96 protein-coding genes, 1 tRNA gene and 1 riboswitch (1 of these 98 running past the window's edge) are annotated in these 115343 nt (G+C 46.5%); of the genes, 81 read left to right on the forward strand and 16 right to left on the reverse strand.

Annotation, left to right across the window (positions count from 1 at the left end; translation table 11 throughout):
• Positions 1-346: 346 nt before the first annotated feature.
• The 4 genes from ilvB (at position 347) to MKX40_RS08605 (ending at position 5512) form a co-directional block, all read left to right on the forward strand.
• Positions 347-2098 (forward strand): biosynthetic-type acetolactate synthase large subunit, encoded by a 1752-nt coding sequence (gene ilvB / locus MKX40_RS08590; RefSeq protein WP_339240813.1) that lies wholly within the window; start codon positions 347-349, stop codon positions 2096-2098.
• On the forward strand, positions 2095-2577 hold the full coding sequence (ilvN, locus tag MKX40_RS08595; protein ID WP_339240815.1) for an acetolactate synthase small subunit: 483 nt from the start codon (positions 2095-2097) through the stop codon (positions 2575-2577). The genes ilvB and ilvN overlap by 4 nt, the downstream gene beginning before the upstream one ends.
• 261 nt (positions 2578-2838) lie before the next feature.
• Positions 2839-3831, forward strand: coding sequence for a ketol-acid reductoisomerase (gene ilvC, locus MKX40_RS08600; protein WP_192134654.1), 993 nt, complete (start codon positions 2839-2841; stop codon positions 3829-3831).
• A gap of 139 nt (positions 3832-3970) precedes the next feature.
• Positions 3971-5512 (forward strand): 2-isopropylmalate synthase, encoded by a 1542-nt coding sequence (locus tag MKX40_RS08605; RefSeq protein ID WP_339240817.1) that lies wholly within the window; start codon positions 3971-3973, stop codon positions 5510-5512.
• A gap of 225 nt (positions 5513-5737) precedes the next feature.
• On the opposite strand, the gene MKX40_RS08610 is transcribed toward MKX40_RS08605, so the two are convergent.
• Entirely contained in the window at positions 5738-6718 is a 981-nt protein-coding gene (locus MKX40_RS08610; RefSeq protein ID WP_339240818.1) for an aldo/keto reductase, read from the reverse strand.
• Between the two features lie 234 nt (positions 6719-6952).
• Here MKX40_RS08610 and leuB point away from each other — a divergent pair, with 234 nt between their 5' ends.
• From leuB to zapA, 14 genes are all read left to right on the forward strand, one after another.
• A complete protein-coding gene (gene leuB / locus MKX40_RS08615) occupies positions 6953-8038 on the forward strand; it encodes a 3-isopropylmalate dehydrogenase (RefSeq protein WP_339240821.1) in 1086 nt (361 codons plus the stop codon).
• 278 nt (positions 8039-8316) lie between these two features.
• Positions 8317-8856, forward strand: a complete 540-nt coding sequence (locus MKX40_RS08620) for a peroxiredoxin (RefSeq protein WP_091032840.1) — start codon at positions 8317-8319, stop codon at positions 8854-8856.
• Positions 8857-9213: 357 nt separating this feature from the next.
• Positions 9214-9630 (forward strand): hypothetical protein, encoded by a 417-nt coding sequence (locus MKX40_RS08625; RefSeq protein WP_017689649.1) that lies wholly within the window; start codon positions 9214-9216, stop codon positions 9628-9630.
• A 448-nt stretch (positions 9631-10078) separates the two neighbouring features.
• Entirely contained in the window at positions 10079-11185 is a 1107-nt protein-coding gene (locus tag MKX40_RS08630; protein WP_150364819.1) for a PAS domain-containing sensor histidine kinase, read from the forward strand.
• A 121-nt stretch (positions 11186-11306) separates the two neighbouring features.
• Complete coding sequence (locus MKX40_RS08635) at positions 11307-12272, forward strand: MoxR family ATPase (RefSeq protein ID WP_339240823.1); 966 nt, start codon at positions 11307-11309, stop codon at positions 12270-12272.
• A gap of 4 nt (positions 12273-12276) precedes the next feature.
• Positions 12277-13392 carry a DUF58 domain-containing protein gene (locus MKX40_RS08640; RefSeq protein WP_124113687.1) on the forward strand — a complete coding sequence of 372 codons (1116 nt, stop codon included), beginning with the start codon at positions 12277-12279 and terminating at the stop codon, positions 13390-13392.
• On the forward strand, positions 13389-14702 hold the full coding sequence (locus tag MKX40_RS08645) for a hypothetical protein (protein ID WP_339240825.1): 1314 nt from the start codon (positions 13389-13391) through the stop codon (positions 14700-14702). Before MKX40_RS08640 ends, MKX40_RS08645 begins: the two co-directional genes overlap by 4 nt.
• 83 nt (positions 14703-14785) lie before the next feature.
• Entirely contained in the window at positions 14786-15742 is a 957-nt protein-coding gene (locus tag MKX40_RS08650) for an aldolase catalytic domain-containing protein (RefSeq protein WP_339198382.1), read from the forward strand.
• 290 nt (positions 15743-16032) lie between these two features.
• On the forward strand, positions 16033-18159 hold the full coding sequence (locus MKX40_RS08655; RefSeq protein WP_339240827.1) for an EAL domain-containing protein: 2127 nt from the start codon (positions 16033-16035) through the stop codon (positions 18157-18159).
• A 161-nt stretch (positions 18160-18320) separates the two neighbouring features.
• Positions 18321-18391 (forward strand) — tRNA-Gly (locus tag MKX40_RS08660).
• Between the two features lie 516 nt (positions 18392-18907).
• Entirely contained in the window at positions 18908-20800 is a 1893-nt protein-coding gene (gene abc-f, locus MKX40_RS08665; protein WP_339240829.1) for an ABC-F type ribosomal protection protein, read from the forward strand.
• A 594-nt stretch (positions 20801-21394) separates the two neighbouring features.
• Positions 21395-22429 (forward strand): phenylalanine--tRNA ligase subunit alpha, encoded by a 1035-nt coding sequence (gene pheS / locus MKX40_RS08670; protein WP_047842255.1) that lies wholly within the window; start codon positions 21395-21397, stop codon positions 22427-22429.
• 84 nt (positions 22430-22513) lie between these two features.
• Positions 22514-24967, forward strand: coding sequence for a phenylalanine--tRNA ligase subunit beta (pheT, locus tag MKX40_RS08675; protein ID WP_339240830.1), 2454 nt, complete (start codon positions 22514-22516; stop codon positions 24965-24967).
• Positions 24968-25105: 138 nt separating this feature from the next.
• Positions 25106-27847 (forward strand): cell division protein ZapA, encoded by a 2742-nt coding sequence (gene zapA, locus MKX40_RS08680; protein ID WP_339240832.1) that lies wholly within the window; start codon positions 25106-25108, stop codon positions 27845-27847.
• Between the two features lie 104 nt (positions 27848-27951).
• On the opposite strand, the gene MKX40_RS08685 is transcribed toward zapA, so the two are convergent.
• On the reverse strand, positions 27952-28338 hold the full coding sequence (locus tag MKX40_RS08685) for a cytochrome C oxidase subunit II (RefSeq protein WP_339240833.1): 387 nt from the start codon (positions 28336-28338) through the stop codon (positions 27952-27954).
• 220 nt (positions 28339-28558) lie between these two features.
• Positions 28559-28918: a phage holin family protein gene (locus MKX40_RS08690; RefSeq protein ID WP_017689637.1), complete on the reverse strand. Its 360-nt coding sequence runs from the start codon at positions 28916-28918 to the stop codon at positions 28559-28561.
• Between the two features lie 187 nt (positions 28919-29105).
• Between MKX40_RS08690 and MKX40_RS08695 the strand changes: the two genes are divergently transcribed.
• The 4 genes from MKX40_RS08695 to MKX40_RS08710 all read left to right on the forward strand — a co-directional run bounded on the left by MKX40_RS08695 (position 29106) and on the right by MKX40_RS08710 (position 33996).
• A complete protein-coding gene (locus MKX40_RS08695) occupies positions 29106-31472 on the forward strand; it encodes an endonuclease MutS2 (RefSeq protein ID WP_339240834.1) in 2367 nt (788 codons plus the stop codon).
• Between the two features lie 50 nt (positions 31473-31522).
• The gene (locus MKX40_RS08700) at positions 31523-31963 is read left to right on the forward strand and encodes a DUF350 domain-containing protein (RefSeq protein ID WP_339240835.1); all 441 of its coding nucleotides are present in this window, start codon (positions 31523-31525) and stop codon (positions 31961-31963) included.
• 120 nt (positions 31964-32083) lie between these two features.
• On the forward strand, positions 32084-32650 hold the full coding sequence (locus MKX40_RS08705; protein ID WP_339240836.1) for a hypothetical protein: 567 nt from the start codon (positions 32084-32086) through the stop codon (positions 32648-32650).
• 131 nt (positions 32651-32781) lie between these two features.
• On the forward strand, positions 32782-33996 hold the full coding sequence (locus MKX40_RS08710; RefSeq protein ID WP_339240837.1) for an MFS transporter: 1215 nt from the start codon (positions 32782-32784) through the stop codon (positions 33994-33996).
• 86 nt (positions 33997-34082) lie between these two features.
• Here MKX40_RS08710 and MKX40_RS08715 read toward each other — a convergent pair whose 3' ends face one another.
• Positions 34083-35303: an FAD-dependent oxidoreductase gene (locus MKX40_RS08715; RefSeq protein WP_339240839.1), complete on the reverse strand. Its 1221-nt coding sequence runs from the start codon at positions 35301-35303 to the stop codon at positions 34083-34085.
• 97 nt (positions 35304-35400) lie between these two features.
• On the opposite strand from MKX40_RS08715, the gene MKX40_RS08720 reads away from it, so the two are divergent.
• From MKX40_RS08720 to MKX40_RS08750, 7 genes are all read left to right on the forward strand, one after another.
• Entirely contained in the window at positions 35401-35634 is a 234-nt protein-coding gene (locus tag MKX40_RS08720) for a hypothetical protein (RefSeq protein ID WP_339240841.1), read from the forward strand.
• Positions 35635-35669: 35 nt separating this feature from the next.
• Positions 35670-36065 carry a spore coat protein gene (locus MKX40_RS08725; protein ID WP_339240842.1) on the forward strand — a complete coding sequence of 132 codons (396 nt, stop codon included), beginning with the start codon at positions 35670-35672 and terminating at the stop codon, positions 36063-36065.
• Positions 36066-36225: 160 nt separating this feature from the next.
• On the forward strand, positions 36226-36726 hold the full coding sequence (locus MKX40_RS08730) for an Lrp/AsnC family transcriptional regulator (RefSeq protein ID WP_237176219.1): 501 nt from the start codon (positions 36226-36228) through the stop codon (positions 36724-36726).
• A gap of 13 nt (positions 36727-36739) precedes the next feature.
• Positions 36740-37948 (forward strand): aminotransferase class I/II-fold pyridoxal phosphate-dependent enzyme, encoded by a 1209-nt coding sequence (locus tag MKX40_RS08735; protein WP_339240843.1) that lies wholly within the window; start codon positions 36740-36742, stop codon positions 37946-37948.
• Positions 37949-38091: 143 nt separating this feature from the next.
• Positions 38092-38358 (forward strand): aspartyl-phosphate phosphatase Spo0E family protein, encoded by a 267-nt coding sequence (locus tag MKX40_RS08740; RefSeq protein WP_091014723.1) that lies wholly within the window; start codon positions 38092-38094, stop codon positions 38356-38358.
• Positions 38359-38528: 170 nt separating this feature from the next.
• Positions 38529-39080: a hypothetical protein gene (locus MKX40_RS08745; RefSeq protein ID WP_339240844.1), complete on the forward strand. Its 552-nt coding sequence runs from the start codon at positions 38529-38531 to the stop codon at positions 39078-39080.
• Between the two features lie 37 nt (positions 39081-39117).
• Positions 39118-39660 carry a bifunctional adenosylcobinamide kinase/adenosylcobinamide-phosphate guanylyltransferase gene (locus MKX40_RS08750; protein WP_339240845.1) on the forward strand — a complete coding sequence of 181 codons (543 nt, stop codon included), beginning with the start codon at positions 39118-39120 and terminating at the stop codon, positions 39658-39660.
• 82 nt (positions 39661-39742) lie between these two features.
• On the opposite strand, the gene MKX40_RS08755 is transcribed toward MKX40_RS08750, so the two are convergent.
• Entirely contained in the window at positions 39743-40354 is a 612-nt protein-coding gene (locus MKX40_RS08755) for a DedA family protein (RefSeq protein ID WP_339240846.1), read from the reverse strand.
• Between the two features lie 150 nt (positions 40355-40504).
• Here MKX40_RS08755 and MKX40_RS08760 point away from each other — a divergent pair, with 150 nt between their 5' ends.
• The 8 genes from MKX40_RS08760 (at position 40505) to MKX40_RS08795 (ending at position 47864) form a co-directional block, all read left to right on the forward strand.
• The gene (locus MKX40_RS08760) at positions 40505-41080 is read left to right on the forward strand and encodes a cob(I)yrinic acid a,c-diamide adenosyltransferase (RefSeq protein WP_339240847.1); all 576 of its coding nucleotides are present in this window, start codon (positions 40505-40507) and stop codon (positions 41078-41080) included.
• Positions 41077-42060, forward strand: a complete 984-nt coding sequence (locus MKX40_RS08765; protein ID WP_339240848.1) for an RluA family pseudouridine synthase — start codon at positions 41077-41079, stop codon at positions 42058-42060. Before MKX40_RS08760 ends, MKX40_RS08765 begins: the two co-directional genes overlap by 4 nt.
• Positions 42061-42504: 444 nt before the next feature.
• Positions 42505-42870 carry an arsenate reductase family protein gene (locus MKX40_RS08770; protein ID WP_339240850.1) on the forward strand — a complete coding sequence of 122 codons (366 nt, stop codon included), beginning with the start codon at positions 42505-42507 and terminating at the stop codon, positions 42868-42870.
• A gap of 138 nt (positions 42871-43008) precedes the next feature.
• On the forward strand, positions 43009-43902 hold the full coding sequence (locus tag MKX40_RS08775) for a 5'-3' exonuclease H3TH domain-containing protein (protein WP_339240852.1): 894 nt from the start codon (positions 43009-43011) through the stop codon (positions 43900-43902).
• A gap of 5 nt (positions 43903-43907) precedes the next feature.
• Positions 43908-45014: a phosphodiester glycosidase family protein gene (locus tag MKX40_RS08780; protein WP_339240853.1), complete on the forward strand. Its 1107-nt coding sequence runs from the start codon at positions 43908-43910 to the stop codon at positions 45012-45014.
• Between the two features lie 30 nt (positions 45015-45044).
• The gene (locus MKX40_RS08785) at positions 45045-45731 is read left to right on the forward strand and encodes an MOSC domain-containing protein (protein ID WP_339240854.1); all 687 of its coding nucleotides are present in this window, start codon (positions 45045-45047) and stop codon (positions 45729-45731) included.
• 76 nt (positions 45732-45807) lie between these two features.
• A complete protein-coding gene (locus MKX40_RS08790) occupies positions 45808-46686 on the forward strand; it encodes an ROK family protein (RefSeq protein WP_017689617.1) in 879 nt (292 codons plus the stop codon).
• A gap of 176 nt (positions 46687-46862) precedes the next feature.
• Entirely contained in the window at positions 46863-47864 is a 1002-nt protein-coding gene (locus MKX40_RS08795) for an HRDC domain-containing protein (protein ID WP_339240856.1), read from the forward strand.
• A gap of 70 nt (positions 47865-47934) precedes the next feature.
• Here MKX40_RS08795 and corA read toward each other — a convergent pair whose 3' ends face one another.
• Positions 47935-48870 (reverse strand): magnesium/cobalt transporter CorA, encoded by a 936-nt coding sequence (corA, locus tag MKX40_RS08800; RefSeq protein WP_062833460.1) that lies wholly within the window; start codon positions 48868-48870, stop codon positions 47935-47937.
• Positions 48871-49321: 451 nt separating this feature from the next.
• Positions 49322-49445: riboswitch (SAM riboswitch) on the forward strand.
• Positions 49446-49680: 235 nt separating this feature from the next.
• On the opposite strand from corA, the gene metA reads away from it, so the two are divergent.
• The 6 genes from metA (at position 49681) to MKX40_RS08830 (ending at position 56574) form a co-directional block, all read left to right on the forward strand.
• Complete coding sequence (gene metA / locus MKX40_RS08805; protein WP_339240857.1) at positions 49681-50598, forward strand: homoserine O-succinyltransferase; 918 nt, start codon at positions 49681-49683, stop codon at positions 50596-50598.
• 24 nt (positions 50599-50622) lie between these two features.
• Positions 50623-51810, forward strand: coding sequence for a PLP-dependent transferase (locus tag MKX40_RS08810; protein WP_339240858.1), 1188 nt, complete (start codon positions 50623-50625; stop codon positions 51808-51810).
• On the forward strand, positions 51807-52979 hold the full coding sequence (locus tag MKX40_RS08815) for an aminotransferase class I/II-fold pyridoxal phosphate-dependent enzyme (RefSeq protein WP_339240860.1): 1173 nt from the start codon (positions 51807-51809) through the stop codon (positions 52977-52979). The genes MKX40_RS08810 and MKX40_RS08815 overlap by 4 nt, the downstream gene beginning before the upstream one ends.
• A gap of 241 nt (positions 52980-53220) precedes the next feature.
• Positions 53221-54357 carry a cyclic dehypoxanthinyl futalosine synthase gene (mqnC, locus tag MKX40_RS08820; protein WP_339240862.1) on the forward strand — a complete coding sequence of 379 codons (1137 nt, stop codon included), beginning with the start codon at positions 53221-53223 and terminating at the stop codon, positions 54355-54357.
• A 228-nt stretch (positions 54358-54585) separates the two neighbouring features.
• Positions 54586-55524 (forward strand): aldo/keto reductase, encoded by a 939-nt coding sequence (locus MKX40_RS08825; protein WP_339240864.1) that lies wholly within the window; start codon positions 54586-54588, stop codon positions 55522-55524.
• Between the two features lie 36 nt (positions 55525-55560).
• Positions 55561-56574 (forward strand): zinc-binding alcohol dehydrogenase family protein, encoded by a 1014-nt coding sequence (locus tag MKX40_RS08830; protein ID WP_339242982.1) that lies wholly within the window; start codon positions 55561-55563, stop codon positions 56572-56574.
• An 81-nt stretch (positions 56575-56655) separates the two neighbouring features.
• Here MKX40_RS08830 and MKX40_RS08835 read toward each other — a convergent pair whose 3' ends face one another.
• From MKX40_RS08835 to MKX40_RS08850, 4 genes are all read right to left on the reverse strand, one after another.
• The gene (locus MKX40_RS08835; RefSeq protein WP_339240865.1) at positions 56656-57561 is read right to left on the reverse strand and encodes a YitT family protein; all 906 of its coding nucleotides are present in this window, start codon (positions 57559-57561) and stop codon (positions 56656-56658) included.
• Between the two features lie 112 nt (positions 57562-57673).
• Positions 57674-58912: a cation:proton antiporter gene (locus MKX40_RS08840; RefSeq protein ID WP_339240867.1), complete on the reverse strand. Its 1239-nt coding sequence runs from the start codon at positions 58910-58912 to the stop codon at positions 57674-57676.
• A gap of 4 nt (positions 58913-58916) precedes the next feature.
• Positions 58917-59411 (reverse strand): cation:proton antiporter regulatory subunit, encoded by a 495-nt coding sequence (locus MKX40_RS08845; protein ID WP_091032736.1) that lies wholly within the window; start codon positions 59409-59411, stop codon positions 58917-58919.
• A gap of 303 nt (positions 59412-59714) precedes the next feature.
• Positions 59715-60119, reverse strand: a complete 405-nt coding sequence (locus tag MKX40_RS08850) for a hypothetical protein (RefSeq protein WP_339240869.1) — start codon at positions 60117-60119, stop codon at positions 59715-59717.
• A 171-nt stretch (positions 60120-60290) separates the two neighbouring features.
• Between MKX40_RS08850 and MKX40_RS08855 the strand changes: the two genes are divergently transcribed.
• From MKX40_RS08855 to MKX40_RS08930, 16 genes are all read left to right on the forward strand, one after another.
• The gene (locus MKX40_RS08855; RefSeq protein WP_339240871.1) at positions 60291-61244 is read left to right on the forward strand and encodes a putative sporulation protein YtxC; all 954 of its coding nucleotides are present in this window, start codon (positions 60291-60293) and stop codon (positions 61242-61244) included.
• 414 nt (positions 61245-61658) lie between these two features.
• On the forward strand, positions 61659-63596 hold the full coding sequence (thrS, locus tag MKX40_RS08860; protein WP_339240873.1) for a threonine--tRNA ligase: 1938 nt from the start codon (positions 61659-61661) through the stop codon (positions 63594-63596).
• Positions 63597-63773: 177 nt separating this feature from the next.
• The gene (locus MKX40_RS08865; RefSeq protein ID WP_339240875.1) at positions 63774-64556 is read left to right on the forward strand and encodes a 3D domain-containing protein; all 783 of its coding nucleotides are present in this window, start codon (positions 63774-63776) and stop codon (positions 64554-64556) included.
• Positions 64557-64667: 111 nt separating this feature from the next.
• The gene (locus MKX40_RS08870; RefSeq protein WP_339240876.1) at positions 64668-64883 is read left to right on the forward strand and encodes a hypothetical protein; all 216 of its coding nucleotides are present in this window, start codon (positions 64668-64670) and stop codon (positions 64881-64883) included.
• A gap of 197 nt (positions 64884-65080) precedes the next feature.
• Positions 65081-66109 (forward strand): cell wall-active antibiotics response protein LiaF, encoded by a 1029-nt coding sequence (gene liaF, locus MKX40_RS08875; protein WP_339240877.1) that lies wholly within the window; start codon positions 65081-65083, stop codon positions 66107-66109.
• A 3-nt stretch (positions 66110-66112) separates the two neighbouring features.
• Positions 66113-67138 carry a sensor histidine kinase gene (locus MKX40_RS08880; RefSeq protein WP_339240879.1) on the forward strand — a complete coding sequence of 342 codons (1026 nt, stop codon included), beginning with the start codon at positions 66113-66115 and terminating at the stop codon, positions 67136-67138.
• A 17-nt stretch (positions 67139-67155) separates the two neighbouring features.
• Entirely contained in the window at positions 67156-67818 is a 663-nt protein-coding gene (locus MKX40_RS08885; RefSeq protein WP_339240881.1) for a response regulator transcription factor, read from the forward strand.
• A 148-nt stretch (positions 67819-67966) separates the two neighbouring features.
• The gene (locus MKX40_RS08890) at positions 67967-69634 is read left to right on the forward strand and encodes a trypsin-like peptidase domain-containing protein (RefSeq protein ID WP_339240882.1); all 1668 of its coding nucleotides are present in this window, start codon (positions 67967-67969) and stop codon (positions 69632-69634) included.
• 174 nt (positions 69635-69808) lie between these two features.
• Positions 69809-70498 (forward strand): response regulator transcription factor, encoded by a 690-nt coding sequence (locus tag MKX40_RS08895; protein ID WP_339240884.1) that lies wholly within the window; start codon positions 69809-69811, stop codon positions 70496-70498.
• Between the two features lies 1 nt (position 70499).
• Positions 70500-71960 (forward strand): HAMP domain-containing sensor histidine kinase, encoded by a 1461-nt coding sequence (locus tag MKX40_RS08900; RefSeq protein ID WP_339240886.1) that lies wholly within the window; start codon positions 70500-70502, stop codon positions 71958-71960.
• Between the two features lie 67 nt (positions 71961-72027).
• Entirely contained in the window at positions 72028-72981 is a 954-nt protein-coding gene (locus tag MKX40_RS08905) for a 4-hydroxy-3-methylbut-2-enyl diphosphate reductase (RefSeq protein ID WP_339240888.1), read from the forward strand.
• A gap of 283 nt (positions 72982-73264) precedes the next feature.
• Positions 73265-74329, forward strand: coding sequence for a 3-deoxy-7-phosphoheptulonate synthase (gene aroF, locus MKX40_RS08910; RefSeq protein ID WP_339240889.1), 1065 nt, complete (start codon positions 73265-73267; stop codon positions 74327-74329).
• 411 nt (positions 74330-74740) lie between these two features.
• The gene (gene glnA, locus MKX40_RS08915) at positions 74741-76165 is read left to right on the forward strand and encodes a type I glutamate--ammonia ligase (RefSeq protein WP_074094318.1); all 1425 of its coding nucleotides are present in this window, start codon (positions 74741-74743) and stop codon (positions 76163-76165) included.
• 362 nt (positions 76166-76527) lie between these two features.
• The gene (serC, locus tag MKX40_RS08920; RefSeq protein ID WP_339240891.1) at positions 76528-77616 is read left to right on the forward strand and encodes a 3-phosphoserine/phosphohydroxythreonine transaminase; all 1089 of its coding nucleotides are present in this window, start codon (positions 76528-76530) and stop codon (positions 77614-77616) included.
• A gap of 139 nt (positions 77617-77755) precedes the next feature.
• The gene (trmL, locus tag MKX40_RS08925) at positions 77756-78223 is read left to right on the forward strand and encodes a tRNA (uridine(34)/cytosine(34)/5-carboxymethylaminomethyluridine(34)-2'-O)-methyltransferase TrmL (RefSeq protein WP_017689589.1); all 468 of its coding nucleotides are present in this window, start codon (positions 77756-77758) and stop codon (positions 78221-78223) included.
• A gap of 166 nt (positions 78224-78389) precedes the next feature.
• Positions 78390-78644, forward strand: a complete 255-nt coding sequence (locus MKX40_RS08930; protein WP_036610032.1) for an AbrB/MazE/SpoVT family DNA-binding domain-containing protein — start codon at positions 78390-78392, stop codon at positions 78642-78644.
• A gap of 104 nt (positions 78645-78748) precedes the next feature.
• On the opposite strand, the gene MKX40_RS08935 is transcribed toward MKX40_RS08930, so the two are convergent.
• A complete protein-coding gene (locus MKX40_RS08935; RefSeq protein ID WP_339240893.1) occupies positions 78749-79666 on the reverse strand; it encodes a serine hydrolase in 918 nt (305 codons plus the stop codon).
• A 472-nt stretch (positions 79667-80138) separates the two neighbouring features.
• Between MKX40_RS08935 and MKX40_RS08940 the strand changes: the two genes are divergently transcribed.
• From MKX40_RS08940 to MKX40_RS08965, 6 genes are all read left to right on the forward strand, one after another.
• The gene (locus MKX40_RS08940; RefSeq protein ID WP_339240894.1) at positions 80139-80903 is read left to right on the forward strand and encodes an alpha/beta hydrolase family protein; all 765 of its coding nucleotides are present in this window, start codon (positions 80139-80141) and stop codon (positions 80901-80903) included.
• A gap of 11 nt (positions 80904-80914) precedes the next feature.
• Positions 80915-81874, forward strand: a complete 960-nt coding sequence (locus MKX40_RS08945; protein WP_017689585.1) for an ABC transporter permease subunit — start codon at positions 80915-80917, stop codon at positions 81872-81874.
• An 18-nt stretch (positions 81875-81892) separates the two neighbouring features.
• Positions 81893-82795: a carbohydrate ABC transporter permease gene (locus tag MKX40_RS08950; protein ID WP_253432871.1), complete on the forward strand. Its 903-nt coding sequence runs from the start codon at positions 81893-81895 to the stop codon at positions 82793-82795.
• Positions 82796-82849: 54 nt separating this feature from the next.
• Positions 82850-84445 carry an ABC transporter substrate-binding protein gene (locus MKX40_RS08955; protein WP_339240895.1) on the forward strand — a complete coding sequence of 532 codons (1596 nt, stop codon included), beginning with the start codon at positions 82850-82852 and terminating at the stop codon, positions 84443-84445.
• Positions 84446-84544: 99 nt separating this feature from the next.
• Entirely contained in the window at positions 84545-86710 is a 2166-nt protein-coding gene (gene bglX / locus MKX40_RS08960) for a beta-glucosidase BglX (RefSeq protein WP_339240896.1), read from the forward strand.
• 77 nt (positions 86711-86787) lie between these two features.
• Positions 86788-87804: a LacI family DNA-binding transcriptional regulator gene (locus MKX40_RS08965; RefSeq protein WP_339240897.1), complete on the forward strand. Its 1017-nt coding sequence runs from the start codon at positions 86788-86790 to the stop codon at positions 87802-87804.
• A 338-nt stretch (positions 87805-88142) separates the two neighbouring features.
• Here the strand turns inward: MKX40_RS08965 and MKX40_RS08970 are convergent, their stop codons facing one another.
• Together MKX40_RS08970 and MKX40_RS08975 are read right to left on the reverse strand one after the other, a co-directional pair.
• Positions 88143-89207: a phosphodiester glycosidase family protein gene (locus tag MKX40_RS08970; RefSeq protein ID WP_339240898.1), complete on the reverse strand. Its 1065-nt coding sequence runs from the start codon at positions 89205-89207 to the stop codon at positions 88143-88145.
• Entirely contained in the window at positions 89204-89614 is a 411-nt protein-coding gene (locus MKX40_RS08975; RefSeq protein ID WP_339240899.1) for a hypothetical protein, read from the reverse strand. Before MKX40_RS08975 ends, MKX40_RS08970 begins: the two co-directional genes overlap by 4 nt.
• Positions 89615-90053: 439 nt before the next feature.
• Here MKX40_RS08975 and MKX40_RS08980 point away from each other — a divergent pair, with 439 nt between their 5' ends.
• The 3 genes from MKX40_RS08980 to MKX40_RS08990 all read left to right on the forward strand — a co-directional run bounded on the left by MKX40_RS08980 (position 90054) and on the right by MKX40_RS08990 (position 92885).
• The gene (locus MKX40_RS08980) at positions 90054-90710 is read left to right on the forward strand and encodes a response regulator transcription factor (protein WP_339240900.1); all 657 of its coding nucleotides are present in this window, start codon (positions 90054-90056) and stop codon (positions 90708-90710) included.
• A gap of 136 nt (positions 90711-90846) precedes the next feature.
• The gene (locus MKX40_RS08985; RefSeq protein ID WP_339240901.1) at positions 90847-92070 is read left to right on the forward strand and encodes a PLP-dependent aminotransferase family protein; all 1224 of its coding nucleotides are present in this window, start codon (positions 90847-90849) and stop codon (positions 92068-92070) included.
• Positions 92071-92258: 188 nt separating this feature from the next.
• On the forward strand, positions 92259-92885 hold the full coding sequence (locus MKX40_RS08990; RefSeq protein WP_169478771.1) for an FMN-dependent NADH-azoreductase: 627 nt from the start codon (positions 92259-92261) through the stop codon (positions 92883-92885).
• A 107-nt stretch (positions 92886-92992) separates the two neighbouring features.
• On the opposite strand, the gene MKX40_RS08995 is transcribed toward MKX40_RS08990, so the two are convergent.
• Positions 92993-93838, reverse strand: a complete 846-nt coding sequence (locus MKX40_RS08995) for a DUF2161 family putative PD-(D/E)XK-type phosphodiesterase (protein ID WP_339240902.1) — start codon at positions 93836-93838, stop codon at positions 92993-92995.
• 359 nt (positions 93839-94197) lie between these two features.
• Here MKX40_RS08995 and MKX40_RS09000 point away from each other — a divergent pair, with 359 nt between their 5' ends.
• The 5 genes from MKX40_RS09000 to MKX40_RS09020 all read left to right on the forward strand — a co-directional run bounded on the left by MKX40_RS09000 (position 94198) and on the right by MKX40_RS09020 (position 104286).
• Positions 94198-96093, forward strand: coding sequence for a PrkA family serine protein kinase (locus MKX40_RS09000; protein WP_339240903.1), 1896 nt, complete (start codon positions 94198-94200; stop codon positions 96091-96093).
• A 241-nt stretch (positions 96094-96334) separates the two neighbouring features.
• A complete protein-coding gene (locus MKX40_RS09005; protein WP_339240904.1) occupies positions 96335-97342 on the forward strand; it encodes a globin-coupled sensor protein in 1008 nt (335 codons plus the stop codon).
• A gap of 129 nt (positions 97343-97471) precedes the next feature.
• Positions 97472-98476 carry a LacI family DNA-binding transcriptional regulator gene (locus MKX40_RS09010; protein WP_339240906.1) on the forward strand — a complete coding sequence of 335 codons (1005 nt, stop codon included), beginning with the start codon at positions 97472-97474 and terminating at the stop codon, positions 98474-98476.
• 241 nt (positions 98477-98717) lie between these two features.
• Complete coding sequence (locus tag MKX40_RS09015; RefSeq protein WP_339240907.1) at positions 98718-101540, forward strand: endo-1,4-beta-xylanase; 2823 nt, start codon at positions 98718-98720, stop codon at positions 101538-101540.
• A 265-nt stretch (positions 101541-101805) separates the two neighbouring features.
• Positions 101806-104286: an EAL domain-containing protein gene (locus MKX40_RS09020; RefSeq protein WP_339240909.1), complete on the forward strand. Its 2481-nt coding sequence runs from the start codon at positions 101806-101808 to the stop codon at positions 104284-104286.
• Positions 104287-104423: 137 nt separating this feature from the next.
• Here MKX40_RS09020 and MKX40_RS09025 read toward each other — a convergent pair whose 3' ends face one another.
• Both MKX40_RS09025 and yhbH read right to left on the reverse strand, forming a co-directional pair.
• Positions 104424-105860 (reverse strand): SpoVR family protein, encoded by a 1437-nt coding sequence (locus MKX40_RS09025; RefSeq protein ID WP_339240911.1) that lies wholly within the window; start codon positions 105858-105860, stop codon positions 104424-104426.
• Positions 105857-107026, reverse strand: a complete 1170-nt coding sequence (gene yhbH, locus MKX40_RS09030; RefSeq protein ID WP_036609998.1) for a sporulation protein YhbH — start codon at positions 107024-107026, stop codon at positions 105857-105859. Before yhbH ends, MKX40_RS09025 begins: the two co-directional genes overlap by 4 nt.
• Before the next feature lie 307 nt (positions 107027-107333).
• Between yhbH and MKX40_RS09035 the strand changes: the two genes are divergently transcribed.
• The 8 genes from MKX40_RS09035 to MKX40_RS09070 form a co-directional block, all read left to right on the forward strand.
• Positions 107334-108659: an MFS transporter gene (locus tag MKX40_RS09035; RefSeq protein ID WP_339240912.1), complete on the forward strand. Its 1326-nt coding sequence runs from the start codon at positions 107334-107336 to the stop codon at positions 108657-108659.
• 433 nt (positions 108660-109092) lie between these two features.
• Positions 109093-110361, forward strand: a complete 1269-nt coding sequence (locus MKX40_RS09040) for a sulfotransferase (protein WP_339240913.1) — start codon at positions 109093-109095, stop codon at positions 110359-110361.
• Positions 110358-112289: an asparagine synthase-related protein gene (locus MKX40_RS09045; protein WP_339240915.1), complete on the forward strand. Its 1932-nt coding sequence runs from the start codon at positions 110358-110360 to the stop codon at positions 112287-112289. Before MKX40_RS09040 ends, MKX40_RS09045 begins: the two co-directional genes overlap by 4 nt.
• Before the next feature lie 29 nt (positions 112290-112318).
• Entirely contained in the window at positions 112319-112456 is a 138-nt protein-coding gene (locus MKX40_RS09050) for a paeninodin family lasso peptide (RefSeq protein ID WP_339240916.1), read from the forward strand.
• 145 nt (positions 112457-112601) lie between these two features.
• Complete coding sequence (locus MKX40_RS09055) at positions 112602-113546, forward strand: aldolase (RefSeq protein WP_339240918.1); 945 nt, start codon at positions 112602-112604, stop codon at positions 113544-113546.
• Complete coding sequence (locus tag MKX40_RS09060) at positions 113546-113845, forward strand: lasso peptide biosynthesis PqqD family chaperone (protein WP_339240920.1); 300 nt, start codon at positions 113546-113548, stop codon at positions 113843-113845. The genes MKX40_RS09055 and MKX40_RS09060 overlap by 1 nt, the downstream gene beginning before the upstream one ends.
• 4 nt (positions 113846-113849) lie before the next feature.
• Positions 113850-114332 (forward strand): lasso peptide biosynthesis B2 protein, encoded by a 483-nt coding sequence (locus tag MKX40_RS09065; protein ID WP_339242983.1) that lies wholly within the window; start codon positions 113850-113852, stop codon positions 114330-114332.
• On the forward strand, positions 114322-115343 hold the 5' portion of the coding sequence (locus tag MKX40_RS09070; protein WP_339240922.1) for a nucleotidyltransferase family protein. 175 nt of this gene lie beyond the right edge of the window; 1022 of the gene's 1197 nt are visible here — the first part of the coding sequence; its start codon is at positions 114322-114324; the stop codon falls past the right edge of the window. Before MKX40_RS09065 ends, MKX40_RS09070 begins: the two co-directional genes overlap by 11 nt.

The following is a 115343-nucleotide window of genomic DNA, read 5'->3' on the forward strand; positions in this document are numbered from 1 at the left end:
AGAGTGGCTGGAATTGCTGAAACCACCACCATTATCCCTTATATACGAGCTCACCTCGGAGCTGTTTTCCTGAAAAGCACTGGATGTCACTCCTTTCGCGTATTAGGGAAAATCGTATGTCTGCGTTACAGACAACAGGTATGGGAAACGACTATGTTCGTTTGAGCTATTCGTTTTGTTGTACCTGGTAAGGTCCGTTATTGCGAAATTTCGGGCAAAGTTGGGTGGTACCACGGAAGCGATAACCTTTCGTCCCTCGCAAGCATGAACTTGTTTGCAGGGATGGAAGGTTTTTTTTGTAACTTTAAATGTCAGAATGGTGTAAATTTCGAGAGGAGGATGACTGATGGGAGCTCAAATTCCAGAAGTACGGTCAACAGATGAATTACGTGAAAAATGGATGAAGCCGGAGGTCATTAGCGGATCCGAAATTCTGCTGAGAAGCTTGTTACTTGAAGGTGTTGAGTGCGTATTTGGTTACCCGGGCGGCGCAGTGTTGTACATTTACGATGCGATGTATGGTTTCGAGGATTTCAAACACGTTCTCACTCGTCACGAACAAGGAGCAATACATGCAGCTGACGGATATGCACGTGCAAGCGGCAAAGTTGGTGTCTGCATCGCTACTTCCGGACCAGGAGCAACGAATCTGGTTACGGGTATTGCAACAGCATATATGGATTCAGTACCACTCGTAGTCATTACGGGGAATGTTATTTCGAGCCTGATCGGGTCAGATGCTTTCCAGGAAGCGGACATTACCGGGATTACAATGCCAATCACCAAACACAGTTACCTGGTGAAAGATGTAAAAGATCTGTCCAGTGTAATTCATGAGGCATTCCATATTGCCAATACCGGTCGTAAAGGTCCTGTCCTGATCGACATCCCGAAAGATGTATCAGCGAACAAAACATTGTTTGAACCGACAACTGAACCTGTTATATTGAGAGGGTACAATCCACGGACAGTACCAAACAAACTGCAGGTTGACCGTTTGGCCCAAGCCATTCAGGAAGCAGAACGTCCAATGATTCTGGCTGGTGGCGGTGTGGTGTACTCGGGTGGACATGAAGAACTGTTCGAGTTTGTTGAGAAGACAGGCATTCCAATTACAACGACTCTCCTTGGTCTGGGTGCATTCCCAAGCGGTCATGAATTATGGACGGGTATGCCAGGTATGCACGGAACGTACACTTCCAATCAGGCTATTCAAAAAGCGGATCTGCTGATTAATATCGGTGCTCGATTCGATGACCGGGTAACAGGCAAGCTGGATGGATTCGCTCCACATGCCAAGATCGTTCATATCGATATCGATCCGGCGGAGATTGGTAAAAACATTGCAACTGATATTCCAATCGTGGGTGATGTGAAGACTGTACTGGAAATAGCTAACAAAGAAGTTGGACGTGCCGAGCGTGCAGATGCATGGAGAGACCAGATCAAACAGTGGAAGCAAGAGAAACCTTACAGCTATACGGATTCAGACGAAGTGCTGAAACCCCAGTGGGTTGTTGAAATGCTGAATGATACAACCAAAGGTGAAGCGATTGTAACTACGGATGTGGGACAACATCAGATGTGGGCAGCACAATATTACAAATTTAATCAACCGCGTTCATGGGTAACTTCAGGTGGTCTCGGAACGATGGGCTTTGGATTCCCTTCTGCCATTGGTGCTCAGATGGCCAATCCGGACAGACTCGTAATCTCGATTAACGGTGATGGCGGAATGCAGATGTGTTCCCAAGAACTCGCGATCTGTGCCATTAACAATATACCGGTTAAAATTGTAATCATTAACAATCAGGTGCTCGGAATGGTCCGCCAATGGCAGGAGATCATCTATGAGAACCGCTACAGCCATATTGATCTGGCAGGAAGTCCGGATTTTGTAAAACTGGCTGAAGCATATGGCGTAAAAGGATTGCGTGCAACGAATAAAGAAGAAGCGGCACGTGCTTGGCAGGAAGCTCTGGATACACCAGGCCCAGTCGTTGTAGAATTCGTGGTACGCAAGGATGAAAATGTGTATCCGATGGTTCCGCAGGGAGCAACAATTGATCAAATGCTGATGGGGGATGCTGAGGAATGATTAGACATACGATTTCAATATTGGTTAACGATCAGCCAGGCGTCCTTCAGCGGGTATCGGGGTTGTTCGGTCGACGCGGATTTAACATTGAGAGTATTACAGTGGGTCAATCAGAAGAACCCGGACTCTCCCGGATGGTTATTGTCACCATTGGTGACGATAAAACGCTGGAGCAGATTGAGAAACAATTGTACAAAATCATCGATGTGATCAAAGTGGTTGATTTCAGCCTGAAACCGATGGTAGCCCGTGAACTTGCCCTGATCAAAGTTAAAGCAGAGCCTTCCGAGCGTCCTGAGATTCTGGGTGTGGTTGAAACATTCCGCGCATCCGTTGTAGATGTTGGTCCAGGCAGCCTGATTGTTCAGGTGGTTGGAGATACGGACAAAATTGATGCAATGATTGAGTTGCTCAAGCCATACGGCATTCGCGAATTGTCCCGTACAGGCATAACTGCATTGGTACGCGGTAACGCATAAGGCTATAATGAATGAAAAGGGACGACGGTGAGCTAACATATACAGTTGATCTTATGTGAAAGTGTCAGTCCCTTACTACTTGCAATATAACATTTTAGTGATGTAACGCTTGAAAAGATAGATACATTCCCGCATTAATGGGCGGGTGTCTGAACGGATCGATCAGACCTGAGACGCTTTGGACACTTCAAGCGAGTCGGTCCCTTGAGACACCCGCTCATTAATGAAGGGTTCTTTACAATAAAAGGAGGACTTATAAACATGCCAGTAACTACTTATTATGAACAGGATGCAGAGCTTAACGTATTGAAAGGAAAAACGATTGCGGTAATCGGTTATGGTAGCCAGGGCCACGCCCAAGCCCAAAACCTTCGTGATAGCGGATTGAACGTGGTCATCGGACTTCGTGAAGGTAAATCCTTTGACTCCGCAAAAAATGACGGATTTGAAGTTCTGTCCCCGGCTGAAGCAACAAGCCGTGCAGATGTAGTTCAAATCTTGCTTCCTGACGAAACTCAAGCTTCTGTATACAAAAACGAAATCGAACCAAACCTCAAAGAAGGCGCTGCATTGCTCTTCTCCCACGGTTTCAACGTTCATTTCGGTCAAATCGTTGCTCCAAAAAACAGCGATGTATTGCTGGTAGCTCCTAAGTCCCCTGGTCACATGGTACGTCGTACTTACGTGGAAGGTTTTGGTGTACCGGGCTTGATCGCGATCGAGCAAGATGCAACGGGTAAAGCTAAAGAAATCGGTTTGGCTTATGCTAAAGGTATCGGTTGTACACGCGCAGGGGTTATCGAAACTTCATTCCGTGAAGAAACAGAAACTGATTTGTTCGGTGAGCAAGCTGTTCTGTGTGGTGGCGTAAGTGCTTTGGTAAAAGCGGGATTCGAAACTTTGACAGAAGCGGGTTACGCTCCTGAAATGGCATACTTCGAATGTCTGCACGAACTGAAGCTGATCGTTGACATGATGTATGAAGGCGGACTTGCAAGTATGCGTGATTCCATCAGTAACACAGCTGAGTACGGTGACTATGTAACTGGACCTCGCGTTGTAACGGAAGATACGAAGAAAGCAATGAAAGAAGTGCTGACGGATATCCAACAAGGTAAATTCGCACGTGACTTCATTCTGGAGAACCAATCCGGTCGTGCATTCTTGACAGCAACTCGTCGTAACGAAGCTGAACACCCAATCGAAGTGGTTGGCGGACAATTGCGTGAGATGATGCACTGGATCAAGAAGTAAGCATTAACTTTTAGAACATGCACTTTAAGGTATTCAAGTAAACTTAGAGCTTTAACTGGGAATAGCGGCCGTGCTTATGCGTGAGCCGCTATTGCTGGTTCAGAGAAACATTATAATACAAGTACAGGAGGTGCGAAGCGTGCGTAAAATCTATGTATTTGACACAACGCTGCGTGATGGAGAGCAATCCCCGGGAGTCAATCTGAACACTCGTGAAAAGGTGGAAATTGCCCATCAGCTCGAGCGGCTTGGCATTGACCGGATGGAAGCTGGTTTCCCGGCGGCATCTCCAGGCGACCTGGCAGCTGTCAATGCAGTAGCAAAAGCGGTTAAAAATGTTACCGTAATTGGCTTGTCCCGTTCCAGAGAGCAAGACATTGATGCGGTTAAGGAAGCACTTAAAGGTGCACAGGACCCATGTATTCACGTTTTCCTGGCAACTTCACCTATTCACCGCCAACATAAATTGCGTATGGAAAAAGGGCAGGTACTGGATACAGCTCGTTCCGCGATTCGTTATGCGAAGAAAACATTTTCGAAGATCGAGTTCTCACTTGAGGATGCAGGTCGTACTGAATATGATTTCCTCGTGGAAATGGTGAATATGGCTGTTGAAGAAGGCGCAGCCGTAGTGAATATTCCGGATACGGTGGGTTACCTCAGTCCATATGAATACGGAAACATTTTCAAACATCTCAAGGAGAATGTGCACGGGATTGAAAAGGTACAGCTGAGTGCCCACTGTCATAATGACCTGGGTATGGCGACCGCCAATACACTAGCAGCCATCCTCAACGGGGCCGATCAGATCGAAGGTACGATCAATGGCATTGGTGAACGTGCAGGTAACACGGCGATCGAGGAAATTGCTATGGCGCTGGAGACACGTCAGGAATTTTTCCAGGCGAAAACCTCGTTGCAGTTATCTGAAATTGCACGGACCAGTCGTTTGGTTAGCCGTTTGACAGGTATGGTTGTGCCAGGAAACAAAGCCATTGTTGGGGCGAATGCCTTTGCACATGAATCCGGCATTCACCAGGACGGCATGCTGAAGGAAAAAACAACGTACGAAATTATGACGCCAGAGTCCATCGGTTTGAAGGAAAGCAAGCTTGTACTGGGTAAACATTCCGGTCGTCATGCCTTCCGTGAGCGGTTGATCGATCTTGGCTATGAGTTGGAAGAAGAAGCATTGAATCGGGCATTTGCCCAGTTCAAAGAGCTGGCTGATAAGAAAAAAGAAGTTACTGACGAAGATCTGCTTGCCGTAATTGAAGAGAAATTGCAGGATGCACCCGAGGTGTATAAACTGGAATCGATCTTTGTTACGTACGGAGATGAATCGGTACCAACAGCCAAAGTCCGCATTGCAACGCTTGACGGGGATACGGTTGAGAAGCAGGCGGAGGGTAATGGATCGGTAGATGCGATCTACAATGCGATTGACCAAGTAAGTGGGGAAGATGTAACGTTGTCTGACTATTCGATCAAATCGGTAACACATGGCAAGGATGCATTGGGTGAAGTACATGTTGTGCTGACTCAAAATCAGGTTTCCGTACAAGGACGTGGTGTAAGCACAGATATATTGGGTGCAAGTGCACGTGCCTATGTAGACGGTCTGAATCAATTAATTGAGAAACGCAAGACATACACAAATCGTGTAAATGTGAACCTGTAGGCTCCGTTCCGGTGCAGCAATGTACGCTGACAGGAAGATGTATCTCATTTCGAATGGATATAGAAGATCGTGCGGCCTGCTTTGTTCCGTTCAGTGAGGTACGTAAAGAGTCTGACTCTCCTATGGAGGGTCAGACTCTTTTGCTTTTAATATATATAATTAGGGCAGGTCCACACAGTGTAGTTTCTACGGTGACCTCGTGCATTACCATACGCTATCAAGTTATTACCACGCGTATGCATTAGGTGCATGTCCACCTGGACCTGGGAAAATCTCATCCAGACGTTTGAGCACGGCTTCATCCAAAGTCACATCCAGACATTTGAGTGCGGTCTCAAACTGCTCGAGTGTACGCGGTCCAATAATTGGAGCGGTTACTGCGGGATTGGCTGCAACCCATGCCAAAGCCACCGTATCCTGTGGTTCACCGAGATCACGACAGAGCGCTGCGAAGTCTTCAAGCTGAGTCTGTTGCTGCTCAATTCGTCCCGCGATGCCGCCACTGCGTGTTCCTTCCAGCTTCTGCAGAGCATTACGTCCCAGTAACCCACCATCAAGCGGACTCCATGGAATGACGCCGAGGCCCAGTTCTTTGGCAGCAGGCAGTACTTCCAACTCAGGCAAACGACAGTTGAGGCTGTATTTATGCTGTTCGGAAACAAGGCCAAGGAAATGGCGGTTGTTGGCTTCGCTTTGAGCGATTGCAATCTGCCATGCAGCAAAGTTGCTTGACCCTACATAACCGATTTTACCTTGATGAACGGCATTCTCAAATGCACCCCACAGTTCATTCCATGATACAGCTGGGTCAACATGGTGCATCTGATACAGTTCGATATGATCGGTCTGCAAGCGGCGGAGGGAACCCTCCAGATGCCGTCTGATTTTATAGGCAGAGAGGCCAGCTTCGTTGTTGGGGCCATCTGTATCATCATGCATGGAGCCATAGACTTTGGTGGCCAAAACTACTTTTTCACGTCTGCCACCGCCCTGATTGAACCAGCGTCCGATAATTTCTTCGGTAAGCCCAGAATTTTCACCCCACCCGTAGATGTTAGCGGTATCAAAAAAGTTTACCCCTGCATCGAGTGCTGCGTCCATAATGCGGAAAGCTTCTTTTTCATCTGTAGCAGGCCCGAAATTCATGGTACCGAGACAGATTCGACTGACCTTGAGGCCTGATTTACCCAAATACGAATATTGCATGTTGCTTATCCCTCCTGCGTACCTGATTTGAATTCAGCTATATTTTACCCTACCGGGAGGGTCAGGAACAACTTGTGAAAGTTAATCTCTATCGGCTTATAGGTAAAATCTATTAAAGTCATAGATTGTATATCTTGGTCAAATGACCTTGGAATATGATACAAAAGAGAGAGTTAATATGAGACGTTACTTTATGAATAATTAATGAATGAAATATAAGGAGTGGACAACCCAATGGCAGACGTGAAAAAAATTGCAGTTATTGCAGGTGACGGAATCGGCCCTGAAGTCGTAGCTGAGGCTGAGAAAGTGCTTAAACGTACGGAGGAAGTATTCGGTTATCGTTTTGAGACAGAGCATGCCCTGTTTGGCGGAATCGCGATTGATGAGAAGGGTACACCTCTTCCAGAAGAAACACTGAGCGTGTGTAAAAGTGCAGATGCAGTCCTGCTTGGAGCGGTTGGCGGTCCAAAATGGGATAACAACAGCAAGGAGCTTCGCCCGGAAACAGGCCTGCTGGGTATTCGCAAAGCACTCGGATTGTTCTCCAACCTGCGTCCGGCTGTCGTATTTGATTGCTTGAAGGATGCCTCAACGTTGAAGCCGGAAGTACTTGAAGGTACAGATCTGATGGTAGTACGTGAATTGACAGGTGGTATCTACTTCGGTGAGAAGTTCAGACGTGAAAGTGCACAGGGTGAAGAGGCCGTAGATACTTGTGCATATAATGTAACAGAAGTGGAGCGGATCGTTCGTCAGGCATTCGAAATTGCGCAAGGACGTCGCAAGAAGCTGGCTTCTGTAGACAAAGCCAACGTATTGGAAACTTCCCGTCTCTGGCGTGAAGTTGTGAATCGGGTAGCACCGGATTATCCGGATGTTGAACTGGAGCATGTGTTGGTAGACAACTGTGCGATGCAATTGCTTCGTCGCCCAGCCAGCTTCGATGTTATTGTAACGGAAAACATGTTCGGAGATATCTTGAGTGATGAAGCAGCGATGCTGACGGGTTCCATCGGTATGCTTGCATCTGCATCACTAGGAGAAGGCAGCTTCGGACTCTATGAGCCGGTACACGGTTCTGCACCGGATATCGCAGGTCAAGGCCTCGCTAATCCGATTGCAACCATTCTCTCTTTGGCGTTGATGTTCCGCACAACCTTTGGTTATGCAGAAGGTGCGGATGCCATTGAAGCAGCTGTGTCGAATGTATTGAACGCAGGACACCGCACGAGTGATATTGCTGTAGACAAGAGCACAGCGATCAGCACGACCGAAATGGGCGATTTGATTGTAGCGGCTATTCAGAAACAGGCGTAATTATATTATCAAGAACATGGCAGCCCTTTGTTTCCAGTTATGGAATGTACAGAGGGCTGTTCCTTTATGATTTTTGGCACGAAAAATCCTTATTTATAATTATTATAAAAAAATAATGGTTATAATCTTGACTTTGGGAAGTCCGGATGATAACATTTTACTTGTACTTGTTATCAAGTATCAAATCATTTTAATTACAGGAAAGGCGTTCGCGTTTTTCTTGATGATGAGCAATCCATATGGATGCTTACATAATCCCAAAGGAGGAATTTTTAGTTATGGCAGAACGTTTGGTTGGTAGACCAGCACCGGATTTCGCAATGGAAACAGTATCGGGAGATGGACAAGATTTTGGTTCCGTTAAACTGTCCGATTATCGTGGCAAATGGCTTGTATTCTTCTTTTATCCTTTGGACTTCACATTTGTGTGCCCAACTGAAATTACAGCTTTGAGCGTTGCTTCTGAGCAATTCAAAGCTTTGGATACTGAAATCCTTGGCGTGAGCGTAGACTCCGTACACAGCCACAAAGCATGGATCAACACACCTGTAGACAGCAATGGTCTGGGTCAATTGAACTTCCCGCTGGCTTCCGACATCACGAAGCAAGTGGCTAAAGATTACGGCGTTCTGATCGAAGAAGAAGGCGTAGCATTGCGCGGCCTGTTCATTATCGATCCAGAAGGCGAATTGAAATATCAAGTGGTTAACCACAACGATGTAGGCCGTAGTGTTGAAGAAACACTTCGCGTACTGCAAGCACTGCAATCCGGCGGATTGTGTGCAATGAACTGGAAACCAGGCGACAACAACCTGTAAGGCCAGGTTAACTTGAACGGTTTTTGTTCAAGCCCTCATCCCGTTAGGGATTGAGGGCTTTTTGCACCCTTTTGCCAGAAGTTATCACGAAGTTAATCAAAAGTGTTTGAACAAGCAGCTAAGCGTGTTAATAATATATTAGAAGAAAGTCTTCTTTTTATTTGTTGAAAGAGGAATTGATGGCCAGTAAGGCGAATAGGGTATGGAAACCCGGTAAATATTCCGGTGCTCTGCATTTATAATCTGTACATGAATGTGATACACTGATGGAACTATTCCTTTTCGGAAGTGCTGGAAGTGTACGGGATGCATTTTAACAAAAAAAGTCCCGGCACGTAATAAGGAGGGTGAACAAAAATGAGTTACTGTTGTGGGGCAAGTATGGTTGGAACGAAGGGCACGCTGAAGCATTACCGCACCCAGGTTCATAATGTTCCCCTGCTGTTTTGCCCGGTGTGTCATCGGGTTGAGGTGCATTATAAAGTGGAAAACGAATATGAAATTCTCGCCGAATATGCGCATGGAGACGGTGCATCCGAGATCGACTTTCAAGATTATGTTACAGAAGATGAGGATGCCATTTTCGAAAACTGTGTAAACCGTGAGAGCGAGGATGCCATGGTCATTGTGCAGCGCCAGATTGATATGGCTCTGGATTTGCTCAGGCTCGCCAAAGAAACCAAAGACGAGAAGTGGGAAAGTGAACTTAAACGTCGATTAGCTGTGATGAGTCAGCGCAGACTGAAAATTCAGCATAATAAGACCGGACTATAGATGAATTTGGATATATCACAAATTAAAGATATTAAAAACGAAGCTGATTTGCCTAAGGGGTGAAACGGCTTCGTTTTTGTGCTGTTGTTCTGGAACTAATTCGAGGTTTTTTTTAAAATAATTTCCATTCGACACTTTCTCCGATTGACTCTCTTCTATAAACTTGTCTATGATAAAAGCAGACTTGCAAAAGAGGCGGAGCAAAAAATGTTCGTGTTTGGGAATAGGAGAAGGTCGGAATGGAACAAACGTATATGATTTTCCGGATCGAGTGTTGGTTACCGGGAATAGACCAGCTTGAGTTCCGGACATGCCATCCATATTTTCGGCTCAGCCCCCCAACGAAAGGGCACCGGTAATGAAAAATAAAATCGGCCCTTCCTGTTTCTGTGATGATATGATGTCCGAATGGCAAGTTTATCATTTACGTGAAAAGGAGGAACCTGACATGATTAGTGAATTTCAGGATACAGTGCCTCAACCAACGGATGGATTCCCGCCTGTGCATCTGGATAACAACAAGTACGAGAATGTACTGGAACATCTGGATAGCGGTATTATGTTGTTTGACAGTCACGGTGTATTGACGTTTATTAACGTTCAGATGGCAAAGTTGTTGGAACTTCCGAGAAGTCTGTTGAGCGGCTGCACCCTGATGCAAATGCTGCATCATCCGCAGATGAGCCGATTCAAGAAAAAGAAAATTTTACGTATTTATCGGGAAACCATTTTTCATCGTAAGCGCTATCATGAGTTGATCGATGAATACGGCAGGCATTGGCTGGTTACTGTAACGTACGGTGATCAGATGGATGGCGACTTTTTGTTCAGCGTCAAAGATGTATCTGATTATAAACAAATCGAACAGACCGCTTATCAAAATGACAAACTTGCGATGCTGGGGCGGATTTCAGCATCTATTGCTCATGAAATTCGTAATCCGTTGACTGCAATCCGTGGGTTCATCCAACTGCTCAGGCCCCATTTGCTGCAGCTCGGCAAAGACGAGTACGCGCGAATCATACTGACGGAGATTGATCGGGCGAACGACATCATCTACGAATTTTTGAATTCTTCCAAACCATCGGCTCCACAGAAGACCGTGATGTCTGTCGACTCTTTACTCAAAGAGGTGGTCCTGCTGACAGAAAGCGAAGGTTTGATGAAGGGATGCGAGATCGTCCTGGATGAAGGGGATGCCCCGCTGAATGTGTCCATTGATGTCAAACAGATTAAGCAGGTTATTTTGAATATGGTGAAAAATGCAATGGATGCGATCGAGGAAGTTGGTGAAGAACATACCGGTCTAATTCGAATATCTACTGCCACGGAAAACAAGTTCGTGCAGATCTCCATCGCGGATAACGGTCATGGGATGGACCATAATACGCTTGTACGTCTGTTTGATCCATTCTTCACGACCAAGGAGAGCGGAACGGGACTTGGACTGTCAGTAAGCTACCGAATCATCAAGAACCATGGAGGTACCATCTCTGTGGATAGCAAAAAAGGCGAGGGTACGCGGTTTATGATTATGTTGCCTTTGGTATTTTGAGAAGTGCGGGGAGTCAAGGAGTCGGCCATCTGCCGACTCCTTTGTTTTATGTTGCCAATTAGGGTTATAGTTAGTAATGAATGCGAATACATAAGCTCCATAACGGAAGGATGAGATGCAGATGGAAATCCAAGGAATGGAACGAATGAATCAACAATTGATGGATCACGTGGGAAAAGTAATTGTGGGAAAAGAGCATACCATTGAGCTGGTGATGACAGCGATTATAGCGTCAGGACATGTACTGCTGGAGGATGTACCGGGTACCGGGAAAACGATGCTCGCCAAATCGGTGGCCTCTTCATTGGACTGCACCTTCCAACGGATACAGTTTACACCAGACTTGCTGCCCTCTGACTTAACAGGAATTCACTTTTTTAATCAAAAAGAAGGTGATTTTGAATTCAGACCGGGGCCCTTGTTTGCCAATCTTGTACTAGCCGATGAAATTAACCGGGCTACACCGCGTACGCAATCAAGCTTGCTGGAGTGCATGGAAGAACGCCAGATCAGTATCGACGGCTCAACGAGACAGCTGGAACGGCCATTTATCGTTATCGCCACCCAGAACCCCGTAGATAATCAGGGAACTTTTCCGCTACCTGAGGCTCAGATGGATCGTTTTATGATGAAAATTCGCATGGGTTATCCAAGCAGTGAAGAGAGTGTAGAAATCTTGAGACGTACGGTAGCCAGACGCTCTGTTGATGATCTCACGGCAGTGATCAGTCGTGAAGAACTTTTGAAGGCGCAGGATACGTATAAAACCGTGCAAATCAACGAAGATTTGCTACGATATATCATTCAGTTAACGGAAGCGACAAGGCAACATCCTGAGCTCTCACTTGGCGTAAGTCCACGCGGGGCTCAGGCATTACTTAAGGCAAGTCAGGCATGGGCTGCACTGCATGGCAGAGACTTTGTTTTGCCTGATGATATTAAGGTTCTGGCGGTACCTGTGCTGGCCCACCGACTTGTATTTCGTAACCGGATCAGACAACAAGAAGGCTTGGCGGAGCGTATCATCCAGGAACTTCTGAATCAGACAGAAGTGCCTACGGAGAATCTCGCTACAAGCGGGCGTTAATCTTATGGCATTATTATGGCTTGTCCTTGTTGGAGGCATTGTCGTTGTTATACATGGTGTGTGGTTCGGACGACCTGCACTGCGAAAGCTCAAGTACAGTAGACAATTCAGCAAGCTGCGTTGTTACGCTGGAGATGAACTTGAGATGGTGGAGACGATATCGAATGAGAAGCGAGTCTCCGTACCGTGGCTCAGACTTGAATCGATGATGCCCGTGTCGTTTGTATTTCGTTCCGGCTCAGGTATGGATATTAGCCAAGGCGAAATCTATCAGAACCACAAGAGTATTTTTACGTTGAAACCGTTTACTCGTATTACGCGCAAACATCCTTTTACATGTACTCAGCGTGGGATTTATCCATTAAATACAGCAACGATGACAGGTGGGGATCTCTTTGGCGTGTGGCGTTCCACCAAACCGATTCCTTTGCAAATGTCTATGGTCGTGTATCCTTCATTAGTGAATGCAGAGGATCTTCCTGCAATTTATCAGGTATGGCAGGGAGAAGTGGAAGTATCACGATGGATCGTTGAAGATCCTTTCTTGATTCTGGGTGTTCGGCCTTATGGCGCAGGCGACCCCATGAATCGCATTCACTGGAAAGCGAGTGCACGTACAGGTGAATTACAAGTCTACAAGCAGGGATGGACAGCTGATCCGCAATCCTGGATTGTAGTCAATATTCAGGAATCTGCAGATATGTGGAGTGTTGTCACTCGACCCGAAAAGATTGAACGGGCACTCCGTTACGCTGCCACGGCTGCAGTGGATGCTATCGGTAGAGGGCTACCGGCAGGCTTCGCCCATAATGGTTATCATGTGGGTGGCGGCCGCGATACACTTCGGATTGAGCCAGATTATGGCACACCCCATCTGGAAAGATTATTGGAAGCTATGGCGGAGACAGAGCTGAAATGCATGGTACCCATGGAGCAATTCCTGAATGATGAAGTACGGTTGAATGAAGAAGCACAACAAATCCGAAGCTATCTGCTGATTACATCCTATGTATCAGCCGCTATGGAGCATGAGATTGCACGTCTGCATGAACAAGGACATCGTGTGACGATTCTCCCGGTAGAAGACGTAAAGGGGAATACGAAGGCGGTGAGTGCATGAGCAGCAGACAGGCAGCGACGACCAAGGGACTCATAGCGATGTTTGCCGTCTTGATGGCTGGTATATACCTATTTCCGATATTTACACTCGCTTCATTCTATGCCATGGAACATTTGCCGTATATATTATTCATCCTGGTTGTTCTCGTGGGTTGGTTGGGACAATTCATTCAGCATAAAATTCCGGGTTTTAGCGAGAAAAGTACATTTATTCGTGGAGTAACGGCACTCTTCGTAGGATTTTTCTTCGGACTCGTTGTAGGAATGAGCCTCATTCTCCCGATGCCGGATATCATCACATTGATACTGTGTGGAGTCATCTCGGCTTATGCAGGTCTGACCTTCCAGCCAGTCTTTCATTCTGTATTGTTATGGCGTTTGCAGATTATGGGTGTAATCAGTGCGATTGTACTTATGATTGCTTCGAATTCATTGGAATTCATGCAGCCGATACGAACCTATACCCTATGGATCTATATTGCGGGAGTGATCAGCTTTGCCTTTTGGCTGGTTGGACGATATATGCTGCAACTGGACCAGGCAATGCTCAATGATGGCAAGAGAAGATTGGTTTTACGAGATTTTGCACGTGCGAATCATCAGCGGTTCATGTGGATGTTTATTGTCATCGTCGCGATCGGTGCTTTCCCAAGTCTCGCAGCATGGCTGGGACCGCTACGTGACCGCTTGCTCGCATGGATCAGGGGGTGGTTTGGCCCGATATCCGGCGAGGAGCCACGATTGCCAATGGACACTCCCGATCAGCAGCTAAATCTCCCGAATGACTGGAGAGAGCCCCCATCCGAGCCCTCAGTCTTCTGGAACATTCTGGGGTGGGTAGTGATGTGTGCTGTAGCAGGAGTAATCCTGTGGCTGCTTCTGAGGTTGGGACGAAAAACGATAAACAGACTCATGGAACGATTCAAGGGCATGTTACAACCTGGTGAAAAGAAGGCAGAACCACGAACGGAGTATATCGATGTGAGTGAGACGCTTGATGCGCCAGCAAAAGTTCGGAAGAATTGGTTTAGGAGAAAAGAAGTGGTACCTGCTCAGGAGACTGAACGTGTTCGGTATTACTATCGGACTTGGATCGATAGAGCTACTCATCGAGGTGTGGGAATACAGGGGACGCATACTCCGCTCGAGGCTGCACAGACCATTATTCAAAATGGTGTGAAGCTAGAAGAAGATGAGCTGTCTGCGAGACTGCCAGATGCGTATAACAGCGTGCGGTATGGAGGAAAGGTTCCAGATGCATCAGATATGGTTGAAATTGATCGAATCTGGAAATCTTATCGAAGTAAATAAGTCCGGAATCCCTTTACTTTTCTTGTCACGTTCAAGTATCATGAGAGGAATACACAAGTTGGTCAGAAAAGGAGCAGACATTAATGAAGACAAATCATTGCAAAATTGTAGATTGTACGATCCGTGATGGCGGATTGGTAAATAATTGGGACTTTAGCGTGGACTTTGTTCAACAGCTGTATGCTGGGTTGAATGAAGCTGGCGTTGATTATATGGAAATTGGATACAAAAACTCTCCGAAGTTACTGAAAGGTGCTGAGGAAGCAGGACCATGGCGTTTCCTGAATGATGATTTCTTGCGTAAAGTGATTCCTCAAAAAGGCAATACCAAACTGTCTGCACTGGTTGACGTTGGACGTGTGGACGAGAATGATATCTTGCCTCGCAGCGAGAGCATGCTAGATCTGATCCGGGTTGCCTGCTACAGCAAAGATGTAGATAAGGCGCTTGCGCTGGTTCAAACATTCCATGATCGTGGATATGAAACTACACTTAATATTATGGCACTCTCTAATGTTATGGAGAATGAGCTGCTCGAAGCATTTGAATTGATCAAAGAAAGTACTGTGGATGTTGTCTACATTGTCGATTCTTACGGTAGTCTGGATCATAATGATGTGAAATATCTGGTAGAGAAGTTCAAGACTCATTTGCCTAACAAACGTCTTGGTGTTCACACACATAATAATATGCAGCTTGCGTTTTCTAACACATTGGTTGCGGCGGAACTTGGCGTTGAGCTGCTTGATGCCTCTGTGTATGGTATGGGACGCGCGGCAGGAAACTGTCCAACCGAATTGCTGGTAGCTCATCTGAAAGGAACTAAATACAATCTGCGTCCAGTACTTGGTGTATTGGAACAGTTGATGGTTCCACTGAGAGAAAAAGAAGAATGGGGTTACATTCTGCCTTACATGATTACAGGGGCGTTGGACGAGCACCCACGTTCAGCGATGGCGATTCGCTCATCGGAAGACAAGGATAAGGTCGTTGATTTCTATGATAAATTAACAACGCCAGAAGTGAATTTTGATAAGTAATATAGTCTGATATACAGTTGCAAATTAGGAAAACATGGACTCTAACTGGAGATCCATGTTTTTTTAGTTCTTAATGCCTTGTTTTTCTCTATATTTATGAATAAATATTCCTAGGAGTGACTATTTTTTAGTTCACGTATGCAGATTTAAATGTTATTATGTACCAGATAGCATGTGTATGCATGTGAATTGAACGTTGGTTAATATGTTTTTTTGTCGAATCATGTAGTAAGCTGTTGAGTTTGGTTAATGTAATTCAGGATAGGTGACCCCGGGAAGGAAAACACGGCATGAAGGTTAATCTGCAAGATCAGAGAAAAATAATTTGGGTCGCTGTTTGCGGCTTATTGTGTTTCCTCGCAAGTCAATGGTTCCGTTCCTCTTCAAGCTCTGATCTGACCCTATCGGGTTACCCGGTTTTGACACTCTTGGGTGGATTCGCTGCGGCAGCGGCCTGTATCGGTATCTACAATCAAAGCTGGTTGTTTCGGACACAGAAGCTAACTCTTCGGAGAACATTATTGACAACACTCTTTTTATTGATTGGTCTGTTTGAACTGGTTCATATCGTTTCATTTGCAGAAGAGATTCCAAATGGAGCTATGATGGAATCAGAGTTCTCCTTAATGATGTCAACCATGGGATCTTTGGTGTGTTCAGTAGGTTTGCTGCTCGTATATACCCTAAATGAGAAAGAAATTGCATTACCACGAAGGTTCTTGCTCTTCAGTGGAACATTGGGTGCCTTTGTTATTTTGTACATATTGGCGATTCAGGAGTGGAGCATGTTGCCAAATATGCTTGATGGGGATGTGCTTGGTGGAATCTTCACCCGGGTTCATTTTATGGTCGGGTTGCTCTATGCCATTATTGCAGTTCTTTTGTTTGTACAATGGAAAAAATCCAAAGATGGTGATGTACCAACCATTCTATGTGGCATCTTATGTTTCTTTTTTGGAGAATGTTATTTTGTTTCAGCAACGGGGGTGAATGATCTCAATCTGCTGCTGGGGTTGCTGAGTAATTGTATGGCATATTTTTTCATTCAAAAAGGACTGTATACGTCCGTAGTGGACACACCTTTCCTGCAACAGCAGGTCGCGGAGGCCAAGATGAACTATATTGCTCATCATGACGATGTAACAGGACTTCCGAATCGTCGTCGGCTTTCACAACGATTGAAAATAATGATGGATGATGCCGTGGTCGAGGAACAGCTTGTTGGTGTACTGGTCCTGAATATCAACCGGTTCAAGACCATTAATGATTCGCTCGGACAGCAAGCAGCTAACCGTGTTTTGCGTCAGGTAGGTCAACGACTGAAACATTCGTCACTTCCAGGAGAAGAAGTCTTTGGGCTGGGAAGAGATGAGTTTGCGTTGACAATGACAGATTTCAGTTCAACCAATACGGCGTTGCGCCGGACAAGATCCATTCTTCAACTTTTTGAAAAGCCCGTTTTGGTTGATGGCAATGAGTATCACCTTACCCTTGGAATCGGTATGGCCATTTTCCCGCATGATGGTGAGTCGCCACAGGAGATCATTCAGAATGCGGATACGGCTCTGCACAGTGCCAAGGAACAAGGAATGGAACTGAATCGTTTTGCCCATGCGATGCAGATGAAGGCACAGGAGCGTTTGCAGCTTGAGAATGATCTGCGCAAGGCGTTGGATCGAGGTCAGTTCTACCTGGTCTACCAGCCGCAGGTTAATCTGCAAAGTGGTCTAATCGTGGGTATGGAAGCATTGGTTCGTTGGCAGCATCCGCAGCGAGGCTCGGTATCTCCGGCGGAATTTATTCCTCTGGCAGAAGAAAGTGGGCTCATTGTGCCTCTTGGCGAATGGGTGCTTCGTGAAGCGTGTGCACAGAACAAACAGTGGCAGGAAGCTGGTTATCGTAAGCTGTGTGTTTCGGTGAATCTGTCGATGAGACAATTCAGGCATTCCCATTTGTTGGACAATATCAATGGCATTCTCAAGGAGACAGGACTAGAGCCCGTATGGCTTGAACTGGAGATTACAGAGAGCATGACATTTGATAAAGACCGATCCTTCGAACAGTTGCGCAAAATCAAAGAAATTGGTGTGCATATCAGTATTGATGATTTTGGAACGGGATACAGCTCGTTGCACTATCTGAAGGATCTGCCGATTGATCGGCTCAAGATTGACCGTTCATTCGTTAATGAAGTCATGGAGGACAGCAATAACGCTGCGATTGTATCTACCATCACTTCAATGGCGCATCATTTACAATTGAAAGTGACTGCCGAGGGCGTGGAGAACGAAGACCAGATGATCTTTCTCCGCAATCAGCACTGTCATGAGGCTCAGGGCTATTTCTTTAGCAAACCGATTAAAGCCGCTGAATTTGAAAAGCAGTTTTTGAGAGATGTGGATAAGCCCACAGGATAGGGAACAGCGGGGGCGCAAGAGTGCTCCTGCTTTTTTAATGTTGATACGTAATGAAAAAAATGGAAAACATGACTTGCATGCTATAAAGGATCATGGTATATTATTATTTGTAAAATCACTGTTAACTTCCTAAGGAACTTAACAATTAAATCTTCATTCATGCGGGTGTAGTTCAATGGTAGAACTTTAGCCTTCCAAGCTAATAGCGTGGGTTCGATTCCCATCACCCGCTTAACGAAGCAAAACCGAAGTCCTTGCGATGCAAGGGCTTTTTTTCTGTCATAAAAGAAACTTTTGAATAAAAGCAATCATCAGAAGACTGCATGTCATCAGATTGGTGAGTAGTATGTATTCTTTCAGAATAATTTATAACCTTTGCTTTTTTACAATGATCTGGTACAATAACGGAGAAATTGATACTACACATGAATGAGAGGTAACCATACGTCCCATGAAGTAAAACACATGAATTGACCCCAGTTAACTGCAGAAAGTTTTATGACGCAGTCAGCCAGAGCGGCTGAGCAATGAGGGGATTCGTGTGTCCAAATTCAGCTATGGGATCAGGTATGGAACAAGTAGACCTTGGAGGTTTACGTGTACCCTGTGTTTGGGGTTTCTTTGTTCATGCCGTAGCTTACCTTAGATCTGTCTTTGAATGCTTGATCCAACCCTGAATTGCCAAACCGCCGGCTGATGCCAGCGGTTTTTTTGTTTAGCAAAAAGGATGCAGGAAGGATGAGGCCTCATGATGACATTGGTACGCTTACATGAAGTATCAAAAGAATGGAACGGCATTGAATTGTTTACAGGATTGAATTTGGAGATTAATGAGGGCGAGCGACTTGCCATTCTGGGTCGTAACGGATGCGGCAAGACGACGTTGTTACGAATCATTTTGGGAGAAGAGCACGGTGGTGGACGGATTGAACGGCATATTCCGCAGCAGGAATGGGGGTTCATGCGCCAGCGCTCGGAGATTGAGACGGGCATGAATGTATTGGATGCGGTCCGGCGTGAGAGCGGTCAGATCTATGAAGTGAAACGGAGTTTGGAAGAACTGGAGCAACGTTTGAGCATTAGCACTGAAGCGGATGATGAGCTGCTTGCAGCCTATACGCAAGTGATGGAGCAATATGAACAGCTTAACGGCTACATGTGGGAGACTGAAGTAGAGAAGGTACTGACACGTCTTGGACTATCCGCAGAGCATTGGAACAGACCCTATCATTCTTTGAGCGGTGGACAAAAAACAAAGGCTCGCCTGGCAGGACTTCTTGTCAGCAAGCCCAAATTCCTGATCCTGGATGAACCGACGAATCATCTGGATGAGGGAAGCATGCGCTGGCTTGAAGAGTGGTTATCCTCATACGAAGGTACGCTGTTATTTGTATCTCACGATCGAACCTTTATTGATGAGGTAGCATCAGGAGTGATTGAATTCAGTGCAGATGCCCTGACCAAATACAAAGGCGGATACTCCGAATACAAGCTCCACAAAGAGCGTGAATTACGGGAACAGGAAACGATCTACCGCAGGCAGGAGCTGGAGCGTAAGGCGTTGGAAGAAACGATTCGAAACTACCAGGAATGGTTCCATAAAGCGCATAATTCAGCGACCGATGTGGAGGTGAAGATCACCCAGAGCTTCTACAAGGCCAAAGCCAACAAAAATATTTCACGTTACCATGCAAAACAAAAACAGCTGGAACGTTTGGAGCGGGAACGGGTGGATAAACCTCGTGAAGCTGCAAAGTTGAACATGGAATTGCAGATGAATCCACTGGCTGCACGACAGCTTGTTGCCTTGGATGAGGTGAGTTTTTCATATACGGGTAACGAGCCAGTGCTTCGTAACCTTCGAATCACCGTTGAACGCGGAGATCGGCTTGCCGTACGAGGTCCTAATGGAACGGGCAAGACGACACTGTTAAAGTTGATGATTGGTGAGCTGGAAGCGTCGCAGGGCAAGGTAACACGGCATCCACAGCTGAAAATCGGTTACTTTTCACAGGAGCTGGAAGGGCTTCCCGAGAGTTTAACATTGCTGGATAGTTTGCTTACCCTCCCATCCATGACACAAAGTGCGGCACGTACCATTCTGGGATGTTTCCTGTTTTCAAGGGATGACGTGTTCAAGCGTATTGGGGATTTGAGCATGGGGGAAAAGTGCAGAGTGGCATTTCTGAGACTGTATTTTGGTGGAGCGAATCTGCTGGTGTTGGACGAACCGACGAACTATCTGGACATCGATACCCAGGAAGTCATGGAGAATGTATTAAAACAGGCTTCAGGTGCTTTGGTACTTGTATCTCATGACCGGATGCTGACGAAGACACTTGCGAATCGATTGTGCGATCTGGAATCTGGGGGCACAGCAACCCTGTTTGAAGGAGGCGTGTCGGATTGGGAGCAGTCCAGCAAACTTCGGGAGCGTGCGCTAGAGACACGGGAATCCGATGACGAGCGGTTGCGATTGGAGATGCGCCTGTCGGAGTTGCTGTCTCCTGTGAGCACTGCTGGAAAAGACAGTCTGACACAGCCCGAGCATTCGAATGAGCGAGCAGTCGAGGCCGCTGAGATTCGCAAAATCCAGCAGCGTCTGAAACAATTGAAAGATAAGGGCGCAAGCATAAATTAGAACATGGACGGCTTGCTATTTCGATCTATTTTGCATATAATTATGAACGATCATCGATGATTACATCGATATAGGGTATGTGTTCAAAAAGAGCGGTTTTCAGTACCGAGAAGATGGGATGAAGATAGAAATGGAGTAGCGGAGCGTAGGAAAACTACGTGAGCAACGGACATTTCGGCTGAATCCGATATTCGACGCTGATGCCAAGAGGCATCATTCGTAATCAAAAGCGGACTTTTTGACAACCTCTAAAGGTTTAACTAACAAGCAAACGTGATGATGGAGATAAGTAAGCAGTGCCTCTGGACAGGGAGGAAGCGCCGTAGATTGAGAGCGTTTCTGTAGAACAAGGCTGCCGAAATTCACTCCGAAGCGGTTCCCTGAACCTGTTTGTGTGCAGACACAGAGGCAACAGTAGGGGCAAACGGTTAACGGTCGTTATTCCGTACAAAGTGAGACAAAACCAGTTGCAGGCCAGAAGGTCCGTGCAGCAATGGATGTCTAACAAGGGTGGTACCACGGTCTTTTCGTCCCTTCAGGGGAGAGAAGGCCTTTTTTTGTTGCAAAAACACCACAAAAAGGGGGCAATTACACATGAAAGAACGTTTAGAGGCATTGAAGATCGAAGCGCTGGAGCAGTTGTCTGGTGTGAATGATCCACAGACGCTCAGTGATCTGCGTGTGAAGTATTTGGGGAAAAAGGGTGCATTGACTGAAATTTTGCGAGGCATGGGTGCACTTAGTGCGGAGGAACGTCCGGTTATTGGTCAAGTAGCCAATGATGTTCGGGCTGCCATTGAGGAAGTCATCGACAGCAAGCAGGATCAGTTCCAGAAGGAAGAGACGGCGAAGCGTCTGCAATCCGAGAAAATTGATGTGACGCTGCCAGGACGTCGTGGACGTCAAGGCGGACTGCATCCACTGACAAAAGTGGTACAGGAGATCGAAGATATTTTCATCGGCATGGGATACCGCGTAGCGGAAGGTCCTGAAGTCGAGATGGATTATTACAACTTTGAAGCATTGAACTTGCCGAAGAATCACCCGGCGCGCGATATGCAGGATTCCTTCTATGTTACCGAAGACTTGTTGATGCGTACCCATACATCTCCGGTTCAAGTGCGTACCATGCAGAGCATGAAGGGCGAAGTGCCTGTCAAAGTCATCTGCCCAGGTAAAGTATACCGCCGTGATGACGATGATGCGACGCACTCTTTCCAATTCAACCAGGTTGAAGGGCTGGTCATCAGCGAAAACATTCGTATGAGCGATCTGAAAGGAACCCTGCTGCAATTCGTGCGCGAAATGTTCGGTTCCCACACGGAGATTCGTCTGCGTCCAAGTTTCTTCCCGTTCACGGAGCCAAGTGCGGAAGTGGATGTAACCTGTGTACAATGTGGCGGCAGCGGCTGTCGGGTATGTAAGCAAACCGGCTGGCTTGAAATTTTGGGCGGCGGTATGGTTCACCCGAAAGTACTGGAAATGGGTGGTTACGATCCGGAGAAATACAGTGGTTTCGCATTTGGTATGGGCGTAGAGCGTATCGCCATGCTGAAGTATGGTGTCGATGATATCCGTCACTTCTACAATAGCGATCTGACCTTCTTGAAGCAATTCGGAAGGCTGTAACTTAACAATACAATGGATCAACAAATATAGAGCAAACGTTATGAACCGGGAATACCAATTTATAGATGAAGGAAGTGAACGTCCATGAGAGTATCGACAGATTGGCTGTCTGATTATATTTCCCTTGAAGGTGTGACGCCACAGGAATTGGCGGAGAAAATCACCCGTGCGGGTGTCGAGATTGATGTAGTGGAGAACCGCAACAAGGGCGTGAATAAAGTTGTTGTAGGTTATGTGAAGAGCAAGGAGAAACACCCGGATGCAGACAAACTGAATGTATGTGTCATCGATGCCGGCCAGGAAGAAGATCTGCAGATCGTGTGTGGTGCGAAAAATGTGGATGCAGGTCAAAAGGTAGTCGTAGCATTGGTTGGAGCGAAGCTCCCTGGTGGATTGGATATCAAAAAAGCCAAATTGCGCGGTGTTGTATCCCTTGGCATGATCTGTTCTGCGAAAGAGCTGGGCATGAACGATAAATTGCTGCCCAAAGATCAACAGGAAGGTATTCTTGTTCTACCGGAAACAACAGAGGTTGGCACGCCGATCAGCCAGGTTCTTGGTCTCGACGATCATGTACTTGAACTGGACCTGACACCGAACCGTTCCGACTGTCTCAGCATGCGTGGCGCAGCTTATGAAGTAGGTTCCATTCTGGGTCGTGAAGTGAAGTTGCCGAATCCCAAAGACCAACTGGTTGAAGTGGGTGATGAAGCTGCGAATCATATCTCTGTAGAGATTAAGGCACAGGAGCAATGCAGTCACTATGCGGCTCGTTATGTAACCGGCATTAAGCTGGGTGCTTCCCCGCTCTGGATGCAAAACCGTCTAATGGCTGCAGGTGTTCGTCCAATCAACAATATCGTTGATATCACGAACTATGTCATGCTGGAATATGGTCAACCGTTACATGCATTCGATGCGGATAAGCTGGAAAAAGGCCATATTGAAGTGCGTATGGCCAACGAAGGCGAAACGATCGTTACGCTTGATGGACAGGAGCGCAAGCTGGAGCCGCACATGTTGCTCATTACGGATGGCGTGAAACCTGTAGCCATCGCTGGGGTTATGGGTGGCGAGAATTCCGAGGTATCGGAAGGTACGGTGAATCTGCTCTTGGAGTCCGCCAAATTCGACGGCGGAACCGTTCGGAAAACGTCGCGCCAACTGGGGCTGCGTTCCGAAGCAAGCATGCGTTTTGAGAAGGAAGTAGACCCGGGTGCGGTGATTACGGCTTTGGATCGTGCGGCTGAACTGATTCAGCGTTATGCTGAGGGTGAAGTGCATCAGGGAATTGTGGAAGCTGGGGCAGAAGCGGCGGAGAAACGTGTCATTCAATTGTCGCTGAACAGGCTGAATCGTTATCTGGGAACAGATCTGTCTTTGCTTGAGGTGAAAACGATCTTCGCTCGCTTGCACTTTGCATGTGGTGATGCTGAGCAAGGACTGCTGGATGTGGAAGTGCCAACACGCAGAGGGGATATTACACTTGATGTAGACTTGTTCGAAGAGATTGCGCGCTTGTACGGATACGACAACATTCCAACCACATGGATTGAAGGACCGACAACTCCGGGGGCATATACACGCTCTCAAGCGATGCGCCGCACTATTCGTGGAGTGCTCTCAGGCAGTGGCTGGCAGGAAATGATCAGTTATTCCTTTGTGCACCCGGATAAAGCGACATTATTCCCGGCGTTGACACAAGGCAGTAAAGCCGTGAAACTCGCGATGCCGATGAGTGAAGACCGCAGTGTGCTTCGTACGAGTATTTTGCCGCAAATGCTGGATGCAGCGGTGTATAACATGAACCGTAAACAGGATTCACTGGCTGTATTCGAAGTGGGCAGCGTGTTCTTCACCGAAGAAGATCAGCTGACCAAGCAACCCCATGAGATCCCAGTACTGGGCTTGCTGCTCACCGGGAATCGTGCAAACCAGCAGTGGAATGTTGGAGCGGAGAAAGTAGATTTCTTCGACCTGAAAGGTGCACTTGAGCAACTGTTCGCTTATGTAGGCCTGGAACAACGCATTCGCTTGGTAGCGAACAGCCCCGAAGGCTTCCATCCGGGACGTTCTGCATCAGTTTATCTGGAAGGCAAGGATGGCGGAGAAGGCACATTGATCGGTACATTGGGTCAGTTGCATCCGGAACTGCAACAGCAGTATGATCTGAATGATGTATACATCGCAGAGATTGCACTTGAATCGATCTACAATGAAGCAGACGCTGACATTCGTTATCGTGAACTTCCGCGTTTCCCAGCCATGGAACGTGATATCGCGGTTGTTGTGAATGAGGATGTTGAAGCGGGAGATATGCTGCGCGCCATTCGTGAATCGGCGGGTGAGTTGTTACAAACTGTACAAGTATTCGATGTGTTCACTGGAAGTAAGCTGGGTGAAAACAAGAAGAGCGTGGCGATGGCACTGGTATACCGGAATCATGAACGTACACTGACCGATGAGGAAGTTACTGAAGTTCATGCCCGTGTAGTGGCTCGTCTGGAAGAGCAATTCGGAGCGGAATTGCGTAAATAGGACAGAAGAACATTTTTTGAACAAAGATTAGCAGGAATTGTTTGAAGTCACATCGAATCCTTAGCATTAGAGGATCGATGTGACTTTTTTGTGATTACAGCTTAGAATCAACATACAGACTTGAAGGAGGGCACAACTGTGACTACACCTGATCGTACACGCGTCACCGTAGAGATCTACGGGACTTCCTATAAACTGGTTGGCAGCAGTGCCGACTATATGAAACAAGTAGCTAACCTGGTAGATGAGCGTATGAGCGCGATCTCCAAGCAAAATTCCCGTCTGGATACTCCGCGTATTGCGGTGCTGGCGGCTGTACATATGGCTGAACAGTCTCTTCAGACACAGGAAATCCGGAATGAGCTGAAGATGCTTACTGGAGAACGTACAGAACTGAGAAACGAATTAAATCGATTGAACGCCATACAAAATGAACATCAACAAGAATTGGAACGGCGTGACCAGTCTCTAGCTGAATTGCAGAAGCTGAAGCTTGAAGCAGAGCAGGCGCTGCAAAAGGCTGAGACGGACAAGCAAGCAGAAATGGACAAGTTAAACGCACTGCTTGAGCAGGAACGTGCCCAGGCAACGGAGCGAGTGCAGAAATTGCAGGCCCAGGCAACGGCACAACTCAAGGAAGCAGAGGCCAAGGCGGCAACACAACTCAAGGAAGCAGAAGCGAAGGCAACGAGACAGCTGAAGGAAATGGAAGAAAAAGCGGCTAATCAGCTCAAAACTGCACAGGCACAGGCCGCTTCTCAGTTAAAAGAAGCTCAGAATCGTTCTGCCGCCGAATTGCAGCAGGTGCAGGCCAAAGCTGCGGCTCAATATAAGGAATTGCAGGATAAGGTTGCCGCTCAATTAAAAGCAGCCGAGAGTCGTGCCATTGCAGAACGTCAACAAATAGAAGCCGAAGCTGCACAACAGGTTCAGACAGCCAAGGAAGAAGCCGAGTCGGCCATTTTGTTAGAGTTGGAGCAAGCAGAGAATAACCTGAAAAAAGCTCAGGAAGAAGCGGCACTGCAATATAACGAACTTCAGCAACAGATGGAGCTTCGTCTCCAGCAGGTTGAAGAAAAAGCGCTGGAACAGACTCAGGCTCTGACGGATCAAGCGAATCAAGAGCGGGCTGCCTTGCAGGAACAAGCGGAGCAGAAGCGCCTGAACCAGATAAACCAATTAAATGCAGAGTTCAAAGCCTTATCCGAACAGTCGGAACTCGAATGGATGGAGAAAGAAGCAGCCCTTGAGGAACAATTGCAACAAGCCAAGGAAGCAGCAGCATCTCAGGCAACCGAAGCCGCTGCAGTGGCAGAGGCCTTGTTGCAAGATGAACGGAGCAAGCTCAACCAGCAGCTTGAGGAACAACGTAAACAGGCGGAGACTCGACTGTTAGATGTCGAGGAGCAATTGGAAGAGGTAATGACCCAGCTCATCAGTGCGCAGGACACAGTTGCAGCGCAAGAACAGCAACTCCAGCACGAGCGTGGTCAATTGGAAACGTTGCGTCATGAGCATGGAGTCCGTATACAGGAGCAGGAAGTTCAAAGTCGCCGAATTACGGAACTGGAACAACAACTGGAGCAGTTGAAAGAGGACCGGTCTCAGTTGCAGGAACTTCTGCGTGAAACGGAGCAGGCTGCCCAGCAATCCCGTGATGCACAGCAACAATGGAAACAGAAGTATAATGAAACTGTAGAGAGAGAAACCTCTCTTACAGCGCAGCTGCGCAAACTTCAGGAGCAGCACGCACAGCTTGAACAGGAAGTCCAAAACCTTCGTGAGGCTGAAGTGAAGTCGGAAGAGGAGCAGCGCAGGTTGCATAAGGTGCTTGAACAGGCTCATGCCGCGGTGCGTACATTGCAGAATGAGATCGGCACACTTACGGAACGTGAGCAATCCTGGAAAGACCTTGCTGAACAGCGATTGGCTGAGATCGGGGACCTGGAGAACCAGATTCTCGAAGTTGCTGAACAAAATGAGACATTGGAGTCTGGTGTGCAATCCCTTCATGATGAATTGTCCGTAGTGAAGGAAGAGTCTCGTTTTAACCATGAAGAGGCTGTCCATTACCAGAAGGATGCTGAGCTCTTGGAAGAAAAACGCAAAGAGCTTGAAGTTGAGTTAAATGCTGTTCGGGAAGATCTGGACCGACTTCAGGATAATTATAAACAAATCCGTAACGATTACAGTGATGCATTACAACGGGAAGAGAGTTACAGTTCCAAGATTGATGAATTGAGTTCAGAGAAGCAAGAGATTGTGAGAGCACTTGAAGAAGCAAGACAGTCTTCAGCAAAACTTTCCGAGCGCTACTCCGAGCAAGAGAACCGACTGGCCCAGACCGAGGAAGAAGCGCTGGAGTGGCAGATCAAATACGAAGAACTGTCGGTCAAACAGGCCGAATTGGCATCCCGCCTAGAGCAGTTGACGAGACGTGAAGAAGAACTTCGCTCAAGCGTTGAACAAGCAGAGCAGAACGACCAAGTATGGAAACGCCGTGCGGATGAATGGGCGGCTCAGGAGCAATCCTGGCAGGAGCGTTGGGCCGCGCTTGAGAATGAACTGACGGTTTGGAAGAGTGAGAGTGCTGCAAGTAGCGAGTTGCTGGAGGGACTGGAGCAAGAACGACAACAGCTGGATAAGTTACGTGCAGAAGCAACGCAAGAGAAAGAGATGATGGAAACCGAATTGCTTGAGATGGGAGAGCGTTACGAACTAGCAGCCAACCAATTACGTTTGTTACAGGTGGAACGCGAGATGGAGCAGGAGAAGGCAGAGCAACTGAACACGGAATATCGTCAGTTGCATGATGAATATAAGAAATTGCAGACGGAATATAACGAATGGATTGAATTGATTGAACAGGACCAGACCTAGCGGAATGAATGTAGCAGAACTGGCTCGTGGGCAACGTACTCTGGTACAATTTGTTATACTAAAGAAGGAGCTCCCGTCGCTGCGGGGGCTCCTTGTCTTGAAACCTATTCTTCAACAATAATTTTGGAGATCATGCTACTGTGTCCTGAACCACAGAAGACAGAACAGGACATTTCAAACTCACCAACCTTGTCTGGGGTTATGACTTTGGAGCTATTTCTGGTATCCAGTTGAAGATTCAGCTCAGGCACAAGTATACCGTGATTTCCATTTACATTTTCATAAACAATCTTAACCGGAACGCCTTTTTTGAGTCGGTACTCAGGTTGATCGAATTCGTAGTTGCTTGCCTTGATGACCAGTTCTTCACTGGCTGTAACTTCAGCATCGGATCCATTACTTCCAGATTCTGCGGACTGCTTCGTCCCTCCGCATGCGGCGAGGACCAGAATTAACATACAGGCAGCAAGCCATGTTATGCCTTTCTTCATCATGTGCCTCCTTAAGCTTGATATGGATAAAATTTGAATGATTGCTCCAGTCATCATACCGCAATATATGGATGCCTGTACACGCTGCGTATGTCGGTTTTTTGAAAATTGTACGTCTATGTCATAGAGGGGTACTGCCCAAATGAAATAAACCTCTTCCGGCACGGAGCCTTCAGAGGTTTAAGCGAATATTCATTGGAACGTTAAGGTGAAATGTAGATTAACTTTTGGAGCTTCGTCCTGCATCAAAAGGGGTGGAAACCGGGATGAATAGATCGATAATCCCGATAACCAGCGCAGCGAGAATGGCACCGAGCAGGCTGACTTCAACATGATCTACAACATATTGACCAAGCCAAATCACCAGTGCGCTAACGATAAATCCGACAATACCGCGACCAAACGGGTTGACCCTTTTGCCGAAGATACCTTCAACAATCCAGCCGAGCAGGGCAATGACGAGAGCAAGCAGCAGGGCGCTCCAGAAGCCACCAACGGCGAATCCGGGAACGATCCAGCTAACCACCATTAATACTATTGCGGCGATGATAAATCGCACGACATGTCCCAGGAAATTCATGGTGTTTACCTCCTTTTATTCGGATTGAACTGAGCAGGGCAACTCCAAGGGGATGGAGAGGTTGCACAATCCTGACACCTGTAGTTTGTGGTGCTATGGTTTAAGTTATGTGTGGAAGGATTCGTTAAATAGCGTAAGAAAGTTTCTTTCGTTATAATACAGATATAGTTTGGAAGGAGTTGTACACTTGGACACGAAAATTTTACACACATTGGAATATCGCAAAATTTTAAATACATTGCTTAGCTTTGCCCAGACGACCATGGGAAAAAAGAAAGCGGAGCAACTTGAACCAAGCAGTGAACTTGAAGAAGTGAAGCGGTTGCTGCAGCAAACCGATGAAGCCTTTACATTCGATCGCTTGAAAGGCTCCCCGTCGTTTGGGGGAATTGTAGATATTACAGCTTCCATCAAACGTGCTGAAATTGGAGGCACACTTAACCCTCACGAACTTTTGGGAATATCCAACACGACCTTTGCGGCGCGGCGATTGAAACGTCAGATTGGTACTTTGCATGAAGATGAGCCCATCGAATCTCTGTTCTATATCAGTGACCAATTGTCAGAGCAAAAAACGCTTGAGGATGCCATCAAAATCTGTATTGACGACAATGCAGAGGTTGCCGACAGTGCAAGCGTAACGTTGGCTCAGATTCGTCGTGAGTTGCGAGGCGGTGAAGCGCGTATTCGCGAAAAGCTGGATTCCATGATTCGATCCTCTACTGTATCCAAGATGTTGCAGGATCAGCTCATCACCATCAGAGGAGACCGTTTTGTTATTCCGGTAAAAGCTGAATATCGTTCGTACTTTGGCGGGATTGTGCACGATCAGTCCGGTTCGGGTGCGACATTGTTCATTGAGCCGGAATCGATTGTAGCCATGAACAACAAATTACGCGAAACCCGGATTCGGGAAGAACGCGAAATAGAGATTATTTTGCAGAAATTGACGGCACTTGTCAGTGAGCAGGGTGAATGGCTGCTGTATGATGTCGACTTGCTGGGATCGCTCGATTTTATCTTCTCCAAAGCACGTCTGGCTCGTGAACTGAAAGCAACATTACCACGCATGAATGACCGCGGGTTCCTCAAACTGAAGAAGGGCCGTCATCCATTGATACCGATCGAAAACGTAGTTCCAATCGACATAGAGCTGGGCAATGATTACACATCCATTATCGTGACAGGTCCCAATACGGGTGGTAAGACGGTAACGCTCAAAACGATTGGATTGCTGAGCCTGATGGCGATGTCCGGTTTATTTGTTCCGGCTGAGGATGGCAGTCAGCTATGTGTATTTGATGCGATCTATGCAGACATTGGGGACGAGCAGAGTATTGAGCAGAATCTGAGTACGTTCTCCAGTCATATGACGAACATCATTCGCATTCTGAAGAATATGACGCCGAAGAGTCTGGTATTGCTCGATGAACTTGGAGCAGGAACAGACCCGGCTGAAGGGTCCGCACTGGCGATCTCCATGCTGGAGCATATGCACCGGACGGGATGTCGCATGGTTGCAACCACCCACTACAGTGAACTGAAAGCATACGCTTATGAGCGTAAAGGTGTCATTAATGCCAGTATGGAATTTGACATTAACACATTGAGTCCAACCTATCGCCTTCTGGTAGGTGTACCTGGACGAAGTAATGCATTTGCCATTGCAGAGCGACTGGGACTGCCAGGTTACATTCTCGACTACGCCCGTGGCGAAGTGAAGGAAGAGGATCAACGGATTGAGCACATGATCGCTTCTCTGGAAGAGAACCGTCTTACAGCTGAACAAGAGCGTGAGAAGGCGGAGAGCTTGCGCCAGGACATGGAGAAATTACGCAGTCGTCATCAGGCGGAACTGGAGAAGCTGGAACAGCAGCGTGATCGCCGGATTGAAAAAGCAGAAGAAGATGCACGCAGCATTGTGGACAAGGCACGCGCGGAAGCGGAGAAGATTATAGCAGATCTTCGCCTGTTGGCTATGGAGGAAGGTGCTTCCGTGAAGGAGCACAAACTCATTGCTGCCCGCAAACAACTGGACGAGGCTGAACCGGAGAAACGCAGGAAAACGGTCAAGAAGACGGCAACAGCGCCGAAGACTCGTGCCATCGGTCCTGGTGATGAAGTGCTTGTCTACAGTTTGAATCAAAAAGGCCATGTTGTAGAGATGTCGGGCAGTAAAGACGCTATGGTACAATTGGGGATTATGAAAATGAAAGTATCCCTGGATGACCTGGAACTACAACAATCGGCTCCAGCAGCCAAACCGAAGCAAAAACCGGTAACCGGTATGAAACGCACACGTGATGACAATGTGAAAAGTGAATTGGATCTGCGTGGCACCAACCTGGAAGAAGCCCTGATGGAGACAGACCGATTCATTGATGAAGCTTTCCTTGCCAACCTGGGCCAAGTTTATATTATTCACGGTAAAGGTACTGGAATTTTACGTTCCGGTATTCAGGATTACCTGCGTAAGCATAAACATATTAAAAGTTACCGGCTGGGCAATTACGGAGAAGGCGGGAACGGTGTGACCGTCGCAGAATTGGAATAGCCGGTCCATGAATCAATGATATTCTGCGACCTTATTCATGAAGGTCGCAGATGGGGAGAGGGGAACGGTGCGTGATAAAAAGCATTGACCAATTGCTGTCTCATCCTTTGGGGATGGTACTCGGTTTTTTCTCGGTAGCGATTATGGAGCTGCTTGTATTTCTGGCTTGCTTCGAACTGGTGACCAAGTATAAATGCTGGACGGAGATCAAGAAGGGCAATGTGGCGGTTGCGATGGCTACAGGAGGCAAGATCTTTGGGATCTGCAACGTACTGCGGTTCTGTATACAAGCCAAGTCTTCGGTATATGAAGCCATGACATGGTCTTTTGTTGGGTTTGTTCTTCTGCTTACCGCCTATTTTTTGTTCGAATTCCTGACACCCGTGTTCTCCATTGATAAGGAGATCGAAGCGGATAACCGAGCTGTCGGATTGATATCCATGATTATTTCAGTCTCGCTGTCGTTTGTTATTGGCGCGAGCATTATCTAGGGGGAACGGTCATGAAGATATTGATACGGATTCTGTTTGCGGCATCGATCGTGTTTTTTGCCATCGGTGTGATCTATGTGATGAATACATGATGAGATGAAAGAGAAAGGTTGATTGAATATGGAAACAACAATATGCCCTTGGTGTCAAACGGAAATTGTATGGGATGAGGAACTTGGCCCTGAAGAGGAGTGTCCATACTGCCACAATGAATTGAAGGGATATCGAACGCTCAACATTAACATTGGTGATGAAGAGAACGATGATGCAGAGGACGACATCTATGATGTGGATGATGTAAAAGATGAGGAACAGACTACGGATCTTACAGATCTGTGGGGGGATGAAGTTGAACTCAAATTGCCGGAGCTGCGAACGTTGACCAAATATGCCGATGAGGGTAATGACCTCATTCAGTATGAACAAGGTGTTCAGAAGCAACTTGATCATCAGGAAGAAGTGCCTGAGTGCCCGAATTGCCGGGAATTCATGATTCTCGCAGGTACACAAGCTGCAACGCAGGATAATTTCATGCCAGTTGCTAACGCAGTTTCAGGCGAAGGGGCGCTATTGTCACCTCCTTTTAAGGTGCTGACCTATATATGCTCGGGATGTTTCCAAGTTCAATACAGTCTGTCTGAGGATGACCGTCTGCGTCTGATTCAGAACCTGAGTGCGCAAGAGTAAGCTTCACGTAGATACGAACCACAATTTCAAAGCAATCCTGAAGATTCATCATGTTTTCCTCTTGCTTGGGGCACGTTAACCCTAAGACCTACCTGTACACAGTTCACTTCAGGTGGATGAAGGAGGAGCAGATGAAGATTACTTTAGGCCGACAATCCATTCTGCTTTTGGGCGTGAATGGATTGTTTGCGTTAGCCGGAGCACTGTCGGGAACCTTTTTGAATGTGTTTCTGTGGAAAAGCCGCCCGGATTATGCCATGTTGGGATGGTTCACTCTCAGCCAGCAACTGACCATTGGACTGACATTCTGGCTTGCTGGCAAATGGGTCAAGGAACACAATAAAATGAGTGCACTTCGACTAGGTACTGCGCTGTCCGGCATATTTTATATGATCGTCCTCTGGGCTGGCTCCAAAGCAGTAGACTGGATATGGCCATTGGGTATTCTATTAGGTTGTTCACTGGGGCTGTTCTGGATCGCATTTAATGTTGTGTATTTTGAAATAACGGATCGGGAAAACAGGGATCTATTCAATGGCTGGGTCGGGTTACTTGGCTCGATGACCGGAATTATAGGTCCGTGGTTCTCCGGTCTGATTATTACTCGCATGACAGACAACACAGGATATCGGCTCATCTTTACGGTATCACTCGTCATTTATGTCATAGCGGTAGTCTTCAGTTTTTTTCTGAAAAAAAGAAAGGTGAGCGGTACATACCGCTGGTCTGAACCCTGGATACAGCTGTCCAAACCGAATAGTCCCTGGAGGACCTTAGCCTTGGGGTTATTCGCTCAGGGCGCACGGGAAGGTGTCTTTGCCTTCCTGATTGCACTGTTAGTATATTTGGCCACAGCACAGGAGTACAAATTGGGGCAGTTTTCACTCATCACTTCAGCTGTGGCACTCCTAAGTTATTGGACAGCCGGGAAGTGGTTCAAACCACAGTTCAGATCGAAAGGCATGTTCATCGGGGCCCTCATTCTGCTCGTTGTGCTGCTTCCTCTTCTCTGGAAAGTGACCTATGGTACATTGTTAATCATGGGAATTGGGAGTGCTGTTGCGATGCCGTTGTATGTACTTCCAATGATATCAGCGGGATTCGACATGATGGGCACCAGTGGCGAAAATGTGGAGAAAAGGGTTGAACTTGTCGTTTTGAGAGAATTATGCCTGATGCTTGGCAGACTATTTGGATTGGCCATATTCATTGTGACGGTCATAAATGCTCCGTCTCTACACATGTTAACATGGCTTATTATTATCCTTGGTGCTTCTCCACTTATCGGATGGATCTTCATGCGCAAATTATTGAACCGAACGGAGGGGCAAGAGCCTGCGGCTTAGCAGGTCTCGAAATACAAACAGGGTACAGCGACAGGAAAGAGAACTTTCCGTGTGCTGTACCCTATTTGTATTGATTTGTTTTCCTGTTACACAGGAGATGGTTTACTTGTGCGTGTGAGTGAGAACAGATCCATATCAGGATTCTGTTTGCCGGCAATGGCATCCACAATTAAGGAAGCAGCAATCATGCTGTATACGGTCCCGTTACCTCCGTATCCTTCTACAAAATATGAATGCGGATAATCGGGATGGGTACCAATCAGAGGGAGACCATCATTCGTATTACCAAACACGGCACCCCAGGCATAATCGACTTCAAGATCATCTAAAGGGAAATAGGAACGTACCTCTTCCAGGAGTGTATCTCCCCGGTGTTTTGCCCGTATTTCACGTTGATCCTCCCGAGGTATTTCTTCATCCAAACCGCCTGCGATGATTCTTCCGTCGGGTGTTGTTCGCATATACAAATAGGGGCGTGCCGTCTCCCAAATCATGCTGTGTTCAGACCATTCACTAAGATCAGACAATGGTTTGGTAGCAATCGCATAAGTCGTTTTCAGATAGGCTCCACGATCCTTTTTGATGTCCTGTGTCTCGTAACCGGCAGCAAATATAACCTTCTTGGCACGGATTTTACCGTTGGAAGTGTGACATAATACACCTTCTTCATCGTACTCACAGTGTATCATCTCCGTCTGGCCATAAATTCGAGCGCCATGATTATTTGCGGATTCAAACAAGGCATGAACAAAACGATAGGGGTTCACTTCTGCATCTCCCATCGTGTATAGGGCAGCGGGTTTACTGAAAGGAAAATGCTTGCTTATTTTGTCAGCATCCCATAATTCAGCTTCAAAACCATAACGTTTCAGCGTCTCGTATTCTTCCTTCAGTAGAGTTACATCATCTTCGCTACTTGCAAAACAAAGACTTGTTCGAGGGATAAACCAAGGGTCTGTATCTAAACTGTCTGCAATTTGAGCAAGCTGTTTCATGGCCTCACGACATAGCTCATAAAAGCGTACGCCTGTCGCTTCACCAAAAGTATGGATACATGAGGTTAGTGTTTTGTCATTGGTATATTGTAAAAGACCTGTATTGGCAGAACTGCTGCCGTGGGCAATATCTCTCTTGTCAATGACAACGGTATTAATACCCTGCTCCGTGAGTAGTTTAGATGTCAATGCGCCCCCCATGCCTCCACCAATGATGAGGCAGTCACAAGAGATGTCTTCTTGCAGAGCAGAATAATCAAATGTTGCATTAAAAGTGGAGGGCCAAAAAGGTGTGCCATAGACCAAATCCATTAGAAACATCTCCTTTACGAATTCAATTTGTATACTTTTGTGTGACCGGGTTAACAATAATTGCGCATAAACTATATGCCGAGGAGGCCAGCGAAACATGCAGAATCATACGATGCAAGCACTGAGTCCCAAGGAATTAAACTATATTGCGGACTCGATCACCAATGAAGAACTGCTGATTAAGCAGTGTGCAGCAACAGCTTCCATCACACATAATCCACAAATTCAACAGGCACTGAATCACTATGTTCGCTCACATGAACAGCATCTGAACACGCTTGTCAATGCGCTTCAGCAACATCAGTCACTTGCCCCGACACAAGCTCAGTAATTGAAGACTATTCTAACTGTATAGGAGGAGAATACATGTATTCACAATCTTTATCATCTAATGGCTCTTTTATGCAAGAGCAAGATCTGCTGAAGTCTATTCTTGCAGATTTGAGACGAACCTCGCGCGAATATACGACTGCGACTACGGAAGCATCCTGCCCGATGACACGTCGAATGTTCACCGATTTAACGAATGATACTCTGAGATTGCAAGGAGAGCTGTTCAATCTGATGCAGCAAAACAACATGTATTCTGTGTCGGCCAAAGCACTCCGTCAGGATGTGGACAAGCAGCTCCAGTCTGCACAACAGGCCCAACAGAAGTGTCAGCAATTCATTCAGGAAAAGAATACGCAGAACAGCTCGTACAGCCAAGCTCCTAATGTTCCTCAGCATCAGCCGAATTACGGTAACCCTTATTACATGTAACCTTTGCAAAAGGGGTTTGAAGCACCTAACATTCCAGGACCATACCACCGCCTGCCCGAATTCAGGGCAGGCGGTCTTTTGTCTATGCATCAACGTTAAATTCATGTAATATAAGTATTAATTCATTTTCAGGAACCTGTATGACGCTGGAGGGAAAACCATGAAAGATTTGAACGATCTGCAATTAAAAGTTCTGGATCTGTTGAAGGAAGACGCGAGAAGGACTCCCACACTGCTGTCGACGCTGCTGGGGGAGTCGGAAGACAAGATCAAAAATGCGGTGGCACAGCTTGAACAAGACCACGTCATCGTGAAATACGCAACCGTCGTGAACTGGAGCAAAATAGATGATGAAAAAGTAACCGCCCTGATTGAGGTTCAGATCACGCCGGAGCGTGGTCGTGGCTTTGAAGGGATTGCCGAGCGCATTTATCTCTATCCGCAAGTGAAATCCGTATATCTCATGTCAGGTGCATACGATCTGCTCGTTGAAGTGGAAGGTGGCAACCTGCGTGAAGTCGCTAATTTTGTGTCGGAGAAACTGTCTCCGATAGACTCTGTACTTTCAACCAAAACGAATTTTATACTTAAAAAATATAAGCAGGACGGGATTATCTTTGAAGACCATCAAGAAGACAACCGTCTCATGATCTCGCCGTAAAGGAAGATGTGTCATGATAGTGAATGAACAGACAACCGGGAACAATAAGAAAATGACAACTTATCTGGCACCCCTCGTGCAGCAGATACCTCCATCCGGAATTCGTAAATTTTTTGATCTGGTTGGAGACAACAAGGATATTATTACATTGGGTGTGGGTGAACCTGATTTTGTTACACCTTGGCATATGCGTGAAGCCTGTGTCTACTCGCTGGAAAGAGGTATGACCAGTTACACATCCAACGCAGGTATGCCGAAGTTGAGAGAAGCCATCAGTGAATATCTGGATACTCAGTTTGATACCAAATACGATCCCAAGGATGAGATTATTGTCACCGTGGGTGGCAGTGAAGCGATTGATCTGGCTTTGCGCGCGTTAATCGTACCTGGCGACGAGATTCTCATTCCTGAACCTTCCTACGTGGCTTATTCACCAATCGCTTCAATCGGTGGCGGTATACCGGTTGGGGTTGAAACCTACGCAAAAGATCAGTTCAAGTTAACGGCCGAAGCACTTGAAGCTGGCATCACACCGAAGTCGAAAGTGGTTATTCTGTGTTATCCGAGTAATCCCACTGGGGCCATCATGACGTATGAAGAGTGGCTGCCGATTGCTGAAGTGATTAAAAAGCATGATCTGATTGTAATCGCTGATGAAATCTATGCTGAATTGACGTACACACAAAAACATGTTAGCTTTGCAGCTATTCCTGAAATGAAGGAGCGAACAATTCTCGTAAGCGGATTTTCGAAGGCATTTGCAATGACAGGTTGGCGGATCGGTTACATGTGTGGTCATCCTGAGCTTATTGCAGCCATGCTCAAAATCCATCAGTATACAGTAATGTGTGCACCGGCCATGGGTCAGGTTGCTGCACTTGAGGCATTGACGAACGGTTTGGGTGAGAAAGATCGGATGGTAGAATCATATAATCAGCGTAGACGTTTAATTGTGCAGGGATTCAGGGATATTGGACTTGATTGTCATGAACCTCAGGGAGCATTCTATGCATTCCCGAGCATTCAAAAGACAGGTATGAGTTCCGACCTGTTTGCTGAGCGATTGTTAACGGAGAATAAAGTTGCTGCTGTTCCCGGCAATGTTTTTGGCCCTCAGGGTGAAGGCTTCTTGCGCTGTTCTTATGCTACTTCTGTAACCCAATTGAATGAAGCTTTGGAACGAATCGGAAACTTTGTTTACAAACTGCAAAAAGAGGGTTAATACTAAAGTAGAATCTTTTTACAAGTGTGACATTGTTATCGTTGGAAAAAAATAACTTTCTTTTACAAAATAATGTGATATAATTTCAATTTGAAATAAGTTTTCATATATTTGGAAAACATTTTTCCGAGGAGGGGTTAGCTTTGTTTTGTGTTGAATATGATTTACCGACGAATCGTGGGCACGTTCTGGCAGAAGGCGATCATGGCGACCGATGGTCGGTGAAACCCGATAACGCATCTTTGCATGACATTTCCTTGGAAGATGAAATTCATATGCTTCGTCGCAAGATGGAACAGATCTTCCTCGAAGAGAAATCATTCACATCCGATATTGTAATTGAAATCAGCAGTTTGCTGGATTTAAAGATTAATGAGTATATGAAGGCTAACCCGATCAAAGCAAAATAACGTTTATGCCGGATTGAAACGTTTCATTAATCGAATTAGAGAGGGAGACCTGAGAGGGTCTTCTTTTTTTGTATGTGCAAAGGCAGGGTGATCGCCCGATCAAACAGGTTATTTTTTTGCGTGGAACAATTGTGATATATTGGACGTAGGAGACTAAAGGGGGAACTGGAATGAAGAGATTTTGGGGGCTTACTGCGATCGTTTCTATCGTTTTTCTGCTTGCTGGTTGTGGTGGTAAAGATGGTTTTTCCATTTTTATCATTGATAACCAAGGAAATCCATCTGTAATCTCAGAACAGTTACAGGCTAATCTGCAACAGAAACTGGGCGAGGAACCCAAGGTGGAAGTGATCACCAGTGCGATGTATGATGTTCAGAAAATTATGGTTGAGTACGCAGCTGGAGGACATGATATCTTCATTTTGCCTGAATCTGACATGAAACAATATGGAAGTAATGGTTCCAATATTCCGCTGGATGATACTTTTGACCCCAAGAAGTTTGAACGGGGTGTATTTGAGGGTGGAGTATTGGTAGAGAAGGGTGAAGGAGATGGAGGTTCAGATATCAAACAAGAATCACATCTTTACGGCATTCCGCTCGAAGATATGAAAATGTTTAAAGATGTAGAATATGCTGCGAGCAATCTGTTCGCTACCATTCCAGTGTCATCTTCCAATGTCGAAGAATCCAAGAAAGTGCTGAAGGCGCTGACAGAGTAAAGAAAATTCAGAATGGCTATGGAAGGAGGGAAGCGGATTGCTGATTACGGTCACAGGCGGCATAGGTAGTGGTAAAACCCGGTTTGCCCTCAAGTACGCAGCCGGGATTAGCCGGGAGGGTGTATATTTATCCACTGGTGATCATGATCCCGTTATTCCCGAATTGCCATCCGCTCATTATCGTGCCATTCATGCCGGGAACGGTCAGCATCTGACAGAGGTGATCACCCAGATTAATCGGGAATCCAATCTGTTTTTGGCGGATCAGCGAATTGTAATTGTAGATAGTTTGACCTCCTGGATGGCTACCAGTTTCAGAGCAACCGAGGATCTGAATCAGCAGCGATCAGAGACACAGCTTTTGCTTGATGCGTTATTGTCTTATCAGGGGAAGCTGCTTGTGATTACCAATGAAATGCATGGCACATTACATCCTACCGAGGAAGAACGAATATTTACAGCGAGAATGGCTTCGGTTAACCGGATGCTGCAGATACATGCTGAAAAGATGTACATGCTGGTATCTGGTCTGGCTATCGATCTTAAGAGTCAGGGCATGCGAAATGAAGATGAACGATAGTGAGATGACATAAACGGGTGACTTAAAGAGGCCTCCTAAACCACGAATGGGTGGCGAGGAGGCTTTATTTAATCATAGTTCTTTATTTTTTCTTTTTGCTACGTCTGATCCACCAGATGATACATCCGATAACAATAATGGCTAGCATGACGTACACCACGATGGAATAGACGTCCATAAAGTGCAAAATGCTCTCCCACGATGCGCCAAGCGCAGCACCGACGCAGACAAGAATGACATTCCAGATCAATGTACCAATGGTTGTAAAGAGAAGGAATAAACCAAATTTCATATTGGACATGCCTGCCGGAATGGAGATAAGACTACGTACGAGGGGAACCATTCGGCAGAATAATACGGTCCACATGCCATATTTGTCAAACCATGCATCGACACGGTGAATATCCTCTTTTTTGATGCGTAGCACATGTCCCCAACGTTCCACAATTTTCACAAGGCGCTCGACGTCAATGAGCAGACCAATACCATACAGCATGACAGCACCAAGGACGGAGCCGATGGTAGCAGCGATAATAACCCCTGGAAGAGTTAGACTGGTGTAAGTGGTCAAGAAACCGCCAAATGGCAAGATGATTTCGGATGGAATCGGGGGGAATACATTCTCAAGAGCAATAATGAGTGCAATGCCTATGTAGCCGTATTGTTCCATGAAATCGGTTATCCAGTTTTGCATAATCGTCTCCCTTTGCTTTTGGTTTCCTTCGATTTGTCGTATACTCGGCAGAGCACACCAATTCTTATATACGTGTACAGCGAGAAACTGGTTTCTGAAAAAATAGCATTCCCGTATTCATTAATGATATTAACAATTGGAGGGATAACGATGGGCATATATACACGAACAGGTGACGAAGGTCAGACCTCGGTTATTGGTGGACGTGTCATCAAGGATGATGACCGAGTAGAGGCTTATGGTACGATTGATGAATTGAACTGTTTTGTCGGTCAGGCGATTAGCCTTATTGAGTCGGCTCAGGGCGAATTCGACGATCTGCGTGAACATCTGCTGGAAGTGCAGCAGGAATTGTTCGATTGCGGGTCGGATCTGGCCTTCGTGAAGATTAGTGAGACTAAATATAAGGTGAGAGATGAAATGGTCACACGTCTGGAGCAATGGATTGACCAGTATGATGCAGAGAATCCGAAAGTGGAACGCTTCATTATTCCAGGTGGCAGCCAGTTATCCTCTGCTTTGCACGTATGCCGTACCGTATGTCGCCGCGCAGAACGTCGCACGGTAACACTGGGACAACATACGGATATTAATCCGTCTGTACGGCGGTATCTAAACCGACTGTCTGATTATTTCTTCGTAGTTGCACGGACGGCCAACGCGAGACAACAGGTGGCCGATATTGAATATGTGCGGAGCAAAAAAGTCTTCCGCCGCAAAGAATGAGCCAATACTATTCGCCCATTGTCTACACGGTGACCGAGCAAGAAGATGGCTGGCTGCTGAAGACCGTGCTTCAGCGGCGGCTGCTGGTGTCCCGCAAGCTCTTGTCCAAAATCAAGCTGACGGAACAAGGCGTTATGCTTAATGGGGAGCGCGTATACATTAGCGTCAAGGTAGCTGCAGGTGATGTCGTTGAAGTTCGGATGGAGCAAGAGGAATCGGATGATATTTTGCCTGAACCTATCCCCTTTACCGTACTGTATGAAGACGAGCATTTGCTTATTGTAAACAAGGATGCCGGCATCATCGTTCATCCAACACATGGTCATTACACGGGGACTTTGGCGAATGGGGTTGTGCATTACTGGAAATCCAAGGGCGAGCGCTTCCGGTTCAGACCGATTCATCGACTTGATCAGGAAACGTCAGGTGTGCTGGCCATAGCCAAGAACCCTTATGTGCATCAGCATGTGTCCGAACAGATGATTGCAGGAACAGTGGATAAGAAATATATTGCACTTGTGCACGGCAGCCCTGTCCCGGAACAAGGATCAGTGGATGGGCCGATTGACCGCGATCCTGAGGAGCCACACCGCCGAATTGTAACGCCTGATGGTTACGCTGCAAGAACGTTGTACACGACTTTAACACGTTGGTCTGGGGGCAGTGCCAGTGCAATAAGTCTCAAGCTGGAAAGTGGAAGAACCCACCAGATCCGGGTACATATGACGTCCATCGGTTGCCCGTTGATCGGAGATCGGATGTACAAGACACTACCTGAGCATGAGATCAATGAACGGACCATTGCTGTTCGGGAAGAACGGGATAGCTGGATCGAACGTCAAGCCTTACACGCCTGCGAATTGACGTTTGAGCATCCAATTCTACAGGAACGCATAACGTTCCATGCCCCTTTGCCAGCAGATATGGCCGCGCTAGAGAATCGTTTGAATGATGACGCAGCTCCCAGAGAAGAATTGTAGGAAGCCTGCAACGAGGCTCTTAGATTTCCTTAGATACGCCCTCTGTGTAGTAGGTGTCGTAGCTTTTTGTACGGTCCATCTTGCTAGGCCCTTTCTGCTTAAGTTTCAACGCTAGTAAGCTATTCCATTGTGAGGGGTGCTATAATGCACTCGAACAACATGCCGTAGGCTAATCTTTATGGTTTAATGTGTTGATGTTTACCCATTTCATGTTAAATATTTCATGAATTCAAATCTCAAAAGCTTTTAAGGATATAAAAGCTGTAAGACTTTGACCCAAAAAATATAGCGAATGAGTGTTTTTGAACACATTCGCAAAAAATCAGTAAAATTACATGGCGATGGTATCGATTTGGAGCGACTTTTGGATTTGCGAAGCAAACCAAGGGAAGCGAGAAGTCGAGACCGGAGCCACACGAAACCGGAGCATTTGGAGGTAAATAAATGAGCAACTTAAAAGTATATCAATATGCCAAATGCGGCACATGCCGCAAAGCTGTAAAGTGGCTTGAAGCGCAAGGACATGAGTTGGAGCTAATCCCCATTTTTGACACACCACCATCAGAATCTGAACTAACAGAATTGATCCAGAAAAGCGGGCTCGAGGTGAAAAAGTTCTTTAATACGAGCGGGGAAGTGTACAAAGAACAACAATTGAAGGACAAGCTGCCAGGCATGTCCGCTGATGAACAGATTCGTTTGTTGGCTTCCAATGGTCGGTTGATCAAACGTCCGATTGTTACGGATGGAGAAAAGGTGACAGTTGGTTTCAAGGAAGAAACGTTCGAGCAGGAATGGAATAACGCATAAGCGTGCTGAATACCAGCCTTGAATTGTTCAAAATTCAGGGCTTTTTTGGCTGAACGATGGTTGGCGGAACTATGCTATAATGATAGAATTAGTTTCGTATTTTATATGCTCGATCAGGATAGGAGAGAACAAATTCAAGTGAATCAACGTAATGAACCTACTTTGTTGCTGGTGGACGGTATGGCGGTGTTGTTCCGTGCTTTTTATGCGACATCTGCAAGCGGATATATCAGACGTACAAAGGCAGGATTGCCTACCAACGCAGTCTACGGATTTATCCGTTATTTCTGGGATGCGGTTCAGACTTTTGGGCCAAGTCATGTCGTATGTTGTTGGGATATGGGCGGTAAGACGTTCCGCGGTGAAGAATATGCAGCCTACAAAGGCAACCGGTCTGAAGCTCCGGATGACCTGATTCCCCAGTTCGCCCTGATTCGTGAAGTCATGGATAGCCTGGGTATTCCGAATATAGGTGCACAAGGATTCGAAGCTGACGATTGCATCGGGACGCTTGCTAAGTATTATACCGAAGAGACAGATATGAATGTTATGGTACTGACGGGTGACCACGACATGTTGCAACTGATTAATGATCGCACGAGTATCATTATTATGAAAAAAGGCCATGGCAACTACATGGTGTACAATCCTGAAACGCTCATGGCAGAGAAACAACTGACACCTCGTCAAGTCATTGACATGAAGGGTCTGATGGGAGATGCCAGTGACAACTATCCCGGAGTACGGGGAATTGGTGAGAAAACAGCGTTGAAGCTTGTACAGGAATATGGCTCCATTGAAGGGATTTTGAGCAACATGGATAAACTGACCCCTTCGGTGCGTAACAAGATTGAGAATGATCTGGACATGCTTCATCTGTCCCGCAAACTGGCAGAGATTCATTGTGCTGTTCCGGTTGCCTGTGCGCTGGATATCTGTGAATTGCGTCTTGATCCGGATATGGTGATGGACAAGTTTGAACAACTTGAGATGAAGAGCCTCGGCTCTTGGATGGGAGTGGCAATAGGGTGAGCAACATGAAGAACGTACGATCAGGCAAAAAGTGGTGGACAGGGGCTATGGCCCTCGTCCTGGCCTTGCCAATAATTCTTTCGGGAGCAGTAAGTGCGCCACAGACAGTGGATGCCAAAGCAGCAATTAGCACCAAAGTACAGAAAGTAAAAGCAGCAGGACGTAATTTTACCGTACAGACCGTTTCGATTCCGAAGGGAACACCGGTTACCGTGGGACTCGCGAAGAAGCAAGTTGGCCAGACGGCTACATTGCCATCGATTGTGAAAGCTTATGGTGCACAAGCAGCCATTAACGGAGCATTTTTCGAAGCATATAACGGAGCACCAGATCCATACGGCATGTTAATAGCAAATGGTAAGGTCATACATATTGGAAGATACGGAACATCCATCGGATTTAAGGAAGATGGCTCGGCGATCATGGATTCACTTCAGGTGAGTTTGACAGGTAAAGTAACAGATACAAAAGGCAAATCACGCAGTTGGTATGCGACATTTATTAATCGAACACCCTCTGCGAATGCAAGCATTACGATGCTGTATACACCTGAACGAGGTGCGACAGTCGGGTTCAAAGGTGGTACTGCAGTAGTCATGGAGAAAGGCATCGTGACCAAAAAAGTGCCTAACACCAATGTAGCCATTCCTAAGAATGGCTCTGTGCTGGTCTTCACAGGCAACCAAAAGTCCTCTTCAGATCGTTTCACCGTTGGTTCAACCGTAGAAATGAATTACAAATATACGAACGCAGCAGGTAAAGAGATTCCTTGGCAAGATGTGGTGACCGCTGTGGGAGCAGGTCCGCGTCTGGTGAAAGACGGCAAGGTAGCTGTAAATCCGACGAGTGAAGGTTTCAAGGATGCCAAGATTCTTAATGCTTCCGGAGCCAGAAGTGGTATCGCAATCATGGCGGACGGTTCTGTTATGCTGGCTACCGTTTCCGGAGCAACAATCAAGGAGTGGGCAGCGGTGATGCAAAAGCTTGGTGCGAAGCAGGCCATGAATCTGGATGGTGGCGCATCCTCAGGCATGTATGCCGGGGGCAAAATGCTGACCTCACCAGGTCGACTTTTGAGTAATACACTCGTATTTGGTGGCTCTGTTCGTTAAAAGAAAGTGATTATGGGAGGAATGACGCAAATGACACTCACATCTGATCGAAAGCCAGAGGAGGGTAGTACAGCTGTTCTGGCCATCAATGTAGGACTGCCGCAACCGCTCTCTGGGCAGAAGCGTGAAGTGCTGAGCGGCATTGTGAAACACCCTGTATCCGACGCGGTTTTCCTGTCATTCACTGGAATGGCAGGGGATGCGCAGGCGGATCTGGTGCATCATGGAGGCCCTGACAAGGCCGTTTGTGTATACGATTACAGTCGTTATCCGGAGCTGGAACAGTTGATGGATCGCAAGCTGGACTGGGGAGCTTGTGGAGAAAATCTGACGGTTGAAGGCTGTGCCGAAGAAGTCGTTCGGATTGGTGATGTTTACGAGTTGGGCGAAGCCACAGTGCAGGTCAGTCAGCCCAGACAACCTTGCTTCAAGCTGGGCGCGCGGTATGATTATAAGGAACTGCCTGTATATTTTCAGGAGAGTGGATATACCGGCTTTTACTTTCGTGTGCTACAAGAAGGTGAGGTAAGTCCTTCATCGACATTTCGTCGGATCAGCACCGATCCTGCATCAATGACCGTTCTTGAAGCCAATCGAATTATGCATCAGGGGAAAGAAAATGTCGAAGGTATCCAGGCGCTGCTGGCCATTTCTGCATTGTCAGACAGCTGGAGGCAGACGTTAATGAAACGATTGTCCAAGCTGGAGAACAAGTAGCAGGATAACTATAGTGTCATCAAGTAAAGCACGAAAAATGATTTCCTTTTTAAACTAACTTGGGAGTGTGACTAACATGACGATCTTAGGCGCAATTGAAGCAGGCGGAACCAAATTTGTATGTGGTATTGGCACAGAAAACGGAGAAGTTCTGGAACGCGTAAGTTTTCCAACAACAACACCGGAAGAGACAATGGCTCAAGTGATTTCGTTTTTTGAAGGCAAAGGCATTGAAGCTCTGGGCGTAGGTTCATTTGGTCCGATTGATCCGATTGAAGGAAGCCCGACGTATGGCTATATCACAACAACACCGAAGCCACATTGGGGACAATATAACGTGATTGGCAAGCTCAAGGAGCATTTTGATGTACCGATGACATTTGATACGGATGTGAATGGTGCGGCACTTGGAGAAGCAACCTGGGGCGCTGCACAAGGTCTTGAGAGCTGTCTGTATATCACGGTGGGTACAGGTATTGGTGCAGGTGCTGTAGTTGGCGGTAAAATGGTCCATGGATTGTCACATCCAGAGATGGGACATATCATTGTACGCAGACATCCGGAGGATACATACGAAGGTTTCTGTCCGTATCATGGCGACTGCCTCGAAGGCCTTGCAGCAGGCCCAGCCATTAACAAACGTTGGGAGCAACCGGCTTATGAACTGCCTGCAGATCATAAAGCATGGGAGATTGAAGCACATTACCTGGCACATGCACTGATGAATTATGTTCTCATTCTCTCTCCACAGAAAATCGTAATGGGTGGCGGAGTAATGAAGCAGGAGCACCTGTTCCCGATGGTTCGTAGCAAACTGCAGGAGTTGCTGGCTGGATATGTTCAGCATCCCGCACTTCAATCCGAGATTGACCAGTATGTTGTTTCACCGGGACTTGGTGACAATGCGGGACTATGTGGTTCGCTGGCGCTTGCCAAACTGGCATTAAATAAGTAGATCAATAAGGGATTGACGAATTTTACCATTGTGGTATGATATGGGCAACAGCATAGTACGGTTAATGAGGAAGCACCTCTCTTGCATGGATTTTGCAGGAGAGGTGTTTTTTTGTGCTGCCTTTAGGTAGTGTAGCTAACCCGTTTAGGCTGAAATGTTAAAGGGAGGGAACGGAGATGGAAGTCATTTTCATGAACAGATTGTCCAGAATGTCAGATCAAAATGCAGAGTATGCACAGCTATGGATTGGGGAAGAGGAGGATGGTTGGCAGCTGGGATGGAGTCGCTACGAGGAAGGAGAACGTGAGGACAGCATCTGGTATGAAGGGACTTCTTGGGAGGAACTGCTTCATATTTATCGTCATCAGCTCGCCATACAGATGAGTGAGGGATACCGACCGCAGTTACAGGGGTTATTTCATGAGAATGATGATTTGAAGTTGCGCAGTTATGGTGGGCAGCGACTCCATTGTTACAGTGAGTTATACGGCAATGAGCAGTTATATACGGATTTGTGCGCCTGGCGTAGAAAGAGAGCCGTGTCTGACCGGAAGGCACCGTATTTTATTGCAACGAATCGTCTGCTGCGTTTGATCAGTGCCTTTGTGCCGCAATCGATGGATGAACTGATGCAATTGCCGGGCGTAGGGGAGAGCAAAGCGACCGACTATGGTGCGGAATGGATGGAGATTACGAACGGGTTGGAGCGTTCAACGACATTCCCGCTTGAATGGGTGTACACGGCGCTGAAGGAAGAAGAGTATGAGAACTGGTTATACAAGCAGAGAGAGCAGAAGTACAAACAGGAACTTGATAAGTTCACCACGCGCAAGCAGGTGCTTGAAGGCATGAAGGAAGGGCATACGTTAGAAGAAATCGTTAATCGATCCGGATTATCCCGACGCGAGTTGATTGAGCTGTTAGAGACACTGGATCTCGAAGGTTATGACACCGATTGCCTTCTTGATGTGGAGCTTGCTGTGATGCCAGAGAACGAACAAGAGGCTGTATGGAGTGCATATGAGGAGCTGGGAGATACGTTCCTGAAGCCAGTATTACATAAGGTGTATGGAGCGGAGAAGCCCGACGGAGGAAGTCTGGAGCAGGTCTATGAAAAACTGCGCATGATTCGCATCCGCTTCCGTCGGCATGCAGAGACAGAGCGGAATGTAAGTTAGTTGCAGGGTATAGAAAAAGACGACGCGTTCCTCCAAGAGGAGCGCATCGTCTTTGTTATTTCGTACGAGTTCATACCCAGTCTTTTTTGCGGAAAATGAAGAACATGCTCAGGCCCAGTGTAACCATCAGGCCAATTACAACAAAATAGCTGTATTTCCAGTTAAGCTCGGGCATATTCGTAAAGTTCATACCGTATATTCCGGTAATAACCGTCAGCGGCATGAAGACCGTGGTAATGGCGGTAAACACACGCATGATCTCATTCGCCCGGTTCGCTATACTGGATTGGTAGGCTTCTCGCAAGTTGCCCATCAGGTCGCGATAAGTCTCAAAGGTTTCCGAAATTTTTACGGCATTTTCATAGATGTCACTGAAATACTTTTGCAGTTGATCATCGATGAGACGCAGATCTTTTTTGTTCAGTGTGTTAATGACCTCTTTCTGAGGTCCAAGGACTTTTTTCAGCCACAGAATCTCACTGCGCAGCCCGATGATTTCATTCAGATGTGACTTTTTGGTATGCATCAGAATGTCTTCCTCAAGCTTCTCAATCCGTGCTTCAATTCGGTCACCTACGGTGAAATAATTATCAACAATCAAGTCAACCAGCAAATAGAGCAGACGATCCGGTGTACTGATTTCCTGTTCCCACAGGATTGGTTTCAGTGTGCGCAATTCGCTGACCTTTTGCTTCGTAACACTAATAATAAAATGTCTGCCAAGGAACAAGTTGACTGCACGCAGAAAAATCTCTTCATCATCGAAACGTATGCTATTGATTACAATAAAATAATGGTTCTCATAAATTTCAATCTTCGGACGTTGTTCTTCGTCACTAAGACAGTCTTCCACAGCCAGATCATGCATCAAGAACAGCGGTTGAAGTACCGCCAAATCGTCTACATCTGCATCAATCCAGTAAAATCCTTCCGCTGGTGGAGTCAGCGCCTGCTGAATATCGTCCACCGGAATAAACACACCGTTGTTTACCAACCGGATTTTCATCGTTAATCTACTCCTTCTGCACCCGCCAACTCGGCGGATATTATCATTATGGGCGCAAAAAGAACAAATCAGCCGGTCGGCAGCGGAGCCTGGAGATCAGGGCTGCGTTCACTATATAATCAAACGGAAGTCACGTCCCGCTGCCGGCATGCTGATGTCAATTCTCTATGCAGTTTGTCGGAATTCGGCTGCCAGTCAGGCCTCGGGTCGCCATCCATTTAATATGTCACCTCTCACATAAGGGTTTATAACACCTTGTTTAGTATACCGCTGGTACAAGGTGCTTTCAAGCGCAAAAATGTGTCTATTTCGCGCCCTGAGGCAGTGTATGACAACGGATGAAGAACGGTTCCGATCTGGACAGCAGACAGAGAACTGCACCTTGACGTAAGGGCATTAATGTAATAAAGTAGACGGTGAACCATATTAAATTACAATCTAATACAGCGAAATCTTATCAAGAGTAGGTGGAGGGACTGGCCCGATGAAACCCGGCAACCGGCGGTATACCGCACGGTGCTAATTCTTGCAGCGACCTAGTGTCAAGTGGCACTGTTGTAACTGAGAGATGAGAGAGGCGCATATCTATTTACATATGACCTTTCTCGAAATCCGAGGAAGGTCTTTGTCATATGCCCCGACTTCTCAGCAGTGATTTTCGCTAAGGAACTTGAGGTTGTTTGTAACGTTGGATGAAAGAGCAATTCAATGTTTTTACAAGCTCAAGGCAGTCTGTCACTGTATTGATATGAAGACATCAAGCCAGTGGCAGTTGCATCTATCTATGCACAAGGAGGAGTTAGACTTACCATGCCAATCAAAATTCCGGATACTTTACCAGCAAAAGAAGTACTTGAAGGAGAGAATATCTTCGTCATGGATGAAACTTCTGCATACCAGCAGGATATTCGTCCACTCCGTATCGCTATATTAAACCTGATGCCGACAAAGGAAACGACCGAAACACAATTGCTTCGTCTGGTCGGAAACACGCCTATTCAGGTGGATGTTGTTCTCGTACACCCCAAATCCCATACGTCGAAGAATACGTCTCAGGAGTATTTGGATCTGTTCTATAAAACCTTCGACGAGATTGAACACCGACGTTTCGATGGCATGATTATTACGGGTGCCCCGGTGGAACAGATGGATTTCGAAGACGTGAACTATTGGAATGAGATCCAGGAGATCTTCGAATGGACCAAAACCAATGTGACTTCAACCCTCCACATATGTTGGGCTTCCCAAGCAGGTTTATACCATCATTTTGATGTGCCGAAAGTACCACTTGATGAAAAGTGCTTTGGCGTTTTCCCACATACGATCAATAAACCACATGTTCCATTGTTGCGTGGATTTGATGAAGTATTCAACGTTCCACATTCCCGTCATACGGAAGTGAGACGCGAAGATATTGAAAAGAATGAAAATTTAGAGATTTTGGCTGAATCCGAGGAAGCGGGTATCTTCCTGGTTGCGACCAAAGACGGCAAACAAATTTTTGCCACAGGTCATGCCGAGTACGACCCGTTCTCATTAAAGTGGGAGTATGACCGGGATGTAGCCAAAGGATTGGATATTGCATTGCCTAGACACTATTATCCAAATAACGATCCTTCCCGTGTGCCACCGGCTACCTGGCGCGCTCATGCCAACTTATTATTCTCTAACTGGCTCAATTACTATGTGTATCAAGAAACACCTTACGATATTGGCCCGCAAATCTAATCGAGATTACAGGAGGATGCAGCAATGGAAGACAACAACAAGTTGAAAATTGAAAGCCGCTTAGCACAAATAGGGTCCATCAATGAACCGGTAACAGGCGCCATTAACTTTCCGATCTATCAATCCACTGCGTTTCGCCACCCGAAGCTAGGACAAAGCACGGGGTTTGATTATATTCGTACGACGAATCCAACCCGTAAAGTGTTGGAAGAAGCGGCTGCAGCGCTGGAGTCCGGTGATGCAGGGTTTGCCTGTAGCTCGGGTATGGCCGCCCTGCAAACGATTTTTGCCATGTTTGGTCAAGGAGATCATCTTATAGTATCGCTGGATCTGTATGGTGGAACCTATCGCCTGCTCGAACGCATTTTGTCCCGTTTCGGTGTAACCGCAAGTTATGTGGACACGAATGACCTGGCAGCACTGGAGAAGGTTCGTCAGCCAAATACCAAAGCCGTATTTATTGAGACACCTACCAATCCATTGATGATGATCACAGATGTGGAAGCCGTTGCTTCCTGGGCGAAAAAGTACAGCCTGTTGACCATTGTTGACAACACGTTGTTGACTCCATTTTTCCAACGTCCGATTGAACTGGGTGCCGATATCATCATTCATAGCGCTACCAAATATCTGGGCGGACACAATGATGTGCTGGCCGGACTAATTATAACCAAGGGTGAGGCATTATCTGCAGAGATGGCGTTCCTGCATAATTCCATTGGAGCGGTATTGTCTCCAAGTGACTCCTACCAGTTGATGAAAGGGATGAAAACGCTGGCTCTTCGCATGGAGCGTCATGAATACAATGCGCTTACCATTGCCAAATACTTGCTTGAGCATCCAGCGGTGGGTGAAGTGTATCATCCAGGCCTGTCCGATCATCCGGGGTATGAGGTGCAGAATAAACAATCCACAGGTAACACAGGTATTTTCTCTTTTAAAGTAAAGGATGCACGTTACGTTGAACCATTGCTGCGTCATATCAAACTGATTGCTTTTGCCGAAAGTCTCGGTGGAGTGGAATCACTCATGACCTACCCAGCGGTACAAACGCATGCGGATATTCCGCTTGAAATCCGTGATGCTGTAGGTGTCGATGACCGACTGCTCCGGTTCTCTGTAGGCATTGAACATGCGGATGATCTGATTGCAGATCTTGGCAATGCTCTGACAGCTGCACAACAGGAAGTTGAAGGAGGCGTGCACTCATGAGTGAGTCCAACAACAAGCCCAATTCTGAATTGAAATTTGATACCAAATTGCTTCATTTTGGTGATGAAATTGACAAAACAACTGGAGCCTCCAGTGTGCCAATCTATCAAGCCTCAACCTTCCATCATTTTGATATCTTCAATCCGCCTCAACATGATTACAGTCGTTCGGGTAATCCGACACGTCAGGCTCTGGAAGATTACATCACACTGCTGGAGGGCGGAGCGCGAGGATTCGCCTATTCATCGGGGATGGCTGCGATCTCCAGCGTGTTCATGATGTTCTCCGCAGGGGATCACATGATTGTAACGGAAGATGTATATGGAGGCACGTATCGGTTGCTTACTTCGATATTAAGCCGTATGCAGATTGAGACGACTTTTGTGGACATGACCAATATAGATGAAGTAAAAGCGGCGCTCAAGCCGAACACCAAGGCAGTTTATATGGAAACACCGTCCAACCCTACTCTGCGTATTACGGATATCGCTGCCGTAACTGACTGGTCGAAGGAACATGACCTGATCACGATTCTGGATAACACCTTTATGACACCGTACTATCAGCGTCCAATTGAGCTTGGTGTGGATATCGTCGTACATAGTGCTACCAAGTTCCTAGGGGGGCATAGTGATGTGTTAGCAGGCTTAGCAGTTGCTCGCACGGAATCACTTGGCGTACAACTGAAACAGTTGCAAAATGGACTTGGAACTGTACTCGGGGCACAAGAATCCTGGCTTCTGATGCGCGGGATGAAAACCTTGGGGGCTCGTATGGCTCATAGTGAACGGAGTACAGCCAGACTTGCGGCATGGCTTAATGAGCGCAGTGATATTACCGCTGTCTTTTACCCTGGACTGGAGGATCATCCGGGCCGCGAGGCACATGAGCGCCAGTCAACAGGATATGGAGCTGTCGTTTCATTTGACGTCGGTTCAGGAGATCGTGCAAAAGCAGTTCTTAACCGGGTGAAGCTACCCATTGTTGCTGTAAGCCTGGGAGCTGTCGAGAGTATTCTGTCCTACCCAGCGATGATGTCTCATGCAGCAATGCCGGCTGAGGTTCGCCGGGACCGTGGCATTACAGACGGGTTGCTGCGTTTCTCGGTAGGTCTGGAAGATATCGAAGATCTGATTGTAGATTTGGAACAAGCACTTCAGGAATCCTAACAAAAGGGAGTGTCCAAATACCCTTATGAGTATCACTTAAGTTCGGATAAATTCCATTCCATATGTAAAAATTTTTACTTATTTTTAAAGCACCTGTACATAAGGTGCTTTTTTTCACATGTAACCTGTGTTACGATATGTGGAGTACAGAAATGCGATGTTGCCACCAGAACTTGCTTCTTTTGAACAAGTTGGGACGGATCGTTATATAATTTCTCTTCATGAGGGAGGCTTTTTTACGATGAGTACGGTAGACCGTATCTTAGATAAAGCCCTTCGGGGCGAACGTTTGGACTTGGAAGACACGATTCAGTTATTTGAATCCAATGAAGTGGACAAAATCGGGGCAGCTGCTAATGTCGTTATGAAACGCATGCACCCTGAGCCATACAGAACATTTGTAATTGGGCGTAACGTCAACTACACGAACGTGTGTGATGTGTACTGCCGTTTTTGTGCTTTCTATCGCAGACCTGGTTCAGATGAAGGTTATGTGCTTCCAGATGAAGTTATTTTCCAGAAGATTCAGGAAACGGAAGATGTGAATGGTACCGAAATTTTGATGCAAGGTGGTACGAATCCAAACTTGCCTTTCAGCTATTATACAGACCTGTTGAAAGCCATCAAGGAGCGTTTCCCGAACATCACGATGCACTCGTTCTCACCTGCTGAGATTATGAAAATGGTTGAAGTCTCCGATGGCCTTACATTGGAAGAGGTTGTTCGTGCTATACACGAAGCTGGACTGGATTCCTTGCCTGGCGGCGGCGCTGAAATTCTGGATGACCGTACACGCCGGAAAATCAGCCGTTTGAAAGGTTCATGGCGGGATTGGATGGACGTTATGCAAACTGCACACCGCATCGGCATGAATACCACGGCAACGATGGTTATCGGCCTTGGTGAATCGATGGAAGAGCGTGCTTTACACTTGCTCCGTGTACGTGAAGCTCAGGATGAATGTATTGCGAACAAGTATGATTCCGAAGGTTTCCTGGCGTTCATTCCTTGGACTTTCCAGCCAGACAATACCAACCTTAAGCTGGAGCGTCAGACGCCGGAAGAGTACTTGAAGACTGTAGCCATCAGCCGACTGGTGCTTGATAATATTAAGAACATTCAATCCTCTTGGGTAACCATGGGTCCTGAGATCGGTAAGAAGTCGCTTGAATTTGGATGTAATGACTTCGGCAGCACCATGATTGAAGAGAACGTTGTATCTGCTGCAGGTGCAACTTACAAAGTGAACATTGAATCCATTTTACGTTTGATTCGAGAGGCCGGTTATATTCCCGCACAACGTAACACCCGTTACGACATCTTGCGCATGTTCGATGAAGAGAATACCGTGCATGAAGATTTCGTAATGCAGAACTAATTATAATATTTGTATACCACTTCCATATATGCTGATCGTTAGATGAGTATTAATGAAGCAAGCCCGCTGACTACTCCCTCTGGAGGAACGGCGGGCTTTTTGATTTTTTCTGGAGATTGAGGTCATTAAACAGTACATGTTACGCAATTGGCGATATTTTATATTGTAATTGAACTGTTACAATGAAAAGGAACTTGTGTAGTCAGACATGTTGGAAGGGGCAAACCAATGAAGAGAAGAACACTTGGAAAGACCGAACTGAACGTTCCTGTATTGAGCTTTGGAGCATCCTCACTTGGCTCTGTATTTCGTGACATTGACCGGGAAGAGGGAATTCGCACTGTACATGCTGCTGTAGATGCCGGAATGAATTACATAGACGTTTCGCCTTATTATGGATTGACAAAGGCAGAGACGGTGTTGGGTGAGGCTATCCGCAGCTTGCCGCGCAGTTCATATATGTTATCAACCAAAGCCGGACGGTATGGGGAAAATGAGTTTGATTTTTCACGTAAGCGTATTCAGGATAGTGTACAAGAGAGCCTCAAGCGATTGCATACCGATTATATTGATATTTTGTTCCTGCATGATATTGAATTTGTGCCAGCAAAAATAATTATTGAAGAAGCTTTTCCAACGTTGCTGCGTCTGAAAGAACAGGGAGTTATTCGTCATGCGGGCATTTGCGGATTACCCTTGCCATTGTTCGAGAAGGTTCTGCCACAGATTAATGCGGATGCAATCATCTCGTATTGTCATTATTCATTGAACGATACCTCATTGTTATCTTTGTTGCCTTTGTTGGAAAAGAAAGAAATTGGCCTCGTGAATGCTTCACCTCTTTCTATGGGCTTGTTAAGCACCCGAGGTGCTCCTGCTTGGCATCCGGCAGGTGAACGGGTGAAGCAGCTCTGTCTGGAGGCTGCACAATTCTGTGCAGATCAAGGCAGTGACATTGCCAAGCTGGCCGTGCAATTTTCCACGTCGAATGAACGTATTCCAACTACACTGGTGAGCAGTGCTAACCAGCGTAATATCGTCAATAACGCAGCCTGGATCGAAGAACCGATAGATCAAGGGCTGCTGGATGAAGTGCTGCGCATATTGGCTCCATTGCATAATGAGACGTGGTCAAGCGGGCGTCCTGAATATAATGCGGAGTTATAACAACATGACATCAGAAACATTCAAGGGGGAACAATGATGAGAGCCATTGTGTGTGACGAAATAGATCGTCTAGAGCTGCAAGACCTGCCTCAACCGGAACGTGTAGAAGGAGAGGCGCTGGTTGCGATAAGGCGGATTGGAATCTGTGGAACAGATCTGCATGCGTATAAAGGCAATCAGCCATTCTTTACCTATCCTCGCGTGCTGGGTCATGAACTGGCGGGTGTTATTGAAGAGATCGGTCCGAACGATGCAGGGCTACGTCCAGGGGATCAGGTAAGCATTATTCCATATCTGCATTGCGGTCATTGCATTGCTTGTCGCAGTGGAAAAACCAATTGTTGTGTGTCCATGCAAGTCATGGGCGTCCATGTAGACGGAGGCATGAGAGAAAGAATCAGCGTGCCGGTCTCACATCTGCTTTCAGCAGAAGGTTTGACACTGGATGAGACCGCAATGGTAGAACCCTTAAGCATTGGAGCCCATGCGGTCAGGAGAGCGGGAATTAAGCCTGGTGAGCATGTAGTTGTGATTGGAGCTGGCCCGATTGGGCTTGGCGTCATGGCATTTGCCAAACAGGCAGGTGCCCATGTTATTGCCGTTGACCGTAACCTGGACAGGCTCGAGCTTAGCCGGACTTGGGCTGGAGCGTATGAATTGGTACAGGCCAATGAACAGGCTGTACAACAAGTGGCTGAAATTACGGGAGGCGACTATGCTACAGCGGTCTTCGACGCAACCGGTAACGTGAATTCCATGAATGAGGCCATTCAATATGTGGCGCACAGTGGTCAACTCATTTTCGTCGGACTGGTGAAAGCGGATATTACTTTCCATGATCCTGAGTTTCACAAGCGGGAGATGAGCATGCTGGGCAGCCGAAACGCAACCCGTGAAGATTTTGAACAAGTCTTGTCAACCCTGCGTCAAAAGAAATTAAGTATGAATGGTTATATCACACACCGAGTGGAGTTTGATGAGTTACCTGCTACAATCGACCAATGGCTCTTGCCAGATTCACATGTAGTCAAAGCCATCGTTGAGCTATAATCACAAGTAAATCGGATAACAGAAAAAAACGCTCTCTGACCTTGGTGGACAATACCATCCATAGGGAAAGAGAGCGTTTTTTTATTTGTCCGGATTGGTCATAATGCCCGCATGCGGATCAATGTGACGCACAATGGACTTCAACCAGACCATCTCCAGAACATGTACCTCATAATAAAGTGCACCGGGGATCTGTCTGATCCATCCTTCCGTCATCGCGAGTTGTGTTGAGTCAGAAGTGGCTTCCAGCGTTCCAGGTTCACGGCGCAGCCGTTTGCGTACAGCTTTTTCAACCTGAGAGCTTTGTGTGGTCAAAATGCATACTTTACGTTTGGAAGAGAAACCCCTGAACGCAATGTAGACCATTTCATAAGCAATAAGGTAGGCGATTACGGAATACATCGCTTGGTCCCAGCCAAAGACAACACCTGCGGCTGTCAGTATTAACAAGTTAAGCAGCATGATTATTTTTTCGATAAGCATCCGTTTTCCGCTAAATACACGTTCAGGTGGGCGGGAAGAGGGATCACCGATTTCTAGCGTATCCAGTGTCCCGCCGTACCGCACGACGAGCCCAATTCCAAGTCCGAGACATAATCCGCCAAACATGGCGGCAGCCAGCGGGTGCTCTACAAGTGGCGGCATGGGATGAAGCACAATGGCACCGATCGAAAAGACAACCAGACCCAGCACAGTAACCAATACAAATTTCTTCTTCACAATCTTGTAGGACAGAAATATGAAGGGAACATTGAATAAAAATAGGAATAATCCAATCCTCATTTCCGTCCAGTGGGCGAAGAGGGAGGAAATGCCTGTAATGCCTCCAATAATGATCTTATTGGGGTGTAAGAACAATTCAAGTCCCACGGAGGCCAGAATTCCACCCATAATCACGAGCAATAGGTTTAACCAGCGGCGGGTGGATGATATTCTGGTCTTGGCGGTGGCTGGCACCGGATTAGCCGATATCAGAGGTGCTTTCATAGGTCATCCTCCTTTGTGCGGCTTTCGAGCCATTCTCCCTGGGTTAGTCACAGAAAGACCGGCGCAGAGCCGCGAAGTACGATCGTATGTCTGTTCTGCACAGACATAGGCATTACCCTTCTTTCTGCAGTACCTTTGGTTCTTCTTTCTTTTTCCGAGGATCTTTGAACTTAAATATTTTATCCAATAAACGGAATACATGTTTGGACTCTTTGGTTAATAAAGGCCCCAGAATGGCCAGAATTAGGACATACAGTGCGGCAAATGGTTGAATCATTGGCAGCAGTCCTCCGGCTTTACCCATGTTGGCCAAGATGATGGAAAATTCACCTCGTGACACAATGGTTAATCCAATATTGGCCGATGCTTTGGGCGATAGGCCTGCACTGCGACCGGCCATCATGCCTGCAAGGAAGTTACCGAACAATGTAATAACAACTGCAATAAGAGCTAACCATACGGCTTCGCCACCCAAAGACAACGGATCAATGGACAGTCCGAAGCTGAAGAAGAAGATGGCTCCGAAGAAGTCACGGAACGGCAGAATCAAGTGCTCAATCCGTTTCGCGTGTTCTGTTTCAGCAAGCACCAGTCCAACCAATAATGCACCGATCGCTTCGGCGACATGAATGGTCTCAGAGAAGCCGGCTACGAGGAACAAAGCTCCGAATACAACAAGAGAGAATAGCTCATTCGATCGTATTTTAAGCAACTTGTTTAGTAGCGGCGTTGCTTTGCGTCCAAGAATTATGACGATAAGCATGAATCCGAGGGCAATAAGTGCGGACATGAGCACGCCTCCGATGGAGGATGAATCACTAAGCACAAGTCCGGACAAGATCGAGATATATACAGCGAGGAATACATCTTCGAACATGATAATACCCAATATCATCTCTGTTTCCGGATTGGCTGTTCGTTTCAAATCAACGAGTACCTTGGCCACGATCGCACTGGAAGAGATGGTAGTTATACCTGCGATAATAAGTGCTTCTGCAACTGGGAAACCGGACATAAAACCGAATATTAATCCCAGCGTAAAGTTAATTCCGATATAGATCGAGCCGCCAACTGCAATAGAGCGACCCGATTTAATTAAACGACCTACCGAGAATTCAAGTCCGAGGTAGAAGAGAAGAAACAGAATACCGATCCGACCCATGAAATCAATAAAAGGCTGGCTTTCAATGAAGCGGAAGTCCAGATGCCAGATTTTCATGGCATGTGGCCCAACGGCCATCCCGATCAGAATATAAAACGGAACGACCGAAAATCTTAGTTTTGCTGATAAAAGGCCGGCTGCCGCAATGAGCACAAGGGCCAGACCTACTTCGAATATCAGATGATCCATCTATTTACCCCCTTCCAGTCAGGAGGAGGGATTTAAACAGTTTCTGCTGATTGCGTTCGCCAACGGCTACTACCGTGGATTCTGCACTGATAACTACCTCCGGACCTGGGCTGATGTGTTTTTTGTGATTTTTTTCTACAACGGCAATAACCGTCGCCCCAGAGTTTTGACGTACATCCAATTCACCGATGGATTTGCCGATACATCCGAAGGATGGTTCGATTTTGTACCACTCGATAATCAGGTCGTCAAACGTGACTTCAATATTTTCAAGCTGCTTTGGCTTGTAAGTTAATCCACCTACAATAGCAGCAATTTGTCGTGCTTCGTAATCGTCAAGTGTGATCATCGAGATGCTTTGATCGGGATCATCATACTCGAAGTGGTACATTTCCCGGCGACCGTCATCGTGAATAATAATGACAATTTTATCACCGCTGCTTGTTTCAATCTGAAATTTTTTGCCGATCCCCGGCAAGTCTGTTTCGCGTACATCCATGGTTGTTGCCTCCTTATAATTAGGGGCTGGCCACAGAAGACAGGCTTATTTCCCGAAAATGTATAATCTGCTGCTCTAGGGAACATCAAAAGATGCGGGTAAACAGAGCCAGAAATTCCTGACACAGCCATATGATTTGAATTTGTAAGTGTGGGTACAACAAAAATAGGTTCGTTCGTTAAGGCGATAAACATCGCTTTGTATCTAACGTGTGCAATAAGGGTTATAAGATATGCACAAGCGCACCGTCTTTAATACAGAGGTGTCTCCATGCAAAAGCAACCTGTAAATACGTCGTAACGGCTACTGAAGAGCGTTCACGTATTTTGGTGCTATAGGGGTGAGGGATACATACATACTGGTGAACTTAATAGGTAGCAGAAATAATCTGCGTTTAAACAGACAATACCACGGTTTAAAGGACAGACCCGTTGTAGGGATTCGCAGCATTAATAACAATGCGAGGACAAGAAAGACAGGCTTATTATGCGTAACCGCAATCAGCTTGGTCATGACTTGTGGATATTTGCGAATAACAGGTTTCTGCTGGATTTCGGGTATTTGCAACAGCACTTCCTTGTTGGAAGTTGCTTCAACAGATACCCCAACAGCAGATTCGGACTGCGTCGGAATAGGGAAGCACAAGGCTTGGAAAACGCACAAAATGATAATGATCGTGTAGTGGAGTATTCTAGGTTGTTGTCGCATTTTGGCTTCCCTCCTTTTCCGTGAAACATACTGTTATTAAAATAATAACACATTTTTGTCTTAACTCCAAACCTCTTCATAATATACTGAGAAATCATGACACGCTTTCCATCAATCCGCTTCGTATATCCCCATCTGCCTTGCCATATACTTTGAAGAGGAAGGAAAGGAGTGATTCTTGTGGAACTGTTTGCTGTATGGACCGATGTATCTGGGCAAGAGGAAGCGGATCAATTTTATCGTTGTGTCAAGGAAAAAACCAAAGGTTTACATATAAGTAAAAGAGGATTCAGGCTTGTCTTCAAACATAATGATGGAAGAGCAGCCTGGGTGTGCAGAGGGAATGAGAATCACGAAGACTTCCAGCAATGGCTTCCCCGGATTAGTGATCTGCTCTCCCTTGGGCTCGCCGATTTCATTATGGAGACACAAGAACGTAACATGGTGGAAGATATGATCGCCAAGGCATGTTCTGTCATGGATGAGCATGAGGTGGAGAAGGTCAATCGAATCTGCATGCCACTACTATTAAATGGTGATCTGGATCAACCTGGACTCCGGGAGCGCCGTCGTACTACGTTGGCTAGTGGACTACGGCAGGATTTGGAGGATGTTCACTTTTTTCACCTTGAAGGCATTATCAACTTCCGCATACGGCCATATAAACAGGAGCTTCAGGAATTAGTGGAGTATGCGCTGGATGAATTCTGGATGGATCGGCAGTATGAAGAGTTTATGGGGCTGTTAAAATATTTTGTTTTTTTTCAAGAAGCCAAAGTACCTCTGGTTCATCTTGTACACAAGGGAATGCATGAATTTCAGGTCCTGGATGCTGGACTTAATCTGTTACCCGTACAAAAGGATGAACAGGTCGTTGTGGAAATGCCAGGTCTGGAACTGGAGATGGATATTGAAGATATGATTGTAAGTACTCTCATCTCGATCTCTCCTGAGAAAGTTATGCTGCATACGCGTACCCCCGATCTGCCGATCATCTCGACCATCTGCCAGATCTTTGAAGACAAAGTGCAAATCTGCCATCATTGCCCGGAATGTGAAGTGCTGCGTTCAGGATTGTTGACAGGTCTTGACGCAAGTGATCTCGGCAATTATAATAACTGTTGATCCATGATTTTTTCATGTGAACCATTGAACCAAAAGCGTTGACAAAGACAACGACCACACGCAAGATCGGTGCAGAGAGAGGAACCTTGGCTGAAAATTCCTCCGGTTATCACGTATGGTTTACCCCTTTGTAGCTGCAATTTTGAAAGTGGATTTAGAACATCGCCTTTACTGGAGATTATCCGCGAGTAAGGATTTGCCGGGTCATGCCCGTTATCGTCATGCCAATGAGGGCTGTGTCTCCGAATAGGATGAATCAGCTGAATTAGGGTGGAACCACGAGTATATATCACTCGTCCCTTTGCCGGGACGGGTGTTTTTTGCGTTCCTTTGCAAAATGATTGGAATAGCATTAGATAATCAATCCATGAACATTAGGACATGAAGGTTACATTAACAGGAGGAATGAGACAAATGGCAGTTAACATTAAATTACCGGATGGTTCGGTACGTGAGTACGCGGATGGCAGCACCATTGAGGACGTAGCGGCTTCGATTAGCAGCGGATTGCGCAAAAATGCCGTAGCCGGCAAGCTGGATGGTATCGTGGTGGACTTGTCCACAACACTTCATGAAGGAGCATTGGTGGAGATCGTAACTTTGGATTCACCAGAAGGACTTGAAGTGATGCGTCATAGTACAGCTCACTTGATGGCTCAAGCAGTGAAACGTTTATTTGGTAACCAAGAGGTTCGCCTTGGTATTGGCCCGGTCATCGAAGATGGTTTTTACTATGATATGGACCTCGAACACCCGCTCAATCCTGAAGATCTGCAAAAGATCGAGAAGGAAATGGAGCGTATTGTAAACGAGAACTTGCCAATTGTACGTAAGGAAGTTAGCCGCGAGGACGCGATCAAAACGTTCGAAGAAGTGGGCGATCCCTACAAACTTGAGTTGATTCGTGACTTGCCCGAAGACAGCGTGATCACGATTTACGAGCAAGGTGAATTCTTCGACTTGTGTCGTGGTCCTCACGTGCCATCGACTAGCAAAATCAAAGTGTTCAAACTGATGAATGTCGCGGGTGCTTACTGGCGTGGAGATAGCAAAAACAAAATGCTTCAACGTATCTATGGTACGGCTTTTGTGAAAAAAGCACAGCTGGACGAGCATTTGCACTTCCTCGAAGAGGCTCGCAAACGGGATCACCGCAAGCTGGGTAAAGAGCTCGAAATGTTCACATTCTCCCAACTGGTTGGCCAAGGTCTGCCAATCTGGTTGCCTAACGGTGCGAAGCTGCGCCGTACCCTGGAGCGTTATATTGTGGATCTAGAAGAAAGCCTTGGATACCAGCATGTATACACACCGGTTCTGGGTAACGTGGAATTGTACAAGACATCTGGACACTGGGAGCACTACCAGGAAGATATGTTCCCGAAAATGGTTATGGATAACGAGGAACTCGTTCTCCGTCCAATGAACTGTCCTCACCATATGATGGTGTACAAGTCCAGCATGCACAGCTACCGTGATCTGCCAATCCGTATTGCCGAGCTTGGCATGATGCACCGTTATGAAATGTCAGGAGCGTTGACAGGTCTGCACCGTGTACGTGCAATGACTCTGAATGACTCACACATTTTTGCACGCCCGGATCAGATTAAAGAAGAGTTCGCTCGTGTTATCGAGTTGATTCAAACCGTGTACAAGGATTTCGGTATCAACGAATATCGTTTCCGTCTGTCGTATCGCGATCCGAAGGATACCGAGAAATACTTCCAGAACGACGAGATGTGGGAGATGTCCCAACGCATGCTGCGTGAAGTTGTGGAAGAGCTTGACCTTCCATTCTATGAAGCAGAAGGTGAAGCTGCGTTCTACGGTCCGAAGCTGGATGTGCAGATCAAAACAGCATTGGGCAAAGAAGAGACATTGTCTACAGTCCAACTGGACTTCCTGTTGCCTGAGCGCTTTGAGCTTGAATATGTGGGAGATGACGGACAGAAACATCGTCCGGTCGTTATTCACCGCGGTGTAATCAGTACGATGGAACGTTTCACAGCATTCTTGCTGGAGAACTTTGCAGGAGCTTTCCCGCTGTGGTTGTCTCCGGTTCAGGCCAAAGTGATCCCAGTATCCGGAAACTTCGACGATTATGCGCGTGAAGTGGAAGCGAAGCTGAAACGTGCGGGAATCTCTGCTGAAGCTGATCTGCGGAATGAGAAGCTTGGATATAAAATCCGTGAGGCGCAGCTTGAGAAAATGCCTTATATGTTTGTTGTCGGTGAGAATGAGCGTAATGCAGAAGCGGTATCCGTGCGTAAGCGTGGAGAAGGCGATCTGGGCATGAAACCGGTCGATGAAATTATTGCACAATTGAAAGAGGAAATTGCAACACGTTTGGTGTAAATGAACCATTGATCTATGGGATAACCATTGCATAAGCTGAGCTGATTTATCTGAATAAACGCCTGAGTAACTTGGGAACTCCCTTGTTGTTCAGGCTTTTTTTCGTCGTTTTCAATTTTGAAAAGTATAGATTAATTGCTTTTTGGAAAACCTTTGCAGTGAGGGGGAGGTTGTACAATGAAAAAGCAATTCTCAATTCAAAAGAAAACGATAAGGTGTTTACTGGTTGGTTGTGTAATGTTCGCCGGAATAATGATCAGCCTGAATCAGGCGGATGCGTATACATTTGAAGAGGAAAGTGCAGTACTTCATGTCGAGAGTCGAAGCAGTGAGACTTCGATTGAGCGTTCGAGCAAGTCTGATCAAGAAGTTTCGGAACAGGCTGACCATCTATACAGCGATGAGGCCCAACTGACAACCATGGTATACATGGCTTTACTGTGGTCACCACAACCGATGGTCATTCCAAAGCCGGAGCTTCCAGATAAACAAGTGGGTAATCCATCTATGCCTGTGCTTGCCCCACGTTCAGAACAGGTTCTTGGCACACAGAAGGTGACAGCAACAGGATATACGGCAGGTGTGGAGTCTACAGGTAAAGGCCCCAAACATCCACAATACGGAATTACGTATTCCGGTGTCAAAGTACGCCGTGATAAAGAAACCGTCTCCACGATTGCAGCTGATCCAAAGTTGTTTCCAATGGGCTCCATTCTATATATTCCGGGCTATGGATACGGGATTGTTGCAGATACCGGTTCGGCGATCAAAGGCAATAAAATTGATCTGTATTTCCCGACAACCAAGCAAGTGTATAAGGAGTGGGGCAAAAAGGATGTGGAGGTACAGGTGATCAGGCAAGGCGCTGGAAAGTGTACAGAAAAGATGCTCAGCGATTTGGCTGATGCGATCAATGTGTACAAATCTGTACCGGATTCTTGGTTGGACAAGGCCATTTAATTTCACATGTGAACATGAATAACAGAAGTGCTCTCTCCACATAATACTGACTGGGGACGAACCCCGCGGTGCAGCAATGCATCGTAAATATGAAGAGAGAGGTGATTCGTTGTGGCTAAAAAATCACAAGGGTATCAAACGCCGAACGAGAAGTACAATGCAGAGTTTGGAGAAGAGAATGCAGCATCTAAAGTGAAGCAATCCGCTCAAAACAAAGTTCAAGATAATTTCCAAACACCTGATGAAAAATTCAATGCCGAGTTCGGTGTAGAAAACACAGGCCAAACTGGCCAAGGTCAAGGCAAAGCATCCAAATACAAAAAATAAATGAAGATTCATTAACCCAATGATGATTCAGCACCCTGGAGCAGCAGCTCCAGGGTGTTTTACATATGCGAAGTTTTTACAAAAATATCCTCACATCTCAGTCTTGAGACCGAGATGACTTCCACCTGCCGCCGCTGTTCTCATTGCCTTGTCTGAGTTACACTGGATACATAATAAAGACGAAGGAGACATGAGCGATGAAACGATCTACGCGTGACCGCTGGTGGGTTGGCATACCTCTTATTGCTATAGGTGCAATGATCTTGTTCAGACAATTGGGATATGACATTGATGTAGGATATATTTTCAGAACATATTGGCCGTTATTTTTAATCTGGTGGGGGGCCAAGGGAATCTCCGAGATTCGTCGCAACGGGGGTTATGCTTTTATTGGACCGGTCATCGTACTGGGGATTGGTGGTTACTTTCTTGCCCGTAACCTGGGATGGATTGATTACTCCATGGGGGAGTTCATCCGTTACCTGATCCCGGTTATGCTAATTGGCGGAGGATTATTCGTACTGATTGGGCCACGACGTCGCGACCGGAAACATCATGATAAAATGCAGCCACCTCCAGCACCTGAGCAACCTTATAAACCGTTGTCTCCTGAGGATCTGGAAATGCCATCTTCGTTTGACGAACAGTTCGAGAAAACTTTTGGCAAACCTAAGCAGGAACAGAAGAACGCCTCATATGGCCCTCATTTCACAGGATCAACAGATTCATCATCACAAGAGCATCAATATAAGAAGAAATATCAATCGCATAACTCAAGTGATACTGGATATGAAAAACATTATGATGATGACTACGGGAATGGTTATGGGGATTATGGCAGTGGCAATACCATCAATAAATCAGCGTTCATTGGGGATTTGTATATGGGACAGGAAGTGTTCTCGTTGAAACCGATGAATATCTCGGCCTTTATCGGAGATACCGTTATTGATTTGACCAAAGCACAGATTCCATACGGTGAGACGAAGATTGTCATTTCTTCATTTATCGGTGATGTAAAAGTATTTGTACCAGAAGATATGGACATGGGTGTGACGGTGACGACGAATTCATTCATTGGAGACATGTCATTGTTGAATCAGAAACGCGGCGGATTCCTGAGTAGTGCGCAGGCTGAAACTGCCCATTATCGTGAGGCAAGCAAAAAGGTGCGCATTATTGTAAGTGTGTTTATCGGAGACGTCAAAGTTAATAAGGTGGGTTAATGCATGATTCGAACAATTCTCAAGGCCAATAAGTGGGAACTGATGATGTATTTTGCGTTAACGGGTCTGATTACGCTGGGTGGATTCTATCTATTATATGGAGAGGTGTTGATGGGGGCTGGCCGTCAAAGGGCATGGACCTATGTTGCCGTTATTGTGCTAGCCACCGTTATCACCGGATATATCGCCGCATTACGACTTCAGCGCAAGATCGACCTGCTCGATCTTAACATGTTGAAAGTGTCCAAGGGTAATCTGGCGGTACGCATGCCTGAAGCGGATGACGCTTCGTTCGGTCGTGTCTACCAGGAGTTCAATGTCATGATGGATTCGATTGAGAAAAAGATGAGACTGCTTCAGCGTCTCGGTGAGCAGGAAGTGATTGAGAAGGAGCAGGCCTCGGAGCGCGCTGTGCTTGAAGAGCGCAAACGAATGGCAAGGGATCTCCATGACACGGTTAGCCAGCAGCTGTTTGCCATGCATATGTCGGCTTCATCCTTACCACGTCTGCTGGAGATGAATCCGGAGCATGGCGGTAAAGTGCTGGACCAGTTAATTCAGATGTCACATATTGCGCAGCGACAGATGCGAGGACTCATTGCCCAACTTCGACCGGTGGAGCTGGAAGGGCGTGATCTCAGCGCGGCACTGGATAGCTGGTTTCCTGATTATTGCCGGCAGAATGGTCTTAAAGGTGTGAAAGAGCTGGAACTGGATGGCGGAATCTCGGATGCCATTGAGCACCAGCTGTTTCTTGTTATTCAGGAGGCGGTTGCCAATGTTGTGAAACATGCAGAGGCAGGGGTGGTCAGTCTGTCCATACGGGAGAGTGAACATCAGATCAGCATGAGCATCAGCGATGATGGTCAGGGATTTTTGCATCAAGCCGAGCGTCCAGGTTCATATGGGTTATCTACCATGCGTGAACGGGCCGAGAAGCTTGGGGGGCAAGTCCAGATTATATCGAAGCCGGGAGCGGGAACGACGGTACGGGTATTGATCCCGAAATTTCCGAATGTTTCTGAATGAATTAAGGGGGAGACGGAATGAGTGGAAAAGTAAACGTAATGATTGTGGATGACCATGACATGGTACGAATGGGCTTGAAAACGTATCTGATGCTGGAACCTACTTTTCATGTGATGGGAGAAGCAGGCCATGGGCAGGATGCGCTTGATCAGTTGCGCAAATTAAATGATAATGAAATGCCCGACTTGATCCTCATGGATCTGATGATGCCGATCATGAATGGCGCAGAAGCAACACAAGCTATCATGACTGAATTTCCAGGGATGAAGATCGTGATGCTCACCAGTTTCCTGGAGGATGATCTTGTTGTGCAAGCGATTGAAGCGGGTGCGGTAAGTTATGTGCTCAAGACAGTCTCTGCTGAAGAATTGATCTATGCTCTTCAAGGGGCTTACAGAGGCATGCCTGTTATGACAGGTGATGTGTCGCAGGCATTGACTCGGGGAATCAGGCAACGTACAGCGAGAGAGAGTGAATCTGGCTTGACTGAACGGGAAAAGGAAGTGCTGTTGCTTATTGCAGAGGGGAAGACCAACAAAGACATTGGAGAAGAATTACATATCAGTATCAAAACCGTCAAAACACATGTGAGCAACCTGCTGATGAAATGTGAGATGGACGATCGAACCCAATTGGCAATCTATGCGCATCGTCAGGGCTGGGTGAAAACGAAAGGATAAAATCCCGTTATGACGGGAAAAACAATCTATTCTTCCGTGCTTTTATCTCCTTTTTAATTGTTTTTAAGGTACGGTTAAGGTTTAAAGTACAAAATAAGGACAGTTAAAGAATATCTCTTGGGAATAAGAGATTGGGAGGTAGAGAGGCATGGACGAACGCAATTATAGATCGAACCGTCAAGACGAGGAAAACGAAACCAAACAAACGGAGAATCGCAATTCTTCCGGAACGGACGAATCCTCCTATTATTATTCTTATGGACCTTTTCAGTCCGTGAATCAGGAAGATACAGCAAACCACATGGGAAGCAATAATCAACGTGAAGAAGGAAATGTAGAGATTACAAAACCTGATCCGGTGAGACCCGTACCTACTTACTACAATAATCAATCCTCCGAGCAAGCGACAAGATCAACAGGAGGCGGTGGAAACGGCTCAGGTAATGGTGGAGATCAAGGGAATGGCGGCAAAGGCAACTGGAACTATAATAACCGCAAGCCGCGTTCATCTGTAAGATCACTGTTGTTCTCTTTTATTGCCGGCATGCTGGTCATTACCGTTCTCATGTACACAGCCGATAGAACAAACATGTTCACACCGGAGACTGCACTTACGAACACGGAAAATCAAAGCTCGGGACAGGAAGCGTCCACAAACACAGGCGGAGGCAACAATGTGACAGCATCGTTACTGCCAACAGGCAAAGAAGATGTCTCATCCGTAGTGACGAGTACAAGTCCAGCTGTTGTCAAAATCGAAACACTCGCGAAACAGTCCTCGCGTACAGGAATGGGTCAGGGTGGATCGAACACAAGTGATCCGTTGTACCAATACTTCTTCGGTAATGGGGGCGGAACGGAAGGCAATCAAGGTCAGAGCCAGCAACAACAGCAAGGCAGTAATCAATTAGTACCCCTAGGCATTGGTTCAGGATTCATTTTTGACAAAGAAGGATATATCCTGACGAATCAACACGTAGTTCAGGGTGCGGACGTAATCCAGGTAACCTTGGAGAACAACAGTAAACCTTATGAAGCTAAACTTCTGGGAAGCAGCTTCGATCTGGATTTAGCTGTACTGAAAATTGAGAAAAACAGTGGTGACGATGCGTTCCCTGTAGCTCCACTGGGTGACTCCAACAGCACTCAAGTCGGTGAGTGGCTTGTAGCGATCGGTAACCCTGAAGGATTCGAACACACGGTTACAGCAGGTGTGCTGAGTGCCAAAGAACGTACAATCAGCATTCCAGATGAAGAAACAGGAAAAACACGTGAGTACAGCCATTTGCTGCAAACAGATGCTTCGATTAATCCGGGTAACTCTGGTGGTCCGTTGCTGAACCTGAATGGGGAAGTTATCGGAATGAACGTTGCAGTAAGCGCAGATGCACAAGGGATTGGCTTTGCGATCCCATCGAGCGTTATCTCTGAAGCCGTTAAATATCTCAAAGAGAACAAAGAAGTTCCCAAAGAGCCAGTACCATTTATCGGTGCATCTCTGATGGCTCTCACGCCTGAAGTAGCTAAACAAATGGGAACAGACATTACCGAAGGTTCTGTCGTAGCCAGCACGATCTTCCAATCACCGGCTTACCAAGCAGATCTTCGTGCATATGACATCATCACTGGTGCTAATGGTACGCCGTACGCCACAAGTCAGGATCTGATTGATTTTATCAAGAAACAGAAAATTGGCAGTGAAGTGACATTGAACGTGGTTCGTGACGGTAAGAAAATGGATCTGAAAATCAAAATCGGGAATAAAAATGATTTTGATACTTCACAAACAACAGATACCCAACAGCAACAACCATAAATATCGGGTAAGGATCGAAAGAGCGGAAGGGTTTGAAGGCCCTTCCGCTTTTTTTGCCCTGATAAAGCAGGGTTACAAAGGACCAGTGAAGAATTTGAGACGCCTACTTGAAGATGCAGATTGTGCTTCTGCCTGTTACAATGGGATAAAACGTTAGGATAAAGGAGAAAGACCATGCGCTCAACTATTTTGATTGTGGATGATGACGAAAAAATTGTATCCATGCTCCGCCGGGGCTTGGCTTTTGAAGGATATGAGGTACAGACTGCTTCCAACGGAGCCGAAGGCCTTAGTAAACTGATGGACAAGGAGCCGGACATTGTTGTGCTGGATGTGATGATGCCGCAGATTGACGGATTTGAGGTATGTCGCAGATTGAGAGAAGCAGGCAGCAAAGTGCCTGTGCTAATGCTGACTGCCAAGGACGAGGTACAGAGCAGGGTGACCGGACTGGACACGGGAGCCGATGACTACCTTGTAAAACCTTTTGCGTTGGAAGAATTATTGGCGCGTGTCCGGGCATTGCTGCGCCGCAAGTCAGATAGCGCAAGTACGCCGGACAACCGCTTAATGTATGAAGATATCATTTTGGACAATGACTCACGTGAAGTACTCCGAGATGGGCAACGTCTGGAACTGACTGCCAAGGAATTCGAGCTGCTCAATCTGTTTATGCAAAATCCAAGACGGGTACTGTCCCGTGATCTGATTATGGATAAAATCTGGGGTTATGATTACAGCGGTGAGTCTAACGTGCTTGAAGTATACATCGCCATGCTCCGACAGAAGACCGAAGAATACGGTGGCAAACGTCTAATCCAGACCATCCGGGGAGCCGGTTATATTCTGAGAGGTGACTCCTGATATGTCCATCCGGTTAAGACTAACCGCATGGTATTCTGGCATTTTGGCGGCTGTGCTTATTTTTTGGGGCGTTGTAATCTATGCCTTTGTTTATTTTAACTCCTACCAGGAAGTCGAACAGCAATTGAAGGTGAAGAGTGCCCGGATTACGGAGCAGATTGGTGTTAACCCTCTTTCGCAGTCGTTGGATCTGGACCCATTTACAGAGAGCCAGCTTCAGGAGGCTCAAATATATATTCAACTCTGGGATTATCAGAGTCGTTCGGGCATAATTTCCGGCAATATGAAGAAATTACAGATTCAGTTTCCGGTATTGAAATCCAATGAAATTCTTGAAAAGCGTGGCATATCGAAGATCTATGTGGATGGCACACCGTTTCTGGTGAATCAGCTCCCCCTTTCTCTTCAAGGTACCAATGAAGTACGTGGAATTCTTCAGGTAGGAGCCAATGTAAGTTCACAGGAGCGCCTGCTGGAAGCGTTGCTTAATATTTTGGTTTTTGGCTGGCTGGTAGCGATGGCCCTCGCTATTACCTCAGGTCTTGTTCTGGCCCGCAAGTCGATGCGTCCGCTCGTGAATGTCATTGATGCCGCAAATCAGATTCAATCAGGAGATGACCTAAGTGTACGTATTCAATATGCGGGGCCTAAGGATGAGATCGGGCGTCTGATCGAAACGGTTAATAATATGCTTGAGCGTACAGAATTGTCATTCCGCGGTTTGGAGGAGACGAATGCTGCCCAGCGCCGCTTTGTATCCGATGCATCGCATGAACTGCGTACACCGCTGACTACCATTCGGGGGAACGTGGACTTCCTGAAGAAGCTGTGGGATCAAGAGGCAACAGACCGACCGAATCTGGATGAAGAAACGGTCAGACAGATGTCCGTCGAGGCGTTGGAAGACATGGCCGATGAAGGAAAACGCATGAGCAGGCTGATCAGTGACATGTTGTCATTGGCGAGAGCGGATACAGGGCAAAAAATTGAACTGAATCCGATCCCGCTGCAGATATTGGTACAGGAAGTCGCGCGAAGATCGCAATTCCTGGATCACCATGCGGAGTGGCGTACAGGTGATCTGTCAATTCTCAATGGTATCTATGTGAATGGTAGCAAGGACTATCTGCAACAGATGCTGTTTATTTTCATCGAAAATGCGTTTAAATACACACCTGACGGCTCTGTAACGCTGGATGCCGTATTATACAAAGGTCAGGTGGGACTACGCATCAGCGACACCGGTATTGGCATGGATCGGGATGAAGTGCCGTTTATCTTTGATCGCTTCTATCGAGCGGATGAATCCCGTGGGGCTACCCCCGGCATAGGTCTGGGACTTTCGATTGCGAAGTGGATTATTGAGGAACACCAAGGATCGGTCGAGGTTGTAACCAGACGTGGAGAAGGAACAACCTTTATTATCTGGTTGCCGGTGGTCTTTGCTCCGCCTATCGAATAAAGGTATAATAGACAGGACTGCAATTACATCGGCAATGTTGTCGAGAAAGAAAGCGGGTGGCAACCAAGTGGAAGTACTACGAATTTCGCCGCGTGGATATTGTTACGGCGTTGTGGATGCGATGGTGCTCGCGCGTCAAGCGGCACGCAATCTGGATTTACCACGACCTATTTATATATTGGGTATGATTGTGCATAACCAACATGTGACGGATTCCTTTGAAGATGAAGGTATTATTACATTGGATGGTCCGAACCGAATGGATATTTTGAGCCAAGTGGAGAGTGGCACGATTATTTTTACAGCTCATGGTGTATCTCCAGAAGTGCGTAAGCTGGCAAGGGATAAAGGACTGACAACAGTGGATGCAACATGCCCTGATGTCACCAAGACACATGATCTCATTCGGGAGAAGACGGCAGAGGGTTATCAGATCATCTATATCGGCAAAAAGAATCACCCTGAACCAGAAGGTGCCGTAGGCGTTGCACCAGATCTCGTTCATCTGATCGAGAAGGAAGAAGAGATCGAAGCACTGAACATACCTCCAGGCAAAATCCTTATTACGAATCAGACCACGATGAGCCAGTGGGATATCAAACACATCATGAGCCGGCTGTTGGAGAAGTTCCCTGGCGCTGAGATTCATAATGAGATTTGTCTCGCAACTCAGGTGCGTCAGGAAGCTGTTGCTGAACAGGCAGGTCAAGCAGACCTGGTTATTGTAGTGGGTGATCCTCGCAGCAATAACTCCAACCGTCTGGCACAAGTGTCGGAGGAAATCGCGGGGGTTACGGCCTACCGTGTATCGGATGTCTCCGAGATTCAGCAAGAATGGCTGAAAGGTGTCAATAAGGTGGCGGTTACTTCGGGTGCATCAACACCTACACCGATTACGAAGGAAGTCATCCTTTACTTGGAGCAGTATGAGCATGACAAGCCGGAGACGTGGGAGATTAAGCGTACCGTGAACATGAGCAAATTGCTGCCCCCAGTTAGAGAAAAAACACGTACACCGTAGTGTGAAGGCAGTGTAACTCTACGTGTATGTGAATTGCAAATGAAATGTGAATGAGAAGAATCCTGTTATGCAGAACCGAATTTGGTGCCTGTGGAGCAGGGTTCTTTTTAATATAGGATAAAGAAGGTGTACCTTGACGCAACAGGAGATCTATGGTATATTCACTTTAACGGATAAAAGCTTAAAAGCGAACAAGCGTTTAAGCGCGACAGAGTTTATATATTTAATCAGACGCACGTTAGAAACTTATTGTGCTCTCATACAAGGAAGGATGGGAATTAATATGATCGTTATTGCAGGCAAAGCCACACCGGAGGAACAGATTCAGGATATCGTAGCAGTTATTGAAAAAGTAGGGCTTCAGGTGCATATCTCTCGCGGAGAGGATCGTACTATTATTGGGTTGATTGGCAAAGTTGAACCTAAAATGCAAGAGCATCTTCGCCAAATGAAAGGTGTCGAGAATGTTGTGAAAATCTCGAAGTCCTACAAGTTGGCAAGCCGTGACTTCCATCCGGAAGATACGGTGATCTCCATCAAAGGTGTAGATATTGGCGGAAAAGAACTTGTCGTCATGGGTGGACCGTGTGCAGTTGAATCCGCTGCGCAGATTGATGAGATTGCGGGACTTGTAAAAGCTGCAGGTGGGCAAGTGTTGCGTGGGGGTGCATTTAAGCCGCGTACAGGACCTTACAGCTTCCAGGGAACGGGCGTAGAGGGATTGATCATGATGGCAGAGGCAGGTAAGAAACATGGCCTGCTGACCATTACAGAAGTCATGACACCTGAGTATGTGGATATTTGCGCCGAGTACGCAGATATTCTGCAAGTAGGTACACGTAACATGCAGAACTTTGACCTGCTGCGCAAATTGGGCGAGTGTGGCAAACCGGTATTGTTGAAACGTGGCTTCAGTGCAACATATGATGAGTTGTTGAATGCGGCAGAATACATTCTTGCGGGTGGTAATCCAAATGTCATGCTGTGTGAACGTGGTATTCGTACGTTTGAATCTTACACACGTAATACGCTTGACCTGTCAGCGATCCCTGTTCTGCAGTCTTTGAGCCATTTGCCGGTTATTTCTGACCCGAGCCATGGTACTGGACGACGTGAACTGGTGGAGCCGATGACAAAAGCTTCCGTTGCTGCGGGTGCCAATGGCCTGATCATTGAAATGCATACTGATCCGGATAACTCCATGACAGGAGATGGTGTGCAGTCCTTGTTCCCTGATCAATTCGCGAACCTGTTGCAGGATCTGGAGAAATTGGCACCAATCGTGGGTAAATCATTCAGTACAGCGAAACAACCAGCAGCATTCTTCCCGGCACGTGTAGGCGTATAATAGAATTCATAGTCAAAGTCTGGAACATCATCCGGGCATCTCATCTGGTCTCGTTTATTGCGACGGAATCAGATAGATGCTCGGTTTTTTGCATATTTTGCAGTTTTGAACGTATTTATTAATCAATAGTGATAAGAAACATTTATGATGTGAAGTTTTTTCCATGATTTAGGATAAAAAAGGGGTCGCTTTACCGCATTAAACCAGTTAAATGTATATTAAATGTGTTGTTATGTGAATTTACGTTATTTATAAAATGTGAGTATAGCTAACATACTCGCAAAAAATACCTTACATAAGTATTGACGATGTCAGGTTTTAAAATTTATAATGACGACAGAAAAAAATTCGAATTTAGACATTTTCTTAGTGGGGTTGTTTAATGTTCGGAATATTTGGGAGGACGAATACATGTCGGTTGAAAACGTATTGAAATCAATTCAAGAGAACAACATCGAGTGGGTAGATTTTCGTTTTGTAGATTTAGCTGGTCGTGCACATCACATTTCCTTGCCAGCTTCGGCTGTTGATGCAGACACGTTCGTAAATGGAGTAGCTTTTGACGGTTCTTCTATCCAAGGTTTCCGCGGAATTGAAGAGTCCGATATGGTTATGATGCCAGACCCTGAAGCGACTTATGTCGATCCGTTCACTGCACACCCTACATTAAATGTTATGTGTGATATCTTCACTCCAGACGGCGAGCGTTATGAGCGTGACCCACGTAGCATCGCTGTTAAAGCAGAAGCTTATTTGCAAGAAAGCGGTGTAGGTACAGCGGCATTCTTCGCACCTGAATCCGAGTTCTTCATCTTCGACGATGTACGTTATGAGAGCGGCACGAACAGCTCTTCCTACTACGTAGATTCCGAAGAAGCTTCATGGAACACGAACCGCAAAGAAGAAGGCGGAAACCTGGGCTTCAAAGTACGCACTAAAGGTGGATATGTTCCAGTAGCTCCAGTCGATACACAACAAGATATTCGTAGCGAAATGTGTCGCCTTTTGGAAGAAGCGGGTCTGTCGATTGAGCGTCATCACCATGAAGTGGCGACAGCGGGTCAAGCCGAAATCAACTTCCGTTTTGATACACTGAAGAAAACAGCAGATAACCTGCTTGCATACAAATACATCGTGCACAACACTGCACGTCAATATGGTAAAGTAGCAACATTCATGCCAAAACCATTGTTCGGTGATAATGGTAGCGGAATGCACGTTCACCAATCCATCTTTGATGGCGATTCCCCATTGTTCTATGACAAAGCGGGATATGCTAACCTGAGTGAAATGGCTCTGCACTACATCGGAGGTATCCTGTACCATGCTCCGGCACTGATCGCTTTGACTAACCCGAGTACAAACTCGTTCAAACGTCTTGTACCTGGTTACGAAGCACCAGTTAACCTGGTTTACTCCAAAGGTAACCGTTCCGCAGCAGTTCGTATTCCGGTTGCAGCTGTGACACCAAAAGGTTGTCGTATCGAGTTCCGTACACCAGACTCCACAGCTAACCCATACTTGGCATTCTCCGCAATGTTGATGGCTGGTCTAGATGGAATCAAACGCAAAATCAACCCAACTGAACTTGGATATGGTCCGCTCGACAAAAACATCTATGACCTGTCTGATGCTGATAAAGAAAATATCCGCAGTGTGCCAGCTTCCCTCGAAGAAGCACTGGATGCATTGGCAGCGGATAACGAGTTCTTGACTGAAGGCGGCGTATTCACAAAAGAATTCATTGAAAACTACATCAACCTCAAGCGCGATGAAGCGAAAGCAGTAGCGATCCGCATTCATCCGCACGAGTACAGCCTTTACTTCGACTGCTAATCGGTCGGGGTCGGAACAGAACTTGTTCCAACTTAAAGCCTCCGGGACACACTCTCGGGGGCTTTTCCTTGAATTAAACAATGTAGTGCTTTAACTTTGCAGGGTGATAAAGGAATTTGATGGCCTGAATTGAACACTTCAGTGCATATTGCCCTTGAAGCAGATAGAGAATACTGATATCATAGCGATAATATTCACTTTGAGTGCATTTCGCACAAATCCATAGAGCGACTTTCAATAAGTAAGATATAGATCAAAATGATTCAATTTGTCTATATCTTATACCCGTGAGCGAGTCTAATCGAATTGTGCAAAATGCTGTTTGTATGTCAGAGTTACGGATGGAAAGGGCGGGGGATTTTGTGACAAAAAGAGCGTATAACTTTAATGCAGGACCTGCGGCGTTACCACTTGAGGTACTGGAGCGTGCACAGGCGGAATTTGTAGATTTTCGTAATACAGGCATGTCGATTATGGAGATGTCCCACCGTGGAGCGGTGTACGAGTCTGTACATAATGAAGCTCAGGAGCGGTTGTTGTCGCTTCTAGGCAATCCAAAAGGATACAAGGTTCTCTTTCTGCAGGGCGGTGCAAGCACTCAGTTCGCGATGTTGCCAATGAATCTGCTCGGTGCAGGTCAGACTGCAAGTTACGTGATGACCGGCAGTTGGGCCAAGAAGGCTCTGTCTGAGGCGAAATTGATCGGCGAGACACATGTTGCTGCATCTTCGGAAGCAGAGAAATTCATGAAATTGCCGGATGTTTCGAATCTGAGCCTTCCTGAACGTACGGCTTATGTGCATCTTACTTCCAACGAAACGATTGAAGGTACGCAATTTAAGTCATTCCCGGATACCGGTTCAGTACCTCTGATTGCCGACATGTCGAGTGATATTTTCTGTAAACCATTCGATCTCAATCAGTTCGGTATGATCTATGCAGGTGCACAGAAGAACCTGGGACCATCGGGGATTACGGTTGTGATTGCTCGTGAGGAACTGGTGAGTGAATCGCCTAAAACGATTCCAACCATGCTTCGTTACAGTACGCATGTAGACAACAACTCCCTATACAATACGCCGCCATCCTTCTCAGTATATATGGTAAATGAAGTATTAAAATGGATTGAAGAACAGGGCGGATTAACTGGTATTGAGCAAAAAAATACGAAAAAAGCTGAATTGCTTTACAACGCAATTGATGCTTCCGGTGATTTCTACCGTGGTTGTGTGGAACCGGAAGATCGTTCCCTGATGAATGTAACCTTCCGTCTTGCTTCGGAGGAACTGGAGAAGAAGTTCATCAAGGCATCGGAGGAAGAAGGATTCGTAGGTCTGAAGGGACATCGCAGTGTGGGTGGTCTACGTGCCTCCATTTACAATGCGGCTCCTTATGAGAGTGTTAAGGCACTGACAGACTTCATGAGTCACTTCCAGAAGACAAATGGATAATTAAGTAGGGGTACGGAGTCATGGACCATAGTGTCTAATCCTGTGCCTTACCAGAGCCTTCCACATTGACGTGTGGAGGGCTTTTCTTTAAGATTAGAGGGTTGTCATCAACACGAATTGAAAAGGAGATTGAACACATATGGCTTTACACATCGTTCTGGTTGAACCAGAAATTCCGGCGAACACAGGAAATATTTCGCGTACTTGTGCGGCCACCGGGACCCATCTGCATCTCGTGCGTCCACTTGGATTTCGAACAGATGATGCTACATTGAAACGGGCAGGGCTGGACTACTGGCATGCCGTTCATATTGAATACCACGACTCATTTGCAGAGGTTCAGGAAAAATATCCGGAAGGTCGCTTCTTCTACGCAACTACGAAGGCGAAGAACCGATACAGTGACTTTAATTTTCAAGATGGGGATTTCCTCGTTTTCGGTAAAGAGACCAAAGGCCTCCCACCTGAATTAATTGCTGCAAATCCCGATACATGCATGAAAATGCCAATGACTGGTGACGTTAGATCATTAAACCTGTCCAATTCGGCAGCAATTATTGTATATGAAGCGTTGCGTCAGCTCAATTTTCCGGGGTTAGAAGGATAAATTCCGGTTATAAATAACGGCTAGAATTCGGTAAAAAAACATTTTCAAAAAAAAGGACAAAAAATGTTTATTTCCAGCAGGATTCGACAAAATCTTGGCGAATCTATAAACATAGTACAAATGTACCTAGAAATTTAGAGTAAGATAGGAGAGGTGTGCCGTAGCTATGAAGCCAGCTGGAGTAGTTCGCAAAGTTGACCAATTAGGTAGGATCGTATTGCCTAAATCTTTGCGTAAAAGGTATCAAATGAATGAGGGAGATCCTGTAGAGATCTTAGTACAAGGGGACCATATTATCTTGGAGAGATATCGTCCAAAATGTATTTTCTGCGGATCCATCGAGGAAGTCAACGAGTTCAAAGAGCGTTACATATGCGCACAATGTTTAGATGAAATGACTCAGCTTCCACAGCACGGGTAAGAAGTAACGCCATGGGGTTTATTAACCCCGTGGCGTTTTTTTTGTTTTGTTTTCAGTATTCAGTGCATGGTAAGTTCCGCGGAAATATAAGAAGAATATAATATTTAACGCTGGTTGCATATAGGTAAAATCTCATCCCACACGGCATTCAGGATGCCTTGCATGTTTTCTTCCTCGCTGTTAATACATATGACAGCTTCCTTCGAGGGAAGGATGATACATAACTGACCATAGGCTCCATCGGCGCGGTAAGCCTCATGGGAACACATCCAGAACTGATATCCGTAACCTTTTCCCCAATCACCATCTCCAGTCGTTTCGATCTGCCGGGACGTAGCTTGTCTGATCCAATTCGCAGGTATAAGCTGTGTGCCTTCCCAAAGGCCTTCCTGGAGCAGTAACTGTCCAAATCGACTCAGTTCCTCATTGCTTATCCAAAGTCCTGCACAGCCGAGTGTTACCCCCAGTGGAGAGGTTTCCCACTCTACATCATGAATGCCCAGAGGCTCAAATAATCGCGGAGTCAGGTAATCTTTCACGGTTTGGCCGGTGGCTGCCTGAAACATGGCTGAGATCATAAACGTATCCCCGCTGCTGTATGTAAATTGTTCTCCGGGCATCCGATCCAGAGGGAGAGACATATAATGTTTCGCCCAATCTTTCTCGGTCAAAGAAGCTCGTTCATCAGCCCAAAGAGGCGGCGAATCATGACCAGAAGACATTTGGAGCAGGTCACGTAACTTCAATTCCCGTGGAGATGGGAGCTTGTAATGTGCACTCGATACATGATTATAGGTGAAATAATCACCAAGTGTGGCATCCAGATGTAACAGACCTTCTTCAAGCGCAAGACCAACAGCCATGCATGTGAAGGATTTACTTATGGAATGTTGTACACGGCGCTGATCCCTATCCCTGTCCCAATAGGCAAGCAGATGCCCTTTTTGTAATATGCGAACGGAGAACACGTTCAATTGTTGCTCAGTAATGGTATGAATGAAATCTTTGAGTTGCTCAGACATATTAACCTCCCTAATATCAGGTGAAACCTGAGTAAAATCGGTTGGTGAAACGTTTCCGTAATTCGAATGCAAAATCAGAACTCATGTTAGTATAAACCTGGTTTGGTGTCAATTAAAGTTGTGATAACACTGACTAAAATTTCATTTTTTCGTAATAATAGTGTCTTTCGGCGCAAATTTAGACGTAAAAAAGCATTTTTTCGAGAAAATAACGCGAAATTTGTAAAAAGGTTATTGACAGGATTTACTCATCGGGCTTATGATTTATTCGAAACGATTCGAAGAAATCGCTTCCACCTTAAAAGTGTTGTAATGAAGACCAAGTGAATCAACGTTGGCTATGTTTTGAAACGATTCGAGAAAATCGTTTCGATAACCCATCGTAATACAAGGGAATCTACAACAGCCTGCAAAACAACGCCAGAGCAACGAATGAGTAAAGACAGCAGGCGATGATGAGAGGGGTTACATTATGGCACATATAACGATCGAAACTGGATCGCCAACCTTATGCATGAATACCAGCATACATGTTGTGTCCAGTGACTCCGGAGAGACTTCAGGCGGTACCCTATATCTGTTGCACGGAGCAGGCGATAATGCGAGTACCTGGCAACGATTAACCACAATTGAGATGTATGCAGCGCAATATGGTTGCACCATCATTATGCCGGAAGCGAATCGAAGCTATTACACCGATATGGAATACGGCCTGAATTACTTCCACTACATCACTCAGGAGTTACCTGAAGTATGCGAGCGTCTACTCAATCTGAATCCTGATCCGGAGAAAACGTATGTCGGCGGTTTATCCATGGGCGGATATGGTGCACTGAAATGTGGACTAACTTATCCAGAGAAGTATCGCAAAATAGTGTCTCTATCCGGGGTGACGGATATTCAGACACGGCTTCATGATCCCCATATGCCAGCGACCATGATCAAGGAAATGAAAGCGGTTTTTGGAGAACGTTTACAGGTAAAAGCCGATCAGGATATTTACGCACTGTCGGCCAAGCTGCTGGAACAGGGTGTTCTTTTACCTAATATCCTCAGTTGCTGTGGCGATCGTGACCCCTTCGTAGAGATGAATCGTGATTTCGCGAAATACATGCAGGGGACCGCTTTTGATTTTCGGTATGTGGAGACGCCGGGGGCTCATGAATGGAGATTTTGGGAGCACCACCTGAGAACGATGTTTGATTTTCTGTACAATGACAAGACCAAAGTAGAGTGAGGAGATGCAATGTGAAACCTGCAGCCGAAGGACCTAGCAAAAAGCTGAAGGGAAACGTGAAGGGCAATTCGCTCTGGACTGAAATCTGGAAGCACCGTATGACATACACCCTGCTTATTCCGGGGCTTGTCTGGCTAATCCTGTTTGCCTACATGCCGATGGGTGGCCTGTCTCTGGCATTCAAAGATTACAAGGCCAACCTGGGCATCTGGGGAAGTCCATGGAGCGGATTCGAGAACTTCAAATATGTTTTCCGTGATCCAACCTTTATTGACGCAGTATGGCGTACGCTGTACATCAATATTCTGAAACTGATTATTCAATTCCCGTTCCCGATCATTCTGGCGTTGTTGCTGAATGAATTGCGGATGCGCAGAGGGAAAAAATTGTTCCAAACCGTTCTTACGTTCCCTCATTTTCTGTCCTGGATCATCGTATCCGGCGTAGTCATCAATGTGCTGGCATATGACGGACTGGTAAACAGCGCGCTCGGATTACTCGGATTGCCAACGATTAATTTCCTTGGATCCGAATCTAACTTTGTACCGATGTTGCTGTTAACTGATATTTGGAAATCAAGTGGATGGGGCGCAATTATATTCTTGGCTGCCATTTCCGGTATTGACCAGGATCAGTATGAATCAGCACAGATCGACGGGGCTTCCCGTATGCAACAGATGTTCAAAATTACTTTACCGAACATCCTTCCAACCATCACAATCATGTTTATTCTTTCGGTTGGTGGATTGATGTCTTCCGGGTTTGACCAGATCTTCAACTTGGCAAATGCCGCTACCAAAAATGTATCGGAAGTACTCGATGTATATATCTATCGGATTACGTTCCAGTCATCAACCGATTTCTCATTCTCGACAGCGGTCAGCTTGTTCCGTTCCCTGGTGAATATGGCCTTGCTGCTTCTTGCTGACAGATTTGCCAAGTGGCTTGGCGGAGACGGTTTGTTCCGATAAGAGAGGAGGATAAATGAGATGAGCAAGAAAGCTAACAAAAAACCGAGAATTGGTACTGAAAGAATGACACTTCTCGATTACATTATTTTCGCCGTATTACTCGTGCTTGCCCTGATGATCCTGATTCCGTTCTGGAATGTTATCATGATCTCGTTTGCAACACAGAAAGAATATGCTGACAATCCATTTTTGATGTTCCCTAAACAATGGACATTGGATTCCTACAAGGCGTTGTTCGCTGACGGAACGATTCTGTCGGGATACAAAAATACCATTATATTGCTAGTCATCGGCTTGCCACTCAGCTTGTTCCTGACAACAAGCATGGCATATGGCCTTAGTCGCAACAAATTCCCGTTTAAGAAATTTATCTTTTTCCTGGTACTGTTCACCATGATCTTTAATGGTGGTATCGTACCGCTGTACCTGATCATGAAATCACTTCATCTTACAGGTACGCTCTGGTCCGTTATCCTGGCGGGAAGCTTCAGTGCTTTTAACATGATTCTGATGATGAACTACTTCTACACCTTGCCTGAATCACTGATGGAATCGGCGAGACTGGATGGAGCAGGAGAGTGGAGAATTCTGTTCTCTGTCGTTCTTCCGCTGGCTACACCAATTATGGCTACAATCACGTTGTTCTACGGTGTGGCTTACTGGAACAGTTGGTACGATGCGATGATATTCCTTCGAAAAGCGGATCAGTTACCGCTCCAGAATGTACTGCGAAACATTATCGTGACATCTACGACGAATGCATCAAATGCATCCAGTGTGGATGCTGCCCAGGCGAGCAACTTCTCCATGGGTATGAAGATGGCAGCTGTATTTGTCACCATGGTACCAATTATGTGTTTCTTCCCAATGCTGCAAAAACACTTTGCCAAAGGGGTATTAACAGGGGCAATCAAGACCTGATTATACGTATAGGATTTTGCAATAAAATCTGACTAAAAAACATGGGGGTAAAACATGAAAACGAACAAAAAGTTGTCAGTAAGAGCTCTCTTTGCCATCACGCTTAGTGTAGTTATGCTGATGGTGACCGCTTGTTCCAGCCAAGGAGCTTCAGGTGGTAACGAAAAAGATGCAGAGGGAAATTACAAAGATAACCTGACCATCTCTGTAGCTAACCTGACAGAAATCAAAAACGGAAACCTGGATAATGACTTCCACAAGTTCTGGACAGACAAATTCAATGTAACATGGGACTACAACTATATCGATTGGGATTCGTGGGGCGAGAAGCTTCGTCTGTGGATTAACTCTGGCGACTTGCCGGATGTAGCGGTATGGAACTATGTACATGGCGATGCCATTAACAGCATTGAACAAGGTTTGTTCTACAAATTCCCGGATGACTGGAAAGAACGCTGGCCTAACGTTGCAGCAGCTTACAATTTGACGGGTCTTGGAGACAAGCTGGAAGAATTGACAGGTGGAACATACGTCCTGCCTAGACCAATCTATTTCGAGAACAAACCAGCTGACCCACTGACGAACCAAATTGGTGTCATTGCGCTTCGTAAAGACTGGGCTGAAGCCGTTGGTTTTGAACTGAAAGATGCTTATACAACAACGGAATTGAATGAATATGCTGCGCTGGTGAAAGAAAAAGATCCAGGCAAAGTAGGTAACAAACTTGTACCATTGTCCTACAATGCTGCAGATGCCATGACAAACATGATTATGCCAAACAGCGTACATGCCATGACCGACACACCGTTCTACAAGGGTGAAGATGGCAAGTTCCACTGGGGACCAGCAGATCCTGAAACGCTGACAGGACTTAAATTGATGCAAAAAGCGTATAAAGATGGATTGCTCAATCCTGAGTTCTACACATGGAAAAACAATGAAGGTCAAAACAACTTCAAAGTAACAGGAACAGCCGCTGTAACAAGTCTGGGTGGACTCGCTTCGTACAGACAAGGTCTGGATTCGGATATGAGAAAAAATCTGGGTGTAGATAGTGATGAACTGGTACACACAGCAATCGTAGTGGGCGATGACGGTAAATACCGTAACATGGAGCAAGCCAACTTCTGGTCCGCATTGATCTTCAACCCGGACATCAGTGACGAGAAATTCGAACGGATCATGGATCTGATCGATTACTCCGCAACCAAAGAAGGACAGTTGCTCATCAACATGGGCTTTGAAGGAACGGATTGGAAATATGATGAGAACCAAGAACTGGTTAGCTTGTTGCCAGAAGGAACAGTATTGGAAGATAAATACCCGGCACGTTTCGAAGGTCTGTATCTGCTCGGTGACGACTTCAGCGTTGTAAACCCAGCAATCAAAAAGGATTACCGTGATAGAGCCGTGAAATTGTTCCAAGAAAAAGCAAAACTCGGTACAGAAGGCAAATCGCTTGCAGCATACGATTGGGATGTCAACCTGTATGATTCCAAAGCGAAGAGTCAGGCTTCATTCGATTACCAGAACGAATATGCCAACCTGATCCTCAAAAACGGAGATCTGGAGGCAAACTGGAAAGAATGGGTGAACAGTAAAATGTCCCTGGTTCAACCTTATCTGGATGAGCTAAACGAGAAATTCTAGTAATCGTTCAGTCATTAATTTTGAACCCGGTGCGCGGTCTCTCCCCGAACGCAGCCGGGTTCTTTATTTCAACAACTTGTAAGTGGAGGATACGATCAGATGAATAACGAGCAGCTGCTAGACCTGGTAAAACAGATGACGTTGGAGGAAAAAACAGCTCAGCTTCTTCAGTTGACTGCCAACTTCTATGAAGGAACAAATGTCGAAGGCCAGATCACAGGGCCGATGGAAGAGATGGGAATTACGGAGCAGTCCGTGGATGCCAGTGGGTCCATTCTGGGGTTGTCTGGTGCACAGGCCATCATTGATGTACAGCAAGCTTATATGAAAAAAAGCCGTTTGGGCATTCCGCTCTTGTTCATGGCTGACGTCGTTCATGGTTTCAAAACCATTTTCCCGATTCCACTGGCGATCGGTTGCTCATGGGACACAGAACTGGCTGAGAAAAGTGCTGAAATTGCAGCACGTGAATCAGCTGTATCCGGTTTACATGTTACTTTTGCACCTATGGTGGATCTGGTTCGTGACCCGCGTTGGGGCCGTGTGATGGAAACGACAGGAGAAGACCCTTATCTGAACAGCTTGTTCGCGGCTGCATTTGTACGTGGATATCAGGGCGATAGCTTGAAGGATGAGCCTGATCGTCTTGCAGCCTGTGTTAAACACTTTGCGGCGTATGGAGCGGCTGAGGGTGGTCGGGATTACAATACGGTGGACATGTCCGAGCGTAACCTGCGTGAGTACTATTTGCCAGCGTACAAAGCTGCATTGGATGCGGGTGTAGAAATGGTCATGACTTCGTTCAATACGGTTGACGGTATTCCGGCAAGTGGCAATGAGAAGTTAATGCGCGGCATTTTGCGTGACGAGTGGGGCTTTGATGGTGTGCTGATCTCGGATTGGGCTTCCATTCGTGAGATGATTGCGCATGGCGCTGCGGAAGATGATCGTGAAGCGGCATACCGTGCCATTCGCGCAGGCGTAGATATGGAGATGATGACACCTTGTTATGTACATCATTTGCCTGAGCTAATTGAGAGCGGTGAAGTGGAAGAGAAGCTCATTGATGAAGCCGTTCTGCGAATACTGCAACTGAAAGAGAAGCTGGGATTGTTCGACAATCCGCTACGTGCAGCTGATCCGGTTCGTGAACGTGAGATTGTGTTCTCCAAAGAGCACCGTCAGGTATCATATGAACTGGCAACCAAATCGGCTGTCCTGTTGAAAAATGATAACAGCGTGCTTCCGCTTCAAGCTGACGCTAATGTAGCCCTTATTGGTCCTTTTGCACAGAGTCCTGATATTCTGGGCTGGTGGTCCTGTGAAGGGGTTAAGGAAGATGCAGTCAAGCTTGGAACAGCTCTGCAAGAACGCTTGACGGGTGGGAAAGTTCAGTTTGCTCAAGGCAGTGATGTTCATACGATTACAGCTGAGCAGATAGCGGAAGCCCTTCAAGTGGCAAGCAAAGCGGATCTGATTGTCCTTGCTCTGGGTGAAGACTCGGAGATGAGTGGAGAAGGTGGATCGCGCACGGATATTCGTCTGCCAGCAGCCCAATTGGAATTGGTTAAACAGCTCAAAGCTGCGGGAAAACCTATTGCTAGCGTTATTTTCAACGGACGTCCATTGGATCTGCATGGTGTAATCGATGAATCGGATGCCGTTCTTGAAGCCTGGTTCCCAGGCAGTGAAGGCGGGGCAGCGATCGCAGATGTTCTGACAGGTGTAGTGAATCCATCTGCACGTCTGACGATGTCCTTCCCGCAGTCCGTAGGTCAGATTCCGGTCTATTACAATCATTTCAATACAGGTCGTCCGTTGAACCCGGAGAAAACGGAAGAGCGTTATGTCTCGAAATACATTGACAGTCCCAATGAACCTTTGCTTCCGTTCGGTTATGGTCTCTCATACACTTCTTTCTCTTATGGTGATCTTGAAGTGTCCAGTAACGAGATGACTGCCGAAGAGCCTTTGAGTATCCAAGTACGTGTAACGAACACGGGTGATCGCACAGGTGTAGAGACTGTTCAGTTGTACATTCGGGATGTAACGGGTGAAGTCGTTCGTCCTATGCGTGAACTGAAAGGATATGTGAGGCTTGCATTGGCTCCAGGAGAGAGTGGTATAGCTGCGTTTACGTTAAATGAAGAACAGCTTCGCTATCACCATTCCGATTTAAGCCATCGCAGTGATCGAGGTGAGTTCCATATTCTTGTGGGTGCAAACAGTCGGGACACTCAGAAGAAATCATTCAGACTCGTGTAATCCGGTGAATGGAAATAGTAATGTGTCAGGCCTTTCCTTATGGAAGGCCTGATGAACATAACAGGGGAGCGAAGAATGTGGTCAGTATCAAGGATATCGCCAAACAGGCGGGAGTTTCCATCTCTACGGTGTCATATGCGCTTAATGGTAGCAACAAAGTGACCGATGAGACGAGTTCCAAAATTTTGGCCATTGCCAAAGAGCTGAACTATGTTCCAAATGCCGCTGCAAGAACACTGAAGAAGAGAGAATCCAAAATTCTGGGTGTATTCTTGACCGATTTTAGCGGAGATGTGTATGGAGACTTGCTGAGTGGCATGAAAGCTGTATGCAATGCTCAAGGCTATGACCTGATCGTGTGCAGTGGTAAACAATCCCATCGCATGCTTCCAGAGAGGATGATTGATGGTGCAATCATTCTGGATCATACGTTTGCAAGTGAGGAACTGATGCAATACGCCGATCGGGGCCACAAAATCGTTGTATTGGACCGTGAGATGGATCATCCCAACATTAATCAGGTTCTGCTGGATAATAAAGCTGGGGCGACACTTGCGATGGAACATCTTATTGAGCAGGGACATAAGAAAATCTACGTGGTGACAGGACCGGAAGGTTCGTTTGACTCTGTGCAGCGATTAAAGGCTGTGAGACAGGTTGCGGAACGTGAAGCCGATGTGGAATGGATTGAGATCACGGGAGATTTTGAAAAGAGTGGTGGAGAACAAGCCGCAGATCAGATTGTGCAGGAGTATGATGGGCCCGCAGCAGTATTCTGCCTCAATGATGAGATGGCTATTGGCTTGTGTGATCGTCTGGCAGAAAGTACACTTGGCGTTGGTCAGGAGGTCGATGTCATCGGATTCGACAATATTGAATTGAGCAAGTACGTCCAGCCGAGATTGGCAAGCATTGATTATTCCAAACGCAAGTGGGGATCACTCGCCGCTGAACAATTGATCAAAATTATTGCTGGAGAACCCGTCGATCATGAACGAATCTATGTGACATTAGTTGAGGGTGGGTCAGTGAGTGGACCTATGCCTTCTGATGCTGTTATATCCATGCGGAATGAACGGGCAGTAAGCTATTGATCCCGAATATGCGTATCCTGACTGGATTGATGCATGGAACAAACGGCACAGCAAGAGGCAAGGCTTAGAAGAATCGAATCATTCTTTTAAGCCTTGCCTCTTGTTATTTCGAGGATGAAGCAATAGAAAAAGCCTCTCCGGAGAGAGGCTTGGCCTTTTACAAGCCTTTTGTCTTGTCATTGTTGTAGGATGAAGTGAGAATGCCTGTAATGAAGAGAGTCAATACAATTGCAATAATCCAGAATGTCAGTGAAAATGACATACCCTTCGCACCTCCTGCACAAGCTCATTTTCTTCTATTATAACCATTATAGTTAGAAAAGAAATGCTTCACCCTATTATTTGTAAAATAAAAAGTGCGTGGGCACCGGTCTTAGGCTGCCATCCGACGGGTTATTTACAACCCGATTATTCAGAATAAGCGAGGAAGATCCGCCGCCATCCAGATTATAGGCGTCGATAACTCCAAGCTTGTACAGCCGTCCTTGCAACTCTTCTAGGGTAGCACCGGAACTTCCGCCTTCATTATATCCATCGACCACAATGATCAACAATTGATCATCCTTATAATTGCCAATGACCGTACGTGGTGCTCGTTTGGGTGATACTTTCCACTTATCGGGAATTGTGGTTTTACGCCCATTCTGCAACAGCACCGGAACAAACGTAGCCCCAAACTGTGGCCGCAGGCGATCCAGTGAATTTTTATCGAAGAACTTGCCTCCGACCAGCTTGCCGGCATCGTTAAGTCCTACAAAAAACAGGTCTTTGAAACTGGCCTGAAAACCGTTCACGTATTTCCCATCCATAACCGTTGTGCTAAGTGGGTAACGTTTGCCGCCACTGTCAGCAAATCCACCTGCGTTGATCCCGGCAATCGCGCCGTTACGCTTCACAGCCTGCATGGTTGTCTCAGAACGGCCAGGTTCACTGTCCAGAGCCATCTGCATAGCAGTGGGGTCTTTTAGCTTAATCTTCATGGCATAGCCCTTATAGGTGCCAGGATTCACTCTGTACAGTTCAATCGTTAGCCGGTCACTGTCTACCCGTTCAAATGGAACGCCAAGCTTGGATGTAATCCGTTTGTTGTAGATCGTTTCCGGACGATCCGCCTGAGCGGAAGCCTTCTGTACGAGTGTAGACATCGTACTTGTTGTTTTATTATAGAGCTGTGTCGTTCTTTTAATAGAAGAAGAAGTCTGGACAGCAGCCTCTTTTGCCCCGGCAAGCTCTTGGCTAATTGCTTGGGCCCGGGGTGTAATCGTATCCTCTGACAGTTCGGCAGAAATCAAACCTCCGGGTTCGAGCGGAGGACGAAGCAACAGCAGGCATAATATCAATCCAACAAAAGGAGCGAGTGCAAGCATAAAAAAACGATTAACCTGTTTGACGGGTGTAATCATTTGAGCAGGTCCATCTTTTTCTGGAGTGTCTCCAGTTGTTTTTTGACTTCGCTCAGCTGGGTATAGAGTTTGTTGCTATTATCCGTTTTGTCACTTGCATTATCCTTGGTGAAAGTCAGCAATTCATTGAAGGATTGAACTTGTCCCTGCAGGTCTTCTACTTCCTTAGATATCGTTGTTAGCTGATTTTCGTAGTCGGTTTTTAACGCTGTAATCTGCTGTTGATTATGGGCCTGAAGCTGGTTAATCATCTGTTGCTGGAGATGGTTACTATAATAGTAGGTTCCAACGACTCCCAGTGCAATGAGCACAATCCACATTACCAGAAACAGCTTGATTGAAGATCCGGCCTTGCCTTTGGCGCTCCGGGTGTGATGGATGTCAGAGGGCGGGGCAGATGGTTTCATATCATCACTCCTGGTCATTTATAGGTACAAAAATTTTTCCAGTCCTCATTCTATCATGCCCCTATTGATTACGCAAAAATGAAATTCTTTACTTAATAGAGTAAAAAGAGATTGCATCGGAAGGAAGTCCTAGGATACAATTTCTTATAGATGCAATAAGTAGGAACTTTGGGCAGGTTTTTCGACTTTTTTAGATAGAAATGCAGGAAATTTATACTATATTTTTACCTTTCCGGGGATGGGAAGATGGACGTCATGGTGTTTTTATAACAAAATACGGTGAAAATAGAGCTTTTTTATCGGCTGCATCCTGTGTTTTTCTATTTTTCGACATAATCCGACCTATGCTTCTTCTATACTCGGACTGTCGCATAGACGATGGCATCATTATGACAGAAGCTAGAAGCTATTTGTCCAATACATAACAGGGGGAACAACAATGAAAAAAGTATGGCAGGTGGTCATCGTAGATATCCACCCCACCAGCATGCTCGGTACAAAATTGATTTTGGAAGAGCAGCAAGATCTGACGGTACGTGGCATGACCTCGACCGGAACAGAAGGGCTCGATCTAGTGAATATGCACCAGCCTGATCTGATTCTGATGGATTATCGTCTTCCAGAGGGCCCGGCCGATCAATATATTGCCCAGATGAAGAATCTGTCAGCTCACAGTCACATCATCATTCTGACGGATGAAGATAATGTGAAGCTGTTTCGTCATCTGATGAGTCTTGGTGCAAGCGGCATGTTATCCAAACAGGCTTCCCCTAGCCAGCTGATTCATCTGATCTCTGGGTTACGTGAGGGCCATGTGTCCATTCCATTGGCGTGGTTAAACAGTGCGGAGTGGGCGCAACCTGTGGAGTCTCCGACAGAATCACGTGTAATTGAATTAACAGAAACCGAAACTTTTATCATGGAAAGAATTGTTCAGGGTGTAACCTATGATAAAATAGCGAATGAGATCAACGTTAGCAGACGTTCCATTGATAATTACCTGCGTAAAATATACGTGAAGCTGGAAGTAAGCAGCAGAGCACAGGCCATTGAACGTTATGCCTTGCATGCAAGACAAGTGAAGACGGGATCCTGACGAATCGGGTTTGTTCTTCTTATTATCACAACTGGTCGATATGCATCCGGTCATATTCGATGGCGAGCACGAATAGGTTGTAGGGCTGCGGACTGCGAGTACAGTTTCGGAATAGGGATGAAAGGGGAACGGATCGATGAAATATTTCTTTGCTTCCCGTACCAACAGGCTTTTGTCATCACCACTGAGGGATATACGTGAGATGTCTGGCAGAGATTATTTCATTTCTCTGGCAGAAGAATTGCCTGCGGAGGAGTTGTTTCCTTTCAAATTGTTGGAAGAAGCAGCGGTGTCTGTCTTTAGTTCAGGCCCCTCTGCATTGCAATATGGAGAGCCAGCAGGCTACACCCCCCTAAGAGAGTGGCTGAACAAGGACTGGAATGCACGCAAAGGCATACGAACGGTACCCGAGCAGATTCTGTTGACCACTGGTACCCAGCAGGCCATCGATCTCGTGATGCGTCTATTACTTGAGCCAGGAGATTCCGTACTGGTTGAACATCCCACATCTCCAGGCTGTCTTGAGGTTCTGGAAATGCAAGGAGCCAAGATTGTGCCCGTAATGGGTGATCGGGACGGCATACTACCAGACCTTTTGGAGCATCACATGCAGCAGGTTAGACCGAAGCTGCTTTTTGCTGCACCCAGTTTCTCAAATCCGACAGGTGCTTTGTGGAGTATGGAGCGTCGGGAGGCTGTCCTTGAACTGTGTTCGCGCTATGGTGTACTGCTAGTGGAAGATGATTCTTACGGGGAGCTTCATTTCGATGGCCTGGAGCCAACGGAATTCTATCGTAAATACCCTTCACTCTTTGCACTGGATACTGCAGATCAGGGTGGACATGTTCTATACATTGGTTCATTCAGCAAAACGGTAGCGCCCGCTCTTCGAACCGGATGGGCCGCGGGACACCCGGCACTGATTCAGGCCATGGCCTCAGTTAAACGGATTGCCGATGGTCAGTCCAGCCCGATGAATCAGCGGCTGTTGTATCAATTGCTTGCCCAGTCCCCGTTTCGTTGGAGTGATCACCTGTCCATGTTGAATCGGGAGTATAAGACAAGACTCAAACTGATGCTTGAACTGTTGAAGAGACCAGGCTGGAAAGGGTGTCAATACAACATTCCTGAGGGTGGAATGTATCTGTGGGTACAGTTGCCGGAAGGATTGGATAGTGGCGCTCTGCTTAAGGCTGCTCTGCCCAAAGGGGTATCTTTTCTGCCTGGATCGCTATGTTCTACAGGTGTACAGGATCAACGTTACATTCGATTAAACTTTAGCCATCCGGGTCGGGATGAACTGCTGCTCGGCATGAATCTGATCAGTGAAGCCATTTCCGAATTTACGGCTCGTAGCTAAGACAGATCCAAAATAGATTGTGGCAAAATTAAAATTGGTTCATGACCAAAGTGATTACGTTATTGCATCCACTAACATTTTTATATATAATATGAATTAATGAGTTGTTGGTTTCTTTATATAAGCTACAATGGTGGCCAGTTCAGAAAGAGCACTCATATATTTTATCTAACGGGGGAAAATTCAACATGTCTAATATTTTATTCGTTAAAGCAAATGACCGTCCTGCAGATCAAGCAGTCAGCGTTAAATTGTACGATGCATTCTTGAGCGCATACAAAGAGTCCCACCCAGGTGACACAGTTACTGAGTTGGATCTCTACAATACAGAATTCCCATTCTATGGTAACACTGCAATCACAGGTACTTACAAAGCAGCTAACGGTTTTGAACTGACAGCTGACGAGCAAAAAGCAGCTTCACTTGCAGCACAGCTTCAAGATCAATTCTTGGCAGCTGACAAAGTGGTATTTGCATTCCCGCTCTGGAACTTCACTGTTCCTGCACCATTGGTAAACTACATTGCTTACCTGAGCCAAGCTGGTAAAACATTCAAATACACTGCTGAAGGTCCTGTAGGACTTGCTGGCGACAAAAAAGTAGCTTTGCTTAACGCACGTGGTGGCGTGTACTCCGAAGGTCCAATGGCAGCTGCTGAAATGTCCCTGAACTTCCTGAAAACAGTTCTCGGCTTGTGGGGTATTCAAAGCCCTGAAGTGGTTATCGTTGAAGGACATAACGCTTCTGCAGATCGTGCTGAAGAGATTGTTACTGCAGGTCTGAAATTGGCTTCCGAAGTAGCAGCAAGCTTCTAATAACAATCTTCTATATGTAACACATAAAAACACCTGTTGTCTCCTCTGGAGATTACAGGTGTTTTTGCATTCTCATTTTCATATCACGTACTTCGAGTGTTTCCATATCAGTTATGGCCTGTATTTTTCAAGTATTGCTCCGCGGTTTCAGCGATATGTGCAAGGTCGTCCTTATGTTCACCAGATACGGAATACGTTACATCAAGTTCATTAATGGTTCGTTCAATCATATCATTATCCTCAAGCATGTGTGCATGCTCGGTTAACGCTTGTACTCCCTTAATCGTCAGAATATATTTCCCTCGGGAGAGGCGTTCAAACCAGCCATAATAATTCTTTTGCAGAATAGCCGCGGCAGAACCTACACCCGTCTGTCTGGCAAGTGTGGCGGGAGAGGATTCTCCGTTCGTTCGCAGAGCAGATGCGACTCGTAAGGCCTTCTCACGATATGCCGTGATCAGCTGTCTGCGTGTGCTGCCTCCCGTATTATAATCACCGCTGCGTTCGTCGAATTCCTTAAGCAGGCGTTTCCGCCGAACACCACTTTTGCGAGCAACCTGATTGCGGCCAGTGAGGGGAGTCTGTGCAGAAGGCTCACATAATACATCAATTAGGGGAGGTTTTGTTTTGTAAAATGTGACTGTCAGCAGCCCCAGACCAAGCTGTCTGCATAATGCAGTCAGTTCGCTCCAGCGTTGGTTCACGGCTCCACGTTTGCTGCGATTGCGCTCGACGGCCAAATACACGAACGGGCTAAGCTTCAAGCGCTGCATGCCTTGCAACAACAGGGAGAGATTAAATGTTTTTTTCATCTCCACAATCAGTGGTTCCTCCTGATCCGATCTGACCCCTACGAGGTCACAATGTCTAACTTCCGCCTTTACGTCGAAGCCACGCTGCTCGAAGAAAGCCTTCACAGGCGAATATAATTCGGTTTCGTATTGCACTGCCATCGTTCGTGCTCCTTTCCCAAAGTAGTCAGAGTTCTGACCGCATTGTCCGGTTTCCTGAATTAGAACCCTCATTATATCATATTCGTTCTTTTTTTTCTGAACGCACAAGATGTCTGATAGAACAGGGAAAAGCCAAAATTCGAAGCCATGGATTGAAAAAAAGAGGTCAACTTATCCGAATTGCCGCATAGGTATGTAATACACTTTTCACAACAAAACAAGATGTTTGGACAGAGGGTGGCGGGACTTCACAGGACCGCAAGATTGGTATTCAAGCAGGAGCCGCAATTCTATTGATTTCTTCATACCATTCGGAATGGTTGACAATCACACTAAAGGAGCCATGGGAGGTACCAAGCATGAATATTTTTGAACGCGTTGCGGAACATCGGGCAGAGAGTGACCGTTTGACATGGAACGGAACATTTGAAGATTATATTGAACTGCTGAGAGAGGACCCGACTCCGGCAATGACGGCTCACGCCAGAGTGTATGAAATGATTGAATCGTTTGGCGTGGAAGAAGTAGGTGGGCAAAAGCGGTACAAGTTTTTTGAGCAGGAGATCTTTGGATTGGATCGATCCATTGAAAAGCTGGTTGAAGAATACTTTCACTCAGCAGCACGCCGCCTGGATGTACGTAAGCGGATCTTGCTGCTTATGGGTCCCGTAAGTGGAGGTAAATCGACGCTGGTGACGTTGCTGAAGCGGGGGCTTGAACAATTCTCGCGGACAAAAAAAGGTGCTATCTATGCTATTGATGGATGCCCGATGCATGAGGAGCCACTGCATCTGATTCCATTGGAACTTCGTCCTGAAGTGGAAAAGGAAATTGGAGTTCGTATTGAGGGGAACCTTTGCCCATCTTGCCAAATGAGACTCCGTACCGAATATGGCGGTGATATCAGCAAGGTGCCTGTGGAACGGGTTATTGTTTCCGAGGATAATCGGGTGGGGATAGGAACATTCAGTCCTTCCGATCCGAAATCGCAGGATATTGCCGATCTGACGGGTAGCATCGACTTCTCTACCATTACCGAGTTTGGTTCTGAATCCGATCCACGTGCCTATCGTTTTGATGGAGAGTTGAACAAGGCGAACCGCGGATTGATGGAGTTCCAGGAGATGTTAAAATGTGATGAGAAATTTCTGTGGAATCTGTTGTCGCTTACACAGGAGGGGAATTTCAAAGCAGGACGTTTCGCCTTAATCAGTGCAGATGAGATGATTGTGGCGCATACGAATGAATCGGAGTATAAGTCTTTTATCTCCAACAAGAAGAATGAGGCACTGCAATCCCGGATGATTGTCATGCCGATTCCATACAACCTGAAAGTATCCGAGGAAGAGAAAATCTATGCCAAGCTCATTCAGCAAAGTGACATGAAGCATGTTCATATTGCACCGCATGCATTGCGGACTGCAGCCATTTTTTCCATACTTACCCGCTTGAAGGAAACGAAGAAACAAGGCATGGATCTCGTGAAAAAAATGCGGATGTATGACGGTGAGGAAGTGGAAGGTTATAAAGAAGCCGATCTGCGAGAGATGCAAAATGAGTATCTGGATGAAGGGATGTCCGGCATTGATCCGCGGTATGTCATCAATCGGATCTCCAGTGCTTTGATCAAGCAAAATCTTCAGTGCATTAACGCGTTGGACATTCTGCGGGCCATCAAGGACGGTCTGGACCAACATGCTTCCATTACGAAAGAAGAGCGGGAGCGTTATCTGAATTTTATTGCTCTTGCACGCAAGGAGTATGACGAACTGGCCAAGAAGGAAGTACAGAAAGCATTTGTGTACTCATTCGAGGAGTCGGCGAGAACATTATTTGAGAACTATCTGGACAATATTGAAGCATTCTGCAACTGGTCCAAAATTCGTGATCCACTCACGGATGAAGAAATGGACCCGGATGAGCGTTTGATGCGTTCCATCGAGGAGCAGATCGGAATCTCCGAGAATGCAAAGAAAGCATTCAGGGAAGAGATTCTAATCCGAATCTCGGCGTACTCCCGTAAGGAGCGCAAATTCGAGTACAGCAGCCATGACCGTCTGCGTGAAGCGATTGAGAAGAAGTTGTTTACAGATCTGAAAGACATCGTCAAGATTACAACCTCCACCAAAACACCAGATGCAACCCAATTGAAACGAATGAATGAAGTGATCAAACGCTTAATTGAAGAACATGGATATACCGCAGCCAGCGCCAATGAACTGCTACGCTATGTGGGCAGTCTGCTTAATCGCTAATCGGCAACGAACCATTCCGGATCAGGCTTCTGATGTCTGCTGTGAGGCTCCTTCACAGCAGAGTCAGGGCCTTTTTAGTTCCATAAGCATCTTATTAACCTGAAATACTGACAAATAAGGTTAATTTTACGGTGAATTAGTTCTAAAGGTGTATGTAAGTTTGGGTATTTTAGTCTATAATCAATACATATATTTACAATTTAAAGTAATGGTGTTTATTAAGGAGCTGACTGAACCAGATATGAGCAGTATTTCCGCAACAAGACAGAAGCAACTTGATTACATGGGATTAACCGCAAGAGATCTGGCACTGCTTGCCGATCATCGGCCTGTTTTTAAAAAAGTCGTGAATGAAGTGGTGGATCATTTCTACAATCATGTGGGGAATTATCCTGATCTGGTAGATCTGATTGCCCGATTCTCTACAATTGATCGTCTAAAGGAAACACAGAAGATGTACTGGTTATCGATGACGGATGGAATCGTGGACGACGCATATATTGAACAACGTATTGCGATTGGGCTTGTGCATTCCCGTATTGGCCTGTCCGAAGATTATTATCTGGGTACCTATATGGTTTACCTTGATATTGCAACGAGCATATTCCAGCAGGTTATCCCTGATTCCTGGCATCTTGTCATTCAGGCGCTCAGTAAAATGTTTAATCTGGATTCACAGCTTGTCCTTGAGGCATATGAGAAGAAAGAAAAAGAAAAGTTACATCAGCTTGCCGATGATCAACAACATACTTTGCAGGCGATCACGCAAATTACCCAAGAGCTTACAGGCATGATCAGTGAACTGAATGAAAATGCGCTGGCTATCTCGAATGTGGCCAAAGAAACAGCTGCTTCTCAGGATCAGGCTCAAGTTCTGCTCACGGAGTTGACCGGGGAGATCCAGCAGATTGGAAAAATGGGTGAACTCATTCGCGAGATATCGGATCAGAGTCATCTTGTCGGCCTGAATGCAGCGATTGAAGCTGCTCATGCAGGAGAGTTCGGTCGTGGCTTCGAGGTCGTCGCCAGTGAGGTGCGCAAGCTCGCAGCCAGTTCCCGGGATGCCCAGGGTAAAATTCAGACTAATCTAGAGCAGATCATGAAGAAACTAAGTAGTGTGCAGCAAGAGTCGGATCATACGTCTCGTGGAGCACGTAGCCAAGCTTCACGCTCGGCCGAACTGGCTGTATTTGCAACAACAATGGAGAAACTGTCTCTGGATTTGAAGAATCTGGAACAACAGGAATAGACGTTAAAAGCAATAGGAACCTTCCATACCGTTTCAGGCTGTTTTAAGCTATAATGGGTAGACAAACCTGCCGATGTTATGGAAAATGCAGCCGGAGACAGGGGATTTGAAAGAGGTTGAGGTGATCAGATGGCTTCTATCCATGATGTGGCCAAGGAAGCGGGAGTATCTGTTGCAACCGTTTCCAAAGTGATAAACGATTATCCTGATGTAAGTGAAAAAACACGCAAAAAAGTCAATATAGCCATCGAATTATTGAAATATCAACCGAATGTGGTCGCACGTGGACTTGTAAAACGCCGTTCATGGACGGTAGGTGTATTGTTGACGGTCCCATTTACAAACCCTTTTGTGTCGGAATTGCTGGAAGGGATTAAGACTGCGCTGGAGAACAGTGGTTATGATCTGGTCCGATTGTCTACACGATTCGATGATCCGACGTACTCGTTCATCAAACATTGCCGCAGTCGTAATGTGGATGGTGTGGTGGTATTCGGGGAAGGCAGAGATAACGCGAGTATTCAGGAACTGGTGGATGCAGAGATCCCAACAATGTTTATCGATACGGACCTGTTGGGCAAACGCGCCGGTTACATTACTACGGATAACGCAAACGGCATCTCCATGAGTGTCAAACATCTGTATGAGCTCGGACACCGCAAGATTGCTTATATCTCGGGAACACTTGGACCTGCCGTAGCTAATCTGCGATTGGAAGGATATCGGGAAGGACTGCGAGAATGCGGCATTCCGTATTCTACGATATATCTGGAAGTTTGCGATTACTCATTTGATGGCGGTAGCAAGGCTGCAAGGAGATTGTTGGCACTTCAGGATCAACCGACGGGGATTGTCTGCGCATCAGACATGTCTGCCTTTGGGGCAATTCATGAAATTGAAAAGCATGGACTGAGTGTGCCAGAAGATATTTCTGTTGTCGGATTTGACAACACATATTATGCTGAAGTATTCAAACCGGGACTGACCACGGTGAATCAGAATATCTATTCGATTGGCATTAAGTCCATAGAATATCTGATTGCCATGATTGAGAATCCGTCTTATTCTCCACCCGTTGTGACGGAACCTTCCAATTTGGTCATCCGTCAGACAACAGCGCCTTTAAAAGTGTAAAGACGTTTCACACGTAGCACAGCGAACAAGCTGTGCTTTTTGTCGTTCTATATTATGGTGAAGATTTTAGAAGAAGTCCTATAGTTTAACGGGTAAACAAAGTTTGCTGGCAATCGTATAATGAAAGTGCTTACAATTTCTGTTGAATAATGTCTATCCAATCCTGCCCAACGAACTTGTGAAGGGCGGACGCATGACAGAACAGAGGTTACTCTTCACAAACAACCAAGGAGGAGATCGGATGCATTTGAGAAAATGGTGGAGCTTGTGCTTGTCGGCGGTATTGATCTTCAGTTTGTTCCCGAGTGTGGGAACAGGAGGGACACGTGCTCAAGCGGCTGCTGACGTTAAGACGGGCGATGATGAAGTGCTGTTCGAGGCTAATTTTGAAGATGGTGCGTTGGGACAATGGCGTCCACGGGCGAGTGAAAAGCTTGATATCGTAGCGCAAGGTCACGACAGCACACGCAGTCTGAGAACCTCTTCCCGTACCGAAACGTTCCATGGACCCTTAATTGAAGTAATGGACCATGTACAGAAGGGCAGCACGGTTCATATTTCGTTTTGGGCCATGTACGATGAAGGACCTGACAGTCAGGTCATTAACGGTTCACTGGAGAAAGAGTACAATAACGATGCTTCAACTCGTGAATATGCTACATTTGCCTCTGCAACCCTGAATAAAGGACAATGGAAAAAAATCGAGGCGGATGTGGTGATTCCAGGAGAAAATAGTGGCATCACCGGATTCCGGATGTATGCAGAGACACCCTGGAAGACGTCAGCGGAAGTGACGCCGGCAGATACAATTACTTTTTACGTGGATGATGTTCTGATTACCGAAGCCGAAAAAATAGAGATAGAGCCGAACATTCCGAATCTAGTGGATGTCGTGGGAAAAAACTATGCCATGGGAGCCGCAATCGACCAGTCTGCACTGGATGCAGAAGATCCGCATTCCCAGTTGTTGACCAAACATTTTAATAGTATTACAGCCGGCAATTTTATGAAAATGGATGCGATGCAACCAAAGGAAGGGCAGTTTGTCTGGTCAGAGGCAGATCGTCTGGTGAACTTTGCCGAAGCAAATGACATGGAGGTAAGAGGTCATACTCTGTTATGGCATAGTCAGGTGCCGGACTGGTTCTTTACCGATCCGAATGATGCCTCCAAACCTGCCACGCGTGAACAGTTGCTTGCACGGATGAAAACTCATATTCAGACCATCGTCACTCATTATAAAGGAAAGGTTCATACATGGGATGTCGTCAATGAAGTCATCTCGGATGGAGGCGGCTTGCGCAATCAGGCGAGTGGTTCCAAATGGAGAGATATTATAGGGGATGTGGATGGCGACGGAGATGACAGTGATTACATTGAGCTGGCTTTCCGATATGCCCGCGAGGCTGACCCGGATGCTGTATTAGTGATTAATGACTATGGAATGGAGGGCAATGGAAACAAGGTGAATGATATGGTGAAGCTTGTAGAGAAGCTGCTTGCCAAAGGAACACCGATTGATGCGGTTGGATTTCAGATGCATGTGTCCATGTACGGACCGGATGTAAAGCTCATTCGTGAGGCTTTTGAGAAAGTGATCGCTCTTGGTGTGAACGTACAGGTTACAGAGCTGGACGTTTCGATCTATTCAAGTAATTCTGAGCAGGAGATGCCTGTTACGGATGAATTAATGTTGCAGCAAGCTTATCGTTATCGTGAGCTGTTCGATCTGTTTGACGACCTGGGAAAACGTGGTGTCATGGACAGTGTTACGGTCTGGGGACTTGCGGATGACGGTACATGGCTTGATAATCATCCAGTCAAAGGACGTAAAGATGCACCATTGCTGTTTGATCGTAAATTGAAAGCAAAACCGGCCTATTGGGCACTGGTGGATGCTACCACGCTTCCGATCTATCGTAATGAGTGGACAGCACTGAAGGCCAGCCCTTCTTTTCCAAATCACAAAGGACAGGAAGATGTTCTATGGGGTGCTGTGAAAGGGCTTGGAATTAATCATCTGGCAGATGGTGTATCCGCAGTTACGGGTGAGGCCCGTGTAATGTGGGATGCCAAAAAGGTGAATTTACGAGTGGAAGTGAAGGACACCACACGTCGCAAAGGGGATCAGGTGCAGGTTTTCCTCACGGAAGAAGTAAAGAGTACAGGCGCTGCCACTTCTGAAGCTGATCTAACTGCCAAGAAGAAAAATCCGCCGTTTGCAAATGGTCAATATACGTTCAAACGGGAAGGCGGTAAAGGCAAGGATAAGAATGCATACAACGTACAGGAGACAAAAACGGGTTATGTTGTATATGCATCCCTGCCGATGTCAGCTGCTTTACTTGCCGAAGGCCAGGTCTTGTCTTTAGATTTTCGGATTACGGATGAATATGCTGCGGGTAAGACAGCTACCATCGTCTGGAATGATATTTCCAATCAACAGCCTGATAAACCAGCCAACCGGGGGAAATTGAAGCTGGGTTCTGTCTTGAAACAAACGAAGGTCACGTATGGCAAACCTGTAATTGATGCGAAAAAGGATGACATCTGGAAAAAGGCTGCATCTGTTAAAACGGATGTCTGGGTCATCGGAAACTCAGGTGCAACGGCGACTGCACAGCTGTTATGGGATGAAAAATACCTGTACGTATTGGCAGATGTGAAAGATCCTCTGCGAAGCAAATTAAGTTCTAATGCACATGAGCAGGATTCGATCGAGATTTTTATTGACCAAAACAAAGATCAGACAACGTTCTATCAGGAGGATGACGCCCAGTACCGGGTTAACTTTGATAATGAGGCTTCTTTTGGAGGAAATGCACGGAAAGAAAACTTCAAATCAGCTACCCGATTAACAAGCGGAGGGTATACCGTTGAAGTGGCAATCCCACTAGATAGCGTTCGTGCTGAAGGGCAACGATGGATTGGATTCGATCTTCAAGTTAATGATGATGGCGCGGGGGATGGCAAGCGAAGCAGTGTGTCCATCTGGAATGATTCATCAGGTAATTCTTATCAGGATACTTCCGGTTTTGGCAGTCTGTTACTGACTCGCAAATAGAATATTGAGCTGTGTACCAGAATATGAGAATGTCAGCTATTAAACCTCGTTTTTCTGGAAATAAGTGTTGATTTTAAAGGCTGGGACGTTTAGACTATATACATTCAAATAAACGGGTTCCAATGTATGACAACGGCTTCAACTGAGTCTGTGGTCACGAGTCAAATGATGCGGAGGGAGTGCCTGTCATCCAGACAGCGCACTCGCTTCTTTTTTACATTTTTGCATACATATGAGGCATTTCCCGGTTGAAAGGACAGAGTGAGTGGAGCACCTACATGGTACGTACAACTTAGAACTTGTTATTTTATCCTATATTATTGCATCGTTAGCTTCGTACGCAGCCCTTGACCTTGCAGGCCGTGTAAGTCAGGCTAGCGGGATGGCGCGGAATGTATGGCTTACCTGCGGTGCAGTCTCGATGGGGCTGGGGATCTGGTCCATGCATTTCGTAGGTATGCTGGCTTTTGTTCTGCCTACGCAAGTCTCCTATTCCACCGGTAAGGTTGTTTTATCTGTTCTACTTGCTATTGTCGCATCAGGGGTAGCCTTGAACATTGCGGGAAGACAATCGGGCAGGATTAGCAAGCTCATGATTGCTGGAGTGCTTATGACAGTCGGAATCAGCTCAATGCATTATGTGGGAATGGCAGCGATGTCGACTCCGGTTACATATGAACCTGGCAGAGTGATGTTATCCATTCTGATTGCAGCACTTGCTTCATTTGCGGCACTATGGCTCATGTTTTTCTTCCGATATCATCAATCCAGACATACCTGGGTTTACAAGATGGGCAGCGGTCTTATTATGGGTGTTGGAATCTCTGGCATGCACTATACTGGGATGTCAGCCGCACAGTTCCATCATTCACATGCCTCGATGGCAAGTTCAGGGATGCAGATTGAACCCGGTATTCTCGCCTACCTGATCGCATCGGGCACATTTATTGCCTTGGGCTTGACGTTATTCGGCATATTTATCAACCAGCGTATGTCCCAGAAGGATCGACGGATTCATGAGAACGAGCAATGGTATCAGGCCCTGTATCATAATCATTCGGATGCGATCATTTCAGTAGACAAGGAAGGCATTGTCAAAGGCATTAATGCTGCAGTAACAACAATCACCGGTTATCCTGAAACAAGGGTCATGAATCGTTCCATTGATGAGATTGTTCAGCAGATCGATATAGAATGGATCAGTGAATTCGATTCCATTGATTGGGATGATCATGGGATGGAGCAGATGCATTACATGGCCAAGATGAGAGACGTGCGGGGTGAACTTCTGGACCTTAGTATTGTTGTAGTCCCGGTTGTCATTGATGGTAATCATGTGGGAAGCCACATTCTGATCAAAGACATTACGGAGGAGAAGCAGGCTCAGGAGAATATTCGTCACCAAGCTTTGCATGATCCGTTGACGGGGCTGCCCAATCGGCGCAAGCTGGATGAGGTGCTGGCATGTACAATCCAATCTTCAGAAGAAAAAGGACATTCGTTTGCTGTTATGGTGATGGATATAGACCGATTCAAGATGATAAATGACTCTTTGGGACACTCCGTTGGAGATGTATTTCTAAGAGAAGTCAGCAACCGGATTATGAAAGCCATAGAGGCTTCTGATCCCTTGGCTATGGAGAATGTCATGCTGGCCCGCATGGGCGGTGACGAGTTCACACTCGTTGTGACCCATGATCAAGCGACAGAGGTAAGAGTGGCAGAACTTGCTAAACAGATTGTTGAAGCCATTCAGTTACCCTATCGCTTGAAGGAAAATGACTTTTACGTGACCGCCAGCATTGGAATTGCGATGTATCCCCATCATGGAGTGGGCGTCGATGCTTTGCTGAAACATGCGGACTCCGCCATGTATGAAGTGAAGAAGAATGGCAAAAATGGCTTCCAATTTTACACGGCCCAACTGGATTCGGAACTTTATGAACGCATTGAGCTGGAAGGATACCTGCGTAAAGCGTTGGAACGCGATGAGATGGTTCTGTACTATCAACCGCAGATTCGTACCGAGGATAGTCGTATGATTGGTGTCGAGGCTCTTATACGTTGGAACCATCCACTCAAAGGGCTGCTTGCACCCAATGTGTTCATCCCGCTTGCAGAAGAGACAGGTATGATCTATGAGATTGGGAAATGGACGCTGCGCGAAGCGTGCAGGCAGATGAAGCTCTGGCATGCCAGCGGTGGGCCGCTCATTCCGGTATCGGTAAACTTGTCCAGCCAGCAGTTCCATCAATCCAACCTGGTAGAACAGGTCAAGAATGCACTCTTGGAGACAGGACTGGAGGCACGTTATCTGGAGCTGGAGATTACAGAGAGCATGATGATGGATGCAACGGTATCTACAGCAATTCTGAATGAACTTAATGCACTGGGTGTCAAAATCAGCTTGGATGATTTCGGTACGGGATACAGTTCCCTGAGTTATCTGAAGCATTTCCCGATTCACAAGCTTAAGATTGATCGTTCATTCGTGACGGACATTACAGAGAGTCACAGCGATCAGGCGATTGTGGCGACCATTATATCGATGGCACAGAATCTCAAGATGGAAGTGATTGCCGAAGGCATTGAGACGAAAGGCCAACTCGATATTCTGATGCAGAATGACTGCCGGGAGATTCAGGGATATTATTTCAGTCGTCCACTGCCCGCAAGTGAAGTGGAACATGACTTTTTTGTGCCGCTGCGATTGCAGGGGACTGGTTCACCAGCGTTACCTTCCTAATTATGAAATGCCAAGCGGCAAGTTCCCGTGTGTGTTGGGAACTTGCCGCTTTTTTAGTCTTATTTTTTATTAATCATTAATTTCATCCGTGATAAGAACATTTATATTTTCGTTTCCAATAATGATAATCCATAACCTCACATAAACTTGCGGTGATGCTTCTTACCATCATACGTAAACCAGATCGGTTTATCTTCCACACGTGTCTCTACATGTACCGTACGTCCCCAAAGGCGATACAGATAAGGCAGCGTGCGTTCCATGTATTTTAAATCCAGCTCGATGCCCTCATATTGATGTTTCAGTACGAGTTCACCTGTCCGCAGATAGTCAGCATCTTGCACAACCAGATAAGGTGATCCCCCGTTGACACGTGAAAATACGAGCTGATCCCGAATGTTCTCCCAGGACTTGTCGGTGATTTTCCAGTCCGGTCCTTTTTTCTCAAATACGTAGAGGTCGAGATCTTCGGTCAATTGCTTGGTCATGTAATTGCGGATAAAAGAGGTATCGGAATCGAATTCACGTACCTCGAACATTTTGGCACGACCTTGCCCTGGTTTGCGGCCCCAACGTTCCTGTTCTTCACGGGTGGGGTTATCCCAACGCCGTTCAATATCCTCGAAAATCTTCAGTCCCAGATAATACGGATTCAGACTTTGTTTGGATGGCTGCACGACAGAGGAGTTGAGCTTCGCGAATTCAATCGTGTCTTCACTGTTCAGATCGAGTTCACGGATAATGCGTTGATGCCAGTAAGATGCCCAGCCTTCATTCATGATTTTGGTTTCCATCTGTGGCCAGAAATATAACATCTCTTCACGCATCATACTCATGATATCCCGCTGCCAGTCGGTCAATACTTCCGAGAATTCCTGAATAAACCACATGACATCCTTCTCCGGTTCAGGCGGAAAGTGATGAACCTGAATACCTTCGGCGGGTGATTCTTCGGTCTGCACATCATCAAGTGACCAGAGATCATCATAGCGACCTTCCGGCCGGGGTGCTTTCTCACCGCGCTGCTCCCGCATTTTCATCTCCATATAGCGTTGTTTGTCCAAATGGCGGGGTTTAATCAGCTGTGGGTCTACATGCTCCTGAATGGCAATGACAGCATCGATAAATGCTTCAACGGCTTCCGTTCCATACTCCATCTCATAATTACTGATCCGATCGGCCGTAGCGGCCATGCTTTCGACCATATTACGGTTGGATTTGGAGAAGCGGGCATTGTTTTTGAAAAAATCGCAGTGGGCCAGGACGTGGGCTACGATCAATTTGTTCTGAATCAGGGAATTGCCATCCAGCAGGAAGGCATAACAAGGGTTGGAGTTGATGACAAGCTCATAAATTTTGCTGAGTCCAAAATCGTATTGCATTTTCATCTTATGAAAAGTTTTGCCGAAGCTCCAGTGACTGAAACGGGTCGGCATGCCATAAGCTCCAAAGGTATAAATAATATCCGATGGGCAGATTTCGTACCGCATGGGGTAATAATCCAGGCCGAATCCATTGGCAATCTCCATAATCTCGGCAATGGCGTATTCGAGGTCGCGAATCTCATCTGTCATCTAACGCTGCCTCCTTCCCTTTTCTGGAAAAAGCTGCGCAAAGCTTTGTACACTTCGCCTTTTTCTTTGATCACATAATACATGAACTGATCCATCTTGATATGACGGTAAGCTGACATCAGTGTGCTGCTGCGGTTGTACTGATTCACCTCGCCGTACCCAAACATGTTGCTACGCTTCATTAACTCCCCGATCAGCTTCACACACCGTTCGTTATCCGAGGTTAGATTATCCCCGTCAGAGAAGTGGAAAGGGTAGATGTTGTAGCTTGAAGGTGGGTAACGGCTGTCGATAATATCCAACGCCTTCATATATACAGAGGAGCAGATGGTGCCTCCGCTCTCGCCACGGGTAAAGAACTCTTCTTCAGTAACTTCCTTGGCTTCCGTATGATGGGCGAGGAAAACAATCTCGACTTTCTCATACTGACGGCGTAGAAAACGGGTCATCCAGAAGAAAAAGCTGCGCGCGCAATATTTCTCGAACGAACCCATGGACCCGGATGTATCCATCATGGCAATAATAACGGCATTGGATTGTGGAATAATCTTGTCTTCCCATGTCTTGTAGCGCAGGTCATCCGGACTGATATGATGGATGCCCGGCGTACCGGTTGTTGCATTGCGACGCAGATTCTCCAGAATGGTACGTTTCTTGTCAATATTGGACTGCATGCCTTTTTTGCGAATATCGTTGAATACCACCGTATGTGTCTCAATCAAGTCTTTATCTTTCTGCTTCAGATCGGGTAATTCCAGCTCAGCGAAGAGCATATCTTCCAATTCCTCAATACTAACTTCGGCTTCCACAATATCATGGCCCGGCTGATCACCAGCCTTTTCGCCTTTGCCGGGTTTCTGCGAAGCAGAGGGATCACGACCGATGACGTCTCCGACCTGACTGTCACCGTCTCCTTGACCGACATGTTTTTGCTTCTGGTAGTTATACACAAAACGGTACTCATCCAGACTGCGGATTGGTACCTTGATGATTTGTTTTCCATCAGACATGATGATGTTTTCTTCCGTAATCAGATCAGGCAGATTCTGCTTGATGACATCTTTCACCTTTTGCTGATGGCGCTGTTGGTCCTGGTACCCTTTGCGGTGAAGCGACCAATCTTCCTTCGACACGACGAACGAGTAAGGCTGGTGTGAATTTGACATGTAGGCACCCCCCATTGATTACGCGGCACAGTTTGGCCTGTCGGTAATTAAGTATATTCACGGGCGAGGACGATATGTGATGAGAGTGGATATAAAATGATACAATTACACAAGTTCACCTCAGAGGTAAGGTGTGTCGTAAGAACAGAACGGCTCCATTTTTTACATAAACAGTGAACAAGTGTGATATCCTTCCTTTACAATAGGAGAAAGACATCGATCTGGCATCTGATAGAGGTTGTTTAAAAAGTCCACTTTTGATTCTCTAAACACAGACTATAGAGATGCATGAAAAGGAAGGATGTATGTGAATAAAAAGGCGATCAAGGCTTGGATTATGTATGATTGGGCCAACTCGGCATATGCGACAACTGTGCTGGCAGCAGTACTGCCTGTATTCTATGCTTCGGTTGCTGCGGCTACGCTGGATACAGATACGGCCGCATCCTACCTGGCCTATACCCATTCCATTGGCATGTTGTGCGTAGCTCTGCTAACACCGTTGCTTGGCACGCTGGCTGATTTGTCAGGACGAAAGGGCGACTTCCTGCGTGTATTTGCAATCATTGGTGTCCTTGCCACATTGGGATTCAGCGCAATCGGAGAAGGGGACTGGTTACTTGCTTCTGCCTTATTGATCATATCTACGATTGGTTTTGCAGGTGGTAATACCTTTTACGATGCCATGCTGCCGGATCTGGTACCTGTGGAACGAAGAGACATGATATCTTCCAAAGGTTATGCCTATGGTTACATTGGAGGAGGTTTGCTATTTGCAGTGAACATGCTGATGATTCAGCAACCGGGCTGGTTCGGGATGAGCAGTACACTGGCAGGCACAAGACTAGCTTTTATCTCCGTGTCGCTATGGTGGTTATTGTTCTCGATACCAATTTTTCGTCATGCTCCGAAACGGCCAGCATCACCGGATCTGCCCGGCACGTGGAAAGGGTATGCTGCGGTGGGAGTTCGCAGACTGCGGCAAACCTTTCGTCAGATGCGGCGTTTTCCCCAGTTAATCCGCATGCTGGTGGCTTTCTGGTTTTTTAATGACGGCATTAATACCATCATTCTGATGGCTACGATCTACGGGACAAGTATAGGCATAGGTACAGCCGACTTGATGCTGGCGCTACTGTTAACCCAGTTTATCGGTTTCCCTTGCACCTTGTTACTGGGAGCCTGGGCACAGCGCTGGGGAGCGAAGCGGGTATTGATCTTCAGTTTATCTGTATACATATGTATCGTAATTCTCGGTTATTTCATGACACAAGCGATTCACTTCTATATGCTCGCTGGATTGGTTGGTGTCGTGCAGGGTGTAAGTCAATCCACAGCTCGTTCCATGTTCAGCAATCTGATGCCGGCTGGCAGAACAGGTGAGTATTTTGGATTTGTGAATATTACAGGCAAATTCTCTTCGATCTTCGGTCCCTTTGTGTTTGGTTATGTTGGGCAAATAACAGGTTCTACACGTTGGGGAATTCTGTCCCTCATTTTCTTTTTCGTCGCCGGAATTGCAGTATTGTTAAATGTAAACGTACAGAAGGGAATGCAGGATGCTACTTTTGCAGATGAGGAAGAAGGGCGTAAGGGGAGTGTCGGAACTCTGCTGGGCAAAGTTCAAATGTAGGGTCTACTGGTTAGTTTTTTGATAGGTGTCATATCCAACTTCTCGTTGGAATACTCATGGCTTCAGGCGTTGTTCTTCGCAGAACATGTCTGAAGCTTATTCGCATTTGTGCATCGTAATCAAGTGAATCAGGAGAAAGTGCTGAAACGACAGACAGCAGAATACCATGAAAGAGTAACAATTTATGAAAAAGTGAAAATAAAAGATTGACATGATACATTTTGTATCATAGAGTAAAACTATGAATACATACTGTATCTGAGAATTGTCGAATACAACCATGTGTTTTGCTTCATTCCCGTGTAAGATTCCGCCGGAATATTGCAAAATACTGACCAATAGCGTGCATGTTACTCGTTTTGCCAAACACAAAGGTAGAGTCTGGTCTATCCCGGCTACATATTTATACTAATGAACAGAGGAGAGGCTGCCATTGATCGATGCTCAAGGTAACGGACTTGTTTTCTTACTATGTGTTCCCCGCAGTGGTAGTTCCTTATCCACCGTCATGCTGCAAAATCACAGTCGTATATTTGCCACCCAGGAAATGTGGTTTCTGATGAATCTTGTCGATTTGCCCAAGGGCGATTCACGTGCTTATGGTGGTAGCTCCATCGTTCGTCAGTTCTACAATGCCATGGTACCCGAGGATGTCTTCGAAAAGGCGTGCCGAAGTTTTGCTCTCGAGATCTACAATGGATTCCTGGAGGGTAGCGGAGCAGACTTCATCGTAGATAAATCTCCACGGTACTATTACATGCTTGAATGGCTGGATCGTCTGTTCCCTCAGTCCAAGCGCATTCATCTCCAACGTAATCCTCTGGCCATAGCTGCATCATTCAAAAAGGTAAACCGCCACACTGGAGAAGGATTCGATCTGATTCATAGTCTGCAGAGCCCCAAATTAAATATGAAATCCGTGGATCTCACACTTGGGATGCTCCGCTTGAATGATTATTTTGCCGAACCACATTCCAATGCGTATGAGTTGCAATATGAACAATTGGTTTCTAATCCTCAGGAAGAACTTGAGAAACTATGCGCGTTTCTGGGAATTCGATATGAACAGGGTATGGAGCAGTATGGTCAGTTTCTGGACAGTGCGAAGTCTGACATGTTCTACAGTATGGGCGTGGGTGATCCATTCCTCTCTTCGCATCAAGAGGCACATCAGGGTTCTGTTAACAACTGGAAAAACATATTAGAGCCGCGTGAAGTTGAATTGTATTGCCGTGTGATGGGGGCAGATCTGTTCCACCGGATGGGATACAGTGAACAGCTCGCAGAAGCCGAACAATGGACGGGAGTCCATTATGATGCAAGTCCTGATCAAGAGGTTATCGACCGGATCACGCATCAGTTGACAGCAGCGACTGGTTGCCAGTGGCAACCGCAATACCGAATGCAGCCAGCAGATTCTGTCGTTCATGCTCCGCCTGGGACTCCTGATGTCCAAGTTGTCGAAGAACCTGAAAAGACAGACCCTACACTGGCTGCACTGGTCACGATCAGACAACTGCAAGCTGCATTACGGGCGGCAGATCATCGTCTGGAACGGGGATACAGTGAGCGGGAACGCCTGAAAGTTCAGTTGGCTTCTGCTCAAAGCAAAATACAGCGTATCAAATCATGGGTACCATTTGGTCATCAGATCAGCGCCTGGGCTTCACAGCGCAAGATTCTACGGGGAGGAAAGTCATGAGCGCCATAGCGGGAATTGTTCATAACGATGGTCAACAGGCGCTATGGGAAGACAGCTGGCGCTTGTATGCAAGCCTGGGGCATGTGCCTGCGGACACAACAGGAGTGTGGAAAGGCAACGAGGCTTTTCTTAGCTGTCATGCCCAATGGATTACACCGGAATCGGTTAGCGAGAAATTGCCTTTATATGATGAGGAAAGTGGCCTGACGATCACGGCAGATGCCATTCTGGATAATCGGGAACAACTGGCAGATCAATTACAGATATCCAGAGCTGAACTGGCTATGTTGGCTGATAGTGAACTGATCTTGCGTGCCTATCAGCGCTGGGGAGACGATGTAGCTGTCCGATTGCTGGGGGATTTTGTATTCGCCATATGGGATGAGCGGAATCGCAAATTGTATGCAGCGAGAGACATTACAGGCATGAGAGCTTTCTATTACCGACACGATGGTTCACGATTTGCTTTCTGCACACTCATGAATCCGTTGCTCGGGATTGAAGGGGTACATAAAGAACTTGATGAGACCTGGCTATCTGAGTTTCTTGCCATTCCCGACATGCATGATTCAGCAGATATCAATTCGACCGTATATCGGGGGATAAGCCAACTGCCTTCTGCACATACACTTGTCTTCCGTGAAGGCAGGCTGGAGCTGAAGCAATATCATCGTTGGGATGAAGTGGAACCTCTACGGCTCAAATCCGACGGTGAATATGTAGAAGCGTTCCGAGAGGTATTCGCTCAGGCAGTCGGATCACGATTGCGAACGCACAGGCAGGTGGCTGCCGCATTAAGTGGAGGACTGGACTCGGGGGCCGTGGTAGGTTTTGCTTCCGGAACACTGAGAAGTCAGGGCAAACGCCTGCATGCCTATAGTTATGTTCCCGTACCGGATTTCACTGATTATACGTCAAAAACGTTGCTAGCCGATGAGAGGCCCTTCATACGTTCCACGATTAATCACGTCGGCAATATTACGGAGAACTACCTTGATTTTGAAGGCAGAAGCCCACTTAGTGAAATAGATACGTGGCTCGACATTATGGAAATGCCCTATAAATACTTTGAAAATTCATTCTGGATTCGCGGATTCTATGAAAAAGCAAGCCAGCAAGATGCAGGTATTCTGCTCACAGGCGCACGTGGTAATTTCACCATCTCCTGGGGGCCGGCTCTGGATTATTACGCCAGTCTGCTGAAAAGTGGCCGCTGGTACCGCTGGTTCCGTGAGATGCAGCAGTATAGTGAACGGACCGGCATGCCCTTCTCCCGTATAGCCAAGATTACGGGGCGAAAGGCATATCCGGAATGGTTCAAGGCTCAGTCCAAGGGAGCAAGCAAGGCCGCATCTGTACAATTGATCCATCCTGATTTTGCGCAAAGAACGGGTGTGCTGGAACGACTCAAATCCATTATTGTTCGTCAAGGCGGTGCGCAGGCGGATGCACTCAAGGTTCGTGCCGAGAAATTCAATAACCTGGCCATTGCGAATAAAAATGGTGCCGTAGCCACAAAATGTTCTCTCCGTTATCGGGCTTGGGAACGTGACCCGACCAGTGACATCAGGGTTATTCGATTCTGTCTGTCTGTACCGATTGAACAATATGTGAAGCACGGAACGGATCGTTCATTGATTCGCCGGGCGACTTCACCCGAGTTGCCCGACAAGGTCAGACTGAATCAGCGTGTACGGGGGGTACAACCGGCGGATTGGCTACATCGCATCATTCCAAATTGGGAGTCGTTTACGGCCGAGTTGCGTGAGTTGTGTTCTGACAGCAAGGTCGCTGGCATATTAAACACGGAGCGCATCCAATCTGCCCTGGCCAATTTTCCGAGTCCGAGACCGGAGCTCGCTTCACATCCGGATCTGCGATTGATGATGCATAGTCTGATCGTGTACCGCTTTATTCGCAAATTTTGACCATGTTCACATGAAGGGAGGTGAAAACAATGCAAAACGAAAAGAAAGAATGGCAAGCTCCAGCTCTTGAAGTGTTGGAAGTCAATCAAACGATGGCCGGTACTGGCTACAGACAAATTGACTGGGTAACTGATCACGATGCTGATCTGTACGATCCAACTTCCTAAGTTGTTAAGTTATTAAGTTTTAACCAGCGTCATCATACTTAAAGGGCGGAAATGGAACCAATCCAGATTTCGCCTCCGCCCTTATATTGAGCAACATGAATATAAGGGCTTTTTTTACATTTAATCACGAAGGAGGCGTCGTTCATTGTTGCTTGTGCATTATGTAGCGTATGGTCTGCGCTGGTCGAGCCAAATTCGAATGCCTGAACTTCAGATTGCACCCAAGCATGCCGAGACGGATTGGGATGTAGCGGATGTACACATCGAGTCTTCAGATTTGACCCCATTGTGGGAGGACTGGGATGTAGGCAACGACAACTTTGTGGCACGAGAGGGCAGCCTTTTTTTCAAAATCGAAGATACAGGTCTGTTTCTAATAGAGCAAGGAAAGCGCATTGTCGTGTCCCCTATATCGGGTGCAGATGAGAAAAAGGTCAGATTATTCATTCTGGGCACGTGTATGGCGGTCATAATGATGCAGCGTGGCATTCTTCCATTGCATGGCAGTGCAGTGGTTATTGATGGTTGGGCTTACGCATTTGTCGGACATTCGGGAGCAGGCAAATCAACACTCTCGGCCGCCCTGGCATCACGCGGATATCCGCTTCTCACCGATGATGTCGTTGCACTCACCTGGGGTGCCGGGGGAAGAGCCATCGTATCGCCTGGTTATCCACAACAAAAATTGTGGCAGCCCAGTCTGGATGGTTTCGGCATGAAGGAACAGGATTATGCAACGGTTCACGCGGAGATTACGAAGTATGCGATACCTGTTCAGCACTATTTTCATGAGATGGCCGTACCACTAGGCGGAATCTTCGAACTTGCTCCACAACCGGAGGCAAACTATTCGTCCGTTCAACTGGTTGAAGTGAAGGGGCTGGAACGATTGCATCTCTTATGCTCGCATACGTTCCGTGGTGGACTCGTTGCAAGACAGGGATTGGCACAGTGGCTGTTTGAGACGGCTTCAAGACTTTCAGCGAGTGTAGAGATTGGCAGATTGGTCAGAACGGGTGCTGAGTTTACAGCGTTTGAGATGGTAGATCGGATTACAGATCATATACGTAAAGGAGTGCACACAGGATAATGACAGCGACTACGCCGATGAATGTGGAAGACCGGGTAACCCGGAAGGAAGGCAATCTGGTGAGTGACATGGGCAGTGAGAAAGTCATGATGAGCATTAGCTCTGGAAAATACTATAATCTCGGAAGTACCGGAGGACGAATCTGGGATCTGATCGCAGAAGAACGCACGCTGGGTGAAGTTGTAGACGTACTCGCTGCGGAGTATGAGATTGAGCCGGATATATGTCGTGAGCAGGTAGTGCAGTTCCTGGAACATTTGTCCCGTGAAGGTCTGATCGACGTTACTCGCGGAGTGTAGCATGATGTTGCAAAAAATAAAGGCTTATCTCTCGCTCCCCCGGGCGATGCGTCGACTGATATGGGAGGCCTATCTCTTCCTTGGCTGGGCGCGCATACAGAAGGCTATGCCATTCGCCAAAATCGCCCCAGGTCTGGGTACACCCATGGTTGAAACGCCGATGACAGGAATTGATCGCAGCGAGGTCATCGCTATCCGGAATATTTCCAAAGCGATTTCGCTTGCTAGTAAATATACGTTATGGGAAAGCCGCTGCCTTGTAATGGCGATTGCCGGGATGAAGATGCTTGAGCGACGCAAGATAGAGAGTACGTTATACATGGGGACTGCGCGGAATAAGCAAGGACATATGATGGCTCATGCCTGGCTGCGAAGTGGTAAATTGATCGTGACCGGAGCTGATACTATGGACCAATATACGGTTGTCGGCGTGTTTGGCAAACGGTGTCCGGAGAAGGGATCTGGGGAGATTGTCTATGATACATGAAAGTGAACTCTATTCATCAGGGTTTCCGAAGGAACTTAAGCTGATTTTGAGCATCATTAGAGGTGATCTGACGGCTCTATCCCCTGAAGAACTCAAGGTGGGTTTACAAGGAACGGATTGGCAGCTCTTTCTGCGGCTGGTCTATCATCACCGCTTATACTCTGTCCTTTATTTGAAAATGAAAGAATTGAACACTGCGATCATTCCAGCAGATGTTATGGAGAGCTTGAGACAACAATACACGGCCAATACGTTCCGCATGTTACATCTGACAGCTGAAATGGAACAGGTGTGTGGAGCTTTCCGTGAACACGGCATCCGTAATATTACGCTGAAGGGGCCTGCGCTGGCCCATGATCTATATGGTGATGTATCCATGCGAACCTCCAAAGACCTGGATATTCTGATTCCGTTCGATGATGTGGAAGCGGCTGAAGGCATTCTGGCTACCCTTGGTTACGTATCCAAGGAAGGGGAGCGGGCACCTACGGTTCGCAGCTGGAAATGGCGGGAACATCATATCTGTTACATCCATCCGGTCAAAAGGACTCAAGTGGAGATTCATTGGCGTTTGAACCCGGATTCGGGCAAAGAAACCGATTTTGAATTGTTGTGGAAACGGAGCCGGTTCAGTTCATACACACAGACACCTGTTCGTATGCTTGAACAAGAAGATCTCTGGGCTTATTTGGTAACCCATGGAGCACGTCATGGCTGGTTCAGACTGCGTTGGTTGCTGGATATCGATCAGATGATTCGAAGCATGCCACTCGATGTGAAAAAAGTAGAACGGCGTCTGAAAGCGGAGGGACGTTTGTCCATTGGTTCACAGGCTCTTCACTTGGCATCAGATCTGCTCAACACGCCACTGGATACCGAGTATAGGTCCTTGATGTCCTTGAGTGATCGTACAGGCAAACGATTAGCGAGTAAAGGCGCAGAGTTCATGAATGATATGCTGGAAAGTCCGGCTGATATGAAATCGTATCCGTCGTATCTGTTTAAACTCCG

Source organism: Paenibacillus sp. FSL R5-0517 (genome assembly GCF_037974355.1).
Lineage (GTDB): Bacteria > Bacillota > Bacilli > Paenibacillales > Paenibacillaceae > Paenibacillus.

Coding starts and splice junctions, on each gene's coding strand:
- MKX40_RS08770 (WP_339240850.1), top strand. CDS start 42,505: ATGAGCAACTTAAAAGTATATCAATATGCCAAATGCGGCACATGCCGC.
- MKX40_RS08620 (WP_091032840.1), top strand. CDS start 8,317: ATGGCAGAACGTTTGGTTGGTAGACCAGCACCGGATTTCGCAATGGAA.
- MKX40_RS08880 (WP_339240879.1), top strand. CDS start 66,113: ATGATTCGAACAATTCTCAAGGCCAATAAGTGGGAACTGATGATGTAT.
- MKX40_RS09060 (WP_339240920.1), top strand. CDS start 113,546: ATGACAGCGACTACGCCGATGAATGTGGAAGACCGGGTAACCCGGAAG.
- MKX40_RS08650 (WP_339198382.1), top strand. CDS start 14,786: ATGAAGACAAATCATTGCAAAATTGTAGATTGTACGATCCGTGATGGC.
- leuB (WP_339240821.1), top strand. CDS start 6,953: ATGGCAGACGTGAAAAAAATTGCAGTTATTGCAGGTGACGGAATCGGC.
- MKX40_RS09010 (WP_339240906.1), top strand. CDS start 97,472: ATGGCTTCTATCCATGATGTGGCCAAGGAAGCGGGAGTATCTGTTGCA.
- MKX40_RS08725 (WP_339240842.1), top strand. CDS start 35,670: ATGTATTCACAATCTTTATCATCTAATGGCTCTTTTATGCAAGAGCAA.
- MKX40_RS08625 (WP_017689649.1), top strand. CDS start 9,214: ATGAGTTACTGTTGTGGGGCAAGTATGGTTGGAACGAAGGGCACGCTG.
- MKX40_RS08715 (WP_339240839.1), bottom strand. CDS start 35,303: ATGGATTTGGTCTATGGCACACCTTTTTGGCCCTCCACTTTTAATGCA.
- MKX40_RS09015 (WP_339240907.1), top strand. CDS start 98,718: ATGCATTTGAGAAAATGGTGGAGCTTGTGCTTGTCGGCGGTATTGATC.
- pheS (WP_047842255.1), top strand. CDS start 21,395: ATGAAAGAACGTTTAGAGGCATTGAAGATCGAAGCGCTGGAGCAGTTG.
- MKX40_RS08990 (WP_169478771.1), top strand. CDS start 92,259: ATGTCTAATATTTTATTCGTTAAAGCAAATGACCGTCCTGCAGATCAA.
- ilvC (WP_192134654.1), top strand. CDS start 2,839: ATGCCAGTAACTACTTATTATGAACAGGATGCAGAGCTTAACGTATTG.
- MKX40_RS08840 (WP_339240867.1), bottom strand. CDS start 58,912: ATGGATCATCTGATATTCGAAGTAGGTCTGGCCCTTGTGCTCATTGCG.
- MKX40_RS08850 (WP_339240869.1), bottom strand. CDS start 60,119: ATGCGACAACAACCTAGAATACTCCACTACACGATCATTATCATTTTG.
- MKX40_RS08985 (WP_339240901.1), top strand. CDS start 90,847: ATGAAATATTTCTTTGCTTCCCGTACCAACAGGCTTTTGTCATCACCA.
- MKX40_RS08955 (WP_339240895.1), top strand. CDS start 82,850: ATGAAAACGAACAAAAAGTTGTCAGTAAGAGCTCTCTTTGCCATCACG.
- MKX40_RS09065 (WP_339242983.1), top strand. CDS start 113,850: ATGTTGCAAAAAATAAAGGCTTATCTCTCGCTCCCCCGGGCGATGCGT.
- MKX40_RS09005 (WP_339240904.1), top strand. CDS start 96,335: ATGAGCAGTATTTCCGCAACAAGACAGAAGCAACTTGATTACATGGGA.
- MKX40_RS08900 (WP_339240886.1), top strand. CDS start 70,500: ATGTCCATCCGGTTAAGACTAACCGCATGGTATTCTGGCATTTTGGCG.
- MKX40_RS09000 (WP_339240903.1), top strand. CDS start 94,198: ATGAATATTTTTGAACGCGTTGCGGAACATCGGGCAGAGAGTGACCGT.
- MKX40_RS09050 (WP_339240916.1), top strand. CDS start 112,319: ATGCAAAACGAAAAGAAAGAATGGCAAGCTCCAGCTCTTGAAGTGTTG.
- corA (WP_062833460.1), bottom strand. CDS start 48,870: ATGAAAATCCGGTTGGTAAACAACGGTGTGTTTATTCCGGTGGACGAT.
- MKX40_RS08635 (WP_339240823.1), top strand. CDS start 11,307: ATGGAAATCCAAGGAATGGAACGAATGAATCAACAATTGATGGATCAC.
- MKX40_RS08630 (WP_150364819.1), top strand. CDS start 10,079: ATGATTAGTGAATTTCAGGATACAGTGCCTCAACCAACGGATGGATTC.
- glnA (WP_074094318.1), top strand. CDS start 74,741: ATGTCGGTTGAAAACGTATTGAAATCAATTCAAGAGAACAACATCGAG.
- MKX40_RS08645 (WP_339240825.1), top strand. CDS start 13,389: ATGAGCAGCAGACAGGCAGCGACGACCAAGGGACTCATAGCGATGTTT.
- MKX40_RS08970 (WP_339240898.1), bottom strand. CDS start 89,207: ATGATTACACCCGTCAAACAGGTTAATCGTTTTTTTATGCTTGCACTC.
- liaF (WP_339240877.1), top strand. CDS start 65,081: ATGAAACGATCTACGCGTGACCGCTGGTGGGTTGGCATACCTCTTATT.
- MKX40_RS08825 (WP_339240864.1), top strand. CDS start 54,586: ATGAAGAGAAGAACACTTGGAAAGACCGAACTGAACGTTCCTGTATTG.
- MKX40_RS08795 (WP_339240856.1), top strand. CDS start 46,863: ATGGAAGTCATTTTCATGAACAGATTGTCCAGAATGTCAGATCAAAAT.
- MKX40_RS08710 (WP_339240837.1), top strand. CDS start 32,782: ATGAAGATTACTTTAGGCCGACAATCCATTCTGCTTTTGGGCGTGAAT.
- MKX40_RS08975 (WP_339240899.1), bottom strand. CDS start 89,614: ATGAAACCATCTGCCCCGCCCTCTGACATCCATCACACCCGGAGCGCC.
- ilvN (WP_339240815.1), top strand. CDS start 2,095: ATGATTAGACATACGATTTCAATATTGGTTAACGATCAGCCAGGCGTC.
- MKX40_RS08935 (WP_339240893.1), bottom strand. CDS start 79,666: ATGTCTGAGCAACTCAAAGATTTCATTCATACCATTACTGAGCAACAA.
- MKX40_RS08655 (WP_339240827.1), top strand. CDS start 16,033: ATGAAGGTTAATCTGCAAGATCAGAGAAAAATAATTTGGGTCGCTGTT.
- MKX40_RS08760 (WP_339240847.1), top strand. CDS start 40,505: ATGGGCATATATACACGAACAGGTGACGAAGGTCAGACCTCGGTTATT.
- MKX40_RS08940 (WP_339240894.1), top strand. CDS start 80,139: ATGGCACATATAACGATCGAAACTGGATCGCCAACCTTATGCATGAAT.
- MKX40_RS08895 (WP_339240884.1), top strand. CDS start 69,809: ATGCGCTCAACTATTTTGATTGTGGATGATGACGAAAAAATTGTATCC.
- pheT (WP_339240830.1), top strand. CDS start 22,514: ATGAGAGTATCGACAGATTGGCTGTCTGATTATATTTCCCTTGAAGGT.
- MKX40_RS08705 (WP_339240836.1), top strand. CDS start 32,084: ATGGAAACAACAATATGCCCTTGGTGTCAAACGGAAATTGTATGGGAT.
- MKX40_RS08640 (WP_124113687.1), top strand. CDS start 12,277: ATGGCATTATTATGGCTTGTCCTTGTTGGAGGCATTGTCGTTGTTATA.
- MKX40_RS08700 (WP_339240835.1), top strand. CDS start 31,523: ATGGGGAGAGGGGAACGGTGCGTGATAAAAAGCATTGACCAATTGCTG.
- MKX40_RS08685 (WP_339240833.1), bottom strand. CDS start 28,338: ATGAAGAAAGGCATAACATGGCTTGCTGCCTGTATGTTAATTCTGGTC.
- thrS (WP_339240873.1), top strand. CDS start 61,659: ATGGCAGTTAACATTAAATTACCGGATGGTTCGGTACGTGAGTACGCG.
- MKX40_RS09045 (WP_339240915.1), top strand. CDS start 110,358: ATGAGCGCCATAGCGGGAATTGTTCATAACGATGGTCAACAGGCGCTA.
- MKX40_RS08930 (WP_036610032.1), top strand. CDS start 78,390: ATGAAGCCAGCTGGAGTAGTTCGCAAAGTTGACCAATTAGGTAGGATC.
- MKX40_RS08785 (WP_339240854.1), top strand. CDS start 45,045: ATGACACTCACATCTGATCGAAAGCCAGAGGAGGGTAGTACAGCTGTT.
- ilvB (WP_339240813.1), top strand. CDS start 347: ATGGGAGCTCAAATTCCAGAAGTACGGTCAACAGATGAATTACGTGAA.
- mqnC (WP_339240862.1), top strand. CDS start 53,221: ATGAGTACGGTAGACCGTATCTTAGATAAAGCCCTTCGGGGCGAACGT.
- MKX40_RS08730 (WP_237176219.1), top strand. CDS start 36,226: ATGAAAGATTTGAACGATCTGCAATTAAAAGTTCTGGATCTGTTGAAG.
- MKX40_RS08780 (WP_339240853.1), top strand. CDS start 43,908: ATGAAGAACGTACGATCAGGCAAAAAGTGGTGGACAGGGGCTATGGCC.
- MKX40_RS08810 (WP_339240858.1), top strand. CDS start 50,623: ATGGAAGACAACAACAAGTTGAAAATTGAAAGCCGCTTAGCACAAATA.
- MKX40_RS08830 (WP_339242982.1), top strand. CDS start 55,561: ATGAGAGCCATTGTGTGTGACGAAATAGATCGTCTAGAGCTGCAAGAC.
- MKX40_RS08835 (WP_339240865.1), bottom strand. CDS start 57,561: ATGAAAGCACCTCTGATATCGGCTAATCCGGTGCCAGCCACCGCCAAG.
- MKX40_RS08735 (WP_339240843.1), top strand. CDS start 36,740: ATGATAGTGAATGAACAGACAACCGGGAACAATAAGAAAATGACAACT.
- yhbH (WP_036609998.1), bottom strand. CDS start 107,026: ATGTCAAATTCACACCAGCCTTACTCGTTCGTCGTGTCGAAGGAAGAT.
- trmL (WP_017689589.1), top strand. CDS start 77,756: ATGGCTTTACACATCGTTCTGGTTGAACCAGAAATTCCGGCGAACACA.
- MKX40_RS08950 (WP_253432871.1), top strand. CDS start 81,893: ATGAGCAAGAAAGCTAACAAAAAACCGAGAATTGGTACTGAAAGAATG.
- MKX40_RS08720 (WP_339240841.1), top strand. CDS start 35,401: ATGCAGAATCATACGATGCAAGCACTGAGTCCCAAGGAATTAAACTAT.
- MKX40_RS08815 (WP_339240860.1), top strand. CDS start 51,807: ATGAGTGAGTCCAACAACAAGCCCAATTCTGAATTGAAATTTGATACC.
- MKX40_RS08980 (WP_339240900.1), top strand. CDS start 90,054: ATGAAAAAAGTATGGCAGGTGGTCATCGTAGATATCCACCCCACCAGC.
- bglX (WP_339240896.1), top strand. CDS start 84,545: ATGAATAACGAGCAGCTGCTAGACCTGGTAAAACAGATGACGTTGGAG.
- MKX40_RS08765 (WP_339240848.1), top strand. CDS start 41,077: ATGAGCCAATACTATTCGCCCATTGTCTACACGGTGACCGAGCAAGAA.
- abc-f (WP_339240829.1), top strand. CDS start 18,908: ATGATGACATTGGTACGCTTACATGAAGTATCAAAAGAATGGAACGGC.
- MKX40_RS08610 (WP_339240818.1), bottom strand. CDS start 6,718: ATGCAATATTCGTATTTGGGTAAATCAGGCCTCAAGGTCAGTCGAATC.
- MKX40_RS08885 (WP_339240881.1), top strand. CDS start 67,156: ATGAGTGGAAAAGTAAACGTAATGATTGTGGATGACCATGACATGGTA.
- MKX40_RS08790 (WP_017689617.1), top strand. CDS start 45,808: ATGACGATCTTAGGCGCAATTGAAGCAGGCGGAACCAAATTTGTATGT.
- MKX40_RS09025 (WP_339240911.1), bottom strand. CDS start 105,860: ATGACAGATGAGATTCGCGACCTCGAATACGCCATTGCCGAGATTATG.
- MKX40_RS08890 (WP_339240882.1), top strand. CDS start 67,967: ATGGACGAACGCAATTATAGATCGAACCGTCAAGACGAGGAAAACGAA.
- MKX40_RS08865 (WP_339240875.1), top strand. CDS start 63,774: ATGAAAAAGCAATTCTCAATTCAAAAGAAAACGATAAGGTGTTTACTG.
- MKX40_RS08690 (WP_017689637.1), bottom strand. CDS start 28,918: ATGAATTTCCTGGGACATGTCGTGCGATTTATCATCGCCGCAATAGTA.
- MKX40_RS08745 (WP_339240844.1), top strand. CDS start 38,529: ATGAAGAGATTTTGGGGGCTTACTGCGATCGTTTCTATCGTTTTTCTG.
- aroF (WP_339240889.1), top strand. CDS start 73,265: ATGATCGTTATTGCAGGCAAAGCCACACCGGAGGAACAGATTCAGGAT.
- MKX40_RS08845 (WP_091032736.1), bottom strand. CDS start 59,411: ATGGATGTACGCGAAACAGACTTGCCGGGGATCGGCAAAAAATTTCAG.
- metA (WP_339240857.1), top strand. CDS start 49,681: ATGCCAATCAAAATTCCGGATACTTTACCAGCAAAAGAAGTACTTGAA.
- MKX40_RS08995 (WP_339240902.1), bottom strand. CDS start 93,838: ATGGCAGTGCAATACGAAACCGAATTATATTCGCCTGTGAAGGCTTTC.
- MKX40_RS08755 (WP_339240846.1), bottom strand. CDS start 40,354: ATGCAAAACTGGATAACCGATTTCATGGAACAATACGGCTACATAGGC.